Below are 112,112 nucleotides of genomic sequence, written 5' to 3'. Positions count from 1 at the left end.
CGAAAAGGTGGTGCTGTCGCCATTGGCTGGCGAGCCGCCGACAGTGGTGTCGAAACTGAAACTCTTGCCCGGGATCAGCGCACCGGAGGCATCACGCATCGGTACGTTGATGCTGATCTTGTTGCCCTGACCGGGGATGATGGTGCCACTGCCGATCGGGTTGCCTTGCGCGTCGCTCACCGTATACGACTGGGTACCATCGGCTGCCGGCTTGCCAAACAGCATTTTCACCGGCATCGAGTTTTCGATACCGCTGCGCAGTTGGGCTGTGTCGGCGCCGCCATGAATATCCAGCGGGATCGTCAACTGAGGCGGCGTGAACGTACCGGTACCGGTGTTGGTCGTGCTCGCATTCCCCGCCAAGGGGCCGGCGAAAGCGAGCTTGTTAGCGTCCTTGAGGTCGACACCGATGCCCGTGGCGCCGTTGGCCGTGGGGCTGACTTTGAAGCTGTCACCGGCAGCCACCGGGCCTTTGCCATTCAACGCCAGGGTAAAACCATCAATCACCGGCGGCGGCGTGGTGGTGGTGTCGAACGAGCCCATGGCCTTGCCATCGGAGCGCACGACGTTGTACTGGTTGCCGCTGGTAAACGTCACTTTGTAGTCGAAGGTCGTCAGTTGGCTGCTGTCTGCGATCGAAACGTTGAGGTTGCCGGACCCCGCGCTGTTACCGGCCGCCCCCTGGCTGCGCTGGGAAATCGCGGCCGCGCTGTTGATATCGCTGAACAGCGACGAACCGAATTCGCCGTTGAGGTCCAGGCCCTGGCCCAACTGGTTGTTGATCGTGTCTGCCGTGGCAATCGCGATTCGCCCCAGATCATTGATGGCAGGCATCAGCACGTCACTGCGATAGCGCAACAAGCCACCGATACTGCCGCCGGTGACCACGTTGCCCAGGTCGATGGACGTGTCGCCCATCGAGAGCTGGATGGTGTACTGGCTGTTGTCGGTGCTACTCGGCACCGCAGAGATATTGTTGGAAATACCCCCTTCCACCAGCGACTGCCCCGTACCGGTCGTAATACTGAACTGGCCGTTTTTTTCCGTGGCGGTAACGCCGATCAGTTCGTTGAGCGAACGCACCGCCTCATCACGCGAATCCAGCAGGTTGGCCGGCGCACTGCTGGACGTTCCCTGGGCCTGGGCAATCTGCTTGTTGAGCGAGGCGATTGAGGACGTCAGCTTGTTAACCTGATCACTCATGGTGCTCAACTGGCTGTTGATCGTTTGTTTCTGCTGGGTCAACTGGCCGGAGATGGAGTTGAAGCGGTTGCTCAAGGTCTGCGCGCTGGTCAACAGCAACTGGCGTGCGGACACATCGCTCGGGGTGGCTGAAGCCGTCTGCGCCGCCGCAAAAAAAGCACTGAGCACTGAGGACATGCCGGTGTTTGAATCCGACATCGTCTTGTCGATGGCACTGGCCTGGTCCAGGTAGGCATTGGCGTCGCTGTCGAGTGCCGTGCTGCTCTGGTAAGCCGAGGTGAGAAACTGGTTGTACACCCGACGCACGTCCGCGAGGGTGGTGCCAGTGCCGATAAATACGCCGCCGTAGGCGTTCGACGCATTCGAGGTCTGAGCGCTCTGTTGTCGCGAGTACCCCGGGGTGTTGACGTTGGCGATGTTGTTACTTAAGACCGACAACGATCCCTGGGCGGCATTGAGCCCCGACATCCCGATATTGAGCAAACTCATGATTCAGACCTTATAAATGAGTGGAAGCGCCCGCGGCAGCGTAGTTCTGGTAGCTGTTCATCGTTTTTGCAATCTGCGAAATCTTGCTGGCGTAATCCGGGTCGGTTGCATAACCGGCTTTTTGCAACTCGCGTACAAACTGTTCCGGGTTGTCGGCTGACTTCACAACTTCTTTATAGCGATCATTGCTTTGCAGCAACGTCACGAGGTCATGGAAGCTGTCCTGGTAGGAGTTGTAGGAACGGAACTGCGCCGTCTCCTTGACCATCGCGCCATCACGAAACTCGCTGGTGATCGCACGGGCCTGTTCACCCTGCCAACTCTGCCCGGCCTTGATACCGAACAGGTTGTGGCTGCTGGTGCCATCCTCGGCACGCATCACCGATTTACCCCAACCGGTTTCCAGGGCGGCCTGGGCCACCAGGTAGCGTGGGTCGACGCCAATCCGCGCAGCGGCCTGCTTGGCCATCGGCAACATGGTGGCGACAAATTCATCCTGCGAACTGAAGGCTTTTTTCGCCGGTGCCAACGGTGGCTGGGCCACGGCGCGGCCGTAAACCTGCATCTGCCCGTGCGGTATCGCGGCCAGGCTGCGGGCGGTGCTGTTGACCACACCGTCATCGGCGGCGCTGTTACGCAGCGGCGCAGCCTTGGCGACGGTGGTGGCATCAGTGCCCGGCACGATGCCAGCCAGCAGGCGATCGGTGAGTTTGCTCGGCAACGAGATGCGCCGCTGATTCATCAGCGCCATGTCGTTGGCGTGGCTGTTGGTGCCTTCCGGCACCGCTACACGATAGGCCCACAATGGCCGCTGACCATTGCTGCGGCCCAACGGGCCATCGGCCTTGGTACCTGCGGCAATTTCCGTAGGCACATCCACCTTCTTCGAAGGCGTGGCCGGACCTTGCAAGGTGGCCGCCTGGGCGTCCACCGGCTTGTTCTTCTGCATCTGGCGCAGCAGCACGTCCGCCAGGCCGATACCACCGCCCTCGCGGGACAGCGAGACCGCCAACTGCTGGTCGTACATTTCCTGATACTGCTTGGCCGCCGGCGTATTCAGCGGGTTGTCCTTGCCCAGGGCCTCGGTGGCCGAACGCATGGACTTGAGCATCTCGCCAAGAAACAGCGACTCGAATTCCTGCGCAACCTTGCGCATGTTGCCATCGCTGTTCTTGTCGCCGAACTTCAACTGGTTCAGCCGGTTGAGGTCGGAATAGGAACCCGAGTCCGCCGTGCTGGTCAGGCCGCTCTTGCGCATGTCCATGGCCATGGCGTCAGATCACTATCAGGTCGGCTTGCAAGGCGCCGGCCTGTTTCAATGCTTCGAGGATCGCCATCAAGTCGCCGGGCGCTGCGCCCACCTGGTTCACCGCACGGACAATCTCATCCAGGGTGGTGCCGGGGCCGAACTTGAACATCGGCTTGGCTTCTTGCTGGGCATTCACCCGCGAGCGTGGCACGACCGCGGTCTGGCCGTTGGACAACGGACCAGGCTGGCTGACGATCGGGTCTTCGGTGATGGTCACCGTCAGGCTGCCGTGGGTTACGGCCGCCGGCGAAACCTTCACGTTCTGGCCGATCACGATGGTGCCGGTACGCGAGTTGATAATGACTTTGGCCACCGCCTGGCCCGGGTCGACCTCAAGGTTTTCGAGCAACGAGAGGTAGTCGACACGCTGGCTTGGATCCAGCGGCGCGGTGACGCGGACCGAGCCGCCGTCGATGGCCTGGGCCACGCCCGGGCCGAGCAATTCATTGATCTTGTCGACCACGCGCTTGGCAGTGGTGAAGTCCGAACGGTTGAGGTTCAGGGTCAGGCTGTTGCCCTGGTTGAAACCGCTCGGCACTGTGCGCTCCACCGAGGCACCACCCGGAATCCGGCCGGCCGACGGCACGTTGACGGTGATCTTCGAACCGTCACGGCCTTCGGCGTCAAAACCACCCACCACCAGGTTGCCCTGGGCAATGGCGTAGACGTTGCCGTCGATACCTTTGAGTGGCGTCATCAGCAAGGTGCCGCCCCGCAGGCTTTTCGAGTTGCCCATCGACGACACAGTAATATCGACCACCTGCCCGGGCTTGGCGAACGGTGGCAAGTCCGCACTGATGGACACCGCCGCGACGTTCTTCAGTTGCACGTTGCCCGAACCCGCCGGCACCTTGATACCGAACTGCGAGAGCATGTTGTTGAAGGTCTGCAGGGTGAACGGGGTCTGGGTGGTCTGGTCACCGGTGCCGTTAAGCCCCACCACCAGGCCGTAGCCGATCAATTGGTTGGACCGCACGCCGGAAATGCTCGCGATGTCTTTCAAGCGCTCAGCCTGGGCGACAGCGCTCAGGGCCAGCAGCAACATCGTAGCCATCAGCTGTTTGAAGTTCAAAGTGATCACCTAGAAAGGGAACAGCGGGCTAAGGAAGAAACGGTCAAACCAGCCCGGCTGACTGGCGTCAGCAAACGAACCCGTACCCGAGTAGGTGATGCGTGCATCGGCAATCCGTGTCGACGGCACGGTGTTGTCGGTAGAGATATCGTCTGCGCGAACCATGCCCGCAATACGCACCAGCTCGTCACCGGTGTTGAGGGTCATCCACTTCTCGCCGCGTACGGCGATGATGCCGTTGGGCAGCACGTCGGCCACAGTCACGGTGATCGAACCGGTCAGGCTGTTGCCCTGCCCCGCCGCACTCTTGCCGTTGGTGGCGCGGTCGCCGCTGTAGCCGGCGTCCAGGCTCAGGTCACCGCTGCCCAGCGGGTTGTTGGTGTTCGGTACACCGCCAAACAACGAGGTCAGGCCGATGCTGGTCTTGCTGGTCTTGCCGATCTGCGAGTTGGCGTTCTTGCTCGCCTGGGTCTTCTCGTTGAGGGTGATGGTGATGATGTCACCGACCCGGAAGGCCTTGCGGTCGCTGTACAGGTTCTGTTCGAAACCGGCCTGGTAGATCGAGCCATTGTTGGCGGCCGCCGGCAGCGGCGTGCGCGGCAACACCGGCGCATAGTACGGGTCATTGGGCTTTGGCGACGGGGCGACACAGCCCGCGAGCGCAGCAATCCCACTCAGTGCCAAAACAGAAACATAGCGATTCATGACCCATACCTCACGGTGTTGCAGGCGCCTTCAAGGGCGCCCCATAGACTTGATTACAGATTCTGCGTTACGAACGAAAGCATCTGGTCGGCGGTGGAAATCACCTTGGAGTTCATCTCGTAGGCGCGCTGAGTGGTGATCATGTTGACCATCTCTTCAACGGTGCTGACGTTGGATGTTTCCAGGGTGCTTTGCAGGGTGGTACCAAAACCGTTGAGGCCCGGGGTGCCGATTTGCGGCGCGCCGCTGGACGCGGTTTCCAGGAACAGGTTGTTACCAATCGCCTGCAGGCCGGCCGGGTTGATGAAGTCGGCGGTTTGCAGGTTGCCGATCACCTGGGACGCCGGGTTGCCGGCCACGGTGATCGACACGGTGCCGTCGTTGCCGACGGTGAAGGTCTGGGCGTTGTTCGGCACAACAATCGCCGGCTCCAGGGCGAAACCGTTGGCGGTCACGACCTGGCCGTTGGCGTCCAGGTGAAACGTACCGTCGCGGGTGTAGGTGGTGGTGCCGTCCGGCTGCAGGATCTGGAAGAAGCCCTTGCCGTTGACCGCCAAGTCCAGCGGCTGGCCGGTCTGCTGCAGGTTACCGGCGCTGAAGTTCTTCTGGGTGCCAACAATCGCCACACCGGTACCCAATTGCAGGCCCGACGGCAATTCACTGTCCTGGGTCGACTGGGCGCCCGGCTGTTTCTTGATCTGGTAGAGCAAGTCCTGGAACTCGGCGCGGTCACGTTTGAAACCCGTGGTGGACACGTTGGCCAGGTTGTTGGAAATGGTGGTCAGGTTGGTGTCCTGGGCGGACAAACCTGTTTTGGCAACGTATAGAGCCGGAAGCATGTTCTTCTCCTTCGTGCGCCTGTTTTATGGCGCCGCGCTACAAAAATTAGGGTGTGGCTGCTATCAGCTCATCGCCAGGACGCGGGTCATGGCCTGGTCGTCTTCTTTGGCGCTGTTCATCATCTTGATGTGCAATTCGAACTGCTTGGACAGAGCCAGTACTGCCGTCATTTCTTCCACGGCGTTCACGTTGCTCGCCTGCAGGAAGCCCGACGTCAACTTGACGTTGGCATCGGCCTGGGCCGGTTGGCCATCCTTGGTGTGGATGGTGCCGTCGAGGCCCTTGGTCATGTTCTTGAGGTCGGGCTGCACCAGCTTGATCCGGTCCACTTCAGCCATCACCCGCGGGCCTTCGCCCATGGCGCGGATGCTGATGGTGCCGTCCTGGCCGACTTCGATCTGCTGCTGGGGCGGCACGGCAATCGGGCCGCCGTTGCCCATGATCGGCATACCGTTGCCGGCCCGCAGCACGCCCAGTGCATCAACGTTCATGCTGGCGCTGCGCACGTAGGACTCGCCGCCATCCGGGTTTTGCACGGCCATCCAGCCATCGCCGCTGACGGCCACGTCGAGGTCACGACCGGTTTCAATCATCGCGCCAGGGGAAAAGTCGGTGCCTGGGCGTTCGGTCAAGGCAAAGGCCCGCGCCGGAAAGCTGTCACCGAACACCGGCATCGAGCGCGCCTGCTCCAGGTCACGCTGGAAACCATTGGTGGAAACGTTCGCCAAGTTGTTGGCGTGGGCCTTCTGCGCCAGTGCATTCTGGCTGGCGCCGGTCATTGCCACGTAAAGGTACTTATCCACGCTCTATCCTCTTTCTGACGGACGCTTGCCGCCCACCGCTGTACTGATGAGGCTTAAGCAATTTGCGAACCAACTTTTTGAAATGAGGGAAAGTCCAGGCGGGGCGGGGGTTTGCTGGCGGAGTGCGGCTTGAGGCGGTAGGGAGAGAGTCGAAAAAACGGCGGACTTATGCCGCTTACGGCAAGTGCAGGTATCAAGAACGACAAAGATCAACTGTAGGAGCTGGCTTGCCTGCGATGGCGGTGTATCAGCTACCACCTGTCTTGCTGACCCACCGCTATCGCAGGCAAGCCAGCTCCTACAGTTTTAACCGCGTTCGGCCTTGAGCACTTCGTAGTCCCGCAACTTGTTGGCAATGGTGGTGTGGGACACGCCCAGCCGCTTGCCCAACAGCCGACTGCTGGGATGCTCGGCATACAACTGCGCAAGCACCGCCTTCTCGAAGCGCCCGACGATCTCTTCCAGCCCGCCCTCCAGGGAAAAATCCCCCAGCGGCTGGCGCACGCCATAGTCCGGCAGGCGAATGTGCTCGGCCTTGACCGTGCCGCCCTCACACAGCGAAACCGCCTGGAACAGCACGTTCTCCAACTGCCGCACATTCCCCGGCCAGTGGTAATGGCTGAGCCGGTCCATCGCCGCCGGCGCCAGCTTGGGCAGCGGGCAGCCGATTTGCCGGCTGGCCTGATCCAGAAAGTGGTCCACCAGTGGCGGCAACCCGTCGAGGCATTCGCGCAGTGGCGGGATATGCAGCGAGAGCACGTTGAGACGGTGGTAAAGGTCCTGGCGGAATTCACCCCGGGCGCACAGCTCGGAAAGGTCCACCTGGGTCGCGCAGATCACCCGCACGTCGAGGTACACCTCTTCATCACTGCCTACCCGGCGAAAGCAGCCGTCCTGCAAAAACCGCAGCAACTTCACCTGCAACCTCGCGCTCATTTCCCCGACACCGTCGAGAAACAGCGTGCCGCCCGCCGTCAGCTCCAGCAGCCCCAACTTGCCTTCCGCCCTCGCCCCTTCAAAGGCGCCGGGGCCATAACCGAACAGCTCGGTCTCGGCCATGGACTCCGGCAAACCGGCGCAGTTGAGCGCCATCAACGGCGACTGCCCGCGCGGGCTGGCCAGGTGACAGGCGCGGGCCAGCAGTTCCTTGCCGGTACCGGTTTCGCCTTCTATTAATAGAGGCGCATCCAGCGGTGCCATGCGCCGGGCCTCACGGACCACGGCGGCCATGACTTTGGAGCTTTGGAAGATGCTGTCGAAGCCGCGCAGCTCTTGCTTGCGCACATTATAGATACGCTCACCGACCCGATCGGCGCGGTGCAGGGTCAGCACGGCGCCGGCCATGGCTTCGCTGTCGTCATGTTCGGAGGATTGCAGCGGCGCGATATCCGCCAGGAATACGTCGCCCTTGACCTTGACCCGCAGGCCATTGATCCGCGATTTACTGGCCCGCACCAGCTCCGGCAAATCAAAGTCTTCGGCGTAACGCGACAACGGAATACCGGGCACCTCATCCACCCGCACCCCGAGCAACTGCGCCGCCGCACGGTTGGCGGCGACGATGGAGCCGCCCATGTCGATGGACAGCACCGGAAACTCCAGCGCGCCCAATAACGCGTTGAGCTCCATATGCCGACGCTCGCTGGGCATCAGCCCTACCCGCTTGACGCCAAATACCCCGGCAATCGCTTCGAACTGCGGGCGCAGCGCCTGGAATTGCAGGTTCACCAGGTTCGGGCAGTACAGGTAGATAGCGTTGCCATGCTCGCCACCGACCTCGCCCTTGGCGACGTTCACGCCGTACTCCACCAGCAGGTTGAGGATGTCCCGCAGGATGCCGATGCGGTTCTGGCAATGCACTTTGATACGCATGAGGAGGCCCGAAAAGGTGGAGGCGCTGCGTCTTTTTGCCGCTGGGCGCAGATAATCGTCAAGATTATGTGACAGCTGCAAGACTTTTCACACCGACAAATCACTGCGCACAGCGTTAAAGCGCAAAACCGTAACGAAAACTTTACGAAATTCGGTAACTTTTCCTACATAACCCCGCAACCCTGGATGGCTTCCCGGCCCAAGGCGCGTATCAATAGGCTCATCCCAGGACATAACAAGAACGAATGCCTAGCAGGAGAGCAGCATGAAGCAGACGCAGTACGTGGCCCGCGAGCCCGACGCGAACGGTTTTATCGACTACCCGCCCGAAGAACATGCGGTGTGGAACACCCTGATCACGCGCCAGTTGAAAGTGATCGAGGGCCGCGCCTGCCAGGAATACCTGGACGGCATCGACAAGCTCGGCCTGCCCCACGACCGCATTCCGCAACTGGCGGAAATCAACAAAGTGCTGGCCGAGACCACCGGCTGGCAAGTGGCCCGGGTACCGGCGCTGATCCCCTTCCAGACCTTTTTCGAATTACTCGCCAACAAACAGTTTCCGGTGGCGACGTTTATTCGTACCCGCGAAGAGCTGGATTACCTGCAGGAACCGGATATTTTTCACGAGATCTTCGGCCACTGCCCACTGCTGACCAACCCCTGGTTCGCAGAATTCACCCACACCTACGGCAAGCTCGGCCTGGCCGCCACCAAGGAACAGCGCGTGTACCTGGCGCGGCTGTACTGGATGACGATCGAGTTCGGCCTGGTGGACACGCCCGAAGGCCGGCGCATCTACGGTGGCGGCATTCTGTCTTCGCCCAAGGAGACGGTGTACTGCCTCTCGGACGAGCCCGAGCACCAAGCCTTCGACCCGCTGGAAGCGATGCGCACGCCGTACCGCATCGACATCCTGCAACCGCTGTACTTCGCCCTGCCCAACCTCAAGCGCCTGTTCGAAGTGGCGCAGGAAGACATCATGGGCATGGTCGAGCGCGGGATGCAGCTGGGGCTGCACGCGCCGAAATTCCCGCCCAAGCCCAAGGCGGCGTGAACCGCGGCTTTTAAGGCCAGGTGAGTCTGTTCCCTGGCCGCGCGTTGCTTTAGGGTGACGCCACTGACGACCGTTTTCCAAACACTCGATTTCAGGAATACCCACATGACCACGTTGAACCAAGCCCACTGCGAAGCCTGCCGCGCCGATGCCCCGCAAGTCAGCGACGAAGAGTTGCCGGTGCTGATCAAGCAGATCCCCGACTGGAACATCGAAGTACGCGACGGCGTAATGCAGCTGGAAAAGGTCTTCCTGTTCAAGAATTTCAAATTCGCCCTGGCGTTCACCAACGCGGTGGGCGTGATCTCCGAGGCTGAAGGCCATCACCCAGGCCTGCTCACCGAATGGGGCAAAGTCACCGTGACCTGGTGGAGCCACTCCATCAAGGGCCTGCACCGCAACGACTTCATCATGGCCGCGCGCACCGACGAAGTAGCCAAGGATGCCGAGGGCCGCAAGTAATGCATTTTGACGCGATTGGCCGGGTGCCCGGCGACCCGATCCTCGGGCTGATGGAGCTGTATGCCCAGGACCCGAACCCGAACAAGTTCGATCTTGGCGTGGGCGTGTACAAGGACGACCAGGGCCTGACACCGATCCCGCAATCGGTGAAGCTGGCCGAGCAGCGCCTGGTGGAGCAACAAACCACCAAGACCTACATCGGCGGCCACGGCAATGCCGCGTTCGGCGCGCTGGTCAGTGAGCTGGTGCTGGGCGCCGGTTCGCCGCTGCTGAGCGCACGCCGTGCCGGCGCCACCCAGACGCCAGGCGGCACCGGCGCGCTGCGCCTGAGCGCCGACTTTATCGCTCACAGCCTGCCCGGCCGTGGCGTGTGGCTGAGCAACCCGACCTGGCCGATCCACGAAACCATCTTCGCCAAGGCCGGGCTCAAGGTCAGCCATTACCCGTATGTGGGCAGCGACAACCGCCTGGATGTGGCGGCGATGCTGGCCACGCTGTCCACGGTGCCAAAAGGCGATGTGGTGTTGCTGCATGCTTGCTGCCACAACCCGACCGGCTTCGACCTGTCACAGGACGACTGGCGCCAGGTGCTGACCATCGTCCGCGAGCGCGAGCTGCTGCCGCTGATCGACTTTGCCTACCAGGGCTTTGGCGACGGCCTGGAACAGGATGCGTGGGCGGTGCGGTTGTTTGCGGCTGAGCTGCCTGAGGTGTTGATCACCAGTTCGTGCTCGAAGAACTTTGGCCTGTACAGCGACCGCGTGGGCGCGCTGATTGTGTGCGCGACGAACGCCGAGAAACTGACGGATGTGCGCAGCCAACTGGCGTTTATTGCGCGCAACCTGTGGTCGACGCCGCCGGATCATGGTGCTGCGGTAGTGGCGACCATTCTGGGTGATACCGGGTTGAAAAAGCAGTGGGCCGAGGAAGTTGAAGCGATGCGGGCGCGGATTGCACAGTTGCGTTCCGGGTTGGTGGAAGCCTTGGCGCCGCATGGTTTGTCGGAGCGGTTTGCGCATATCGCGGCGCAACGCGGGATGTTTTCCTATACCGGGTTGAGTGCCGAGCAGGTGAAGCAACTGCGGGAGAAGCACAGCGTGTATATGGTCAATTCCGGGCGTGCAAACGTGGCGGGGATTGATGCGACGCGGTTGACGTTGCTGGCTGAGGCAATCGCCGATGTCTCCAATAGCTAACTGAAGAAACCCGATAAAAATGTGGGAGCTGGCTTGCCTGCGATAGCATCAACTCGGTTTTACAGACAGACCGAGGCGTCTGCATCGCAGGCAAGCCAGCTCCCACATTCGGACCGCGCCAGTCTTTAGCCCACAACCATCTCGGCCTTGAGCTGCGCCTCCTTGGCCTGGGCATCCGCCAACCGATACAACTCGATATGCCCGTCCCAGTGCTCGATCAATGCCGTGCACGACTCCACCCAATCCCCGCAATTGAGGTAATCCACCTCGCCCACCTTGCGAATCTCCGCGTGGTGAATATGCCCGCACACCACACCGTGCAATTCGCGCTTGGTCACTTCGTGGGCAATCGCTTCTTCGAAATCACTGATAAAGCTCACCGCCGTCTTGACCTTGTGCTTGAGGTACGCCGACAACGACCAATAGCCGTAGCCATAACGCGCCCGCCAGTGGTTCAACCAGCGGTTGAGGGTAAGGGTGAACTCGTAGGCCGAGTCGCCAAGGAACGCCAGCCAGCGGTGATAACGGGTGATCACGTCGAACTGATCGCCGTGGATCACCAGCAAATGCCGGCCATCGGCAGTCACATGCACCGCTTCGTCGACCAACTGGATGTTGCCGAGGATCAGCTTCGAATAGCGCCGCAGGAACTCATCATGGTTGCCGGTGACGTAGATCACCTCGGTGCCGCGCTTGCTCATGGTGAGCAGGCGGCGGATCACGTTGGTGTGGGCTTGGGGCCAATACATGCCGCTGCGCAGCTTCCAGCCGTCGATGATATCGCCCACCAGGTAGACCTTGTCGGCGTGGTAGCCCTTGAGAAAATGCGAAAGGTGTTCGGCCTGGCAATCCCGGGTGCCCAAATGCACGTCGGAAATCCACAGGGTACGCACGCGTTGCTTACGGCTGGGCTTGGCGAGTTCGGCGCTGGTCATGGGCATGCCTCACGGTGTTTTCGCGAGCTTGCGCCCATGGAGTTAATAGCCCATGACAGTGTTGCGTCAGTCTGATGACAGCGCTCACAGACGGCGAAGCGATGTAAACTGCGGGCCTGCCCAGGAGATTGCGATGAGACCCAACCTCACGCTACGCCACTACGTCGAAGAGCCCATCGCCCACAGCCACGACCACGCACAGCTGGTGTTTGGCCTGTCCGGGCATCTGGACTTCGAGGTGGATGGCCGAGGCAGCCAGGTGCAGCACAGCAGCGTGATGGTGCTGCCCTACACCGCCCACCACGCGTGCATCAGTCGCGATGGCAGCCGCTGCCTGGTGCTGGACGTGCCCGACGAACACTGGTTGGCGCAATCCCTGGGCGAGCATGCCGACGCCAGCCGCCGCTTGCTCGACCAGTGCGCACACCTGACCCTCGACCACCGCCAAAGCCAACTGGTGCAGTGGCTGGCGAGCAGCCCGGTGGACGATCCGCTGATCGTCCAGCAAGGTGCGGTATTGTTGCTGGCGAGCCTCAATCTCGCACAACCGCCGGTGGGCAAGCGCCTGCCGTATGCCGCGTTCAATGCGCATATCCAGCGGCACGCCGCGCACCCGTTGCAAGTGGCAGATCTGGCGAAGATCGCCGACCTGTCCGTCGCCCGCCTGCATGCGCGGTTTGTGGCGGAATGCGGGCAGACGCCGATGGACTACATCCGCAGCCGGCGCTTGCAGATGGCCCGTGGCTTGCTGCGCGACAGCCAGTTACCCATCGGCGAGATTGCCGTGCGGGTTGGCTATGGTTCGCAAAGTGCTTTTGCCGCGGCGATGTTGCGGGAGTTTGGCAGCTCTCCCGGAGCCATTCGACGAGCGCGGTCTCCTGTAGGAGCTGGCTTGCCTGCGATAGCAGTGGATCAGCTAATAATTGATTGACTGACCCTCCGCTATCGCAGGCAAGCCAGCTCCCACATTTGATCTCCTCGGCTTTTGAAACAAGAGTCCTGCGACAAAACCCGCGAGCTCGACGACAGACGCGAATGCCTGCAACCCTCTAGACTGCGATCCTGTAAACAACCCGTTGCCTAAGGATCGCAATGACTCCCCGCACAGCCCTCGGCGCCCTGCATATCGGCGCATTGATGTTTGGCCTCACCGGCGTGTTCGGCAAACTGGCGGCCGCTTCACCGGCGATTATCGTGTTCGGCCGCGCCGCGTTCGCGGTGATTGCCCTGGCGATCTTCGCGCGTTTTGCCAGCAACACCACCTGGCAAAAGCTGCAAGCCCGGGACTGGCGCCGCCTGCTGGTCAGCGGCCTGCTGTTGGCCGCGCATTGGGTGAGTTTCTTTATTGCGGTAAAGATTGCAGGCGTGGCCATCGCCACCCTGGGCTTCACCACCTTCCCGGCATTTACCGTGATCCTCGAAGGCCTGATTTTCCGCGAGCGGATCCGCGCCAATGAAATCCTGCTGGTGGTGCTGGTGAGCATCGGGCTGGTGCTGGTCACCCCGGACTTCAACCTCGCCAGCCAAGCCACCAGCGGCCTATTGTGGGCGGTCGGTTCCGGTTTGCTGTTCTCGCTGCTGTCATTGAACAACCGCGCCAGCGGGCGCATTCCGCCAGTGCAGGCCGCCTTGTGCCAGAACGTGGTAGTGGCGCTGTGCTTGTTACCGGTCGCGGCGCCCGGGCTGTCCGAGGTGCGTGCGCTGGACTGGCTGTGGATCGGCTTGCTCGGGGTGTTCTGCACCGGCCTGGCGCATAGCCTGTTTGTCGCCAGCCTCGCGGTGCTCAAGGCGCGCACCGCAGCGGTGGTATTCGCCATGGAGCCGGTGTACGGCATCACGGTGGCCTGGCTGCTGTTTGCCGAAACCCCGACCTTGCGCATGCTGATGGGCGGCGCGCTGATCATTGTCGCCATTGTGGTGTCCGGGCTGATGGGCAGCGCCAAACCCGCCAAGCAACCCGCCACTGCGGCCTGATCTATACTTTGTGGGTCCGTGACAGTGTGTGGTCGTTCAACGGATCCAGACTTCTCGACGACAGCCCGGGTGCTTTTTGAAGTTGCTGCAAGCGAGTGGTCACTCCATCAACGCGATGCAGGGGTTGCACCATGGAAATCTTCATCAGCCTGGTTCTTCAGATCATCAGCGGCGCCATCGGCGGGCAGATCGCGGGCCTGGGCAAACAAAGCCTGGGCACCGGGCTCAATACCCTGGTCGGCGGGGTTGGCGGCCTGGTATTGGGCCAACTCGTCTCGCTGATCACCGGCACTGAAACCGCCACTGACCTGACGCTGGCCGCGCTGGCCAGCAACATCATCGGCGGCGGGGTCGGCGGGTTGGTGCTGACGGTGGTCGTCAGTTGGATCAAACAGCGCATGGCCAGCAAATAGCCGTCTTTTTATTGCACGCGGTCGTTATGCCCCAGGTCCCGTTGCGGGTCGATCTGGTCGCGCACCCGCTGCTTGAGCACCTTGGCTTCCGGGAAGCCACCGTCGGCCTTGCGCTCCCAGATCTGCACACCGTCGCAGGTAATCCGAAACGCGCCGCCGGTGGCCGGTTCCAGAGCCACTTTGCCCAGGTCATCGGCAAAGGTGCTCAACAGTTCCTGGGCCAGCCAGGCGGCGCGCAACAGCCACTGGCACTGGGTGCAATAGGTGATGACAATTTCGGGTTTGGCCGCTGACATGAATTGACAGGCTCCTGCTTGGCGGGTTGAAAGGATCGAGTGGCTATAATACCGGCCTTTATCGCCCAGCCTTGAGATTGATGATGCGCCGCCTGTTGTCCTGCCTGTTGCTGTGCCTGTTCCCTGTCCTTGTCCAAGCCGTCGAAAACCCGCGCCCGAAGATCGGCCTGGTGCTCTCCGGCGGCGCCGCCCGTGGCCTGGCGCACATTGGCGTGCTCAAGGCCCTGGAAGAACAGGGCATCCACATCGATGCAATCGCCGGCACCAGCATGGGCGCGGTGATCGGCGGGCTGTACGCCTCGGGCTACAAGATCGACGAGCTGGAAAAACTCGCGTTGAACATCGACTGGAAACTCGCCCTGTCCGATGCGCCGCCACGGGAAGACGTGCCGTTCCGGCGCAAGCAGGATGACCGGGATTTCCTGGTCAAACAGAAACTCAGCTTTCGCGATGACGGAAGCCTCGGCCTGCCGCTGGGGGTGATCCAGGGCCAGAACCTGGCCTTGCTGCTGGAAAGCATGTTCGCCCACACCAGTAACGTGCGGGATTTCGACAAGCTGCCGATCCCCTTCCGCGCCGTGGCCACCGACATTACCAGCGGCGAAAAGGTGGTGTTCCGCAAAGGCCACTTGCCCCAGGTGATCCGCGCCAGCATGTCGATCCCGGCGGTGTTTGCCCCGGTGGAACTGGACGGCCGGCTGCTGGTGGACGGCGGCATGACCGATAACATCCCGCTGGATGTGGCGCGGGAAATGGGGGTCGACATCGCCATCGTCGTCGACATCGGCACCCCGCTGCGCACACGCAAGCAACTCAATACCGTGGTGGACGTGCTCAACCAGTCCATCACCCTGATGACCCGGCGCAACTCCGAGGAACAACTCAAGGCCCTGGCGCCCCGCGACGTGCTGATCCAGCCGCCGTTGGCCGCCTACGGCGTAACGGACTTCGGGCGGGCCAAGGACATGATCGACGCCGGCTACCGCGCCACCCGCGCCCTCGACGTACGCCTGGCCCACCTGCGCCCGGCCGAGCCGGTGGACCCTTCGCTGGTGGCCGCCCGCACGCCCGGCGAGCGCAACCCGGTGATCACCGCGATCAAGGTGGAAAACGACTCCAAGGTGGGCGACGAGGTGATCCGTTACTACATCCGCCAGAACCTCGGCGAGCCGCTGGACCTGGCCCGCCTGCAAACCGACATGGGCACCCTGTACGGCCTGGACTACTTTGAGCAGGTGCAATACCGCGTGGTGAAAAAGGGCAAGGACAACACCCTGGTCATCAGCGCCCGGGGCAAACGCAGCGGCACCGATTACCTGCGCCTGGGCCTCAACCTGTCGGATGACATGCGCGGCGACAGCGCCTTCAACCTCGGCGCCAGCTACCGCATGAACGGCATCAACCGCCTCGGCGCCGAATGGCTGACGCGGGTGCAGATTGGTGACAAGCAGGAACTGTACAGCGAGTTCTATCAACCGATGGACACCGGCTCGCGCTACTTCGTCGCGCCCTATATCAGTGCCCAGGCGCAGAACGTTGAACTGATTGAAGACAACAACCCGATCTCCGAATACCGCCTGGAACGCTATGGCTTCGGGCTGAACGTGGGCCGGCAGATCGGCAACAGCGGCGAGATTCGTTTCGGCGTGGGCGAGGCCTGGGGCAAGGCGGACGTGCGCATTGGCGACCGGGATTCGCCGAGCATCAACTTCAGCGAAGGCTTCTACGAACTGAAGTACTCCTTCGACTCGTTCGACAACGTGTACTTTCCCCACACCGGTGAAGACATCGGCCTGGCCTTCCGTGAGTTCGAACCGGGGCTGGGCTCCGACCAGCGCTATCGGCAGTGGGAGTTCAAGCTGGACAAGGCCATGAGCAGCGGGCCGGACACACTGATCCTCGGCGGGCGCTACGGGCGTACGCTGGACCAGTCGGACGTGGTGATTTCCAGCTTCCTGCTGGGGGGCGCGCGGCAGTTGTCGGGGTTCCGCGAGGATGCGATTGCCGGGCAGAACATCAGCCTGATGCGCGCGGTTTACTATCGCCGGCTGACGCCGCGGTCTTATCTGCCGCTGGATTTCCCGTTGTACCTCGGGGCGTCACTGGAACGTGGGCGGGCGTGGAACAACGACAATGAGTACGACAGCGGATACATCAACGCGGCCAGTGTTTTCCTGGGGTTTGATACACCGCTGGGGCCGTTGAATTTCAGTTATGGGTTTAACGATGACAACCAGAAGGCGGTGTATCTGAACCTGGGGCAGACGTTCTAGCTACACCACAGAACCCGATGTGGGAGCTGGCTTGCCTGCGATAGCGGTGTATCAGACACAGATGTGCTGGCTGACCCACCGCTATCGCAGGCAAGCCAGCTCCCACATTTTTTGATCTTCGGCGTATCGGAGATCAGGACTTCTCGAGGTTCCCGAGGATGTGCTCATGAACCCGCATGCACACCCGCAAATCCTCTTCATCGACGCCCACAAACAGCTCATGGCGCAAGGCCGTGGCGATGGTTTCGATCTGTTCGATCAATGGCTTCGCGGTGTCACACAGCACGATACGCTTGGCGCGGCGGTCTTCCACCACGGCCTGGCGTTCCACCAGGCCCTGGCCTTCCAGGCTGTCGAGCAAACGAGCCAGGGTGGGCCCTTCTACCCCGACGCTTTGCGCCAGCTCACGCTGGGTAGGCGGCTCGGTAAAACGGGCCAGATGCAGCAGCACCAGCCAGCGTGCCTGGGACAGGCCCAAACCTGCCAGGCGACGATCCAGCTCGGCACGCCAACCTCGGGACATCTGTGCCAACTGCATGCCAAAACGGTGTTGATCGGTTAACGGCATAAAAAACTCATGGGTTAGACTGAAAATAAAGTGTGGCTAATTATTAGTCAGCTAAGCATGACCCATGCCAGTAGGCAAGACCTGGTATGTACTGTTTCGTTACATTGTCCTAACTACGGCATCAAATCTCGAATTCAGACTGCAAAGCAGCCCTGACGCAGTACAAGACACCCTCGGGAACACGGCCGGTAAACAGCGGCGCAATCTCGGAAACGGGTGGCAATTCGCCTTCCCCATCCAGGAACGCATCCTGGATTTCGCCGAGCAAATCTTCCGGTAAATCAAGGGCCTGTTCCAACGACAACTGCTGCTTGCCGATGGACTCGGCGAGCAAGGTGTAGACGTTCTTTTCCGAGCACTGCAACTGCCCGGCGATCTGGATCGGGGTCATGCCGGCACGAGCGAGGCTGATCAGCTCGTGGCGAATATCGGCGACTTCTTTCGGCGCCTCGACCTGGCCGCCGAGCACTTCGAGGAAGGCCTGGCCATAACGCTCCAGCTTGCGTGCGCCGACGCCGCTGACCCTGGCCATTTCGCCCAGGGTAGTGGGATGGTCGCGGAGCATCTCCAGCAAGGTGGAGTCGGGGAAGATGACGTAAGGCGGCACGCTGTGTTCCTGGGCGAGCTTTTTACGCAGCGCGCGCAAGGCTTCCCACTGTTCGCGCTCTTCGAAGCGCACCAGTTGGCTGGCCTGGCTGGTGCTGGATTTGGCGGTGGTCTGCGGCTTGAGGTCGCGGCGCAGCTCCAGGCTGACTTCGCCCTTGAGCAGCGGCCGGCAACTGTCGTTCAGGCGCAGGCCGCCGTAGCCTTCCAGGTCGATGTCCACCAGGCCGCGGGCAACCATCTGCCGGAACAGCGAGCGCCACTCGCCTTCAGCGCGGGCCTTGCCGACGCCGTAGACCGAGAGCTTTTCGTGGCCGAAGCTGCGGATCTTTTCGTTGTCCTTGCCCAGCAACACGTCCACCAGATGGCCGACGCCATAACGCTGGCCCGTACGGTAAATAGCCGACAGCGCCTGGCGCGCCGGTTCGGTGGCGTCCCAGGTCTGCACGCCGTCCACGCAGTTGTCGCAGTGGCCGCAGGGCTCGGGCATGTCTTCGTCGAAGTAAGCGAGCAAGGTCTGGCGGCGGCAGCGGGTTTCTTCGCACAGCGACAGCATGGCGTCGAGCTTGTGCTGTTCCAGGCGCTTGTGGCGCTCGTCGCCTTCGGAGTTCTGCAGCATCTGCTTGAGCATCACCACGTCTTGCAGGCCGTAGACCATCCAGGCATCCGCCGGCAGGCCGTCACGGCCGGCACGCCCGGTTTCCTGGTAGTACGCCTCGAGGGACTTGGGCAGGTCCATGTGGGCCACGAAGCGCACGTTGGATTTGTCGATGCCCATGCCGAACGCGATGGTGGCGACCATGATCAGGCCTTCCTCGTTGAGGAAGCGCTTCTGGTGGTAAGCCCGCAGGTCATTGGGCAGGCCGGCGTGATACGGCAGCGCCGGGTAGCCTTGTTCACTGAGGAACGCGGCGACCTCATCCACCTTCTTGCGCGACAGGCAGTAGACAATGCCGGCGTCGCTGCGCCGATCGGAGAGAAACGCCAGCAACTGCTTGCGCGGCTGTTCCTTGGGCACAATGCGGTAAAAAATATTCGGCCGGTCGAAACTTGAGAGGAAACGCTCGGCGTCCTGCAGGTGCAGGCGGTCGACGATTTCTTCGCGGGTGCGTTTGTCGGCGGTGGCGGTCAGGGCGATGCGCGGGACGTTGGGGAACAGCTCCGCCAGTTGGCCCAGTTGCAAGTATTCACGCCGGAAGTCGTGGCCCCATTGGGACACGCAGTGGGCTTCGTCGATGGCGAACAGGGCGATTTCCAGGCTCTGCAGGAACGCCAGCATCCGCGGCTGCACCAGGCGCTCGGGCGCCAGGTAAAGCATCTTCACTTCGCCACGCTTGATCCGTGCGGCGAGGTCGCGCTGCTGTTCGGCGCTGAGAGTGGAGTTCAGCGAAGCGGCAGCCACGCCGAGTTCTTCAAGGGTGGCCACCTGGTCGTCCATCAAGGCGATCAACGGCGATACCACCACCGCGAGGCCGTCGCGCAGCAAGGCCGGCACCTGGAAGCACAGCGACTTGCCGCCACCGGTAGGCATCAATACCAGGGCGTCGCCGCCGTTGGCCACGCGCTCAATGATCGCACCCTGGCGGCCACGAAAACTGTCGTAGCCGAAGATGTCCTTGAGGACGCGTTGAGCCTGCTCGAGCATGAAAAACTCCAAATATCGCCGAAATCCCTCTGTACAGGCTGGTCGAAAAAGCGCGCTTGAGCAGGAAATAATCCGTAAGCGAACTTTTCCCGCGACTGGCGCTTGGCCTGTAGGGGCATCACAAAACGCGGCAGTATACCCGAGGGTCACCCGGCAAAGGGTGCCGTTGAGGATATAGCCAGGACGGGAGATGCTGACGTTGCATTCCGTCAGATAGACCCATTTGATCCCTTCGCGGGCAAGCCCGCTCCCACAGAATCTGTGCTGCGGCTGGCCTGGGCGCTCAAGAAAGCCTAGAATTGCCCATCGTTTATTCCCAAGGTAGTCCGTCAATGTCCTTCGCTGAGCAACTAACCCGCCTGCAAGCCTTCCTCGATGCCGATGAGCTGCACGACGAGGCGCTGGACTACGTGGCCGCCCACGGCTATCTGACCGCGCTGTCGATCTGCTCCGACGTCGTGCCCGACCGTGAATGGATCGACGCCCTGTTCTCCGAAGAGCCTCACTACAGTGACGCCGCCCAGCGCGAAGAAATCGAATCCACCTTGCTGGCTCTCAAGGCTCACATCGGCCGTCAACTGGCTTCCGATGAAGAGTTCGAACTGCCTTGCGACCTGGACCTGGGTGAAGACCCGGACGACTCCGAACTGCGCGGCTGGTGCATCGGCTTCATGGAAGGCGTGTTCCTGCGGGAAGAGGCCTGGTTCGAGACGGCTGAAGAAGAAGTCAGCGAAATGCTGCTGCCGATCATGGTCGGTTCCGGCCTGTTTGACGAGCAACCTGAATTCTCCGACATTGCCTCGGACGCCAACCTGATGGACGACATGATCGTTCAGATCCCGGAAGCGCTGACCGCCCTGTACCTGCTGTGCAACGCACCTGACGAAAAGCCGGCGATCCTCAAGCCTCGCCACCACTAAGACCGTTGCCCGTGGCGCCCATGGGCAACCGCTCTGTGATTACGCGCTACGTTCTGCTGGCTATCGGCTGGTTGAGCGTGGCGCTCGGGGTGATCGGCATCTTCCTGCCGGTACTGCCCACGACGCCCTTCCTTCTGCTGGCTGCCGCCTGCTTTGCCCGTAGCTCCCCGCGCTTCTACCAATGGCTGGTGGAACACCCGCGCCTGGGGCCGTGGATTCGTGACTATCTGGATGGCAACGGGATTCCGCTCAAGGGCAAGGTGTATGCCATTGGGTTGATGTGGGTGAGTATCGGGTTTTCCTGCTACCTGGTGCCGCTGATCTGGGCGCGGGGGTTCATGCTGACCAGTGCGGTGTTGGTGACGGTGTATATTTTGCGGCAGAAGACGCTGCCCAAGGCACCGCAGGACTGATGTGAAACCTGTTTGTGTGGGAGCTGGCTTGCCTGCGATAGCGGTGTGTCAGCCAGCACATCCATGCCTGATACACCGCTATCACAGGCAAACCAGCTCCTACAGTTTGATCGCTGTTTATTCAGAGGGATTAGCGCATCGGCGGCAAGCCATACGCCGCCAGGTCAAACTCCGCCAGCTTGCGAATAATCTGGTCGGCGTGGTGATACTTGCTGTCCGCCATCGCCTCATCCGGCACCGCAATCGCGGTCATGTGCGCAGCCTTGGCCGCCGTCACGCCAAACGGCGAATCCTCAAACACCAGGCAATCTTCCGGCGCTACACCCAACCGGCGTGCAGCCGTGAGGAAGATATCCGGCGCCGGCTTGGCCGCCCCCACTTCCGGATCATCCGCTGTCACGATGGTGTCGAACAGCCCAAACCACTCACGGTGCAACGTGGTCTTGTGGCCAAACGAGTTGCGCGACGAGCTGGTGCCCACCGCAATCGGAATGTTATGCGCCTTCAAGTGCCGCACCAGCGCTTCAGCGCCCGGCATGCCCAAGGCCTTGGGGAAACGCTCGCTCATCAGCGGCTCGCGGATCACCAGGAATTCTGCAGGCGTGATCGGCAGGTCCAGCGCCTTGACCACGTAGTCGGCCAGGTCCTGGGCACCGCGACCAATGATGTGCTGCTTGATCCCCCAGTCATACGTGCGGCCGTAGCGTTCGGCGATGATCTGTGTGACTTCGGTGTAGATGCCTTCTGTGTCCAGCAACAACCCGTCCATATCGAAAATCACAGCCTTGATCGGGACAGCGGTACGCGGTGCATTCATCACTACAGATCCGTGGGCAAAGAACTAAAAGGATTCAGCACAATAACGGCCTGCCTGCGCTGCAAGCAACCGTTAAAGGTCGGTATTGATAATTAATCTCAACTAACTTGCCGTCGCGGCGGTTTCGGCTCTGATCCTACGTCACCCAGGAAGCCAACAGCGCAGCCAAGTTCTTCAAGCCCGACAGCGAAGTGTTCAACACCTCCAGCGACACCGAATCCGTGCTGCCCTCGCCCGACCAGGCGCTGGAGCTGACCTACCGCTACACCGACGGTGAATATGGCGAAGTGATGCCGTCCCAGGTAATCCGCAATACCTCCGGCAGCGTGCCGCAATGGCAGCCCGGCACCATGCGCATCAACGCCTACACCGTGCGCTACACCTTCAAGCCCGAAGACAACCTGTTGATTCATTTCAGCGCCAACGCCTGGACCACCAAGGTCCAGAGCTAAGCGTTCAACGGCCTGGTGACGGTGACGCCTTTGTACGGCCATGACGACGACGCCGACCCGCTCGGTGAAACCTACCAGGACGCGTTGCGCAACCGCACCAAGGACAAGCGTTGGGGCATGGACCTGAACAACACCTCGCGCTTCGACTGCTGGCGCATCTGGAGCGATTCAAACGTTACCCGCAAAACGCCCGGGATCGTGGTGACCGCGGCGTGGCGTACTTGCGGTTTGAAATCGACAGCAACGGGAAGGTGCTGAGTGCGAGCATTGTTCGCTCGGCGGGTTTCGCGGAGTTGGACGCGGCGACGCTGGACATGATCAGCCGCGCCTCCCCCGTACCGCGCCCGCCGGAGGGCAGCAAACTGCGGTTTACGGTACCGGTGGTGTTTGCAAAATAAGTCGTCATGCAACGCAACAGTTTTAAAAGCTGCGTTTTGCAGCAGCGGTCTAGGGTTTGTAGAGACACGTAACCTGCAGCTCATCTGCTGGTTAAAATACCTCTTGCAAGACTTATAAAAGACTTATTAATCTCTGATGAACTCAATCCTTTGGACCCGTAAAGCAGTGAAGCAGTTATTGCGCTTGCATTCACAACATCAAAGGCAAGTTCGCGATGCAGTGTCTGCTCTCGAATACATGCCTGATGTCGCCAACGTCAAAACGCTGGTGAACCACAGCAAGGGTTATCGATTGCGTGCAGGCAACTATCGAGTACTTTTCGACTGGGACGGGGAAATCCATGTGATCAGCATTCAAGAGGTAAAGAAACGTGACGAACGTACCTACTGACATACAAATCATTAACGACCTCGAGGGGAACCCTGCCTTTGTGGTGATCCCTTATGAGCAATACTTGGCTCAGCAGAACCACCAGGATCTCATTCCACATGCGGTCGTCAGCCGTATCGTAGAGGGTGCCACGCCCATCCGGGCCTGGCGCGAACACCTCAACCTGACACAAGAGGAAGTAGCCAAACGCCTTGGCATTTCCCAACCGGCGTATGCCCAACAGGAGGCGGTCAACAAACCGCGTAGGGCGACACGGGAAAAGATTGCAAAGGCATTCGGCATCAACGCAGATCAGTTGGAACTATAAGACTTACTCAGGAAAATCAGCGCCCTCGGTCACGTCAGCCCACGCATCAAAATCCGTACTCAGCGCCTTCACCTTGACCCGCGCAAAGTTCAGCGCAGCCTTGCCCAGCAGCAAGCGCAATGGCGGCTGTTCAGCCTCCACCGCCTTGACGATGGCAATCGCCGCGCGCACCGGGTCCCCCGGCTGCTTGCCGCTGTAGTTGCGGACCATGTTGGCCCGAGCCACTGCCGTCTCCTTATAGTCGGCAATCCCGTGAGCCGCCTCGTTGGCCGAACGCCCGGCCCAGTCGGTGCGGAACGGACCTGGCTCGACCAGCAACACTTTGATCCCCAACGGCGCGACCTCCTGGGCCAACGCCTCGGAAAGGCCCTCGACCGCAAACTTGGTCGCGTTGTAGAAACTCAGCGACGGGAACGCCGCAATGCCGCCAACCGACGAAATGTTCACCACGGTGCCTGAACGCCGGGCGCGCATGCCTGGCAAGGCCGCGCGGGTCATGGCGCTCAAGCCCCACACGTTGATTTCGAACATGTTGCGCACATCATCCAGGTCGCTTTCTTCGAAGGAGCCGAAGTAGCCGACACCGGCGTTGTTGACCAATACGTCGATATGGCCGAAGCGCGCTTCAGCCGCTTTGACAGCCGCCTCGACCTGGGCCTGGTCGGTCACGTCCAGCTTCAGGACCAGGGCGTTATCTTCGTGGCCGGCGACGATATCCTGCACCTGTTGCGGATTACGCGCGGTCACCACGGTCGGGTAGCCGAGGCTCAAGGTGTGCAACGCCAGTTGGCGGCCGAAACCGGTGGAGCAGCCCGTGATGAACCAGACGGGTTTTGCGGTGGAAGTCGTCATAAAGGGCCAATCCTCGTGTGTGTAGGAAAAGTATGCGCGCCGCAGTTCTTGCTAAAAAGATGCATAATCCGCAAGGCCCTTTCGGAAATACCACACAATGGATACGCCCGATTTCCAGCAACTGCGCCTGTTTTTGCAGGTTGCCCGCTCGAAAAGCTTCACCCAGGCAGCCGACGCCAACAGCCTGTCGGTGTCCACCGTCAGCCATCGCGTGCGCGCCCTGGAGAAACAGCTGGGTGTGCAATTGCTCAACCGCACCACCCGCAGCGTCAGCGTGACCGAAGCCGGCGAGCAGTTGATCCAGAAGATCACGCCGCTGCTGGAAGAACTGCAAACCAGCCTGCACAGCGTAGCCGCTGCCACGGTCGACGCCGCCGGCACCTTGCGCCTGAACATTCCCTCCACTGCCAGCAGAATGGTCCTGCAACCGTTACTCCAGCGTTTCCTACGCAAATACCCGGGGATCAATCTGGAAGTGGCGGTGGACAACAGCCTGGTGGACATCGTCGCCCAGGGTTTTGACGCGGGCATCCGTTACGACCACGTGCTGGCCGAAGACATGGTGGTGGTGCCGGTGGCGACGCAGCTGCGATTCGTCATCGTGGCCACGCCGGAGTATTTGCAGGGGCGCAAGCTGCCTACTCATCCCCACGATTTGCTCGAGCATGAGTGCGTCAACTACCGCAGCGCGCAGACCGGCTCGCTGCACCGCTGGGACTTTGAAAAAGCTGGCAAGCAAATGCGGGTCACGGTAAAAGGCCGGCTGGCGACCAATGACGTGGAGTTGATGGTGCGGGGCGCGCTGGACGGGTTCGGCTTTGCCTACGTGGCGCGTTCCAGCGTCGAGCAGTATCTGCAACGCGGTGAGCTGGTGGAGGTGCTGGACGACTGGATTGCCCACAGCGCGCTGTATTTGTATTACTTCAACCGTACGAACACACCGAAGAAATTGCGGGTGTTTATCGAGTTCCTGAAGGAAGAATTCGGGACCTGATCCATTCACAAAGCGAACCCCATCATGCTCTACCGTTTTGCCGCCGACGGCCTGGTGCTGTTTCATTTGTCGTTCATTTTGTTTGTGCTGTTTGGCGGGTTGCTCGCACTTAAATGGCGGCCGGTCATGTGGCTGCACTTGCCTGCTGCCGCGTGGGGCGTTGCGGTGGAAGTGTTCCACCTGCCCTGCCCGCTGACCCGCTGGGAAAATCTGTTTCGCCATTTGGCCGGGCAGGACGGTTATGGCGGCGGGTTTATCGAGCATTACATCCTGACCCTAATCTACCCGGCCGGGCTGACGCCGCAGATCCAGCTGGGGCTGGGCGCGCTGGTGCTGTTAATCAATATCGCGGTGTATGTGCGATTGATCAGGCGCCGTTAGGCAGGCAGCCAATGCCCGCCAACGTCGCCTCGACGGCCTCATCCAAAGGCGTGTGCGGTTCGCTGCCCAATGTCTGTACCAGGAGGCGGTTATCCATGCGCACCTCGGTTTGCCACAGGTAGCGCATTTCCTGCATCTCACGGAAGGTGGTGACAAAGGGTGCGGCCAGTTTCAGCAGCCACCACGGGAAAGCACGCACAGCAGGTTGCTGGCCGGTCCTGCGTGACACCACCCGCTGAATCGCCAGGCTCATCTGCCGGCCATCGGCGTCGATATGGCCCGCCATATGAAAACGGGCAAAGGCATCCAGAGAGTCTCGGCGTGCAATCAACGCCACCATGGTGCTTGCCACGTCAGGCAGATAAGCCCACTGATGCCCCACGCCTGGCGCGCCGGGATAAGTCACGCTGGTCACCGGCTTTGCGGGCTTGACCAAGCCTTGGGAAAACCAGCTGCTGCCGGCCTTGGCACCGAAAAAGTCGCCAGCCCGCACGATCAATACCCGCGCGCCATGCTGGCTGGCCTCGCGCAAACGCTGCTCCATCTCCACCCGGATCGCGCCCTTGCGGGTACGCGGGTTCTGGGGTGAGTCCTCTTCTATCCGCGCAAATGCATCGGGACCGTAGTTGTAAACCGTGCCCGGCAAGACAATCGTCGCCCCTTCAGCGATAGCCGCCGCAATGCTGTTGTCGATCATCGGCAGCACCAGCTCCGCCCAGCGCTGATAGCCGGGCGGGTTCACCGCATGCACGATCACCGAACAGCCCTTCGCCGCCGCAACAACCTCCTCACGATTCAGCGCATCGCCTTTTATCCATATGAAATCGGCGCTCTGTTTGTGGGCCTTATCCACATCCCTCGTCAGGGCGCATACCTGCCAACCGGCGGCAAACAGCTGCCGCGCCACCTCACCACCAATCCCGCCTGTCGCGCCCAACACCAGAACCTTGTTCATGCTTTTTCCCCTGAGGGTTACTTGATGGGGCGATTCTGTTCGTCGCCGGGCTATAGAGGAATTGCCGAAGATCATCCAGACGCTATACATTTATGCATGGTATCGAATATTGGTTGGGAGCTTTACCGGTCATTCCTCGGCGTACTCAAGGAGGGATCACTGTCGGGGGCCGCACGGTTGCTCGGCATTACGCAGCCCACGGTGGGCCGGCACATCGCTGCGCTGGAGAAAGCCCTGGGTGTCGTCCTGTTCACCCGCTCCCCCAGCGGCCTGCTGCCCACGGCCGTCGCCCTCACCCTGCGCACCCACGCCGAGACCATGGAAACCACCGCCGCCGCCCTCGAACGTGCCGCTTCACCTCAAGGCCCGGAAGTGCGAGGCGTGGTGCGGGTGTCTGCCAGCGAAGTGATCGGCGTGGAAGTCCTGCCGCCGATCATCACCCGCCTGCGCCAACAGCACCCGCACCTCAAGGTCGAACTGGTACTGAGCAACCGCCTGCTGGACCTGCTGCAACTGGAAGCCGACATCGCCGTGCGAATGGTCCGACCCAGCCAGGAACAACTGCTGGCGAAACGTATCGGCGTGATCGAAGTCGGCCTGCACGCACGCAACGACTACCTGCAACAACACGGCACACCCCAGAGCCTGAACGACCTCACCGCCCACTCAGTCATCGGCTACGACCAGGAAAGCGCCTTCATCCGCAGCCTGGCCGTCAAAGGGTTCGAGCGCAACGCCTTTTCCCTCAGCAGCGACAGCGACCTTGCGCAACTGGCCCTGATCCGCGCCGGCGCCGGCATCGGTGGCTGCCAGGTCAAACTGGCCCGGCAAGACACCCGCCTGAGCCGGGTCCTGCCCGACGCATTCGCGCTGCAACTGGACACCTGGGTCACCATGCACGAAGACCTGCGCAACAGCCCGCGTTGCCGCGTCACCTTTGATGCCCTGGTGGCCGGTTTGCAGCATTACGTACAGGATTGAGACAGCTTCGCTGGTGAAGAATCAGAGTCCCTCAAACCCTTCATAGACGCCCCCATGTCCGAAGCCTTCGAAGTCCCCAGCCCCCACGAAAAACACGTCGAACACACCACCGAACATGCCCACAGGCAGGGCGACAATTTCGCCAGCCGCATTGCCGTGATGACCGCCATCATGGCCACCGTGGGCGCCATGCTCAGCTACCAGGCCGGCTCCACCGAAAGTGAAGCGGCGATGGACAAAAACAACGCCGCCATCTTCAAGACCGAAGCCGCCAACCAGTGGAACTACTACCAGGCCAAATCCAGCCGGCAGAACCTTGCGGAGCTGGCGACGCATATTCCGGGCGTTGATGCCAAGCACTACGCCGACGAGATCGAGCGTTATAAAACCCAGAAGGAAGAGGTGCGCAAACAGGCGGAAAAGCTTGAAGCGACGTCGAAGGAATGGGATGAAAAGTCAGAGCAGGCACTGCATCAGCATCACCGTTGGGCGCAGGCGATGACCGCGATTCAGATCGCGATTTCGTTGGCGGCGATTACGTTGCTGACAAGGAAGGAATGGTTGAAGCGCATGGCGTATACCGCTGGGGGCGTGAGTGTGGTGCTGGGTGGGATGGCGTGGTTGCATATTTAAGTTCCATCTCCCCATCGCTATATAGTAAAACGCATAACGCCTGACACTATAAAGCCGAGGAAAAGCCGGTGACCGCACAATCATCCAAGGAAGCTGTGGGCGTCGCCTACAGCATCGACTCAATGCGCTACGCCCAGGCCATGACCTGGCGCGCCATCGAAGCACTGTCCAAACTCATCCGCCCCGGCATGCTCGAATCCGAAGCGCGCGAACTCGGCAAAAAAGTCCTCGCCGACCTCGACATGCAACGCATCTGGCACCCGCTGCTGGTGCGCTTTGGTGCCAACACCCTCAAAACTTTCAAGGAACGCTCCGACGGCGACCCGGTTCTGGGGGAAAACGACATCTACTTCATCGACATGGGCGCCGTGTGGCAAGGGCATGAAGGGGATGCCGGGGCGACATTCAGCACCGGTAGCAATCCCGAGATAGCCGCTTGCGCGAGCGCAGCAAAAGAATTGTTTGACCGGGTTGAACAGCGCTGGAGGAACGGCAAAGTCGTCGGCCTGGAGCTGTATCGTTTTGCCGAAGAGCAAGCGAAGGAAATGGGCTGGGTGTTGAACCTGGACATCAAAGGGCACCGCGTCAGCGATTTCCCCCATGCGATTTATCGTGGCGGTGATCTTGGGGATTTTGACCAGTATCCGAATGAAGGGCTGTGGATTCTTGAGATACAAATTGCGCACCCGAGCGGAGCTTATGGTGCGTTTTACGAAGATTTGCTGGCTTAACTTTTTCAAGGAATAAAGATGGAACGCTCGACCGAATTTCCCGTGCTGTTGTTTTCCTACGGCACGTTGCAGGACAAGGCTGTGCAACTGTCCAACTTTGGCCGGGAGCTGGTGGGTCAGCAGGATGCGATGCTGGGGTACTCGAAAAGCTGGGTGGAGATTACGGATCCTGAGGTGTTGGCGGCCAGTGGCAAGACCCATCATCCGATCGTTGCTCCTAGCGGGCGCAATGAGGACAGTGTTGAGGGGATGGTGTTTCAGATCACCGAGCAGGAACTGGCGGCGGCGGATGCGTATGAGGTGTCGGACTATAAGCGGGTTTCGGTGGGGTTGGCTTCGGGGTTGACGGCTTGGGTGTATGTGCAGGCTTGAAAGCGTGCAGCTCGTCAACCGGAGTGATTTCCTACGGATCAATCGGAAGGCGCGCCCTGCCGGGCTTGTGAGGTGGGGCATATAGTTCGCAGGTCGCTCTCATAGCGACTCGGGTTTGGCGACTCGACTACAAATTGGCAGAGGCCTCCCGGCCAAGTTTGCGGGATGCCCCTACGCGCAATAAGCTGCTCGATGGTAGCTGTGCGTGGGAGACCTTCGGGTCTGCCGGTTTTCCAGTTTGTCCGGTTCGCCAACCTGCGTACAGCTGCCACCCTTTTGTTTGGTAACAAATGTGTGGCAGCTCTCCTTAAGCAAACGGAGATTCACGCATGATCCAGTACATGGCTCTCACCAGCAACGATTGCGAAACACCTGCCCTTTTTGTAGATACCACTGCGCCACTGGACATTTTGCTGGACGCTGCTGGTTATCGAATTCGTGCTGTTACTCAAGTTCTTGAAAATCTGGCACTGCGCGTGGAGATCAGCAGCGATACGGTTGTGCTTAGCGATTTTTCGCTGCTGTGTTCGATTCCTTTGCGCGATGGTTGCGATTTGCTGGATGTTATAGGGCGACGTATGGCTACGCAGTGCTCCTAAACCCATTGGCTTAATTTTCCCTGGCACAACCACCTATTCAAACCCCAGAAACCACAAAACCCCTGATTTCTCTCGAAATCAGGGGTTTTGTTTACATCGAATTTGGCGGTGAAGGAGAGATTCGAACTCTCGATACAATTTCTTGTATACACACTTTCCAGGCGTGCTCCTTAAGCCACTCGGACACTTCACCGTATCTCGTCAAACTGATTCAGTCTGTCGAGGCGCGCTAATGTAGTCGAAAGCTTTTCCGATGGCAAAGGTTTTTTTCAGAATTTTCATGCGCTTAGGCGGTTATGCCGTTCCAGCCCTCTGCGGCGCCATGCACACCACGGCGATTCTGCCATTCTCGGGCACTCGCGGCGCTTGTCTATAGTAGCTGCTGCGCCCTGCTGAAGGCCGCCTGCGGGCGGGCATGCGGGAAAAGTCTGACTGGGTAGTCAGTCATGGCGCTTTACCAGGACGGGCGCGGTGGGTAACGTCTGCCGTCTGTCCTTCTATTACAAGCATTACAAGGAATCGCGTCATGAGTGAGTTGATTGCCTACCACCTCGAAGACGGTATCGCGACCCTGACCCTGAGCAACGGCAAGGTGAATGCCATTTCGCCGGCCGTGGTCAGTGCGTTTAATCAAGCGCTGGATCAGGCCGAGAAGGATCGGGCGGTGGTGATCATCACGGGCACGCCGGGGATTTTGTCCGGGGGCTATGATTTGAAGGTGATGACCGCCGGCCCTAAAGAAGCGGTGAGCCTGGTGACGTCGGGTTCCACCCTCGCCCGCCGCCTGTTGTCGCACCCGTTCCCGGTGATCGTGGCGTGCCCCGGGCACGCAGTGGCCAAGGGTGCGTTCCTTTTGTTGTCGGCGGATTACCGGATTGGTGTAGACGGGCCGTTCAGCATTGGCCTGAATGAAGTGATGATCGGCATGACCATGCACCACGCCGGGATCGAGCTGGCACGGGATCGTCTGCGCAAGTCGGCCTTCCACCGCTCGGTGATCAATGCCGAGATGTTTAACCCGCAGGACGCATTGGGCGCCGGGTTCCTGGACAAGGTGGTCGCACCGGAAGAGTTGCAGGCCGCAGCGCTGGAGGCGGCTCGCCAACTGAAGAAGATCAATATGAACGCCCACAAGCACACCAAGCTGAAGGTGCGTAAGGCGCTGCTGGAAGCCCTGGATGACGCGATCATTCAGGATCAGGGCCACTTGGGTTAATCAAACCTGCGCCTGCTGAATCGAAGCCCGACCTTGAGTCGGGCTTTTTCTTACAAAGAATTCTGGATTGCCTACAACCGCTCTAGACAGTGTCTGTCACGTCTTGTTGAAACATGCGCTTAAACATCGCCTATCTCCTGACTCTATAGGGGCAATTGCCGAATACAGTGCACATCCGTACACTGCGCCACCTTTTGTCCCGATGGGCTGTGTCGATGCTTTTTTTGTTACGCATGTTGTTGATGGGCCTGCATTTTATGATTGCGGGCGTGCTGGGCGTGCTGCTGGGGATCTGCCGGCCGTTTAACCCGGACAACAGTCGTTACTGCGCGCGCCTGTATGCCGTGCCGGCGATGTGGCTGTTGCGCTTGCGGGTGAAGGCGGATGTCGACTCGTTGCGCAACAAGCCCAGCAGTTGCGTGATCATCGCCAACCATCAGTCCAACTATGACCTGTTTGTGTTCGGCACGGTGGTGCCCTACCGCACGGTGTGTATCGGCAAGAAGAGCCTGAAGTGGGTGCCGCTGTTCGGCCAGTTGTTCTGGCTGGCGGGCAATGTGTTGATTGACCGGGGCAACGCGCACAAGGCACGGCGTTCGATGCTGACCACCACCCACACCTTGCAGCATGCAGACACCTCGATCTGGGTATTCCCGGAAGGCACGCGCAACTTCGGCGAAACCCTGCTGCCGTTCAAGAAAGGCGCGTTCCAGATGGCTATCGCCGCGGGCGTGCCGATTGTGCAGGTGTGTGTCAGCACCTATGTGAAGCAGATGAAGCTCAACCGCTGGAACAGCGGCGATATTCTGATTCGCTCGTTGCCGCCGATTCCTACGAAGGGGCTGACGATGGATGACATGCCGCTGTTAATGCAGACTTGCCGCGAGCAAATGAAAGACTGTATTGAGGCCATGGATCGAGAACTGGAAATGGTCCCCTGTAGGAGCGAGCTTGCTCGCGAAGGACGTTAACGATTACGCGACCTTTCTGGATTAAAGCGCCGCTCTCAGGTTTTTCGCGAGCAAGCTCGCTCCTACAGAGGGCGCGTTCAGGCTAAGCTGCCCAGCAACTGTCATCCAATAAAGAAGCGATCAGCACCATGGGTAGAGTTGTTGCGGCCGCCGTCTATAGCGCCGGAAAGAAAGTCACCGATATCACCCTCGACGAAGGCGCGGCCTGGGCCGCCAAGCCCGACCACTTTGTGTGGATCGGCCTGGAAGAACCCAGCGCCCTGGAACTGGCCAACCTGCAACGCCAGTTCAACCTGCACGAACTGGCCATCGAAGACGCCCTGGAAAAACACAGCCGCCCCAAACTTGAAACCTTCGGCGACGCGCTGTTTATCGTGACCTACTCACCGGTTCGCGATAACGGCAAGCTGGAGTTTATCGAGACCCATATCTTTGCCGGCAACGGCTACATCATCACGGCCCGCAACGGCCATTCGGCGTCCTACGGCTATGTGCGCCAGCGCTGTGAGGCGCGGCCGCTGTTGCTGGAGCATGGGGAAGATTTCGTACTCTATGCGCTGCTGGATTTTGTCACCGAGAACTACCAGCCCGTGAGCGAGGCGATTCATGCCGAGGTCGATGAGTTGGAGCGCAATGTTCTGTGCAACTCCCTGAATGAACACGACATCCAAAAACTCCACGGCTTGCGCCGCGATGTGCTGCGGCTGAAGCGTTATGTGGCGCCGATGGTGGAAATCAGTCAGGAGCTGCAGAAGCTGAGTTTTCCGTTTATCGACAAGAACATGCGCCCGTACTTTCGCGACGTGCAGATTCACGTCACGCGGCAGATGGAAGACCTGACCACCCTGCGGGATATTGCCAGCCAGACCATTGAGATTGGGGTGTTGCTGGAAGCCCAGCGCCAAAGCGTGGTGCAGCGCAAGTTTGCCGCGTGGGCGGCGATTCTGGCGTTCCCGACGGCGGTGGCCGGGATTTACGGGATGAACTTCCAGAACATGCCGGAGCTGCAATGGCACTACGGCTATTTTGCGGTGCTGGGGTTTATTGCGGTGGGGTGTACGGGGTTGTGGGCCAGTTTCAAGCGTTCAGGCTGGCTGTAACACGCTCTTCAATGTGCAGAAGATCAAACTGTGGGAGCTGGCTTGCCTGCGATAGCATCACCTGGGTTTTACTGAAAAACCGAGGTGTCTGCATCGCAGGCAAGCCAGCTCCTACATTATTGTGCGTCAGGCCGCGCCGGCTTCTGGTTTGTGCGCCACAAACCGCATCATCCATTCCGCCACGGTGACGCCGTGGTGGTCTCGTTCCAGGCTGGCCACACCGTTGGTGTAAACCTTCTCCCCCAAGGTTGTCTGAAGAATCTCCAGCAACTCGCGGGAATAGTCGTGGATAAATTCCGGGTGGCCCTGGAAGCACAGCACCTGGTCTTCAATGTGGTACGCCGCAAACGGACAGAATTCGCTGGACGCGATCACGGTGGCGTTTTCCGGCAAGGTGGTGACCTGGTCCTGGTGGCTGATCAACAGCGTCAGTTCTTCCACCACCGGGCTCATCCACGGGGCCTTGGCGTTCAGTTTGTAGTCATGGATGCCCATGCCCCAACCCTTGGTCGCCCGCTCGGTCTTGCCACCCAGCAGCAACGCAAGCAGTTGGTGGCCGAAACAGATGCCGATCAGCTTGTCGCCACGGGCATGGCGGCCCAGCAGGTAGGTCTTGAGGGTCTGGATCCACGGATCGGTGCCAAAGGAGTCGGCCTTGCTGCCCGTCACCAGGTAGGCGTCGAACACTTCTTCATCCGCCGGGTATTCACCCTGCACCACGTTATAGATGACGAACTCGGCGGCAATCGGCTGCTTGGAGAACAGGCGCTTGAACATCTGCCCGTACCCTTGGTACTGATCGATCAGCCCGGGACGCAGGATATCGGTTTCCAGGATGCACACGCGTAACGACATAAAAAATACCTGACACGGCGATGGGAATAATGAACACCCCCAGAGCCTGCCTTGAAATACCCTTCCAAGGCAAGCCCCACATTTGGTCACCGAAACACTTCACCTTGTGCAGCTTTCTCCAACAACAGCGCCGGCGGCGTGAAGCGCTCGCCGTATTGCTCGGCCAGGTAACGCGCCCGGGCGATGAAGTCGTTCAGGCCGTACTGATTGATGAACTGCAGCGCCCCGCCGCTCCAGGCGGCAAAGCCGATACCGAAGATCGAGCCAACGTTGGCATCGGCCGTCGACATCAACACGCCCTCCTCCACACAGCGCACGGTTTCGATGGCCTGGATGAACAACAAACGGTCGCGCACGTCCTGTGGCGAGATCTGTTGGCCGGGCTTTTCAAAGCGGCTTTTCAGCTCCGGCCACAAGTGTTTCTGCCCGCCCGCCGGGTAATCGTAGAAACCGCCACCCGCGGCCTTGCCCGGGCGTTTGTATTCGTTGAGCAACAAATCGATCACCGCAAACGCCGGATGCTGGGGTAACGGCTTGCCCTCGGCCTGCAGGTCCTTGGCCGTCTGCTGGCGGATATGGCTCATCAGGCTGAGGGAAACTTCGTCAGAGACCGCCAGCGGTCCCACCGGCATGCCGGCCTTGCGTGCCTCGGTCTCGATCATCGGAGCGGCCACGCCTTCGCCGAGCATGGCGATGCCTTCGTTGGTGAAGGTGCCGAACACCCGCGAGGTGAAGAAGCCACGACTGTCGTTGACCACGATCGGGGTTTTCTTGATTTGCAGTACGAAATCAAAACCCCGAGCCAGGGTTTCGTCGCTGGTGCGGGCGCCCTTGATGATTTCCACCAGGGGCATCTTGTCCACCGGGCTGAAGAAGTGCAGGCCGATAAACTTGCCCTGGTCAGGCACCGCCGTGGCCAGGCCGCTGATGGGCAAGGTGGAGGTATTGGAGGCGATTACCGCGTCGGCACCCACCACGCTTTGCGCGGCAGCCGAGACCTTGGCCTTGAGCTCCCGGTCTTCGAAGACGGCTTCGATGATCAGGTCGCAGCCGGCGAGGTCGGCATCGGATTCTGTAGGGATAATCCGCGCGAGGATGGTTTCCCGCTGTTCGGCGGTCAATTGCCCACGGCTGACCTTCTTGTCCAGCAACACTGCCGAGTGGGCCTTGCCCTTCTCCGCTGCCGCCAGGTTGACGTCCTTCAGCACCACCTCAACGCCCGCCGAGGCGCTGACGTAGGCAATGCCCGCGCCCATCATCCCGGCGCCAAGCACGCCAACCTTGCGTGTCACATACGGCGCAAAGCCCTTGGGCCGCGAGCTGCCGGCGTTGATTTCATTGAGCTGGAACCAGAAGGTGCCAATCATGTTCTTCGCCACTTGCCCGGTAACCAGCTCGGTGAAGTAGCGCGTTTCGATCAGGTGCGCGGTGTCGAAATCCACCTGGGCGCCTTCCACGGCGGCGCAGAGGATTTTCTCCGGGGCCGGGAAGCAGCCATTGGTTTTGCTACGCAATACAGATGGCGCGATGGCAAGCATTTGCGCGACTTTCGGGTTGGACGGCGTACCGCCAGGGATCTGGTAACCCTTGATGTCCCAACGCTGTTTCGCGTCCGGATTGGCCAGGATCCACGCCCGGGACTTGGCCAGCAGCTCGTCACGGTCTGCCGCCAGCTCGTCAATCAATCCGGCTTGCAGCGCCTGCTGCGGCGTAATCTTTTTACCTTCCAGCAAGTAGGGCAAGGCCTTTTCCAGGCCCAGCATACGCACCATGCGCACCACGCCACCGCCGCCCGGCAAAAGCCCGAGGGTGACTTCCGGCAGGCCGATCTGTACCGACTTGTGGTCCAGCGCCACGCGGTGCTGGCACGCCAGGCAAATCTCCCAACCTCCGCCCAACGCCGCGCCGTTAATGGCGGCCACTACCGGCTTGCCGAGGGTTTCCAGGGTGCGCAACTGCGCCTTCAACAGCAACACGCTGTCGTAGAAAGCCTTGGCGTGGGGCTTGTCGACCTTGATCAATTCATTGAGGTCGCCGCCGGCGAAGAAGGTCTTTTTCGCCGAGGTGATGATTACCCCGGCAATCGAGTCCTTCTCGGCTTCCAGACGGGCGACCGTGGCCGCCATGGCCTCGCGGTACACCCCGTTCATGGTGTTGGCGCTCTGGCCGGGCATGTCGATGGTCAGCACCACAATCTGGTCCTGGCCTTTTTCGTAACGAATGGCATCGGTCATGACTGATTCCTTAGGCTCAGAGGCGTTCGATGATGGTGGCGATACCCATGCCACCGCCGACACACAAGGTGGCCAGGCCATAACGCTGCTGGCGCACCTCCAGTTCGTCGAGCAGGGTGCCGAGAATCGCGCAGCCCGTGGCGCCCAGCGGGTGGCCCATGGCGATGGAGCCGCCGTTGACGTTGACCCGGGTGGCGTCGATGCCCATGTCCTTGATGAACTTGAGCACCACCGAGGCAAACGCTTCGTTGACCTCGAACAGGTCGATGTCTTCCACCCGCAGGCCCGCCTTGGCCAGGGCCTTGCGGGTTGCCGGCGCCGGGCCGGTGAGCATGATGGTGGGGTCGGTGCTGGTGACCGCCGTAGCGACGATCCGCGCTCGGGGTTGCAGGCCCAGCTCGCGGCCCTTCGCTTCAGAGCCAATCAACATCAGCGCCGCGCCGTCGACGATCCCGGAACTGTTGCCCGGTGTGTGCACATGATTGATACGTTCGACATGGCTGTAGACCCGCAAGGCCGTGGCATCGAAACCCATCTGGCCCATCATTTCGAAGCTGGGTTTGAGTTTGCCCAGGCCTTCGAGGGTGGAATCGGCGCGGATGAACTCGTCCTGGTCCAGCAGCACGATGCCGTTCTGGTCCTGCACCGCGATCAGCGACTTGTTGAAGGAGCCGTCTGATCTTGCCCGCGCCGCTTTCTGTTGTGAGTGCAGGGCGAACGCATCGACGTCCTGGCGGGTGAAGCCTTCCAGCGTGGCGATGAGGTCGGCGCCGATGCCCTGCGGCGTGAAGTGGCTGTGCATATTGGTTTGCGGGTCGAGCACCCAGGCGCCGCCGTCGCTGCCCATGGGCACGCGGGACATGGACTCGACACCGCCGACCACCACCAGGTCTTCAAACCCTGAACGCACTTTCATCGCGCCGAGGTTCACCGCCTCCAGACCCGAGGCGCAAAAGCGGTTGATCTGCACACCGGCGACGCTGACGTCCCAGTCCGCCACCAGGGCAGCGGTCTTGGCGATGTCGGCGCCCTGGTCGCCAACCGGTGTGACGCAGCCGAGGACGATGTCATCCACTTGCCGCGTATCCAGGCCGGTGCGCTGTTGCAGCGCCGTCAGCAACCCGGCCACCAGGTTTACCGGCTTGACGCTGTGCAAGGCGCCATCCGCCTTGCCTTTGCCACGGGGCGTGCGTATCGCATCAAAGATCAAAGCTTGGGTCATGACGTCCTCGAATCACTGGGCAACGAATCGTGCCCTTACCTTAGGCGCCGGGGCGCCGGATTCAATGACCGAACCGCTCATTGACCTTGACGTGCGCGCTCAGACGAACGGTAGGAGGCTACGAGAATCGGCTGATTAATCGTTTTAGCTGTCTAGCCGTAGGGCTGGCGTCTGGCTGGCAATTGGCCTCATGCCTTTTTAATAAGACTCCGCTAGGTCATGAGACGAAATGGATCTAAGCCATGCAGAACGGGGGCTCTAAGGTTGAATCTGTAGGAGAAGTAAAAGGTTGCTGCCGGGTTTTGCTGGAGCACCTGTAAGAACTGTAAGAAAAGAGTCATGTAGCACCGTCATAGTTAAATCGACCGGCACGCATTTGACGCTCAGGAATAACAACAAAAGGCAGTCAGCCATGTTCAAGCATTCGAAAGTTCGTCAGGCGGGACTTATTCTCTTCGCCACTACCCTGATTCTGATCTTGCCCAACCTGACCAAGGTTATTGGGTGATCTCTTCCACTCCACATTCTGCGCAGACACAGCGCCAGGATCGCAGCCTTTGGCAGCACCTTTCGGGATATTGCGTATAGCGATCCCGTCAGGGGCTGCCGTTTTGCGCGCCGATTTCAGGTTGTTTTGCGGTATCTTAAACCCGTATCGCCACTCCAGAACGGGCCCTTCCTTGAAACAGATCATCGTCCTCCTGACCCTCCTGCTGGCTCTGCCGGCGCACGCCGCGCAATTGACCATCGAACTGGATCACGCCAGCAAAACCTGGGAAACAGCCGAGCTGCTCAAGCGCCCGGACGTGCAGACGGTGCAGATCGTTGATGACGTTTCCTACAAGCGCAACATGACGTATCGCGCGGTGCCGCTGGCAGCGCTGTTACCGGGCATCCAGCCGGAAAACCATCTGCAGGCGGTGGCCCTCGACGGATTTGCTGCTGAATTGACGGCGGCGCCGCTGTTGTCAAAAAGCGGCGCGCGGGCGTGGTTGGCAGTGGAGGATCCGGCGCATCCGTGGCCGCCGCTCGCAGATGGCAAACCCGGCGCCGGGCCGTTTTACCTGGTGTGGACGGACCCGCAGGCCGGAAATATCAGCCCTGAGCAATGGCCGTTTCAGATCTCCGGGATCAAGCAATTGAAGACGGTTGCGGAGCGTTTTCCGGCGTTGCTGCCGGACCCGAAACTGGCGCCGAATGATCCGGTGAATCAAGGATTCGCGCTGTTCCAAAAGAACTGCCTGGCGTGTCATCGCCTGAACGGCGCGGGCGATGCGCAGGTGGGGCCGGACCTGAATATTCCTTACAACCCCACCGAATATTTTTCCGGTGATTTCCTCAAGCGCTACATCCGCGACCCGCAAAGCATGCGCCACTGGCCGCAGGCGAAGATGCCGGCGTTTGCTGCCAGCGTGCTGCCGGATGCGGACCTGGACCTGTTGGTGGGGTATTTGAAGCATATGGCAGGCAGAAAGCAGCCTTAAGGCTCGGGTAAACCTGTGGCGAGGGAGCTTGCTCCCGCTGGGCTGCGCAGCAGCCCCCAATCAGACAATCACATTTCTCCAGATAGAACTCGGGGGCAGGTTTTGGGGCCGCTTCGCAGCCCAGCGGGAGCAAGCTCCCTCGCCACAAAAAGCTTTCCTGGCACAGAGAGCTTTCCTGCTGCAGAAAGCGCTCTCTCTCCCGGAATCCTACTGCTGCTGCACCGAAATCACCGGTGTCGGCGCCACAAATACCTTGGCATGCATCTGCTCATGCCCGCCCCCACGGCGCATGCCCCGCACCGGGCAAGCGTCGAGGTAATCCAGGCCCACCGCCAGCTTCAAATGCCGCTCCGGCCGGGCCAGTTGGTTGGTCACGTCAAAGCTGTACCAGGCGTCATCCAGCCAGGCTTCGGCCCAGGCGTGGCTGGCCAGGTGCTCGCAGTCTTCACTGTACAAGTACCCCGACACATACCGCGCCGGAATCCCCAGGCTGCGGGCGCAGGCCAGGAAGGCGTGGGTGTGGTCCTGGCAGACCCCGGCGCGCCCGGCAAATGCCTTGGCCGCACAGGTGTCGACTTCGGTGGAGCCCGGCGAATAGGTCATGTACTGGTTCAGCGCGTGCATCAGGTCGATCAGCGCGCTGCGGTCGCGGCGTTGATGGCAGTGCTTTTCGGCAAAGCTGCGCAGGGCGTCGTCCGGCTCGGTCAAGCGGGTACAGCGCAGGAACGGGAAGGCCGACTGGCTTTCATGCTCGGCCTCGCGCAATTCGTCGATGTCCACCTGGCCACGGGCGCCGATGATGATGGCTTCGTGGGGCTCGTCCAGGGTCAGCACATGCAGGATGTTGCCGAACGGGTCGAGTTGCGCCCGCACCGGCCGGGGCAGGTCCAGCTGCCAGCTGAGGACATGCTGGCGCTCGCTGTCGTGGGGCGTGAGGCGCAGGTACTGGATGCTGGCGCGCACCTGGTCTTCGTAGTGGTAGGTGGTTTCGTGGCTGATGGAAAGTCTCATGCCGCCTCCAGGTAGGAACTGTAAATAGCATCACCCAGCTCGCGCACGAGGGGGATGAAGTCGGTCAGCCAAGCGTGCAGGCCTTCCTCGAGAATTTCGTCGATGGCGGTATAGCGCAGGCGCGCGTCCATCTCGGCTGCCAGGCGCTGAGCCGGGCGACCGTTGATGCCGGGCAGGCTGGCGAGGATCTGGTCGATCTCTTCACTGCAGGCCCGCAGCGAACGCGGCACATCTGCGCGCAGCAGCAACAGCTCGGCGACTTGCCGGGCGCCGGGGGCGTCGCGGTAGATCTCGGTATAGGCCTCGAACGACGACAACGCCCGCAGCAACGCACTCCACTGATAGTAGGCGTGGGCCGTACCATCGGTGACCGCTTCGGCCTGGTCGCCGGCCATTTCGTAGCGGGCATCCAGCAGGCGCAGGGTGTTGTCGGCGCGCTCGATAAAGGTACCCAGGCGAATGAAGCGAAAGGCGTCGTTGCGCATGATGGTGCCGTAGGTGGCACCGCGGAACAGGTGGGAACGTTCCTTGACCCATTCACAGAAGCGGCTCATGCCATAGCGGCTCAGGCCTTGCTGGGCGATGTCGCGAATTTCCAGCCAGGTGGCGTTGATGTTTTCCCACATGTCGGCGGTGATTCGCCCACGCACCGCATGGGCGCTGGCGCGGGCCGCACCCAGGCAGCTATAGATGCTTGCCGGGTTCGCCGCATCCAGGGCGAAGAAGTGCAGCAGGCGCTCGGCGTGCAGTTCACCGTGGCGCTCGCGGTAATCGTCGAGGGTGCCGGTGATCAGCAACGGCATCGCCAGTTCATGCAGGCCATCACCGCGCCCGTCCTGGGGCATCAGCGACAGCGAATAACTGACATCGAGCATGCGCGCGAGGTTTTCCGCGCGCTCCAGATAGCGCGACATCCAATACAAATCCGAGGCAGTTCTACTCAACATATTTCAATCCTCGACCACCCAGGTGTCTTTGGTGCCGCCGCCCTGGGACGAGTTGACCACCAGCGAACCTTCCCGCAGCGCCACACGAGTCAGGCCACCGGGGACTACGCGAGTTTCCTTGCCTTGCAACACGAACGGGCGCAGGTCGATATGCCGCGGGGCGATGCCGTTTTCGACAAAGGTCGGACACGTCGACAGGCACAGGGTTGGCTGCGCGATGTAGGCGTGGGGCTTGGCCTTGATGCGTGCGCGGAAGGCTTCGATTTCTGCCGCCGTGGCTGCCGGGCCCACCAACATGCCGTAACCACCGGAGCCTTGGGTTTCCTTCACCACCAGTTCCGGAAGGTTGGCCAGCACGTGGGACAGTTCGCTGGGATTACGACACTGGAACGTCGGAACGTTCTTCAGGATCGGCTCTTCATCCAGGTAAAAACGGATCATCTCGGTGACGAAGGGGTACACCGATTTGTCATCCGCCACCCCGGTGCCGATGGCATTGGCCAGTACCACATTGCCCGAACGATACGCCGCCAGCAGGCCGGGCACGCCGAGCATGGAGTCCGGGTTGAAGGCCAGTGGGTCGAGGAATGCGTCGTCGAGGCGACGGTAGATCACGTCCACCGCCTTGGGGCCGTCGGTGGTGCGCATGAACACACGGTCATCGCGCACGAACAGGTCGGCGCCTTCCACCAGTTCCACGCCCATTTCACGGGCCAGGAACGCATGTTCGAAGAACGCACTGTTGAAACGCCCAGGCGTCAGTACCACCACACTGGGGTTATCCAGCGGGCTGGAGCTTTTCAGGGTGTCGAGCAACAGGTTGGGGTAGTGATCGATCGGCGCGATGCGCTGGGCGGCAAACAGTTCGGGGAACAGGCGCATCATCATCTTGCGGTCTTCGAGCATGTAGCTGACACCGCTGGGGGTGCGCAGGTTGTCTTCGAGGACGTAGTAAGTGCCGTCGCCATCGCGTACGAGATCGACGCCGGAGATGTGGGAATAGATATCGCGGTGCAGGTCCAGGCCCTGCATCGCCAACTGATATTGCTCGTTGGCCAGCACTTGCTCGGCGGGGATGATCCCGGCCTTGATGATGCGTTGTTCGTGATACAGGTCGGCGAGGAACATGTTCAGCGCCTTGACTCGCTGGATACAGCCGCGCTCGACAATCCGCCATTCACTGGCCGGGATGCTGCGGGGGATCGTGTCGAAGGGAATCAGGCGCTCGGTGCCTTGCTCGTCGCCATACAGGGTGAAGGTGATGCCGGCCCGGTGAAACAGCAAATCGGCTTCGCGCCGGCGCTGGGCCAGCAGTTCAGGGGGCGTCTCGGCCAACCAGCGGGCAAATTCGCGGTAATGGGGGCGCACCTGCCCTGCCCCGTCGTACATCTCATCGTAATAAGTGCGGATCATGCCGTACTCCTTGTCACCCGGACGCAAGAACCATCGCAAGGCCCGTGCCAGCGGCATAAACACTTAAGTATCAATCAGTTGGATATAGGCTCAGCGCTCACCGCACCGTCCCGGTGCAGCAAATACCCGCTGTCATGGGCGGCGCCTCATTGCAATGCAGGCCATGACTATCAACAGCATAGTCAGAGTTGATTTCACTGCCCGGCAAACCCTGGGGATAATCGCGCTCATCAGCTGAACAGGACACCTCCTACAGCTAAATCTTTTTCTCAAGGGGTAACGTGATACGGGATGTACCGATCGGTTCCCCTTCTGCCCGATCTTCCCTTTGGCCACCCTGCTCGGGTGGCTTTTTTTTGTGCAGGATTTTTCCCGCGCCAGAAACAAAAACGGCCGACCCAAAGGTCAGCCGATACGCTGTGTTGTTGTTCATGCCGCTACATGGGTAACCCACGCACCTCCTGTTTCACGCCCCATCCCTCGATGATTCCGCCCAAGGGCTCGACCACCGCCTCAAAGTCCTGCTCGAAGTCTCCTATGCCGTCGTAGGTGGCGAACATGATTTTGCTCAGTTCCAGGTACCAGGCGCCGTCATCCCGCGCGCTGACCTGGGCATTCAGCGATTCCCCACGAAACCGACCCGCAGCCCGGCGCGCACGTTCCTCATCCGGGAAAATGGCGTAGAACTCGATGGGGTGGAAACGCGAGAAGTCAAAGCCGCCCTCTTTCATGCGGCGCAACACGTTGGTGCTGATGTCTTCTTGATAGGCTGTGCTCATGAAACGTCCTCCTCAAACCGATGGATAGACTTTCCGTGCTTCCCAAGGCCCGCGCTGCAAGGGCGCGGGTGTTACGGCAATGAAGTCGCCGCCGGGAGACAAGCATGTAGCTGACAAGACCAGACCTTAGCGATTCATTCGCTGATCTCCATTGCAGAGTAGCGCGAAGCTATCAGCTCCACCAGAGGCTGTTTAAACACGTACAGGAAATGTTCAGGCGGCGGGAGAAATGTCGAGGATTTGAATACTGTTCTGGTCTTTCAGACTTTTTACCGTGGGCTCGGCCGTGCGGCCTTCCAGGTCGTTGAGGTCCAGTTCGGCAGCCACTGGCAGCAACTTCGCCCGGATCATATGGGCAGCCTCTTCAAGGCTTGGCTTTTCGCCGCAGACGAACTGCTCTACGGACTTCACGCCATGATCATCAACGAAGGTAATTTTCCACGTTTGCATCAGTGCCTCCTCGATAAAACCCATGGGTGGGCTTACATCTATCTGGACCTTGGGGGCTCGAAGATCGTTCCACTCAAGGCAGGAGGCACCTGATCAGCTGTTGTTATTTCTCAGCGTGTTCTTTCAGGGCTTTCAAGGTGTTGAACGGGGCGTCCACCACAAACTTGTTGGCCAGCCACGACGGCACGCTGCCACCTGGCTCGGTGTGCACCTGGTAGGTGACTTCGGTCAGGTTGTCGCCCTTGGGCACCAGTTTCCAGTAACCGTCCACCTGGGCCACGCGCACATAGCCTTTGACTTCCGGCTGGTAGGTCGGCACTTCCAACAGCTTGCGGGTCACGCTGCCGTCGGCGGCCTTGGTGGTGGTGATTTCCAGGATCGAGTCACGATCGGTCACCGGGAACGGTGCCTTGAACTGGGTGTAGGTCCAGCTCTTGTCGCCTTCCTGCTTGAGGAGTTTCTGCGACTTGCATTCGTGGATCCAGGAACAGGCCCCCGCCACGTCTTCCTGCAATGCCTGGATCTTGGCCAGCGGTGCCTTGATGGTGGTCACACCGCGATAAGCCTTGTACTTGGAGCCGGCGATTTCGCTCAAGGAGACTTTGATACCGTCCTCATCCTTGGCCGTCTGCCAGTCTTCAGCGTGTGCAGCAGCAGCAAACAAAACGGTAAAACCGCACAACACCGCAACTCGTTTCAGTGAACCCATGGTCTTATTCCTTATTGTTGAAGTTCAGTACTTTGAACAGCCCACTAAGCCGCCGTCATCTGTTCCCACCAGCCGATCAACCTGATCGCTTCTTCCTGGCTGTTGCCACAGACCTCGATATCCGCCTGGAACGAACTGCACACCGCCGGCCGCTCAGGCTGGCCAAACAACTGGCACAGTTGTTCGACCGACAGATGCAGGCAGCGTTCGCCCGCAGGTTTGCCAGCCGGCATTCCCGGTAATGGAGAGCTGATGGATGGGGCAATGCAGCAAGCGCCACAGCCTTCACGGCATTTCATGACGAACAGATCCTCGACAACTCAGTGTTGATGGCCACGTAAGACTACGCCCTTAAACAGACGTTTTAAATTGGCTTAACAGGGGTTTTTAACCGAAAACAAAAGTGACTGACCAGTCTGCGACAGAAGGTCAGGAGTACGCGTCACGTTTACTCGTCGGGTTTATTGCTTGAACTGGAAATCCAGTGCCGCGCCTTCCACTTCGCGCCGTTCTTCGTTGCGCAGTTGCAGCTGCATTTCATTGCTGAGCAGGCGCCCGTTGATCTGGAACGCGCTGTTGTCAGTGGGCTTTTCGGCAAACATCGGCGGCAGCAGCGGCACATTCTTCGGCTGCGGCATGGTGCCGAGGGGTTGCAGGTGGCGAACCATGTTCGACGGCAGGCTCAAATCCAGCTCTGCTGGCGGCAGCTGAGTCTTGGCGACTTCGTGGGCCGATTTGGATTTGCTGGCGATAGGCGCACGCTTTTTAGCCGGTGCGGCTTTCTTTGCCGGTGCTTTCTTGGCCACCGGCGCCTTCTTTGCGGGAGCCACTTTTTTCGCCGGCGCCTTTTGCTGAGTGCTGGCAGCAGGCGCTGTTTCACTGGCGGGAGCCGCCACGACGGCACCAGCGTTACACAGGCTTAACACGCAGATCAGCAGTGCAGCAGGAAAGGTATAAGTCATATCGCCAGCAGCATTAACGGCAGAAGGCCATATGCTCGCCTGTTGGGGCCAGCATGACAAGCATGCTAAATAGCCAGCTACCTTTTATGTCCCCTTTCCACGCCTCAAAAACCGGCCGCAGTCTCCTGACACAACTGGCTCGCCAGCATGCCGAGGGTCATCAATGCGCGCTCGGCCTCGCGGTTCCACGGCGTGCCGCAGTTCAAGCGAATACAGTGGTTGAACTGTTCCGTATTACTGAAGATCAGCCCCGGTGCAATGCTGATGCCCTGCTGCAAGGCGCGTACGTGCAGTTCCTGGGTATTGACCCGCCCAGGCAAACTGACCCACAGGATAAAACCGCCGGTCGGACGGGTCATCTGGGTGCCTTCGGGGAAGTACTGCTGTACCGCGAGCTGGAAAGCGCTGAGGTTCTTGCGGTATTCCTGGCGGATATAGCGCAAATGCCGGTCGTAGCCGCCGTTTTCCAGGTACGCAGCGGTGCCCATCTGGGTCACGCTGCAGGCAGAATGGGTGCTGAACATTTGCAGGCGCTGGATTTCCTGCTGGTACTTGCCGGCGATCATCCAGCCGATGCGGATGCCCGGTGACAAGGTCTTGGAGAAGCTGGAGCAGTAGATGACCCGGTCCAGGCGGTCGTAGGCTTTCAGGGCCTTGGTGCGGCCCAGCTCGAACATCAGCTCGCCATAGATGTCGTCTTCAACCACCTGGATATCGAAATCCGACGCCAGGCGCAGTAACTGTTTCTGCCGCTCTTCGGGCATGGTGCCGCCCAGGGGATTGCTCAGGCGCGTGGTCAGCACCAGGGCCTTGATCGACCATTGGTTGGCCGCCAGTTGCAGGGCTTCCAGACTCATGCCGGTGGCCGGGTCGCTGGGGATTTCAATGACCTTGAGGCCCAGCAGATCCGCCAGTTGCAGCAGGCCGTAATACGTCGGCGATTCGGCGGCGATCAGGTCGCCGGGCCGCGTCAGCACCCGCAACGACATCTGCAACGCATCCACGCATCCGTGGGTGATCACCACTTCGGACGGGTCGACCACTACGCCGGCATCCCGCATACGGATCGCCACTTGGCGCCGCAGCGGCTCAAAGCCGGGGCTGAACATGTAGCTGAACGCCCGCGGGCTCTGAAAGCGCGTGACCTTGGCCAGTTGCTGATGCAGCGCACGCACGGGCAAGTAGTCAACGCTGGGCACGGCGGCACCCAGCGGGAACACGCCTTCGCGACGGGACTCCACCAACACCTGTTGAATGATGCTGCTGCGGGTGACCAACCCTGGACGCTCGACCCGTGCGATGTCCGGCGTGGGCGCGGTAAGCGCCGGCGTCTGGTGCACGTAGTACCCGGACTGCGGCCGCGCGCGAATCAAACCCTGGTCTTCCAGGTTCGCGTAGGCCTGCAACACGGTGGCGTGGCTGACGTTGAGCTGGGAGCTCATTTTGCGCACCGAAGGCACGCGCTCGCCCGGTTGATACACACCGCGGCGGATATCTTCAGCCAGTTGCTGGGCGATACGTTGGTAAAGCAACAGATTGGTCATGACGCAGCACTCGATTTCACGGGTATTTTATTTTTGTGTGAAACATACCGGCACAGTTTAGAAGTGTACGGGGACAGTTGCCACAATAGTCGAGCACGGGCGGCAGTGATAGAAAAAACTGTAAGGGTGGTGAACTGAATTGCGGGCACAAAAAACCCGATCATTGATCGGGCTTTTTGAAACGCCATCTCTCGTACACCACAAAACTCTTGTAGGAGCTGTCGAGCTTTAGCGAGGCTGCGAAGGGATCGCCACGGTGTACCTGGAAGACCGCGCCGCCTGCATCGCGGGCAAGCCCGGCTCCCACAGGGATCAGTGTGCAGCCTGAGCATCTGGTTCAGCGGGCTGCGCCCAGCTGGCCTTTCTCGTCGGAGAACACAATCTCTACCCGGCGGTTCTGCGCCCGGCCCCGCTCTGAAGCGTTGGCTTCAACCGGGTACTGGTCGCCGTAGCCTTCTACCTGGATGCGGCTTTCATCGATGCCCAGGTCATTCAGCACGTCCGCCACCGCCTGAGCGCGGTCCCGGGACAGTTTGAGGTTTTCCGGCCCGCCACCGGTATTGTCGGTGTAACCCTCGATACGCACCCGGCGCTTGGGGTTCAATTGCAGGAACTGTACGACCTTGAGCACCGTGCGGTTGGCCGAGTTTTGCAGCTCTGCCTCGCCCGTGTCGAACAGCACGTCGCCCAGGGTCATCACCAACCCACGATCGGTTTGCACGGTGGTCAGGCTGGCGATCTGTGCCTCAAGCCATTTGCCCTGTTGCTGCACGCTGCTCAGCTTGGCTTCCCGCAGGGCCAGTTGCAGACGCTGGCGTTCCAGCTCCAGCTTGACCCCGCGCTCCTGGTTGAGCGCCTGCTCGGTGTGTTCCCGGGCAATCGCGCTATAGCGCTGGCTCAGGTAGGCGTAATGCGCCACATCGGCGCCGCTGCCCCAGAAGCTGGAGAAACGCTCGGCGCGGGCCAGGGATTCACCGGCGCGGATCACGTCCTTGGGCGCGATACGCAGCACATTCGAATCTTCCTTGACCTTCTGGAAGTCACCGCTCGCCTGTTGCAAGGCGAGGTTACTGTCGGGATGCGTCGCGCAACCGCCAAGCACACTGCCCAGCAACGCCACACAACTCAACCCTCGGATCAGCGAGCTCATTGGGCATCTCCCAACTGCAGTTGCTTGCGCAGGCGGGTGATACGGGTGTTGAGCACGTTCAGTTGCTCCTGGCTTTTGCGGGTCAGCACCCGGGCTTCTGCCAGGCGGGCGTCCAGCTCGGCTTCTTCAGCCTGCATGCGGGCGTCCTTGTAGGATTGATCGGCCATGTCGGCCTGGGCCTGGGTGAACTTGTCTTCAGCCAGTTTCAGCTCGGGCGAGTCAGCAGCGACAGCGCCCACGGCGTTGGCTTGTTCCAGCGCTTGCTGGGTCAGGCGCATTTGTTCATTCGGCGCAGGATCGGCTGCACATCCCGCCAGAGCTACAACGGCGAGGGCCGCGAAAAGAGGTCGAATAGTCACTGAAAATCCCTACTTTGTTGGGGTGCCGACGGGTTGCTGCAACTGCGCTTTCCAGCGCGCAAGATTGCTCTGCAGCGCGGTTTCCGCCAGACCGGACGCGGGCAATTCTGTCATCTTTTTGGCGAGCTGTCCGCGCAACCACGGATCGTTGCAGGCGGAGTTGTGGGAAATCGCCAGGTACAGGCCCGGCTGGTCGATGGGCACTTCGCGCGCCATCAGGTCGTTGCTCATGCCCAACGTCTGGGCCATGGCCATGCCGGAATAACGTCCGGCGAGCACGTAGTCCACTTCCCCCAGCAGCAGTTTCTGGAACGCCGGGGTCAGGCTGGGCAGGCGTTGCAGGCTTAGTTGCTCACCGGCGAAAGTTTCGAAGTCACGGCTCAGGCGCGCCCGTTCCGACACCGCGCCCTTGTAGCCATGCAGGTCGCTGGCCTGGTTGTAGGCCAGGGCCGAATCCTTGCGGGTCCAGACCAGGTAATCGGTTTGCACCAGCGCCGGGTGGATGTAGTCGAGGGCGTCCAGGGCGTCGAGGGTCAACGGCGCATCGGCGAGGATGTCCATGCGCCCGCTGCGCACTTCCTCCAGCGCCAGGGAGCGTTTGCCGCCGTACAGCAGGTCGATTTTCACGCCGATGTCCTTGGCCACTTGCTGCAATATGTCCGCGGTGGCGCCGATCAGGTGCGTGGGGTCCTGGGGATCGCGCCACAGATAAGGCGGTGCGTCCGGGCTGCCGGTGATCACCAGGCGATCACATTTGCCGGCGGCCTGCGACACTGTTGGCAGCAGCGACAGTCCCAGTAGCAGGGCCCAGAGGCGCAATTCCATGGCGTGGTTCTCCGTCAGTTATTTGTAGGAGCGAGCTTGCTCGCGAAGGTCGTTAACGATAACGCGGGGTGCCTGGCTTAACGCGGCGCTCTCAGGTTTTTCGCGAGCAAGCTCGCTCCTACAGAAAGTCGTGGTTGGGGCAAAAAAAAGCCCGGTCAAAAGACCGGGCTCTTTATAAGTGAAGCGGCTGGATTAGACCAGCTTCTCCAACTCGGGTACGGCTTCGAACAAGTCCGCCACCAGGCCGTAATCAGCCACCTGGAAGATCGGCGCTTCTTCGTCCTTGTTGATCGCAACGATCACTTTGGAGTCCTTCATACCGGCCAAATGCTGGATCGCGCCGGAGATACCGACCGCGATGTACAGCTGTGGCGCGACGATCTTGCCGGTCTGGCCGACCTGCATGTCGTTCGGTACAAAACCTGCGTCGACGGCAGCGCGGGAAGCGCCGACCGCAGCGCCCAGCTTGTCGGCCAGGGCGTACAGGTGCTTGAAGTTGTCGCCGTTCTGCATGCCGCGACCGCCGGAAACGACGATCTTGGCAGCGGTCAATTCCGGACGATCGGACTTGGCCAGTTCTTCGCCAACGAAGCTGGAAGTGCCAGCGTCGTGGGCAGCAGCCACAGCTTCAACCGCAGCCGAACCACCTTCAGCAGCAACCGGGTCGAAACCGGTGGCACGCACGGTGATGACTTTTACCGAAGCAGTGGACTGCACGGTAGCGATGGCGTTACCGGCGTAGATCGGACGCTTGAAGGTGTCGGCGCTTTCGACCGAAACGATCTCGGAGATCTGGTCAACGTCCAGCTGCGCAGCAACGCGCGGCAGGATGTTTTTGCCGTTGGAAGTGGCGGCAGCCAGGATGTGGCTGTAGCCAGCGCCCAGCTCTGCAACCAGCGGGGCAACGTTTTCCGGCAACTGGTGAGCGTAGGCCGCGTTGTCGGCAACCAGTACTTTGCTCACGCCAGCGATTTTTGCAGCAGCTTCAGCCACGGCGCCAACGTTCTGGCCGGCGACCAGGACGTGGACATCACCACCGATTTTGGCGGCAGCGGCCACGGTGTTCAGGGTGGCCGGGGCCACAACCTTGTTGTCGTGTTCTGCGATTACCAAGATAGTCATGATTAGATTACCTTCGCTTCGTTTTTCAGTTTCTCGACCAGTTCAGCCACCGACTTGACCTTGATGCCCGCGCTGCGTGCAGCCGGCGCTTCGACTTTTACGGTCTTGTTGGTGGAGGCGGTGGAAACGCCCAAAGCATCCGGAGTCAGCACTTCGAGAGGCTTCTTCTTGGCTTTCATGATGTTTGGCAGGGACGCATAACGCGGCTCGTTCAAACGCAGGTCGGTGGTGACGATGGCTGGCAGTTTCAGGGAAACTGTCTGCGCGCCGCCGTCGATTTCGCGGGTCACGGCAACCTTGTCGCCGCTCACTTCGACTTTCGAGGCGAAGGTGCCCTGGCCGTAACCGGTCAGTGCAGCCAGCATCTGGCCAGTCTGGTTGTTGTCGCTGTCGATGGCTTGTTTGCCGAGGATCACCAGCGATGGCTGTTCCTTGTCGACAACAGCTTTCAACAACTTGGCAACGGCCAGGGAAGTCAGCTCTTCAGCGGATTCGACGAGGATGGCGCGATCGGCACCCAGCGCCAGGGCGGTACGCAACTGCTCTTGAGCAGTGGTCGGACCGATGGAAACGACGACGATTTCAGTCGCAACGCCTTTCTCTTTCAGGCGTACGGCTTCTTCCACGGCGATTTCGCAGAAAGGGTTCATCGACATCTTGACGTTAGCGAGGTCGACGCCGGAATTGTCCGCCTTGACGCGAACTTTCACGTTGTAATCGACAACGCGTTTGACAGCTACAAGAACCTTCATGGATTCCTCGTTACTCTCCGGTGAAAAGAAAGTCGCCTAGGCGAACCTGGCGGTTGATGCTCATCGGCACACAAGGGCACCTCCAAAAACTTCGGCGGATGACCTTGCTCACGGGAAGTGATGACCGTTCGTCAGTGGTGACCAAGAAGTCATTCTTTATCGCAGCGTGTAAACTGCGCGCCATCGTTTGGGCGCGCGTCACCTGTCTTGCTTTTGGACGTGCTCTTGAAACCTGCAGTCTGCCTACGGTAAGCGCAAAACCGACCGTATATTGACCGGAACGCCTATTCTGGTCAATACGGCAAAATAGCCAGTCATAAGCCGCGCCTCTTTGATTTACCTAGCCTGCGGGCAATTCAAACAAACGTTTGTATTGGACGCTGAGAGTGGTGTAGATATAATGCGCCACCTAGAGAGAAAGGTGGGTCGTCCCCTGCCCCTTGCATGAGATTTCTGCAGGCATTGTGGGACGAATCACCGAACCTCCACCCATTAGAAAAAAAGCCGTTGAGCCTTGAGTAGGAGATAGCCTGTGGAACGCGAATACATGGAATTCGACGTGGTCATCGTCGGCGCTGGCCCGGCAGGCCTGTCTGCCGCCTGCCGATTGAAGCAGAAGGCCGCCGAAGCCGGTAAGGAAATCAGCGTCTGCGTGGTCGAAAAAGGCTCCGAAGTCGGCGCTCACATCCTGTCCGGTGCCGTGTTTGAACCCCGCGCCCTGAACGAATTGTTCCCGGACTGGAAAGAACTCGGTGCGCCGCTCAACACTCCTGTTGTGCGTGATGACATCTATGTACTGCGCTCCAGCGAAGCTTCCACCAAGGTGCCAGACTTCTTTGTGCCCAAGACCATGCACAACGAAGGCAACTACATTATCTCCCTGGGCAACCTGTGCCGCTGGCTCGCCCAGCAGGCCGAGAACCTGGGCGTGGAAGTCTACCCGGGCTTCGCCGCCCAGGAAGCGCTGTTCGACGAGAACGGCGTGGTGCGCGGGATCATCACCGGCGACCTCGGTGTCGACCGTGAAGGTCATCCAAAAGAAGGCGTCTACACCCCGGGCATGGAACTGCGTGGCAAGTACACGCTGTTTGCCGAAGGTTGCCGCGGGCACATCGGCAAGCAACTGATCCAGCGTTTCAACCTGGACAGCGACGCCGACGCCCAGCACTACGGCATCGGCCTGAAGGAAATCTGGGAAATCGACCCGGCCAAGCACCAACCGGGCCTGGTGGTACACACCGCCGGCTGGCCGCTGGATATCATGAGCGCCGAAAACACCGGTGGTTCGTTCCTCTATCACCTGGAAAACAACCAGGTGGTCGTCGGTTTGATCGTCGACCTGTCCTACAGCAACACCTTCCTGTCGCCGTTCGACGAGTTCCAGCGCCTCAAGCATCACCCGGTGCTGGCCCAGTACCTGGAAGGCGGCAAGCGCATCAGCTACGGCGCCCGCGCCATCTGCAAAGGCGGCCTGAACTCGCTGCCGAAAATGGTCTTCAAGGGCGGCGCGCTGATCGGTTGCGACCTGGGCACCCTGAACTTCGCCAAGATCAAGGGCAGCCACACCGCCATGAAGTCCGGCATGCTCGCCGCTGACGCCGTGGCCGACCGCCTGTTCGCCGAATCCGAAGGCGGCGACGAACTGACCGCTTACGTCGACAGCTTCAAGAACAGCTGGCTGTACGAAGAACTGTTCGCCAGCCGCAACTTCGGCCCGGCGATGCACAAGTTCGGCCCGATCATCGGTGCCGGCTTCAACTGGTTCGACCAGAACATCCTCGGCGGCAAAATGCCGTTCACCCTGCACGACACCAAGCCGGACTACGCCTGCCTGAAGCTGGCCAAGGACAGCAAGAAAATCGACTACCCCAAACCCGACGGCAAGCTGAGCTTCGACAAGCTGAGCTCGGTGTTCATCTCCGGTACCAACCACGAAGAAGAACAGCCGTGCCACCTGAAGCTGAAAGACCCGAGCATCCCGATCGGCACCAACCTGCCGCTCTACGATGAACCGGCGCAGCGCTACTGCCCGGCCGGCGTGTATGAAGTGATCACCAAGGAAGACGGCGAGCAGCGCTTCCAGATCAACGCCCAGAACTGCGTGCACTGCAAGACCTGTGACATCAAGGACCCTTCGCAGAACATCACCTGGGTGACACCGGAAGGCGCGGGCGGGCCGACTTATCCGAATATGTAAATCCGCTGCTTGAACAGAAGGCTCCCAAATGGGGGCCTTTTTTGTAGCCCATTGTTCGTAGCAGCTGTCGAGCCCCGGCGAGGCTGCGTCGGGCGCGCCACTGATCTGGAACCGAGTCGCGGCTGACGCAGCCTCGCTAAGGCTCGACAGCTGCTACGGGAATCAACAAGAGTTACGCCGCCCGCTCATCCCCGGGGCTGCGCTCGAAGTAGCGCTTGTATTCCCGGCTGAACTGCGACGTGCTCTGATACCCCACGCTGTGTGCCGCCTGCGCCACGCCCATGCCTTCCACCAGCAGCAACTGCTGGGCCTTGAGCAACCGCAACCGCTTGAGGTACTGCACCGGCGACAACAGCGTGCAGCGCTTGAAGTGCTCATGAAAAGTCGAAGCACTCATGTGCGCATAACCCGCCAGCGTCTCGATATTCAGCGGCTCGGCGTAATGCGCATGCAGGTGGTTCAACGACGTCGCCACCCGGGAAAACTGCCCCTGCTGCTCCACCAGCGCCCGCAGCACATCCGCCTGTGGCCCGCGCAACGCGGTGAACAACAATTCCCGCACCCGCGCCGGGCCCATGATCCGACTCTCCAGCGGATCGTGCAGGCACTGCAACAGCCGTTCGACACAGCCACGCATCGCGTCATCCAGCACCACCGAACTCATCGACTCCAACGTCTGCGCCGCCGGCGGTGGCCCACTCTGGATGCCCATCGCCATCACCAATTCGCCGAGCACCACCCGGTCAATCCCCACCGTCACGCCCAAGAGCGGCGCATTGGGCATGGCAAAGGTCTCGCATTCGAACGGCACCGGCATCGCCTGGATCAGGTAATGCCCGGCGCCATATTCCAGGGTACGCGGGCCCAGGTAGGCGACCTTGCTGCCCTGGGCCACGATCATCAGGCTCGGCTCATAAATCTGCGGGCCGCGCGCCACGTCGCAACTGGCGCGCAATACCTGCACGCCGGGCAGGTTCGTGGGCGAGAAACCATCGCGGGGCGTCAACGGTTCGATCAGGGCAACCAACGCGGCATTGGCGTCGACATGGCGGGTCAACAGCATGGCAAAAACTTCGCGGAAAAGGGGATGTGACCATCATCGCAGGTCTGGCGCCACAGTGATCCAATCCGGGGGCACTCCCGGACGAATAGGCATGAGACTCGGAGCAATCGCCATGGCCGCCCCCAGGCACGGCGCGGAGAATGCGCCACCTCACCTGTCACTGCTCCTGCGAGGTTTCTGCATGTACACCGCTATCGGTTACGCCGCTCAATCGGCCACCACTCCCCTCGCCCCCATGTCCTTCGAACGCCGCAGCCCGCGCGCCGATGACGTGGCGATCGAAATCCTCTACTGCGGCGTCTGCCACTCCGATATCCACCAGGCCCGCAACGAATGGGGCATCGCCGTGTACCCGCTGATGCCGGGCCACGAGATCGTCGGCAAAGTCACCGCCGTCGGCGCCAATGTCACCGCGCATAAAATCGGCGACCTGGTGGGCGTTGGCTGCATGGTCGACTCCTGCCGTCACTGCGACGCCTGCCACGCGGACCTCGAACAATACTGCCTCGAAGGCCCGACCATGACCTACGCCACCCCGGACCGGGTCGATGGCAGCAACACCATGGGCGGCTACTCCGACAGCATCGTGGTCAGCGAGCACTTCGTGGTGAAGATCCCGGCCAAGCTCGACCTGGCCAGCGCCGCGCCGATCCTTTGCGCCGGCATCACCACCTACTCGCCGCTCAAGCACTACGGCGTGAAGGCCGGCGACAAAGTTGGGGTGCTGGGCATGGGCGGCCTGGGCCACATGGGCATCAAGTTCGCCAAGGCCATGGGCGCGGAAGTGACGCTGTTCACCCGCTCCGCGAGCAAGGCTGAAGAAGGCCGTCGCCAGGGCGCCGATCACGTGATCGTGTCCACCGACGAGGCCCAGATGAAAGCCGCTGCCGGGCACTTCGATTTCCTGCTGGACACCATTCCGGTGCAGCACGACTTGAACCCGTACCTCGACGTGCTGCGCTTTGACGGCGTGCATATCCTGGTGGGTTTGATCGAGCCGGTAGACCCGCCCGTCAACGCCGCCAAGCTGGTGCTGGGCCGCAAGGTACTGGCCGGTTCGTTGATCGGTGGCATTGCCGAAACCCAGGAAGTCCTGGATTTCTGCGCCGAGCACGGCATCACCTGCGACATCGAAATGCTCGACATCCGCCAGATCAACGAAGCCTACACCCGCATGATTGCCGGTGATGTGAAGTACCGCTTCGTGATCGACATGGCGACCTTGAAGGCCTGACAAACCGCCCCCGCCGCCGCCCCCGCCCCGTAGCAGCTGTCGAGCCTTGGCGAGGCTGCGTTCGCGGTGTACCTGATACACCGCAGACGCAGCCTCGCCAAGGCTCGACAGCTGCTACGGGGGGGGGAAGATCAGGCCTTCGCGCCCAACTCCGCTGACAGCCGCGCTGCGACCTGTTTGATCACAGGGATCAGCTCGGCCATTTTTTCCAGTGGCATGTAGGGCACGGTACTGGCGATGCTGATGCCGGCGACGATTCGCCGGCTGGCATCGCGCACCGGTGCCGCGACACAACGGATCGACGGTTCGTTGTCTTCCAGGTCGAACGCATAACCGCCCGCCACGTATTCCTGCATGCGTTGTTCAAACTGTGCCCAGGATTGCTCGGGGTGCTGCGGCCACTGCAGGTTCTTGCCGCCCGTGGGCAGGCTGACCTGATACAGGCGCTGCCACTCTTCCACGCTGTCATCCAACAGCAACGCCTTGCCGATCCCGGTGCGCGCCAGCGGCATGCGATGGCCTACCCGCGAGCGCATCTCCGGGCCGTTGCGGCCTGGGTTCTTGTGCAGGTACAGCACGTCGTCGTATTCGCGAATGGCCAGGTGGATGGTGTCGCCGGTCAACGCCGACAACTCGTCCAGATACGGCACCGCGAGGCTTACCAAAGGCAACTCTTCACGGGCCTGGAAACCCAGCTCGATCAGTTTGGGGCCCAGCAGGTAGCCAACTTGCGGCACCACGCGCAGGTAGCGTTCTTCCACCAGGCAACTGGCCAGGCGGTGGGTGGTGCTGCGGGTGGTGCCGATGCGCTTGGCAATCTCCTTGAGATCCCGCGCGCCAGCCGCCACGGCCTGCACCACACCCAGGCCACGCAGCAGGGTCTGGGTGCCGGTGGGCGCGGCTTCTTTGACGGGAGTTTGGGCGTTTTCCTGCATATCGGGCCTATTGGGAAGTACGAAAACGGCGAGCATTATGGTCGGTCGCGACTGTTGTGGCGAGGGAGCTTGCTCCCGCTGGGGCGCGAAGCGGCCCTGAAACAGGCGACCGCGTTTTGCCTGGATGGGTGAGGTGTTTGGTATTGGGGCTGCTACGCAGCCCAGCGGGAGCAAGCTCCCTCGCCACAGCAAGCTCCCTCGCCACAGCAAGCTTTATCACTCCCGAAGTCAGCGCTGTTTCATGCGGTCGATAATGACCGCCAGCAACAGGATCGACCCACGAATCACGTATTGGTAGAAGGTGTCGATGTTCTTCAGGTTCATCGCGTTCTCGATGATCGCCAGAATCAGCACCCCGGCAATCACATGCCGGATCATCCCGATCCCGCCGCTCAACGACACTCCGCCCAGTACGCACGCCGAAATCACCGTCAGCTCGAACCCCTGGCCAATCATCGGCTGCCCCGAGGTCATGCGCGACGCCAGGATCACCCCGGCCAACGCTCCAATCACCCCGTGCACGGCGAAGATGATGATCTTGGTGCGGTCAACATTCACCCCGGCCAACAGCGCGGCTTCCTGGTTGCCGCCAATGGCCATGGTGTTGCGCCCGTAGGTGGTGTAGTTCAGCAGCCAGCCAAAAAACACAAAGCACAACACAGTGATGATGATCGGCACCGGCACGCCAAACAGCTGGCCGTTGCCGAAGACGAAGAAGCCTTCGTCCATCACGCCCACCGCCTTGCCGTTGGAAAAGATGTACGCCAGACCGCGCACGATCTGCATGGTCGCCAGCGTCGCAATCAAAGCGTTGATCCGCAGCTTGGCGATCACGATGCCGTTGATCAACCCCACCACCAGGCCCATGGCCAACGCCGCCGACACGCCGAAGAACACGCTGTCGGTGTCGCGGATCACGATCCCCGCCACCACGCCCGAACAGGCGATCACCGAGCCCACCGACAAGTCGAAGTGCCCCGATGCCAGGCAAAACAGCATGGTGCAGGCCGCAATGCCGACGGTGGAAATCGCCAGCCCGAGGCCGCGCATGTTCAGCGGCGAAAGGAAATTGTCGATGAAAATGGCGCTGAGCACAAAGATGCTCAAGGCCGCCAGCAGCATGACCCAATCATCGAGAAACTTGCGCTGGTTGAAGCCCGGCCAGAAGCCTTTCGCGGTTTTTGCCTGTGACATACCTACCTCTCGTATTCTTCAGTCCCGCGTACGCGGAAGAGCCAGTTGCAGCAGCCGTGCTTCGTCCGCTTGGTCGCGGGTCAATTCGCCTGTCAGGGCGCCTTCGCTCATCACCAGGATGCGGTCGGAAATGCCCATCACTTCCATCAGGTCGCTGGACACTACGATCACCGCAATGCCACTGGCCGCCAGGTTGTGGATGATCTGGTAGATCTCCGACTTGGCACCGATATCGATGCCGCGCGTCGGTTCGTCCAGCAGCAAGACTTTCATCGGCATCGACAACCAACGACCCAGAATCGCCTTCTGCTGGTTGCCGCCCGACAGGAACAGAATCGGTTGGTCGGCAGACGGCGTGCGCACGTTCAGCGCGCTGATCTGCCGCTGGGCGTTGGCACGCTCCCAGCCGCCCTGGATCAGCCACCCGAAGCGGGCATGGTCACGGCGCGCACTGATGTTGATGTTCTCCGCGACACTGGCGCGGGGCACGATGCCTTCCTTCTTGCGGTCTTCAGGGCACAGCAGCACACCCGCTGCAATCGCATCCCGCGGCGACTTGAACGTCTGCGCTTCACCATGCAACACCAGCGCGCCTTGGGTACTGCGGGACAGCCCGGCCAGCAGGCGCAACAGCTCCGTGCGCCCTGCCCCGACCAGGCCGAACAGCCCAAGGATCTCGCCCTTGTTCACCTGCAGGCTCACCGGTTCCTGCAACCCCGGCCCGAGCAAACCTTCCACCCGCAGCGCTTCGCCGAAGTGCTCGCGAGGCCGGTAGTTGTAGATGTCCTGGATGTCGCGCCCGACCATGCAGTTGACCAACTGGTCGACGTTCAACTGCGCCATGTCTTCGAACGTGCGCACAAAGCGCCCGTCCTTGAACACCGTCACCGCATCGCAAATCCGGAACACTTCTTCCATGCGGTGCGACACGTAGAGAATCACCCGGCCTTCATCCCGCAGCCTTGCGATGATCACCATCAGCCGCTCGATCTCACGGGCCGAGAGGCTGCTGGTGGGTTCGTCGAAGGCAATCACATGGGCATTGCGCGACATGGCCTTGGCGATTTCCACCAGTTGCCGCTGGCCGAGGGACAGGCTGCCCAGGCGCATGTTCGGATCGATTTCATCCGCCAGGCCCTTGAGCAGTTCCCGTGCCTTGCGCACCATCGCGCCGCGATTGACCACGCCAAAGCGCGATGGCATATGCCCCAGCAGCAGGTTCTCGGCGACGGTCATTTCCGGCACCAGTTGCAGCTCCTGGTGAATCACCGCGATGCCGCTGGCGATGCTGTCGGCCGCCGATTTGAAACTCACGCTGCGCTCGCCCAACTGCAAACTGCCGCTGTTGGGCGGATAAAAACCGCCGAGGATTTTCAGCAAGGTCGACTTGCCCGCGCCGTTCTCGCCCATCAGCGCATGCACCGAATGGGGCCGCGCTTCAAAGCTGATCTGCGCCAGGGCTTTCACCCCGGGAAACTCCTTGCCGATGCCGTTAAACCGCAGGGCTTCGCTGTTCATTTCCACAGACCAATCTTGCTCAACTCTTCCTTGAAGTTGGCGCGGGTGATCAGGGTGACGTTATCCAGTGCGGTGAACTTGGCCGGCTCCGTACCCTTGGTGACCCACTCGTACATCGCCGTGGCGGTTTTATAGCCGGAGGCGTCGGGGCTGAGCAGCATCGAGCCGTAGAAACCGGTGTCGGATTTTTTCAGCTCTTCGATAGCGTCAGTGCCGTTGATGCCCACGCCGATCACATTCGGCGCCTTGAAGCCGGCGCTTTCGGTGGCGCGCACGCCGCCCAGTACGGTGCTGTCGTTCATGCCGCCGATCAGCAGGTTTTTCGCGCCGCTGGGCAGTTTCACCAGGGCCGAGTTGGTGGAGTCCATGGCGCCCGGCACGTCGAGGGTTTTCTGTGCGGTGAACAGGATATGGTCGACCGGCAGGCCGGCGGCCTTGAGGCCCTCTACCGAACCGTCGGTGCGTTTCTTGCCGGTTTCCAGTTCGTCAAAGGTATTGATGACGGCGTAGGTGTCCTTCCAGTCCCAGTTGCGATGCTTGGCTTCGGTGGCCATGGCTTCGCCTTGTTTCTGGCCGATCTTGTAGGCGTCCAGGCCGACGTAAGGCACGTCTTCCATGGGCTTGCCCTTGGCGTCGACGAAGCGGTCGTCCACCGCCAGCACTTTCAGGTTATTGAGCTTGGCCTTGGCCATGATTGCCGGGCCGAGGGACACGTCCGGCGGGCAGATCACAAAGCCCTTGGCGCCGTTGGCGGCCAGGGTGTCGATGGCGGAAAGGGTTTTCTCACCGTCGGGCACGGCGATCTTGATCACGGTGAAACCATGGTCCTTGCCGGCTTTTTCAGCGAAGGCCCATTCGGTCTGGAACCAGGGTTCTTCGGCTTGCTTGACCAGGAAGCCGATCTTCACTTCTTCGGCAGAAGCCAGGCCGCTGAGTGCCATCGTGAGTGCCAGGGTGCCTAGTGTCTTCTTGAACATGAACCACCTCTTCTTGTTATTTGGAAAAGTTTTAATCGTGGTACATCACCGACCGCCCGCCATCGATCATCAGGCAGGTGGCATTGATAAAGGGCGCCTCGTCGGTCGCCAGAAACAGGGCCGTCATTGCCACTTCAATCGGCTGGCCGATGCGTTTGGGCGGGTGCAAATCGAAGGCGCGCTGACGCTCGGCGTGGGGGTCGGCAAAGCCGTTCCAGTAATCGACGTTGAGTTGGGTTTCGATATAGCCCGGCGCGATGGCATTCACGCGGATGCCCTTGGGCGCGTATTCGATGCCGAGTGCGCGGGTCAGGCCGAGCAGGCCGTGCTTGGCCACCGGGTACGGGAAGCAGCCGGGAATGATGTGGCTGGAATGGGTGGAGGCGATGTTGATGATGTTGCCGATGCCCTGCTCGATCATGTGCGGCAACACGGTGCGGCAGCCGTACCAGGCGCCGTCGAGGTCGATGGCGAAGCAGCGGCGCCAGTCTTCGTCGGTCATTTCCAGCGGGTCGCGGAACACGTTGACGCCGGCGCAGTTGACCAGCACATCGACACGGCCAAAACGTTCGATGGCCACGTCCACCAGGGCACGCCATTGATCCTTGGAGGTGATGTCGACGGGTTGCGCGTAGATCTCGGCGCCGCGTTCGCGCCAATGGGCGGCGACTTGCTCGACCTTTTCAGCCTGGATATCACCGATCACCAGCCGCGCCTGCTGCGCCTGGAAGCAAGCCACGATGGCCTCGCCAATGCCTTGTGCAGCGCCGGTGATGACCACGACCTTGTTCTTCAGTCGCTCGCCGTAAGTCGGCTCGGGCACCGGGGGTAACGACAACGGTTGTGCCTGCATCGCTTCACCTGTTTTGTTTTTGGTAGTGAGTGCTGATGCAGAAGACTATAAACCCAGAAACCCGAATATCTCAATATATAAATTATCATCCCATATAGTGAACAAAATCATAAAAAAACGGCCACGAAGGCCGGTTTGTTTTCTGTAGGAGCGAGCTTGCTCGCGAAGGGCGTTAACGCGCGGACAATCTGAAACCCCGCGGCGCTCTTTGGTTCTTCGCGAGCAAGCTTGCTCCTACAGGGCGCTAGCCCTGCGCGAAATCCCTGAGGGCGTCGCCTTCCATGCGGTAGCGCACCCACTCTTCCTGGGGCTGGGCACCGATGGATTTGTAGAACGCGATGGCCGGTTCGTTCCAGTCCAGCACACTCCACTCGAAACGCCCACAGCCGTTGTCGCAGGCGATTTTCGCCAGGTGGCGCAGCAATTTCTTGCCCGCCCCGCCGCCGCGTTGTTCGGGGTTGATGTACAGGTCTTCAAGGTACAGGCAGTTGCTGCCGAGCCACGTGGAGTAGCTGAAAAAGAACACCGCAAAGCCGATCGGCAAACCATCCCGCAGGCAGATCAGGCCATGGGCGGTGGCGCCTTCGCTGAACAGGCTGCGCTCGATGTCCACCACGCTGGCAATCACTTCGTGACGGGCTTTCTCGTAGTCGGCCAGCTCGGTGATGAAGGTCAGGATCTGCGCAGCATCGCTGGGCACGGCGGGGCGAATCTCGATGGTCATGGACTGGCCTTGTCAGGGAAAAGAGCACACATACTAAGGCGGTTTAATGACCGATTGCAGTGCAATTTGCTTCGCGGCTAACCTGCAGGCTATCGACCATTGAGAATCCCCATGCCCTTCACGCCACTGACCGACCTCGCCGCGACTTTATTGCCCCACGCCCTCGAGCCTTCGGAAGACGGCGCCCACGACCTGTCCCACTTGCAGCGGGTGTGGCACAACGTGCGCTCGATCCAGACCGAGGAAGGCGGCGAACTTGAAGTGCTGCTGGCGGCGGTGCTGCTGCATGACTGCGTGGCGGTGGAGAAGAATTCGCCGTCGCGGTCCAAGGCATCGAAACTGGCGGCGGACAAGGCCGGTGAAATTTTGCAGGGGCTGGGATGGCAGCCCGAGACGATTGCTGCGGTGACCCACGCCATCGAGACTCACAGCTTTTCGGCGGGCCTGACGCCGCTGACCCTTGAGGCGAAGATTGTGCAGGACGCCGACCGTTTGGATTCCCTCGGCATGATCGGCGTGGCCCGCACGTTTTACATCGCCGGGCGCATGGGCAGCGGGCTGTATGACCCGGCAGACCCAACGGCACGGCACCGCGAGTACGACGACAAGCGCTTTTGCCTCGACCATTTCCAGACCAAGCTTCTGCATCTGGCGGACGGATTTCAGACGCCGACCGGGCAACGCCTGGCGCTGATCCGGCATGAGCGGCTGAAGGGATTCATGGACCTGTTCATCGAAGAAATCGGCACGCCATACTCCGCTGCGAGCTAATGCAAGAACCGCTAACCACAGAACAAACCCTCGGGCTGTGCATGGTAAAAAGTTGGCCATAAATCCAACAGACGCAAGGCCTCTTCATGCACTCCTCCCCTGCGGTTGGCGGGAAACTGTTCGCCCTTTTCTGCCTCGCCAGTTACCTGCTTTCCTTGTCATATGGTTCGACATTCTTGCTGTCGCTGCTGATCCATGCCCGTGGCGGCAACGAACACGACGCCGGCAGCGTGATCTCCATGGCGATGCTCAGCACCTTTGTAGCGGTGCTGGTTTCCGGCCATCTGGCGGACATGCTGGGGGCTGCCCGCTCGATCGCCCTCCTCGGCATATTGCTGGTGGTGGCGTGCCTGGGCTTTGCATTGGCGCCGGGGTTTGGCGAAGGGCTGATGTTTTTTGGCTTGTCGCTGGGCTTGGGCTGGGGCGTGTTCTACACACTGGGGCCGATCATCGTGGCGATGCTGGTGGAGCCGGCGCAACGGGCCAAGTATTTCGCCCTGCTGTCGGGCAGCATGATGACCGGGATCGGCTCCGGGCCGCTGCTGGGGCGGGCGGCCAGTGCCCTGGATTTCTCGCTGACGGCGGCGTTCCACATCGCAGCGCTGGCGAGCCTGGTGGGTGTGGTGATTTTCTGGCGGCTGGGTGCGGCACTCAGTCAGCACACTGCGCCGGTGTCCAAGATTTCGTGGTCGGCCACGCGCAAGGTGCTGTCGTCCAGGGCGGTGTTCGCGATCATCATGGTGGGCCTCGGCGGTTGTGTGTTTGGCGGGCTGTCGAGTTTCCAGACCAGCTACGCGGCGCTGCACGGGCTGGACTATTCGCTGTTCTTCCTGGGCTTCATGAGCGCGGCGATTACCAGCCGCCTGCTGATCGCCAGCATCGTGGTCAGGCGTGATCCGTATTGGGCGGCGTGTGTGTTGTCCGGGTTGATGCTGGTGTCGATTTTCCTGTTCGGGTTCAAGGTCAGTGGCAACTTCAGCTACCTGCTGGCGGCGGTCACCCTGGGCGTGGGTTATGGCCTGACGTATTCGGTGATCAACGGGTTGGCGGCCAACGAGGCACCTGCCGGCACTACGTCCCAGGCGTTGCTGTTGTTCAGCCTGGCGTACTTTATCGGGGTGTTCGGTTTCCCGTTGCTGGCGGGCAAGGTCATCGTCGAATACGGCATGTCGACCCTGTTGATGAGCGTGATGGCCGTGGCGTCGCTCAACTGGTTGATCACGGTGGCGCGCTTGATCTGGCGTCGAATCGCATCACACAAAATCTTACAAGCGACCTAAGACCGTTCGTCGGTATCGAGGCACGAATCGCAAACAGGGGCGGACCAATATCAGGTAAGGACATTAATCATATGGAGACACCATCATGACGACTTCCAAATTTGCCGCCCTCGCCCTCACCGGTTTGCTGTCTGCGGTTTCGCTGAGCAGCTTTGCCGCCTCCACAGGTTCCAGCACTGGCCCGACAGACCCGGTCGGCAGCCCGCCCAACCCGGCCACCCAGGAGTCGAAGGACTCGATGGGCACCGGCATGGACACCAACGGCGGCGCCATCATCGACAACAGCAAAGACCCGCACACCCAAGGTAACGATACCAATCGCAACAGCGGTGCGGTGCCTAACGGCAAAATGGGCCCGGGCGCCACTTCACCATCGATCAACAAAGGTGATGACTCAAACATCCCCGGCGCGCCAAAACAGCCAGCGCCTTAACGCGCAGCAAAGACGAACACCCAACCATTTCCCAGTGAAGAGGTATGCATGAACGTCGATCACAATCTCGAAAAAGAAGTCCTCACCCGCCTGCTCCACGCCCATCCCAGTGGGCTGGGCAAGGAAGTGCTGGACAACTACCGAGGTGAAAAAGTGGTGGCCAGCGCCCTGGCCACCTTGCAGGACCGCGGGTGGATCAAGGAAGGCCATGTGACCTGCAACGATGCCGGGGAACACGCGCTGAACCTGCCGATCAAGCTCACTGCGTCCGGCGTGGAAGCGGCCCGCAAGCTGGAAAGCGAAGCAGGCCAATAGCGGTGTCAGCGGTGAGCGGCGACCAATAGCATCATCGGCCGTTCCAGTTCTTCGGCCAGTGCCGGGCGGGCCTTCAGGTCCGCCTCGCTCGGGCCCCACTCGTCGACATGGCTCAAGGTAAAACCCGCCTCGATCAACAACGTCAGCAACGTGCCCAAGGTGCGATGTTGCTTGATCACGCCATCCGCCAACCAGTTGGTCACCCGTGGTCCTTCCAGCTGGTAACTGTCCACCGGCCAGCTCTTGCGCCCTTGCTCATCAATCAGCCAACCCGGTTGCCGGGGCGCCATGAAGATCGGGTGCTCGATGGAAAACACCAACCGCCCGCCCGGCACCAGCGTTTGATGGATACGCGCGAACAGGCCTTTGAGATCGACGATGTAATGGAAGGCCAGCGAGCTGTAGGCCAGGTCGAAAGTGGCGGTGGGAAGCTCAAGTTGCTCAAGGTCGGCAATGGCGTAAGTGATGCCCGAAGAGGACGTCATCTCCTTCGCCCGAGCCAGCATCTTGTGGGACACGTCCAGCCCCAACACCTGCTCGGCGCCCTGCTCCCGGGCCCAGCGACTGAACCAACCGTAGCCGCAACCCAGGTCCACCACGTTCAGCCCCGACATCGGCGGCAGCATGGCCTGCAACGCCGGCCACTCCGGGGCGCCGGCGAGGCCTTCCACCGAGCGGCCCATCTTGCTGTAGCCCTCGAAGAAAACCTCGGTGTCGTAGATGTTCTGGGTCATGGCGTCGCTCCGTGCTCAATGCCGGCTATTCTGCCGAATCAGCCCGCACTCAACAACGCGTCCACTTCCGCCGTGCCCGGTGAGGTGGCCGGGCCCCAGCGCGTGACCGCCAGTGCTGCCGCCGCATTCGCGCGACGTGCCGCAGCCGCCGGTGCCAGGCCGTTGGCCAGGCCCGCGATAAACACCCCGGCATGGGCATCGCCCGCACCGTTGCTGTCCACTGCCTTGACCTTGAAACCCGGCACATGCTCGGCCTGGCCGTGACGGCTGACCCAGCAGCCATTCGGCCCGTCGCGCACCACCAGCAAGGTCTCGGCGGGCAGATGCCCGTTGAGCTTGAGCAAGGCGCCGGCCAGATCGCTGGCGCCGGTAAACGCCAAGGCTTCCGGACCGTTGCTGGTCCAGATATCGATGCGCGGCAACAGGGCGACCATCAAGGCCGAGTCCGGCGCCTTCACCAATGGGCCCGGGTCGAACACTACTGTGATCGCCCTCGGCAACGCCAACAGCCAGTCGAGCAACGCCTTGGCCTTGCCCTCCAGCAGCAGGCTGTAACCACTGACGTACACATAGTCGTCGGCACGGGGCACGGCATTGGCCAGGTCTTGCGCCAGCAAGTCGCCTTCGGCGCCGATATGGGAAATGAAGGTGCGCTCGGTGGTGGCTTCGGTCAGGGACACGCACAGGCCGGTGTCCTTGTCGTCGCTGGCGGCCAGGGCCATTTCAATGCCCTCGGCCTGCATCGCCGCGCGCGCCAGGTCGCCGAAGCGACCGGTGCCATGGCGGCCCAGATAGACCACCGGCAAGCCGTTGCGCCGGGCGGCGGCCATCACGTTGAAGCCGCCGCCAGCTTCGAAGCTGGCGGAATTGGCCAATACATCGCCGCCAGTGGCGGGCAACGTGTCGAGGGACATGACCAGGTCGACGATGACCTGGCCGCTGTGCAGCAATCTAGACATTAGCGCTCTCTACCAAAGCCGGGCGACGATCAGCCGCGCCACCCAGTACCGCATAAATCCCGCCGGCCACCAGGAAGGTGACGATCCAGCCCAGGCCGTTGTGGCCCAGCCACGAATCGGACAGCGGTCCGGCGAACCAGATGTTCTCGGCCGTGGTGCCGATGGTGGTGAAGCTGAAGCCCAAAACAATCGCGATGGCCCAGGCGCCAAATGCACGCCACTCAACCCCGCCGCGATACCAGTAGGCGCTGCTTGGCGTCACGTCCAGCAGGTCTTTGGGGCTGTAGTAGTGGCGATGAATCAGGTCGACCACGAAGATCCCGACCCAAGCGGTGATCGGCACGGCCAGCAACGAGATGAAGGTGATGAACGGGCCGTAGAAGCTGTCAGCGATCAGCATGAAGTAGATCGAACCGGCGAAGATTGCGACAATGTCGACGATCACCGCGTGCACACGCTTGACCTTCAAGCCGAGGGTCAAGGTGGTGAGGCCTGCCGAGTACACCGACAGGTTATTCGACAGCAGCAGCCCGCCAAACGCGGTGATCAGGTACGGCACCGCCATCCAGGTCGGCAGCATGTCGCGGATCGCGATGATCGGGTCAGTGGCCGACGCCAGGTCGTTGTTGCCCACGGACAACAGGCCGCCGAGGGTGATCAACAGCACCAGCGGAATCCCCGCACCAAAGGCCGCCGACGCCACCAGGCGCACGGCCTTGACGCTGCGATGCTGGTAGCGCGACATATCCGCGCCGGCGTTGGCCCAGCCGATACCGGTACCGGCGGCCATGGTGCCGACGCCGATGATCATCGCGCTCAACGGTGCAGGCGTGGCGTTGAACACCGCGCTCCAGTCGATGGTGGCGCAAAGGAAACCGCCCACCAGGATATTCAGCGCGCCGAACACGTAGGTGGCCCACTTCTGGATCACCAGCAAGGTGGCGTGGCCCAGGCCGGATACGGCGAGGGTCAGCAGCACGAAGATGCCGATGAACAGCAGGGTCAGTACCGGCGCGCTTTTGGCCGCAACCGGCGAGTTGAACAGGATCGAGCACAACGACAGCAGCACGAACGCGGCGGTGGTGGTGTTGACGGTTTCCCAGCCGAGGCGCGACATCAGCGACACCAGAGTCGGCCCGATATTGCCGCGTACGCCGAAGATCGCCCGGGACAGGGTCAGGCTCGGGGCACGGCCACGACGGCCGGCGATGGAGATGATGCCGACCACCGCAAATGAACCGGCAGCGCCGAGGACCGCAACGATGATCGCCTGCCAGATTGCCAGGCCGCGAAACGCCACGAGGGTTGCGCCCAAGGGCAAGCCGAGGATGCTGATGTTGGCCGCAAACCAGACCCAGAACAGTTGCAGCGGATGGCCGTTGCACTCGCCTTCCGGGACCGGCTCGATGCCGCGTGTTTCCAATTGCCCGGCGCTTTGGCCGGAAGAGGACGTACTCATGGTGGGGTGCTCCTGATGCCTGTTTTTTTGTGGTTGTGGCAGGTTGGCAAGTTGAATCTTTGTTCCGGTCTTCCTGACTCGGTGCGATCAATGTGGGAGCTGGCTTGCCTGCGATAGCGTGGTGTCAGTCGATGATTCATCAACTGATCGACCGCTATCGCAGGCAAGCCAGCTCCGACATTTTTTGATCTGCGGTGCTCAGCGCAGATCGAGCAGCCCCTGGACCAGCGGCTCCAGGTCCAGGCCATTGACGCGTTTGACCTGTTCGATCATCGCCTCCGGCCAGCACTGCATCCCCAGGCACGCACCGAGCATCGCGCCGAGAATCGCGGCGATGGTGTCGGTGTCGCCGCCAAGGCTGGCGGCCATGCACAGGGCTTCGAAGGCGTTCACTTCACCCACCGCGACCTGCTGCGCGAGGGCAAACGACACCACCACCGATTCCTGGGACGCCACGGAGGTGCCGATCAATTCGTAGAGCAGGTCGGTAAACAGGGCCTTGTCGCCGCTGTCGACGCTCAAGGTCCGGGCCCAACTGATGCGCGTGGCGATACGCCCACCGGCAATCCAGTGGCCGTGGTTTTCCGCTTGCTGGGCGATCTGGGTGCCGATGTTCAGCGCCTCGCCCAGGTCGACACCGTTGATCCCGGCAGACACCACCGCCGCCACCGCTGCAGCACTGGAGATGCCCAGGTTGGTGTTGTGGGTGACCTGGCAGGCCTGGATCACCGCCTGGATAAACTGCGCCGGGTCGTTGACGTCGGCCGCGATACCCACCGGGGTGATGCGCATGGCGGCGCCGTTGGTGGTGCCGTAGCGCCCGGACTCTTCCGGGGTATGGCCGGCCAGTATCATGTCGATCGCACGCTTGGTGGACGGGCCCAGCAAGTCCTGCGAGCCCTTGGCGCGCATCACGGCTTCCCAGTCGATCAGGCGTTGGGCCAGTTCAGCAGGTTCAATCTTGCCCTGCCCGTCCACCAGCAACTGGCCGACAAGGATCGCCTGTTCGGTGTCATCGGTGATCGAGCCCTTGGGCATGTTCGGCGCGATCGGCTGATCGGCGTCGGCATCTTCCAGGGCGGTGATCGCACCGAAACGCGCCTTGACCTGCTCGCGGCTCAGGGACTGGGTGGGCATGCCCAACGCATCGCCCAGGGCCAGGCCGTAGAAGGCGCCGAGGGCGCGGGTAGTGGCAGTCATGTGGGTGTTCCAAATTGAAGGTGCAGGCGAAAGTGCAGAGGGTCGAGCAGACTTTCGACGGATTCCATGAAGCGGTCCTGGCGGTCGTAGGTGGTGCGCAGGGCCTTGAGGAACACGGTGCCCACCGGGCGAGCGAGCAACCGGGCGTCTTCCTCGCTCAAGGGTTCGGCACCGATCCACTGATTGCCGGTGGCGCCGACGTAACCGTAGGCGGCCAGGGTGATGGTCAGGGAGTTATCGATCAGGCCGACTTGGGGCAGGCTTTCGAGGCCGCCGGAAGCGGGCATCAGCGAACGCTCCAGGGACACGAACGTGCCGTCGGCGGCGCGACGGCGGCGGTCGAGGGCGACGAATTGGTCGGTACCGTGGCTGCTGAGCAGGTCCGGGCGAGTGACCGTTTCCAGGCGCAGGATTTCCGAGGTCACCACCGCACCAGTGTCGGCCAGGGCTTGGGCCCAGCCGCTGCGCTGGTCCAGCACCATGCCGTCGAAGGTGACGATGGAGCCGACACCGCTCTGGGTGGCGATGTAGCTGCGGCGCTTGAGCTCAGCCAGGGCTTCACGCAGGGTGCCGCGGCTGACGGAAAACTCTTCCGCCAACTGGTGCTCGCCCGGCAGCAGGACACCGTCAGCCATCACTCCGCCCTCAATCCGGCGGATCAGCTCGTCGACGACGCGTTTTTTCTTATCAAATCGGACATGTCTAATCATGTACAAATTGATAACCGAAAGCGCCCGGCTACAGCAAGCGAATTATTTCAGGGGAAGGAAAAAATCAGCCTCAGGGCTCCAGGCCGATGGGGAAAAATACCCCGCCGCTCCAGACGCCAAGCCAGTTCTTACCGTTGATCGGACGGGTTACCGCCAACTCCACCAATTGGTAGAACGCGTTGCGGTGAACCAGGGCTTCGAGGTTGGTGCGCACCCGCAGGTACGGCGAGGGTTCCTGGGTGTCCGGGTCGATCACCACCCGCAGCGGGTGCTCGATATCGGCCTCCACCTGTTCATCCACGTTGGTGGTAAAGCGCAACACCTGGCTTTCGCCCTGCCCTTCGACTTCCAGGCTAACGGCGACGAAGGGCGCGTCATCGACCTTGATTCCGACCTTTTCCACTGGAGTGATCAAAAAGTAATCATCGCCATCGCGGCGGATGATATTGGAGAACAGCTTGACCATCGGCTTGCGGCCGATCGGGGTGCCCATGTAGAACCAGGTGCCGTCGCGGGCGATGCGCATGTCGATATCGCCGCAAAACGCCGGGTTCCACAGATGCACCGGTGCGGGCCCCTTGCCCTTGGGCAATTGCGCCAACAGGTCGTTGGCCTTGGCCGAGTCGGTCATGCAGCTCTCCTTGTGACTTACTGATCGCTCATGCCCAACAGGCTGCGCGCGTACTGCGCCAGGGGCTTGCCGATCAGATCTTCAGGCTTGTTGTCGTGGAACGTCAGTAAACCGCCACGACTGCGAATCCGCACAGTATCAATCAAATACTGGGTGCTGGTCTCGATCAACATCACCTGAATGGTCCCGGTGTCGAGGCCCAGGCGATCCACCGCCTCCTGGTCAGACCATTCATCGGCGTTGCCGATACGGTCATCCGCCTGGGCGAAGCGGCAGTACAACAGGTAATGGGCGCCGGCCGCGCGGGCTTCTGACATCGCCTGTTCCAGGCCTTCCGGCTTGCGGGCGCGGCGGACCATCGGGAAGTATTCGACAAACCCGTTGAAGGCTTCCTCGGCCACGATGTTAGGCCGTGGATAGGCACTGCCCGGCGGGGTGAACGCGCCTTGGGCGATAAACACAAAGGAGTCCGGCTGTATGCGGATCGAATTGACGCGGCGGGTATCGCTGTGGTCCAGCAGCCCGGCATCGCTCATCTGATAGCGTGTGCCTTCGGCCATATCACTGACGGTCATGCAGCCACCCAGCGCGAGTGACGCCAGCACCAAAACCAGACTACGCATCCTAATTCTCCAGAGGCCGGTGACGGAAAACCGGCGAATGGGCACGAGATGCAGATTTTGCGCCAGCTTGCGGGACTAGCCGCCGATGATCTTCATGATGGTGGCGCCGCCGGAGAATGCGACTTCCTGCTTGTCGCCCAGGGCCTTGACCAACAAGCGCTGCAAGGCCGGCAGGGCCTGGTGGCGGGGTTTGTCCAGCAGGTCGCCGACGTAGTGGCGGTTGCTCGACGACAGGCAGCCATGCAACCAGCCGGTAGACGACAGGCGCAGGCGCGAGCAGGTGCGGCAGAACGGCACGCTTTCATTGGCGATCACGCCAAAGAAACCCTTGCCGGGCACTTCGTAGCGCACCGCGGTGGCGTCCACCGGGGCGTTGGCTTGCAGGTATTCGTGCTGCTCGCCGATCAGGCTGAGCAATTGCTGCAGGCTGACGAATTGCTGGAGGAATGCGTTGGAGTCGCTGGCCAGGTGGCCCATGCGCATCAGTTCGATAAAGCGCAGTTCGTATCCACGCTCCAGGCAGTAGTCGAGCAGCGGCATCACCTGGTCGAGGTTCTGGCCACGCAACGGCACCATGTTGACCTTGATCTTGATTCCGGCGGCGCTGGCCTGGTCCATGCCGTCGAGCACGGTAGCCAGGTCGCCACCACGGGCGATGCTGCGGAAGGCATCGGCGTCCAGGGTGTCGAGGGACACGTTGATCCGCCGGATCCCGGCGTCCACCAGCAGCGGCAGTTTGCGCGCGAGCAGTTGGCCATTAGTGGTCAGGCTGATATCACTCAAGCCCATCTGCCCCACCGCGCCCATGAAAGCTTCCAGCTTGGGGCTGACCAGCGGCTCACCGCCGGTAATACGCAGGCGCTCGATGCCCGCCGCCTCGATCAGGTACTCGACGCCCCGCGCCATCGCCTCGGCCGACAGTTCATCCTGCGCAGCCACCAGCCGCTTGCCGTTGGGCACGCAGTAGGTACAAGCGTAATTGCAGGCTGAGGTCAGGCTGATCCGCAAATTGCGGAATCGCCTGCCTTGACGATCAACGATCATGGATCACTCCGGCAGAGGATAATGTGGGGGCGCGCTAAAACCTGACTGAAAAATCAAGTTTTAGCAAGAGTCCTTGCCTGAGTATATTCCTGGGTTACTGCGCTGGGCAGGAAATCATATCGCCATCACGCTGGCGAATGATTCAAGTGGCCGGCGTTTCGGCGTTCGGCAGATCGGTGCTGTGCTTGCGCTTGTTGCCCATGCGCACGCCGATATCCATCAGGAACTGGAAGAACCCTTCCTGGTCTTCCAGCACATTGCTCCAGAACGGCGAGTGGTACAGCGCCACGGCGCCGTGCACCAACGCCCAGGCGGCGCAGTAGTGGAAATACGGCGGCACGTCTTCCAGCTTGCCTTCGCTGATGCGGCCCTTGATCAGCAGGGTCAGGCGTTCGAAGTTCGAGGCACGGATCTTGTGCAACTCCTCGACCATTTCCGGTACCTGATGGCCCTTCACCACTTTTTCTTCCAGGCGGTCGAACAGGCGGTAGCGCTGCGGGTCACGCATGCGGAACTCGAAGTAGGCGCGGGACAGCGCTTCCTTGTCCTTGTCGACATCGGCCGAGTGCAGCAGCTCGTTCAGGTCGCGCTCGTAGTCGAGCATCAGGCGCAGGTAGATCTCGGCCTTGGACTTGAAGTGCTTGTAGATGGTGCCTTTGCCGATACCCACGGCATCCGCAATCATCTCGACGGTGACGCTGTCTTCACCCTGGTCGAGGAACAGCTTGAGTGCGGTGTCGAGAATTTCCTGCTCGCGGCGGCGAAACTCACGGACCTTGCGGGGTTCTTTGTGCATAAGAAAAAGGTCTGCAGAGGTGGATATTGGGAGGGTGGCGTGCCCCAAGCCATGCTTGTCGGAACGTTTTACCCGGTGCGCGGGATTATCCCGACTGAACGGTCGTTGGGCAACGCCTATATGAACAACCTTTGCACTTAACTTACAGCGCGCCAACGAATAAGCCGATTTGAGTCAGAAATAAAACAGGTGATGGCCGCCTGTGCATCGCAATCAATGAGAACTCAACCGAAGCGGGCGTATTCCAAATCTGTTTAAAAAACGATCAGATGTGGCTGGACTGAATCAGATACTGATCAATACTTGAAATGTCGGCGTGGCATCTCCCCCAAGTGACGCGTCGACCTGGGTACCGACGGACTGTGTGCCCTTGTTTTACTCCTAATGGTCTTAACCCGGATTCACCCCCCAGAACCCGGGTTTTTTTTGCCTGAAATTCAGTGGCCGACGTGGGCCAGCGGGAACAGGCGCTTGAAGTTTTCGGTGGTCTGTTCGGCAAATCGCTCGTAGGACTCGCCCCGCAGCATCGCCAGGTAATCCGCCACATCCCGTACGTATTCCGGCAGGTTGGGCTTGCCGCGATGGGGAATCGGCGCCAGGTACGGCGAATCGGTTTCCACCAGCAGGCGGTCGGCCGGCACTTGGCGCGCCACATCCCGCAGGGCTTCGGCGTTGCGGAAGGTCACGATGCCCGACAGGGAGATGTAGAAACCCAGGTCAAGGGCGGCCTTGGCCATGTCCCAGTCTTCGGTGAAGCAATGCAGCACACCGGCCTGGGGCAATGCGGCTTCGCGCAGCAGGGTCAGGGTGTCGGCGCGGGCGCCACGGGTGTGGACGATCACCGGCTTGCCGGTTTGCTGGGCGGCTTGCAGGTGCAGGCGGAAGGAGGCCTGCTGCAACTCGGCGGCTTCCGGTTCGTAGTGGTAATCCAGGCCGGTCTCGCCGATGGCCACCACGCGCGGGTGATTGAGTTCGCCGAGCAGCCAGTCGAGGGCCGGGGCTTCGCCGGGCTTGAGGTCCAGCGGGTGAATGCCCACCGAGCAGTCGACGTCGGCATAACGATCGGCCAGGGCTTTGACGTCGGCGGCGTTTTGCGCGCTGACGCCGATGCACAGGAAGTGCCCTACACCGCGCTGGCGCGCTGCTTCAAGGGCGGCATCGAGGGAACCGCCGTGCTGGGCCAGGTCGAGGCGGTCAAGGTGGCAATGGGAATCTACGAGCATGGGCATCTACAACTTGAGTCACGGGAAGTGTCTGGCCAACGATACACCCGTCGGCCACTGAAATTAACGCCGGCCGAGCAAGCCGACCCACTGCACCAGCAGAGCCTCAAGCAACAACACACGGTTGAGGTTGGCCTTGCCGAGTACCTTCTGGCGTTGGGCGAGGATCCAGTCCTGAATGTTCAGGACCTTGTCCTGGGCGCTCTTCTGCGCCAGGTATTGCACGACTTTGCGCATGTCCGGAAGGCCCAGGCCGTTTTCGTCCTGGGTCAACTGGTAGCGCAGGATCAGGCTCGACCAGTCGCAGAACCAGTCGAACAGCAGCAACAGGGGAATGTCTTTCCAGGCACTTTCCGCCAGTTGCGTGGCAGACACTTCCTGCTTGAGCAGCTTCTTCACGCCGTCCACCACCAGCGCACGTTGCTCCCGCACGCCCTGGGCCTGGAGCTTGACCGCCGCCAGGGGCGAGCCCGCCGCAAGGGTCAGCAACTCGACACGCTCGGCCTCGCCGCACTCCGGCAACGCCTGGGCCAGCCACTGCAGGCTCATCGCTTCGCTGGGCAACGGGCAAGCCTGTTGCACGCAGCGGCTACGGATGGTCGGCAGCAGACGGCTGGACTGGTGGCTGACCAGCAGCAACACAGTATCGCCGGACGGCTCTTCCAGACTCTTTAGCAAGGCGTTGGCGGCGTTGATGTTCATCGACTCCACCGGCTCGATCAGCACCACCTTGCGCCCGCCCATCTGCGCGGTCTGCACCACGAAACCGACCAGGTCACGCACCTGGTCGACCTTGATCGCCTTGTCGGCTTCTTCCGGTTCCAGCAGGTAGTTGTCCGGGTGGCTGCCGGCCTTGAGCAACATGCAGGATTTACATTCCCCGCAGGCTTCCAGGCCGTTGGGCCGCTGGCACAACAAGCTGGCCATCAGCCGCTCGGCCAGGGCGCGCTTGCCGATGCCCGCCGGGCCGTGGAGCAAGTAGGCATGGGCGTGCTGGGCACGGCCTGCCAGTTGCTGCCAAAGGCTGTCCTGCCACGGGTAGGCTTCAGCCACGGACACGCTCCACGAGTTTCGGTAACAGGGCGTCAATCGCCTGTTGTACTTGAGTCAGGGGCTGCGCGGCATCCAGCAGGTAATACCGGGCAGGGTCGGCTTCAGCACGCTTGAGAAACGCACTGCGCACGGCCTCAAAAAAAACCTGGGTTTCCAGCTCGAAACGATCCAGGCGGCCACGAGCAGAGGCGCGGGCCATGCCGACGTCCACCGGCAGATCGAACACCAGGGTCAGGTCGGGACGCAGATCGCCCTGGACGAAGGTCTCCAGGGTTGCAATGCGTTCCAGGGACAAACCCCGGCCGCCGCCCTGATAGGCGTAGGTCGAATCGGTAAACCGGTCGCAAATCACCACCGCGCCACGGGCCAGGGCCGGGCGAATGACTTCAGCCAGGTGCTGGGCGCGGGCGGCGAACACCAGCAACAGCTCGGTGTCGGGGTTCATCTGTTCGTCGCCCGGGGTCAGCAGCACTTCACGGATGCGCTCGGCCAGCGGCGTGCCGCCGGGCTCGCGGGTCAGCAGCACTTCGATACCTTCGGCGCGCAGGCGCTCGGCCAGGTATTCGCGGTTGGTGCTTTTGCCGGCGCCTTCCGGGCCTTCCAGGGTAATAAACAAGCCAGTCACAGGCAGTCCTTAGTCAGAGTCATTGCGGGCTTTGCGGTGCGGCGTCGTCGGGTGCGGGAGACGGCTCGGCGGGAGTATCCATGGGCGCGTCCGCAGGTTTTGCCGCCGGCGCGGGCGCCGGGCTGGAACGGTAATCGGCACGACGCTTCATCTGGAACTCACGCACTGCGGCGTTATGCGCATCCAGGTTGTCCGAGAAAATATGGCTGCCGTCGCCACGGGCGACAAAATACAGGCTGCTCCCGGCCACCGGGTTCAGCGCGGCATGGATCGCCTCGCGCCCGACCATGGCAATCGGCGTCGGCGGCAGGCCGGCGATCACGTAGGTGTTGTAGGGCGTGGCTTCCTTGAGATGGGCGCGGGTCAGCTTGCCGGTATAGCGCTCGCCGAGGCCGTAGATCACCGTCGGGTCGGTTTGCAGCAGCATGCCGATCTGCATGCGCCGCACGAACACCCCGGCAATCTGGCCGCGTTCTTCCGGCACACCGGTCTCTTTCTCCACCAGCGAGGCCATGATCAGCGCTTGATAGGGTTCGGTGTACGGCGCATCGGCCGCACGTTTGCTCCACTCCTGGGCGAGGACGTCGTCCAGACGGTTGTAGGATTTTTTCAGCAACTCGACATCGCTCATGCCACGCACGAAGCGGTAGGTGTCCGGGAAGAAGCGGCCTTCCGGGAACACGCCTGGGTGGCCGAGTTTTTCCATGACTTCGCTGTCCGTCAGGCCGGACAGGGTTTGCTCGATCTTTTCATGCTTGGCCAGGGCGGCGCGCACCTGGCGGAAGTTCCAGCCTTCCACCAGTGTGATGCTGTACTGCACCACTTCGCCACGCTGCCACAACCCGATAAGGCCTTCGGCGGTGAGGCCCGGGGCCATGCGGTATTCACCGCTGTGCAGCGGCTGGCCGTCGAGGTTGAAGCGCCAGTAAAGACGCAACCAGAACGCATCCTTGAGCACGCCGTCATTTTCCAGGCGATTGAAGGTGCCGGTGGGCGTCGCACCGGCCGGTACGTCCAGCAATTGCTCCTGGGTCAGGTTCAGGGGCTGTTCAAGGGCCGAGTTCAGCTTCCAGGCAGAAGCGCCCAGCAGCAAACCCGCCAGGACCAGACCGATCTCCAGCAGCAATACAAATTTACGTCTCAAATCAAATATCCAATAGTGCGCGAACAATGCCCTGCAGTTTACGGGTGAGCGGCCCAACCGGCCAGCTCATCGCAGCACATCCGCGCACCGGCCAAATGCCATATACGCTGTTGCACACAAAGACTTCGTCAGCCTGTTGCAACTGCTCAAGGCTGATATCGGCCACGCTCGTCGGGATGCCCAACGCCTGCGCCTGGGCCAACACCTCGGCCCGCATGACGCCGGCGACACCGCAGCGATTCAGATCAGCGGTCAGCAACACGCCGTCACGCACCAGGAACAGGTTGCTGAACACGCCTTCGATGACCTGGCCGGACATATCCAGCATCAAACCTTCGGCGTGCTCGGCATCCTGCCACTCGGCGCGGGCGAACACCTGTTCAAGGCGATTGAGGTGCTTGAGGCCGGCGAGCAACGGCTGCTCGGACAAACGGGTGGTACACGCAAACAGGCGAATGCCTGAGGCTGCATGTTCCGGGGGATAAGTGGCAGGCGGACTGCCTTGCAGAATGCGCCGCGCGGGAGCGCCAGCGCTGATGCCATAACCGCGCTGGCTGTCGCCACGGGTCAGGATCAACTTGAGTACACCGTCACCGAGGGCGGCGGCATAGGCCAGCAATTCGCTGCGGATCAATGGCTGATCCGCAACAATCGCCAACCGCCTGCAACCCTCTTCAAGGCGCTGCAGGTGGCGGTCGAGCAGCACGGGCTGCCCGGCCTTGACGGCAATGGTCTCGAACAACCCATCACCGTACGCCAGGCCACGGTCTTTCAGGGGCACTGCGCCCGCCGGCTGACCGTCGACCCAGCTCTCCATCACTCGGCGAACCGGCGGAACACCAGGGAACCGTTGGTACCACCAAAACCGAACGAGTTGGACAGCACCACGTCGATCGGCATCTTCTGCGCTTCGTGCGGCACGAAGTTCAGGTCGCAGCCTGCATCCGGCTCATCGAGGTTGATGGTCGGCGGAGCGACCTGATCCTTGATGGCCAGCACACTGAAGATCGCCTCGACCGCGCCCGCCGCACCCAACAGGTGGCCGGTCATGGACTTGGTAGAGCTGACCGCCAGCTTGTAGGCGTGCTCGCCGAACACCGACTTGATGGCCTCGGCTTCCGCCAGGTCACCCGTCGGCGTAGAAGTGCCATGGGCGTTGATGTACTGCACCTGGTCGATGTTGACCTTGGCATCACGCAACGCGTTAGTAATGCAGCGTGCCGCACCGGCGCCGTCCGACGGCGGCGAGGTCATGTGGTACGCATCACCGCTCATGCCGAAACCAATCAGCTCGGCGTAGATGGTGGCGCCACGGGCTTTCGCGTGTTCCAGCTCTTCGAGTACCAGCGCACCGGCACCGTCGGCCAGCACAAAGCCGTCACGGCCCTTGTCCCAGGGACGGCTGGCACGGGTCGGCTCGTCATTGCGGGTCGACAGTGCGCGGGACGCGCCGAAGCCGCCCATGCCCAGTCCACAGGCGGCCATCTCGGCGCCGCCGGCGATCATCACGTCGGCTTCGTCATAGGCGATGTTGCGCGCCGCCATGCCGATGCAGTGAGTACCCGTGGTGCACGCCGTGGAAATGGCGTAGTTAGGCCCCTGGGCACCCAAGTGGATGGACAGGAAACCGGAAATCATATTGATGATCGAACCAGGCACGAAGAACGGTGAAATTCGACGAGGGCCGGAATCGTGCAACGTGCGGCTGGTTTCTTCGATATTGGTCAGACCGCCAATACCCGAACCCATGGCCACGCCGATGCGCTCACGGTTGGCGTCGGTAACTTCCAGGCCGGCATTACGCACCGCCTGAAAACCGGCTGCCAGGCCGTATTGAATGAACAGGTCGAGTTTGCGGGACTCTTTGACCGAGAGATATTCCTCGACATTGAAGTCCTTTACCGAGCCGCCAAAACGGGTGGAATAGGCAGAAAGGTCCGTGTGTTCGATCAGACCAATACCACTGCGGCCAGCCAGAATGCCCTGCCAACTGCTCGGCACATCCGTACCCAGTGGCGACAACATACCCATACCGGTGACTACGACGCGTCTACGCGACACAGCACTCTCCTTTTTCTAATGACGACACTTTGCATCAGGCTTAAAGGAAAAAACCGCACGCCATAGGGCAGTGCGGTTTTTCCATCACAGCAAGCGACGATTACAAACTATTACGCCTGGTGGCTAGTAACGTAGTCGATAGCAGCTTGAACGGTAGTGATTTTTTCAGCTTCTTCGTCCGGGATTTCGGTCTCGAATTCCTCTTCCAGAGCCATCACCAGCTCAACGGTGTCAAGGGAGTCGGCACCCAGGTCTTCAACGAAGGAAGCAGTGTTTACCACTTCTTCTTCTTTAACGCCCAGTTGCTCAGCAACGATTTTCTTGACGCGCTCTTCGATGGTGCTCATACCTTGTTTTCACTCCTAATGGACAAATTCAGGCAGCTGGCCAGTGGGTAAGTGTATAGAAAGGCTTTTCAGCTTTTCAACTGAAAGCTTCACCCTCGTACCCTATCGGCCATCTGCCTATAAATAGATTGCAGCTTTATAACGGATTTTAGACAGCTCGTATGACATTTTTTTGAAGCGATCCGTCACAATTTAACTCATGTACATCCCGCCGTTCACCGGGATTGTAGCCCCAGTCACGTATGCCGCACCGTCGGATGCCAGGAAAGCGACCACATTCGCGATCTCTTGAGCCTGGCCCAGACGGCCCAGCGGAATCTGCGTCAGCAACGCTTCACGCTGCGCTTCAGGCAGTTCGCGGGTCATATCGGTGTCGATGAACCCTGGGGCCACCGAGTTGACCGTAATCGACCGCGAGCCCACTTCACGCGCCAGTGCACGGCTGAAACCTTCCAGACCGGCCTTGGCGGCTGCGTAGTTTACTTGGCCTGCGTTGCCCATGGCACCCACTACGGAGCCAATATTGATAATTCGACCCCAACGAGCCTTGGTCATGCCGCGCAAAACACCCTTGGACAGGCGAAACAGACTGTTCAGGTTGGTATCCACGACGTCATGCCACTCGTCGTCTTTCATGCGCATCATCAGGTTATCGCGGGTAATACCGGCGTTGTTCACCAGAATAGCCGGTGCACCGAATTGCGCTGTGATTTCAGCCAACACGGCAGCCACGGATTCATCGCTGGTCACGTTAAGCTCAAGGCCGGTGCCCTGAACGCCGTTTTCCTTCAACGTCGCAGCAATGCGCTCAGCGCCGGCGGCGGAGGTGGCGGTACCGATGACCACAGCGCCCAGACGGCCCAGCTCCAGGGCGATCGCCTGGCCAATGCCACGGCTAGCGCCGGTAACCAGTGCAACTTTACCTTGCAGACTCATGCAGGCTTCTCCTAGGTTCGGAAATTATCAGGCCAGGGCTGCGCGAGCGGCAGCGAAGGCATCCGGGGTATTGAGGTTGGAAGTCGACACGCCTTCGGCGCAACGCTTGTTCAGGCCGGCCAGGACTTTGCCCGGGCCGCACTCTACCAATTGAGTGGCGCCATTGGCGGCCAGGGTCTGCACCGACTCAACCCAGCGAACCGGCTTGTACAGCTGCTCCAGCAGGTCGCGCTTGAGGGTTTCCAGGTCGGGAGCCACGGCGGCGCTGACGTTCTGCACCAGCGGAATCTGCGGCGCCTGCCAGTTGATGGCGGCGACGGACTCGGCGAAACGCTCGGCAGCCGGGCGCATCAGCTCGCAGTGGGACGGCACGCTGACCGGCAGCGGCAATGCACGCTTGGCGCCACGGGCCTTGCAGCCTTCGATGGCGCGCTCTACAGCGGCCTTGGCACCGGCGATCACCACCTGACCAGGGGAGTTGAAGTTCACGGCGCTGACCACTTCACCCTGGGCCGCTTCGGCACAGGCAGCAATCACGTCAGCATCTTCCAGGCCAAGAATAGCAGCCATGCCGCCCTGCCCGGCCGGAACCGCTTCCTGCATCAACTGGCCACGACGCTCGACCAGCCTGACCGCTTCACCGAGGGTCAGGCTGCCAGCGGCCACCAGGGCGCTGTATTCGCCCAGGCTATGACCGGCGACGTAGGCCGGACGCGCACCGCCTTCAGCCAGCCACAGGCGCCACAGGGCGATGGAGGCGGTCAGGATGGCCGGTTGGGTCTTGTCGGTTTGGTTGAGCAGCTCTTCCGGCCCTTGCTGGGTCAGTGCCCACAGGTCGTAACCCAAGGCATCGGAAGCTTCCTTGAAAGTTTCCAGTACAAGCGGATGTTCCGCGCCCAGCTCGGCCAACATGCCGAGGGACTGCGAACCCTGCCCTGGAAAGACGAATGCGAGGGATGTAGACATGTAACAAGCCCCTAATGATCTGGTCGTCGGAAATTGGCGCCCCACATGTGGGAGCACAAGAAACTGACAGATTGGATGGTCAATTGAACTGGCCGGTCACATTTAAGCATTTCCGGCCCGATTCGCCTAAGGCAACAGGTCCTCAAGGCGCCCGTGCAAGCGTTGCGGCAGGTTTTCCTGGATCTCGATCAAGGCGCGCTGGATGGCGCTTTGAAAACCCTGCACCCCTGCCGAGCCGTGACTTTTCACCACAATACCCTGCAACCCCAGGAAACTCGCGCCATTATGCCGCGCCGGTGCCAGGTCAGCCTGCAAGCGCCGCATCAAGGGCAACGCCAAAGCGCCCACCAGCCGCGAAGCCAGGTTGCGCTTGAACAAGGCCTCGATGCGCCCGGCAATCATGGTCGCCAGGCCTTCGCTGGATTTGAGCAGGATATTGCCCACAAACCCGTCGCACACCACGACGTCCGCTTCGCCGCGGTACAAACCGTCACCCTCGACAAAACCGATGTAGTTCAAGCCGCGCGCGCTTTGCAACAACGTCGCTGCCAGCTTGACCTGCTGGTTGCCCTTGATGTCTTCGGTGCCGATATTCAGCAAGGCCACCCGTGGCCGGGCCACACCCAGCGCTTCGGCTGCCACCGAGCCCATCAGGGCAAAGTGCAGCAGGTGCTCGGCACTGCAATCGACGTTCGCCCCCAGGTCCAGCAACTGGCAGTAGCCCTGCTGGGTCGGGATCGCCGCAACCATCGCCGGCCGATCAATTCCCGGCAGTGTTTTCAGCACATGCCGGGACAACGCCATCAACGCCCCGGTGTTGCCAGCACTGACACAGGCCTGGGCCTTGCCGTCGCGCACCAGCTCCAGGGCCACCCGCATCGAAGAATCAGGCTTGCCGCGCAAGGCCTGGGCAGGCTTTTCATCCATGGTGATGGCTTCGCTGGCCGGAGTAATCGTCAGGCGCGCGCGATCCACCGCCGGATGGCTGGCAATCAGTTCTTCAAGTAAGGAGGGTTGACCGACGAGGGTCAGGTGCAGCGAGGGCGTGGCAGACAGGCAAGCAATGCAGGCCTGAACAATGCTGCGGGGACCGAGGTCCCCGCCCATTGCGTCAATCGCGATGACTTGAGCAGACAAGTGATTACTCGTCAGCGCCCTTGTCGATCACTTTACGGCCACGGTATACGCCTTCTGGCGATACGTGGTGACGCAGGTGAACTTCACCGGTGGTTTTTTCTACAGACAGAGTGCTTGCCGTCAGGGCGTCGTGGGAACGACGCATGTCACGGGCAGAGCGGGATTTTTTGTTCTGCTGAACAGCCATAATTGATTAACTCCTAAACGTTTGGGTCACGCTTTAACTGCGCCAATACACTGAACGGGTTGGACCGCGTTACCTCGTCCTCGCTCGGTTCGGGCTCATCGAGACCCGCCGGCTGCTGGCATTCTTCCGGATGATGAGCAGGCACAATGGGCAAGGCGAGCAAAAGCTCCTCCTCGATCAGTGACTGCAGATCCAAAGGATCTTCGCCCAGTTCCAGCACGTCATAACCTTTCGGCAACGACTGGGTATTCGCACCCTCTTTCACCACAGCATAACTGCATTCGCTGTGGATCGGCAGGGTGACCAGCTCAAGACAACGCTGGCAAACCATTTTGACTTCGGTGTCGATAAAGCTGTGGATTACCACAGACTTACGTTCATCTCGTTCAAAAATGAATTTAGCCTGCACCGTACCGACAGTGTCGGAAAGCGGGTCGCAGAGTCTCTCCAAATCGGCCAGCAGCACTTCACCTTGAAGGGTAGTGCCACGATCAGCCAATTTGCGCGGGTCAACGTGAGGTGGAATCGGGTCATTCAACATAGGCGCAGCATTATAGGGATGCACCCGCCCATGTCAAAGGAAATTCAGCCCTGTCCGTCGCGGGGCCTCCCCGCTAGAATCCGCGACTGCCTTGAGGAGACGCCCATGCTGCCTTTATTACTCGCTTCCAGCTCGGTTTATCGCCGGGAATTGCTGAATCGTCTGCACCTGCCGTTTATCTGCAGCTCGCCGGATATCGACGAAAGCCGCCGCCCGGACGAGTCCGCCGTGGAACTGGTCAAGCGCCTCGCCGAAGAAAAAGCTCGCGCCCTGGCCGGCAGTCATCCGGGGCACCTGATTATCGGCTCGGACCAGGTCGCCGCGCTCGACGGCCAGATCATCGGCAAGCCCCACACCTTCGAGAAGGCCCGTGAGCAACTGCTGGCGGCGAGTGGCAAGCGCGTCAGCTTCCTCACCGGGCTGGCACTGCTGAACAGTGACACCGGGCACTGCCAGGTCGACTGCATCCCCTTCACCGTACACATGCGCACACTGGACGCAGCGCGCATCGAGCGCTACCTGCGCATCGAGCAGCCCTACGACTGCGCTGGCAGCTTCAAGGCCGAAGGTCTGGGGGTGAGCCTGTTTCAAAGCACCGAAGGGCCGGACGCTACCAGCCTGGTCGGCCTGCCATTGATTCGACTGGTGGACATGCTGCTGGCCGAAGGCGTGCAGATTCCCTGAGAACACCCCAAAACAAATGTGGGAGCTGGCTTGCCTGCGATGCAGACACCTCGGTCCATCAGTCGCACCGAGGTGATGCTATCGCAGGTAAGCCAGCTCCCACATTTTGAACCGTGCTGCGTTGAGGTCTCAGCGCAGGGTCGGCCCCTGGAAGCCCATGTACAGCGCCAGCTTTTCAGCCACGCTGGCACCCAACTTCTTGGAGAAACGGTCAAACGGCGATTCCTGAACCGTGAAGTCCACCAGTTCTTTCTCGCCAATCACATCCCGCGCCACCGAACTGGCACTGCCCAGGCCATCGATCAAGCCCAGCGGCAGCGCCTGCTCGCCAGACCAGACCAGGCCGGAGAACAACTCCGGATGCTCTTTATCCTTGAGCCGGTCACCGCGCCCTTGCTTGACGCTGGCAATGAACTGCCGATGAGTGGTATCCAGCACGCCCTGCCAGAACTGGGTTTCATCCGCCTTTTGCGGCTGGAACGGATCCAGGAACGACTTGTGCTCGCCGGACGTATAGGTACGGCGTTCAACCCCCAACTTCTCCATGGTGCCGACAAAGCCGTAACCGGCCGCCGTCACACCAATGGAACCCACCAGGCTGGCCTTGTCGGCATAGATCTGGTCGGCGGCGCTGGCGATGTAATAAGCGCCCGAGGCACCCAGGTCGGAAATCACTGCATACAGCTTGATGTCCGGGTGCAAGGCGCGCAGGCGGCGAATCTCGTCATACACATAACCCGACTGCACCGGACTGCCACCCGGGCTGTTGATACGCAGGATAACGGCCTTGACCTTGGAGTCTTCGAAAGCGGCCCGCAAACTGCTGACAATATTGTCGGCACTGGCGGACTCCTTGTCGGCAATCACCCCGCGCACTTCGATCAACGCCGTGTAGTTACCGCTACGGGTGGCGCTCTTTTCCATGTCCATCAGCGGACTGAACAACGCCAGCATGCCCAGCAGGTAAATAAAGGTCAGAAGCTTGAAAAATATCCCCCAACGCCGGGAGCGACGCTGTTCCTGCACACTGGCCAGCAGGGTCTTCTCCAGCAACTTCCAGCTTCTGTCATCGCCATTGTTATCGGCATTGGCCTTCTCAGGCGCTTTCCACTCGTCGGTCATGCCATCTACCCCAGCAAAGACTTAATGGGCCCGGCTGAGCCAGGCCTGCAATTCAGAAAAACGGTCAATCGTCAGTCTCGGCTCGTACGCCTGCAACGCCTCGGCAGACTGGGCGCCGTAGCTGACCGCCACGGAGTCCATGCCAGCATTACGCGCCATCATCAGGTCGAACGACGCATCCCCCACCATCAGCGCCTGCCGAGGCGACACGCCACATTGAGCAAGGATCTGTTCGAGCATCAGAGGATGGGGCTTGCTGGCGGTTTCATCCGCCGCACGGGTGGCGTCGAAATAATTTTCCCAGCCATGGGCCTTGAGCACCCGATCCAGTCCGCGACGGGCCTTGCCGGTGGCCACTGCCAGGTGATAGCCGTCGGCGCGAAACGCTTCCATGGCCTGGGCTACGCCTTCAAACAGCGGTGAAGGCTGGGCATCCAGAGCCATGTAGTGATCGGCATAGTGCTGACGAAAGGCTATCAGCTCATCGTCAGCAATCTCGGGATACAGGGTGCGGATCGCTTCCGGCAGGCCCAGGCCGATAATGCCCTTGACCGCCAGGTCGTCGCACAACGCGTAACCCGAACGGGTCGATGCAGCGTGCATCGACTCGACAATCCGACCAATGGAATTACACAACGTGCCATCCCAATCAAAGATCAGCAGCTTGTAGTCAAGGTGCGACACTCAGGCGCTCCACGGTCTTGGCCCACATCTCATCGACAGGCGCTTGCAGCTTCAATTCGCCGCCATCGGGCAGCGGCACGGTGAGCATGTAGGCGTGCAGGAACAGGCGCTTGCCACCCAGATCGCGAATCTCCTTGGAGAAATCCTCGTCGCCGTATTTGGTATCGCCGGCGATGCAGTGGCCCGCGTGCAGGGTGTGCACCCGAATCTGGTGGGTACGGCCGGTGACCGGCTTGGCCTCGACCATGGTGGCGAAGTCACCAAAGCGGCGCAGTACCTTGAACAGGGTCAGCGCCTCCTTGCCCTCCTCGTCCACCTCGACCATGCGTTCGCCGGAACGCAGGTTGCTCTTCTGCAACGGCGCGCGGACGCTCTTGATCGAGGTTGCCCAGTTGCCGCGTACCAGCGCCATGTAGCGCTTGTCCACGCCATCGCCGCGCAGGGCGGCATGCAGGTGGCGCAACATGCTGCGCTTCTTGGCGATCATCAGCAGGCCGGAGGTGTCACGGTCCAGACGGTGGACCAGCTCCAGCTCCTTGGCGTCCGGGCGCAACTGACGAAAGGCTTCGATCACCCCGTAGTTGAGGCCACTGCCGCCGTGAACGGCGATGCCGCAAGGCTTGTTGATCACGATCAGCGCCTTGTCTTCAAAGACAATCGACGCCTCAAGGCGTTGCAACAGGCCCTGGGCCAGAGGGACCGGTTCATCCCGCTCAGGCACCCGCACCGGCGGCACACGGACGATGTCGCCCGCCTGCAGCTTGTACTCGGGCTTGATCCGGCCCTTGTTCACGCGCACTTCGCCTTTACGCAAAATGCGGTAAATCAAGGTCTTGGGCACGCCTTTGAGCCTGGCAAGAAGAAAGTTGTCGATGCGTTGGCCGGCATATTCCGGCGAGACCTCAAGCAGCTGGACGCTGGGGGTCTGGGGGGCGGTAGTCGTCATGGCGGCGATGATAACAATTTTTTATGGAATTGAAGCACTTAATCATTGCTGCTATAGTCGCGAACGCCGCCAAAAGCGGCCTGGACAGAGGACTAGCGGCAAACTGCCGGCCCTGACCATCGCAATTCATCAGGACGCGAGGCCGTCCTACGGGGCTTTCGCCACCCTGGAAGGCTCGAGATTGTAACAAGCGCAGGTGACATGAGGCCTGAAGCGAGTGCAAGAAGCAGAGTGATTACTCGCCTTTTGCGCCGATATTTACGGCCAGTTCACAAAGTGCAGTCAGTCTTGAGCCAGACCACGGCGAATGCTTCGGAAACAACGCCTGTTACGAGCTGAGTGAGAGCACAGTCGCCCACACCCGGTCTTGTTTAGCCATGAGCGTGTTCTCCCCATTGGAGAACACGGTAAATGCCAACCCGCTGCGGATTCTGCGCGCGGCAGCACCCGAATTATCAGGGATACGTGTAGGGTGGAGATGCACAACCGTCGGACCGTGTAGCACTAGGCTTATATTTAGACGCTTCATCTCGTCCACAGTCGCCGGTTGATTCCTCCTCCTGACTGAGTGCTTAAGTCACCACAGCAAGCAGGAAGCGTACGTCGCGATATCGCCCATTTTGGCGGGTATTGCTGGACACTGGAGTGGCCAACCACTCTTGACGCACCTGACACCGACCGTGAGAAGTCGTGTGTGCCGAACGCCGTTTCCGGCAGCCCGGAAACCGACGGTACAACATGAAAAGAATGCTGATTAACGCAACTCAACCCGAAGAGTTGCGTGTTGCACTGGTAGATGGCCAACGCCTCTACGACCTGGACATCGAGTCCGGTGCACGCGAGCAAAAGAAGGCCAACATCTATAAAGGCCGGATTACTCGCATCGAACCAAGCCTTGAGGCTGCCTTTGTCGATTTCGGCTCCGAGCGCCATGGCTTCCTGCCCCTCAAAGAAATCTCCCGCGAATACTTCAAGAAAGCTCCTGAAGGCCGCGTGAACATCAAGGACGTCCTGAGCGAAGGCCAGGAAGTCATCGTCCAGGTGGAAAAAGAAGAACGTGGCAACAAGGGCGCCGCCCTGACCACCTTCATCAGCCTGGCTGGCCGCTACCTGGTCCTGATGCCGAACAACCCGCGTGCCGGCGGCATCTCCCGTCGCATCGAAGGCGAAGAGCGCAACGAATTGCGTGAAGCGCTGAACGGTTTGATCGCTCCGGCCGACATGGGCCTGATCGTGCGCACTGCCGGCCTTGGCCGCAGCAGCGAAGAAATGCAGTGGGACCTCGACTACCTGCTGCAACTCTGGACCGCTATCAAAGAAGCTTCGCTGGATCGTTCCGCGCCGTTCCTGATCTACCAGGAAAGCAACGTGATCATCCGCGCCATCCGCGATTACCTGCGCCAGGACATCGGCGAAGTGCTGATCGACAGCGTTGAAGCCCAGGACGAAGCCCTGACCTTCATCCGCCAGGTGATGCCGCAGTACGCCAGCAAGATCAAGCTGTACGAAGACAGCGTTCCGCTGTTCAACCGTTTCCAGATCGAAAGCCAGATCGAGACCGCTTTCCAGCGCGTGGTCGAACTGCCTTCCGGCGGCTCCATCGTGATCGACCCGACCGAAGCCCTGGTGTCCATCGACATCAACTCGGCGCGTGCCACGAAGGGTAGCGACATCGAAGAAACCGCCCTGCAGACCAACCTGGAAGCGGCTGAAGAAATCGCCCGCCAGCTGCGCCTGCGTGACATCGGCGGCCTGATCGTGATCGACTTCATCGACATGACCCCGGCCAAGAACCAGCGCGCCGTGGAAGAGAAAGTCCGCGAATGCCTGGAAGCTGACCGTGCCCGCGTACAGGTCGGCCGTATCTCGCGCTTCGGCCTGCTGGAAATGTCCCGTCAGCGCCTGCGTCCATCCCTGGGCGAAAGCAGCGGCATCGTCTGCCCGCGTTGCAACGGCACCGGCATCATCCGTGACGTTGAATCGCTGTCCCTGGCGATCCTGCGCCTGATCGAAGAAGAAGCCCTGAAAGACCGCACTGCCGAAGTGCGCGCCCAGGTGCCGATCCCGGTCGCTGCGTTCCTGCTCAACGAAAAACGCAACTCGATCACCAAGATCGAACTGCGCACTCGTGCCCGCATCGTCATCCTGCCGAACGATCACCTCGAGACGCCGCACTTCGAAGTGCAGCGCCTGCGTGATGACAGCCCGGAAGCCCACGTCAACCAGTCCAGCTACGAAATCGCTGCTGCCGCTGCCGAAGTGGAAGAAGTCCAGCCAGCTGCTGCGACCCGCACCCTGGTTCGCCAGGAAGCTGCCGTCAAGACCGCACCAGCCCGTGCCAACGCACCGGTTCCGGTTGAAGCTGCCGCTCCGGTTGCCGCGCCAGTTACCCTGCCTGAACCAAGCCTGTTCAAAGGCCTGGTGAAGTCGCTGGTCAGCCTGTTCGCCACCAAGGAAGAGCCGGTTGCGCCGGTTGTGGTCGAGAAGCCTGTGACTGAACGCCCTGCGCGCAATGAAGAGCGTCGCAACGGTCGCCAGCAGAGCCGCAATCGCAACGGTCGCCGTGACGAAGAGCGCAAGCCTCGTGAAGAACGTGCACCTCGCGAAGATCGCGCCCCACGTGAAGAGCGCCAACCGCGCGAAGCCCGTGAAGAAACCCCAGCCGTAGCCCGTGAAGAGCGCGCACCGCGCGAAGAACGTGCACCGCGCACTCCACGCGCCCCTCGTGAAGACCGCAAGCCACGTGGCGAGCGCGAAGAACGCGTGCGTGAACTGCGTGAGCCGCTGGATGCCACTCCGGCCGTAGCCGCCGCTGCTGCAACCGTTGCCACCGCTGAAGAGCGTCCAGCTCGCCAGCCCCGTGAAGAACGTGCGCCACGCCCTCCTCGTGAAGAGCGTCAACCACGTGCCGAGCAAGCGGCTCCAGCCGGTGAAGAAGAAGAGCTGCTGTCCAACGACGACCAGCAACAGGAAGACGGCCAGGACAACGCCGAAGGCGATCGTCCACGCCGCCGCTCCCGTGGCCAGCGTCGTCGCAGCAACCGTCGTGAGCGTCAACGTGATGCCAACGGCAATGAAATCGAAGGCTCGGAAGAGACCGGCGAAGCTACCGCTACTGGCGAACCGACTGGCGCCGAACTGGCTGCCGGCCTGGCCGTTACCGCCGCTGTTGCCAGCTCGGTCATCAGCGCACCTGCTGAAGCCCAAGCCAACGAGCAAGCTGAAGCCGCCACCGCCGCCATCCAGGAAAACACCGTTGTAGAGACGCCAGTCGTCGAAGCACCGGTAGTTGAAGCAACGACTCCAGTCGAAGCGCCAGCTGTTCCGGAAGTGGAAGTGGAAGTAGCGCCGGTTCGTCACGTTCGTGAAGCTCGCGAGCCTCAGCCTGTAGCTGAGGTGGTTGCCGAGCCTGAGGTTGTTGTTGAACAACAGCCAGTGGTTGAAGCCGCTGTTGAAGCACCGGTTGCAGAGCCAACCCCTGAAGTGCGTGAAGTTCGCGAAGAACAGACCGCGTTCCAGTGGACCGCCGAGCCAGCCGCAGTGGTTGAAGCAGTCGAAGCACCAGCACCGGCTCCAGTCGTCGAAGAAGCTCCAGCGCCAGTCGCTGAAGTGGTTGTCGCCGCGGAACCTGTTGCCGTGGTTGCCGAGCCTGAGCCAGTGGTTGAAGCGCCAGTGGTTGCCGAAGTCGCCGCTCCGGTGGTTGAAGCCACTCCAGTCAGCGCCCTGACCGAAAACGGCCGTGCGCCGAACGACCCGCGTGAAGTGCGTCGTCGTCGCAAGGAAGCTGAAGCAGCCGCCGCTGCTGCCAAGGCCGCTGCCGAAGCAGCTCCAGCCGTTGCTGAAGTGGTCGAAGCAGCCCCTGCTCCGGTCACCGAAGCCGTGGTTGAGCACACTGCCCCTGTCATCGACGAGAACGTGCGTTCCGTTGAAGAAGTGGTAGAGCACCAGCCTAAAGCCCTGGAAGAAGAGCACGAGCCTAAACCCCTCGTCTGATTCCATCGGCTACTAAAAAGCCCCGCCTGAGTGATCAGGCGGGGCTTTTTTATGTCTGCCTATCAGCTAGCGGTAGTTCAGCAAAGCCGGCACGTCCACATCCCACAACACACCGGGATCATCGACTGCCACTTCCTGTAGCGAGGCATGGGCAAACAGTGGCTTTGCTCCGCGATCACCGGTCAGTGCCATTAATGCCGGGCCGAACGAACGGCCAAATCCTACAGGATGACCATACTGGCCTGCGTGCACCGGGACACTGATACCGTCCTCTCCAACGCCTGCCATCACCTGCCCGATACTCGCAGGCAGGATAAACGGCATATCCCCCAGCACCACCAGCCAACCGGCAGACGGCCCACTGGCAGCCACTGCGGCGGCGATGCTGTCGCCCATGCCCGGCGAGCGCAACAGCAGCACTTCGCAACCGTGCACCTTTGCCAACCGGATGACTTCCGCGCGATCCGGCGACGTCACCAACCAACGTTTTGCAACGGCAGATGGCAAACTCACCAGCACCTGTTCGATTACCGGCCGCGTGACGCCGTCCCGGCCCACACAGGGCGCCAGCAACTTGTCCTGATCGGCACCCGCCTCAGCCCGAAAACGACTGCCCTGCCCCGCCGCCAGGATGATCGCGGTGATGCCCGTCAACTGACGGCTGCCTGCAACGGCTTTTTCTGCAACAGATCAATCCCGTTCTTGATGGCGACGATTTCCGCCATCAACGACAAGGCGATCTCCGCCGGTGTATGGCTGCCGATATGCAGGCCGATAGGCCCATGCAGCCGCGCAATGGCGTCCACACTCAACCCGAGCGACGCGAGATTTTCCCGGCGCTTCTGGCTGTTGACCCGCGAACCCAGGGCACCAATGTAGAACGCCCTGGAATTGAGGGCCGTCAACAACGCCATGTCATCCAGGCGCGGGTCATGGGTGAGCGCGACAATGGCGGTGCGTTCGTCGGTCTGGATATTCAGCACCGCTTCATCCGGCATGCCCGGCACAAAACGCCCGTGCTGTTCTTCCCAGCCATAGACAAACTCCTGGCGCGGGTCGCAGATCAGCACTTCGAAATCCAGCAACCGCGCCATTTCCGCCACGTACCGTGACAGCTGGCCCGCACCGATCAACAGCAGGCGCCAGCGCGGACCATAAATCGCCCGTAATCGCTCGCCGTCAAAGCTGACCACATCGGTCTTGCTCGCACCGCTCAGCACCACCTCACCGGTGGCCAAGTCCAACTCGCGGGCGACAATCTCGTGCGCCTCACAGCGCGCCAGCAGTTCAGCCACCCAACCCGGATCCCCCACCCGCTCCTCGGTCAGGCGCAGGGTGCCACCGCAAGGCAGGCCAAAACGCGCAGCCTCGTCGCGGGTGACGCCATAGGTCACCAACTGCACAGGCGGCCCGTCGTCAGGCAGCCGGCCATCCTGCAAACGGGCGATCAAGTCATCCTCGATGCACCCGCCTGACACCGAGCCAATCACCACCCCGTCACCGCGCAGGGCCAGCATGGCCCCCGGCGGACGTGGCGCGCTGCCCCAGGTCTGGACCACGCTGTACAGCACCACCCGCTGCCCGGCGCGGCGCCATTCCAGTACGCTGCGCAATACATTCAGATCGACGCTGTCCATCAGGCGTTCGCCTCCTGCCAATCTTCCGTGAGCGGATAAAAATATGAGTAGTCAGCTAAGTTAACTCAGCGCAAATAAAAAAGCCCTGCAATGCAGGGCTTGGTGCGTCAAAAAACAAGCTTAGTTCAATAGCGATTGGGCTCCATTTCCAGCACCACCTGGAAACGCTGTTCGATGTCCTGCTGGATACGCAGCGCCAGGCCGGCAATGTCCTGGCCGGTGGCCGCGCCGTAGTTCACCAGCACCAGTGCCTGCAAGCGATGCACGCCGGCATCACCGTCGCGAAAGCCCTTCCAGCCGGCCTTGTCGATCAGCCAGCCAGCGGCCAGTTTCATCTGCCCGTCGGCCTGGGGGTAAGCCACCATGTCTGGATATTGAAGCTGCAACTCGGCGGCCAGCGCCTGGGACACCAGCGGGTTCTTGAAGAAGCTGCCGGCATTGCCGAGCACCGCCGGGTCCGGCAGTTTCTCGCTGCGAATACTGCAAATGGCGCGGCTGACGTCGCTCGGGCTTGCCTGCGTAATGCCTTGCTCGGTCAGGCGCTGTTGCACCGGCCCGTACTCAAGCTTCAGATGCACGGCGCGACTCAAGGCAAAACGCACCCTAAGGATCAGCCAGCGGCCGGTTTCGTGCTTGAAGAGGCTGTCGCGGTAGGCAAAGTTGCACTCGGCCAGGCTGAAATCCCGCAGCTCGCCGGTGTGGCGATCGAGGGCGGTCAGGCCGGCGAACACGTCCTTGATCTCCACACCATAGGCGCCGATGTTCTGCATGGGAGCGGCGCCAACGGTGCCGGGGATCAGGCTGAGATTTTCCAGGCCGGAAAAACCCTGGGCCAAGGTCCACAGCACAAACGGATGCCAGGCTTCGCCAGCTTCGGCCTCAACCACCACCTGGATGCCATCATCCTGCACGACCCGGATGCCCTGGCTGGCCATGCGCAGCACCAGCGCGTCGATATCCTGGGTCAGCAACAGATTGCTGCCGCCGCCAATCACCAGCAATGGCAGTTGATGCCCGGCGGCATAGGCCAGGGCTTCACGCACGTCGCTATCGTTATGGGCCTCGGCAAACAGCCGGGCGCGCACGTCGATGCCAAAGCTGTTGAACGGTTTGAGCGAAACCTGGGCTTGCACCTGCAACGTCATAACCGGCCCTTCAATTCAATCACCAACAAGTCACACGCGCGCTCGATCAGGTCGAGGACGGTTTCGAAGCCTTGGTCGCCTTCGTAGTAAGGGTCCGGTACTTCATCCACCACCGAGTCGTAACGGCGCAGGAACAGATCCAGGTCCGCCTTGCCCTGGGCCGGCTGCATGGCCTTGAGGTTACGCAGGTTGCTCTGGTCCATGGCCAGGATCAGGTCGTAGCGGGAAAAGTCGGCCCGGGAGACCTGCTGGGCCCGCTGGGCCGACAAGTCGTAGCCACGCTGCAGCGCTGCCCGCTGGCTGCGCTTGTCCGGCGGATTGCCCACGTGCCATTCACCGGTGCCGGCGGAGGCCACTTCAACCTGATCAGCCAGGCCGGCTTCCCGCAGTTTGTGGCGCAACACGCCTTCTGCCGTCGGTGAACGGCAGATGTTGCCCAGGCAGACGAACAGAACCTGCATCAGGCCCCCAGCAGGCGACGAACGCGCTCGAGGTCTTCAGGGGTGTCGACACCGGCCGGTGGCGCTTCCAGGGCATCGCCCACGTGGATGCGCACGCCGTGCCACAGAGCCCGCAGTTGTTCCAGGGATTCGGTATTTTCCAGCCAGCACGGGCCCCAGCTGACGAAGTCATGCAGGAAACCGGCGCGGTAGGCGTAGATGCCGATGTGGCGGCGGTAAGGCACGCCCGCCGGCAGCACGTCAGGCTGCTTGGCAAACGCATCCCGCGCCCATGGCAAGGTGGAGCGGCTGAAGGTCAGCGCCAGGCCATTGATGTCACTGACCACTTTCACCACGTTGGGGTTGAACAGGGTCTCGATGTCTTCAATCGGCTCGGCCAGGGTCGCCATGCGGGCTTCGCCATGGGCTGCCAGGTTGGCGGCCACCTGGTCGATCACGCAGGGCGGAATCAACGGCTCGTCGCCTTGCACGTTGACCACGATGGCGTCCGCCGCCAGCCCCAGCTTGGTGGCCACTTCGGCCAGGCGGTCGGTGCCGGAATTGTGGTCTTCACGGGTCAGCACCGCTTCGGCACCAAAGCCTTTGCAGGCCTCGATGATGCGCGGATCGTCGGTCGCGACCACCACCCGTTCGGCGCTGCTTTTGCAGGCCTGTTCCCACACCAGCTGGATCATCGGCTTATCGCCGATCAGTTGCAGTGGTTTGCCGGGCAGGCGGGTGGAGGCGTAGCGGGACGGGATGACAACAGTGAAGGCGGTGGTCATTTATCCAGGCGCTCGTCGGTGGTCAGGGTACGGGCTTCGCTTTCGAGCATTACCGGAATCCCATCACGGATCGGGTACGCCAGGCCGGCGCCCTTGCTGATCAGCTCGGTTTTGTCGGCGCTGAGCTTGAGCGGGCCTTTGCAGATCGGGCAAGCGAGGATATCGAGCAGTTTGGTGTCCATGAGTGTGTCCTGGAGAGCAGCGTTTTAAGGCAAAAGGCGAGCGGGCAGCAAGCGCATCAACTGCGTGTCGAACCAGGCGACAAACGCCGGTGACGGTGCCGCGTCCACCGCAAGGTACCACCAGTCGGGCCTGGCAAAGGCGCGGCACTTCACCGCGTCCTTTTCCGTCATGACCAACGGCAGTGCCGGTGTGAAATTCAAGACCTCGGCGCTATACGGCGCGTGGTCGGCAAAAGCATGGGGTATTGGGCGCCAGTGTAGCGTTTCAAGGGTGTTGAAGAAACGTTGCGGGTTACCGATGCCGGCCACCGCGTGCACCTGCTGCCCCGCCGGGAAGTGATCGACGGGTTTGCGTTCGCCGGTGTGCAGGTTGACCAGCGTGGTGGGCAGCAGGCGAAAGGCAAAACCGTCGTCACGGTCAGAACCCGCGCCGTTGTAAAGCAGCGCATCGACGCTCTGCAAACGCTCGACCGGCTCGCGCAACGGGCCCGCCGGCAGGCAGCGACGGTTACCGAGCCCACGAGCGGCATCAATCAATACCAGTTCCAGGTCACGGGCCAGGCGGTAATGTTGCAGGCCGTCGTCGGAGAGAATCAGGTCGAGGGTTTCGCTGGCCAGCAGCGCCTTTACCGCGCGGCTGCGGTCGGGATCGATCATCAGCGGTACGCCGCTGCGCTGCACGATCAGCAGCGGTTCATCCCCCGCCTGCGCGGCGGTGTGACTGGCTTCGACCCGCCATGGAAACGCTGGCGGCTTGGCGCCATAGCCGCGGCTCACCACACCGACGCGCAAGCCGCTGCGCTGGCAATGGTCGATCAGCCAGAGAATCAAGGGGGTCTTGCCGGTGCCGCCGACGGTGATGTTGCCCACCACCACGACCGGCACCGGCGACTGATAGATCTCGCCCTCGCCCGCCAGGAACCGCGCGCGTTTGCGCTGTACCACCCGGCGATAGAGGGATTCCAGCGGCTGCAACAACGCGAGCGCCGGATGGCCTTCGTACCAGGCCTTGAGCAAACGATCGGTGATGGCCATCAGGGTTGGCTCGCCGCCTCGACGGTGGTCATGCGCAAATGGCTGAAGCCGAGCTTGCCGGCAGCGTCCATTGCCGTGATTACGGCCTGATGCTTGGTATTGCCATCGGCGCTGATGGAAAGTGGCAGGTTGGTATCACCGCCCGACTCTTTTTGCAGCGCATCCATCAGGCTGGCCAGGTCGTTTTTCTCCAGCAACTGGTTATTCACCGAGAACACGCCATCGGCGCTGATGGCGATGTCCAGTTGCTTGGCCTGCTGGTCTTCCGCCGGGGAGCCGCTGACGGCTTCCGGCAGGTCGACCCGCAGTTGGGTTTCCCGGGTAAAGGTGGTGGTGACGACAAAAAACAGCAGCAGGATAAACACCACGTCGATCAACGACGCCAGGTTGATATCGACGTTTTCCCGTTGCTTGCGGCGAAATTTCACGCGTTGCCCTCAACGAAGTCCACGTCACGGTCGCCCTGCACCACTTCCACCAGCTTGATGGCCTCCTGCTCCATGCCCACCACCAGCTCATCGATGCGCCGTTGCAGGAAACGGTGGAAGAACACCGAAGGAATACCGACCATCAGGCCCGCCGCCGTGGTGATCAAGGCCTTGGAAATACCACCGGCCAGCACCGCGGCGTTGGTGGTCATGCCCGAGCCCATGAAGGAGCTGAAAATATCGATCATGCCCAGCACGGTGCCGAGCAGCCCGAGCAATGGCGCCATGGCCGCGATGGTGCCCAGGGCATTGATATAGCGCTCCAGCTCATGGATGACCCGGGCGGCAGCCTCTTCGATGCACTCCTTCATGATCTCGCGACCATGCTTGGAGTTGGCAAGGCCGGCGGCGAGGATTTCACCCAGGGGCGAGTTGGCGCGCAGTTCCTTGAGCTTGGCCTTGTCGAGCTGCTTGTTCTTGATCCAGCCCCAGACCTGGCCCAGCAGGTGGTCAGGTGTTACACGGCTGGCACGCAGGGTCCACAGGCGTTCGGCGATGATGCCGAGTGCGGCGATGGAACTCAAAATGATCGGCAACATCATCCAGCCGCCGGATTTGACCAATTCCCACACAGTGAATGTCCCCTCGAAAAAGTGCGCCACTTTACCATAAGGGTCCGGTGGAAGGGCTGGCCTGCCCCAGAGCATCCTGTCGCAGGGGCCGGTCTTTGGTAACGCTGTTTTGCGGCGGGCGCTCGCGCCAGAAACGCCGCTGGCTGCGCACAGCCACCGGCGGCTGGAAGCTGCCCAGTTGCAGGCGCAGCGCGCCTTGTTCGGCACTGTCATAAATCGCGCTGCCCATGGCCTGGTAACGCTCCAGCACCTGCGGATGCGGATGGCCAAACCCATTGCTGCGGCCTCGGGAAATCAATACGGCCTTGGGCGCCAGGCGCAGCAGGAATGGCCATGAAGACGAGCTGCGGCTGCCATGATGCGGCGCTTGCAGCCAATCGACAGGGGCGCCCAAGGGTGTGGCGAGCAATGCTCGCTCGGCCTCGCGGTCAATATCCCCGGTCAGCAACAACCGCTCGCCATTGGCCTGCACGAGCAATACGCAGGACATCTGGTTACCGTCCGTCGCATCAGGCCATTGCCATAGCTCGAACGTCACGCCGTCCCACTGCCACTGCTCGCCGCTGACACAGGGTTGAGTACCGAGAGAGACTGGCAACCGCTCTGTTTCACCGCCTATCACACGCTTGATCGGCATCCCTTGGGCGACAGCCAATGCACCACCGGCATGATCAGCGTCGGCATGGCTGAGCAGCATCACGTCCAGCTCCGCTACCCCCAGCTTGCGCAACGCGGGCAACACGACACGAGCGCCCAGGTCGAACTCGCCGGAGCGCGGCCCGGCGTCATACAGCAGCACATGGTTGCGGGTGCGCAGGATGATCGACAGCCCTTGGCCAACATCCAGCTGCACCACCTCGACCCGCCCATGGGGCACCGACTCCCGAGGTGGAAACACCGCCAGCAGCAACATCGGCCACCCCAGCAGCCGAAACGGGATGCCCTTGGGCATCAATAACAGCACCGCGCCCAACGCACTCACCAGCCAATAGCCTGCCGGTACTTGCGCCGGGACCCAGGCCGGCACGTACTGCGCCAGCAGCGCCAGGGCCTTGAACAGCCAGCCCAGCGTGCCACCCGCCAGCCATAACAACCCCTCACCTATATAAGGCAGCGGCAATAACGCCGTACCCAGCAACGCCAGGGGCAATACCACCAGGCTGATCCACGGCACCGCCACCAGGTTGGCCAGCGGCCCGCTCAGGCTGATGGGCAGGCCGAGCACCAGCAGCAATGGAAACAGGCCGATGGCAATCAACCATTGGGCCCGGGTCCAGGCCTGCCAGGCACTCCACGGCCCCAGCCGACCACTGAACGCCAAAACCAGCACGGCCACCGCTGCAAACGACAGCCAGAATCCCGGTTGCAGGCTGGCCAGCGGTTCGAGGATCAGTACGGCATTCAGCGCCAGCAACAGCGGCCACCAGATGCCCAGGTGACGAAAGCGCAGGCGCCACAGCAAGACCAATCCCACCATTACGCAGGCCCGCTGCACCGGCACTTCGAAACCCGCCAACAGGCCGTAGCCCAGCGCCGCAGCGAATGCCAAGCCACAGGCCCAGGGCAACCACGGCAAGGGTTTCGGCCAACATCCGTAACGCGCCAGACCGGCAACCAGGCCATAGATCAACCCCGCCAGCAGGCCAATGTGCTGACCGGAAATCACCAATAAATGCACGGTGCCGGTCGCTTGCAGGACCTGCCAATCCTCGGCGGCCAACCCGGAACCATCCCCGAGCACCAACGCCGCCAGGCCCGCCTCGCGCCCTTGGGCATCCACCGCCAACAACCGCTGGCGAATCCCGTCACGCCAGGCATGCCGCGCAGGCGCCAGCCGCTGACCATCCTTGACCGAACCGGCGGCGCCAATCCGCTGGGCCAGCAACCAGGCCTCATAGTCAAAACCCTCGGCATTCAGCAAGCCGGCGGGGCGCTTGAGCGTGACGGCCAACCGCCAGCGCTCACCACTTTGAACCGGCGGGCCACCACGCCAGGACACGCGGATATGCTTGGGCAGCAGCTCCTTGCGTGACCGGCTGTCGGTCAGTTCGAAGCGCACACCGTCGCCCGTCTGCTGCGGTAACCCGGTAACACGCCCCTCCACCCAGCGGGTCTGGCCATCCAGACGCGGGGCCAATCGATCATCCAGTGCCCACTGTGCACTGAGGCAGGCCCAGCTCAATCCGAGCAGAAAAAACGCCAGCGGATACGTACGAAAAGGCAACAACATCAGGGCCAGCACCGGCATCAACAGCAGCCAGCCGCTGGACGGCAACACGGGTAAAAAGCGCAAGGCGAGCAGCCCCAGCGCGAGTGCGAACATCCCTGTTCTCATGGATCTTTCCTTGAAAGTGACCCATTGAGTCTTAGCCGGCCTGTAAATGCGGCCTATTATTATTTGTCACAAAGTCTGAATTTCCCGTTCATGGAATGCGGGCATACTTGCCCCTCGAACTGACCTGGACCCCTTATGCCACGGCGCTTATTCAAACGGTACATGCCTGATCCGACCAGCATTCGGGAACACAAGTCCTTACGCTTTCTCGGCAAATTGCTGCATGACCCGAACCTCTGGCACCTCAATCGGCACTCGGTTGCCCGCGCCATGGCGGTGGGCCTGTTCGCGGCATTTATCCCTATTCCCTTGCAAATGCTGCTGGCGGCCGTCCTCGCCATCAGCGTGCGCGGCAACATGCCGATTGCCGTCAGCCTGGTCTGGCTGACCAACCCGATCACCATGCCGCCGGTGTTCTTCTGCACCTACATGACGGGCGCCTGGCTGATGAACGTGCCGCCCCGCAGCATGCCCGACGAGCTGACCTGGGAGTGGATCAGCGGGCAGCTGTCGACGCTGTGGCAACCCTTCCTGCTGGGCTCGGTGGTATTGGGGCTGGTGATGGCGGCGCTGGGGTATTGCCTGACCATGGGTTACTGGCGCTGGTGGGTCGCCCGCCAGTGGAAAAAACGCAAACAGCGCAGGGGGTAAGTGCTAGCGAGCCAGCAGGCGCATATGCACGCGCAACCCCTGGCCGGTGTTTACCGCCCATAGGCTGCCGTCCTGGCGCTGCACGGCGTTGCGCGCAATGCTCAACCCCAGGCCGAAGCCGCCGTCGCCAGGGCGTGAACCGTCCAGCCGGGTGAACGGCGCAAAGATCCGCTCCAACTCCAATTCATCGATCCCGCCGCCCTGGTCTTCCAGCCACAAGTGCCAATGATCACCCTCGCGTTGCCCGCCCAATTGCACCGTCCCGTTTTGCGGAGAATGCCGGATGGCATTGCGCAGGATGTTTTCCAGCGCCTGGGCCAGCAGGTTCAGATTGCCGCGTACCCAGCAGTCAGCCTCAAGTTCGCACTGTAAACGTGACGGCGGCCAACCACTTTCAAAACAGGCGTTTTCCCGGAGCATGTCCCACAGCGCCTGCACCTGGATGTCCTCCTTGGGCAGCGGCGCACGTTCGGTGTCGAGCCAGGCCAGTTGCAAGGTGTCTTCCACCAGGCGTTGCATGCCGTCGACTTCCCGGCCCAGGCGTTCGCGCAGTTGGGTCAGGTCCTGCTCGCTGTCGCAGGCGACGCGCAAGCGGCTCAGCGGCGTGCGCAACTCATGGGACAAATCCCGCAGCATTTGCTGTTGCAGGGCCACGGTGCCTTGCAAGCGTTCAGACATCTGGTCAAACGCGCGGCCCAATTCCCCCAGCTCATCCTGGCGGCTGGTGGTGTCGCGGGACAGCCGGGTGCTCAGCTGGTCGGCACGCCAGGCATTGGCCTGCTCCCGCAGATGGTTCAGGGGCATGATCAGCAACCGGTAAAGGCCGATGCACAACAGCAGGGTGAACAGGCCGGGAATCACGCCATTGGTCACGATCCGCCAGAACAATTGGTTTTGCCCGGGCATAAAGCGCCGTGGCAATTCAATCACCAGGGATCCCGCACCCGGGTCACCCGGAAACGGGATTTTCAACCACGGCAGGCCTTTGGCATGCCGGCTGACGGGCCAGTCCAGGCCACGCAGGAAGGTCAGGCGCTGGCTTTCCTTGTCTGTCAGCGGGTAGCTGCTCAGGGATTGCAGATCGTTACCGATAACGCCCAGCCACGTGCGCTCGTGCTTGCCCATGGTGCTCAACCACGCATCTACACCGGCGTTGCCGCCTTTGTTCCAGGCCAGTTCCGCGCCGGCCGCATAACCGCTCAAAGTGGCGCGGGCCTCACTGGACAGAAAGGCATTCTGCTCTTCCATGTACCGGCCCCAGGACCAACTGAGCCAGATCATCAGCAAGCAGAAGGCTATCAGCAGGCAGGCCAGTTTCCAGAATAACGAATGCTTGCCCGGCAGCCGTTTGAGGGTGGCCTTAAAGCCCGTCATCGTGACCGCTCAACACATAGCCCTTGCCCCACACCGTGCGCACTTCCCGCTCGCTGTAGCCTATGGCCTTGAGCTTGCGACGAATCTGGCTGATGTGCATGTCCAGGCTGCGATCATGGGGCGCATAACCGCGCTGAAAGACATGCTGGTAAAGGAAGGCTTTGCTGAGGACTTCCTCGCCGTTGCGGTACAGGGTTTCCAGCAGGCGATATTCGCTGCGGGTCAGCCCGGCCCAGTGCTCCCGATGAAAGACGTCACACAGTTCATCATCGAACCGCAGGCCGAGGGCATCGTCGCGCACCGTCGCCAGGGCCGGCAACGGCCGCCGATCCAGGGCAACCCGGCGCAGTATGGCTTCGATGCGCACCCGCAGCTCGGCCATGCTGAATGGCTTGGGCAGGTAATCATCCGCCCCCAGGCGAAAGCCGCTGATGCGGTCGGCTTCGGCGCCCAGGGCCGACATCAGGATCACCGGGATCGAATGGCTCTGGCGCAAATGCGTGAGCACCGACAAGCCGTCCATGCCCGGCAACAGGATGTCCATCAACACCACGTCGAAGCTTTGATCGCGGGCCATTTGCAGACCCTGCTGGCCGTCCTGGCACCAGGTCACCTGGAAGCCACAGCGGCCCAACTGCTCATGGACATAGGCGCCAAGCACAGGATCATCTTCAATCGCCAGGATACTGGGTAAGCCAAGTGCTACGGGATTCATTAGCGTCTGCAAGTCATTCTCAATGACTGATTATTCAAGATTGCCCCCCCATGAGCAACCGCCGCCAGGCGTCCGATGGTCCAAGGTTTGCCTCAGGTCATTAATTTGCAAGATTCCAGACCGCGCAAATGGCTACACTGCGCAGGTGGCGCGGGCCGGATGCCTGCGTGGAATTTCGACAACAGTGTGGTAGCAGGAGAGTGGCGTGCTTAGAAGAATGGGGATAAAAGGCCGCGTACTGTTGCTGACCTTATTGCCTACCAGCCTGATGGCGTTGCTGCTGGGCGGCTATTTCACCTGGATGCAACTGTCGGAACTGCAGTCGCAGTTGCTGCAACGGGGCGAGATGATCGCCGAGCAACTGGCACCGCTGGTCGCACCAGCACTGGGCACCAAAAACACCGACCTGCTGGAACGCATCGCCACCCAGTCCCTGGAACAAACCGACGTGCGCGCCGTGTCGTTCCTCGGGCCCGACCGCACGCCCCTGGCCCATGCCGGCCCGACCATGCTCAACCAGCCGCCCATCGGCAACAGTTCGCACCTGTTGCAGCGCACCGGCAATGACGCGACCCGCTATCTGCTGCCGGTGTTCGGCCGCCATCGCAACCTCGCCGGTGAGCTGATCCCGGATGAGTCCGACCGCCTGCTGGGCTGGGTCGAGCTGGAGCTTTCCCACAATGGCATGTTGCTGCGCGGCTATCGCAGCCTGTTCGCCAGCCTGCTGCTGATCGCCATCGGCCTGATCTGCACCGCAGCCCTGGCGTTGCGCATCAGCCGTACGATCAACTCGCCGATTGGCCTGATCAAGCAGGCCGTGGCGCAGCTCAAGGACGGCAATCTGGAAACCCGCTTGCCGCCACTGGGCAGCCAGGAACTCGATCACCTCGCCTCGGGCATCAACCGCATGGCCGAGACCCTGCAAAATGCCCAGGAAGAATTGCAACACAGCATCGACCAGGCCACCGAAGACGTGCGGCAGAACCTGGAAACCATCGAGATCCAGAACATCGAGCTGGACCTGGCCCGCAAGGAAGCGCTGGAAGCCAGCCGCATCAAGTCGGAGTTTTTGGCCAACATGAGCCATGAAATCCGCACACCGCTGAACGGCATCCTCGGTTTCACCCACTTGTTGCAGAAAAGCGAGCTGTCGCCCCGCCAGCTGGATTACCTGGGCACCATCGAAAAGTCCGCCGACAACCTGTTGGGCATCATCAACGAAATCCTCGACTTCTCGAAAATCGAAGCCGGCAAGCTGGTGCTCGACAGCATCCCGTTCAACCTGCGGGACCTGTTGCAAGACACCCTGACCATCCTCGCCCCGGCCGCCCACGCCAAACAGCTGGAGCTGGTGAGCCTGGTCTACCGCGACACGCCGCTGTCGCTGGTGGGTGACCCGCTGCGGCTCAAGCAAATCCTCACGAACCTGGTGAGCAACGCGATCAAGTTCACCCGCGAAGGCACCATCGTTGCCCGCGCGATGCTTGAAGACGAACAGGAAGACAGCGTGCAACTGCGCATCAGCGTGCAGGACACCGGCATCGGCCTGTCGAACCAGGACGTGCGCGCGCTGTTCCAGGCATTCAGCCAGGCGGACAATTCGCTGTCACGCCAACCCGGCGGCACCGGCCTGGGCCTGGTGATTTCCAAGCGCCTGATCGAACAGATGGGCGGTGAGATTGGCGTCGACAGCACGCCGGGGGAAGGCTCGGAATTCTGGATCAGCCTGAACCTGCCGAAAACCCGCGACGACGTCGAAGACCTGCCCTGCGCGCCACTGCTGGGCCGGCGCGTGGCGGTGCTGGAAAACCACGAGCTGGCGCGCCAGGCCCTGCAACATCAGTTGGAAGACTGCGGCCTGGAAGTCACCCCGTTCAACAGCCTGGAGAGCCTGACCAACGGCATCACCAGCGCCCACCAGACCGAACAGGCGATTGACCTGGCGGTACTGGGCATCACCGCCAACGACATTCCACCGGAGCGTTTGAACCAACACCTGTGGGACCTCGAGCACCTGGGCTGCAAGGTGCTGGTGCTGTGCCCCACCACCGAACAGCTGCTGTTCAACCCGTCGGTGCCCAACCCCAACAGTCAGTTGCAGGCCAAACCCGCCTGCACCCGCAAGCTGCGCCGCGCCCTGGCCGACCTGATCAGCCCGCGCCCGCTGCGCAGCGAACCCGGCGAGCCGCTGTCGAGTCGCGCACCACGGGTACTGTGTGTCGACGACAACCCGGCCAACCTGCTGCTGGTGCAAACCCTGCTGGAAGACATGGGCGCCAAGGTCCAGGCGGTGGAAAGCGGTTACTCGGCCATCGAAGCGGTGAAGCAGGAAGCCTTCGACCTGGTGCTGATGGACGTGCAAATGCCCGGCATGGACGGGCGCCAGAGCACCGAAGCGATTCGCTCATGGGAAAGCGAACGCCACGGCACGCCGCTGCCCATCGTCGCGCTGACCGCCCACGCCATGGCCAACGAAAAACGTGCGTTGCTGCAAAGTGGCATGGATGACTACCTGACCAAGCCCATCAGCGAACGGCAACTGGCCCAGGTGGTGTTGAAATGGACCGGGCTGGCCCTGCGCAACCAAGGCCCGGAGCGCGGCGCCGAAAGTTTCGGGCAGGCCACGCAGCTGCCGGTACTGGATCATGAAGAAGGCTTGCGACTGGCTGCCGGCAAGGCGGATCTGGCAGCGGACATGCTGGCGATGCTCCTGGCCTCGCTGGAGGCTGACCGGGAAGCGATCCGCGTGGCCCGTGACGCCAACGACCGCAACGCCCTGATCGAGCGGGTTCATCGCCTGCACGGCGCCACCCGGTATTGCGGCGTGCCACAACTGCGCGCAGCCTGCCAACGGGCCGAAACCCTGCTCAAACAGGACGATGCCAAGGCCATGCCGGCCCTGGATGAACTGGACATGGCGATTGCCCGGCTGGCCAGTGAGGCGCGGGTGAGCGCGTAAACTTTCGGGGCAATGTGGAGAGGGAGCTTGTCTTTGGCTAGGGAGCTTGCTGTGGCGAGGGAGCTTGCTCCCGCTGGGCTGCGCAGCGGCCCCAAAATCATGGGAGCGCTTCGCACTCCAGCGGGAGCAAGCTCCCTCGCCACAGCAAGCTCCCTCACCACAACAAGCTCACTCACCACAGACAAGCCCCCTCGCCACAAAAGCAGCTTTCAATCATCAAGAAGGAATATTTGATGCGCATCATCCTCTTCAGCAGCCAAACCTACGACCGCGACAGTTTTCTCGCCCAACCGTTGCCCGCAGGCATGCAACTGCAATTCCAACCGGCCCGGCTGAACCTCGACACCGTGGCCCTGGCCGAACACCACGAAGTGGTCTGCGCCTTTATCAATGACGACCTCAGCGCCCCGGTGCTGGAGCAACTAGCCAACGGTGGCACCCGCCTGATCGCCCTGCGCTCGGCCGGTTACAACCATGTCGACCTGGCCGCCGCCAAGCGCCTGGGCCTGACCATCGTGCGGGTGCCGGCCTACTCGCCCCATGCAGTGGCCGAACATGCAGTCGCGCTGATCCTGGCCCTCAACCGCCGCCTGCACCGCGCCTACAACCGCACCCGCGACGGCGACTTCAGCCTGCATGGCCTGACCGGTTTCGACCTGGTGGGCAAGACCGTCGGCGTGGTCGGTACGGGGCAGATCGGCGCCACATTCGCCAAGATCATGGCCGGGTTCGGCTGCCAGTTGCTGGCGTACGACCCCTACCCCAACCCGCAGGTCGAAGCCCTTGGCGCGCGCTACGTGAGCCTGGCGCAGTTACTCGGCGAGTCACAGATCATCAGCCTGCATTGCCCGCTGACGGCAGACAGCAAACATCTGATCAACGCCCAGAGCCTGGCCCATATGCAGCCCGGCGCGATGCTGATCAATACCGGGCGCGGCGGCCTGGTGGACACCCCGGCGCTGATCGACGCACTCAAGGACGGCCAACTCGGCTACCTGGGGCTGGATGTGTATGAAGAAGAGGCCCAGCTATTTTTCGAAGACCGCTCGGACCTGCCCCTGCAAGACGACGTGCTGGCGCGCCTGCTGACCTTCCCCAACGTGATCATCACCGCGCACCAGGCCTTCCTGACGCGCGAGGCGCTGGGGGCGATTGCCGGCACCACCCTGGCCAACATCGCGGCGTGGGCTGATGGGCGGGCGCAAAACCTCGTCGAAGGATGATCAGTGGTCACATAGCCGCGCCATGATGGGTGGCGGCCCGTGATAGGATGGCGCGCCTATTTGGAGGATCCATGGCCGAACACGATTTCCGCTTCAGCTTGCTGAGCCCGCAACACACCCTGATCGAATGCCGCGCCCTGGTGCCGGGCCGTTATCAAGTCACCGGCAACGGTGGCTCGATCAAGAACGGCGACGTTCTGATCGTCACCCTGCGCGGCAGTAAAACCCTGTCGATGCGCCTGACCGTCGAAGGCGATGCGCGCTACTCCATCCGCCCGGCAGGCCAGTGGGTCGCCATGGCCCAGGGGCCAAAGTTCGGCGAACTGGAGATTCACACCTGGAAGGTCAACTGCGACAGCTGCGACAACGTGCTGGAGTTTGAATTCGCGGTGGAAACCAAGCTGAGCAAAGAGCCGCTGCAACCGGCCGCCACCGCGCGGGTCAGCGAGCTGGGCTGGGCCACCCTGGGCGACAAGCACCGCTGCCCGAAATGCCAGAAGGCCGCGCAATGAAAGCCGTGCTGATGCTGGCCGTGCTGGGTGCAGGCCTCGCGGGCTGCGCCAGCGACGAGGTCAAGCTCAAGCAGGATCACAGCTACGTGGTGGAATGGATCGGTGAACGGCCGCTGATGGATTACGCGCACCTGACCGTGACCCTCGGCGCCGATGGCCGGGCCTACGGCAATGGTGGCTGCAACCATTGGTTCGCGCCCTACACCCTGGACGGCGACAAGCTGACCTTCGGCAAGGTCGGCAGCACCCGCAAACTCTGCGCCGAAGCGCTGATGGAGCAGGAGCACCGTTTCTTCCAGGCCCTGCAAGGCGTGCAACGCTGGGACATCTCGCCGATCGAACAGACCCGTTTCTGGCCGGCGGATGGCCTGCCATTGCGGTTGTGGCTGGAAGAAGGCTGATTCCGCTCTTCTGTGGGAGCTGGCTTGCCTGCGATGGCATCGCCTCGGTCTGGCTGACAGACCGAGTTGCCTGCATCGCTGGCAAGCCAGCTCCTACATTTATCCGCGCAACGCCTTGAGCTTGGCCAACACACCCTCGGCCGTCTGCTCACCCATCAGTTGCTCGCGCACCTTGCCCTTGTCATCGATGATGTAGGTCACCGGCAACGCTTCGCTGCGGGGAATATCGAAGATTTCATCCGGGTTCTGCGCCAATACGGTGAACTTGATGCCCAGCTTCTCGCTGGCGCTCTTGAGTTCTTCACCCTGGGCGTTGTCGAAGTTCACGCCAAATACGCCCACCGACTGGCCCTTGAGCTGTTCGGCCAAGGCATTCAGCTCCGGGATTTCGGTACGGCACGGGCCACACCACTCGGCCCAGTAGTTGACCACCAGCCATTGCTTGTCCAGGCGTTCGGCGGCCACTTTCTGACCGTATTGGTCAACGCCATAGTCATTGCCACAGCCGCTGAGCAGCAGTGTGCCGATGATTGCCAATGCGCCTAACAGTCGCCTCGTCATGGGGTAATCCTTCGTAAAAATGAACATTGGCTGCGGCCGATCGCCTCTCATGGTTTAAGGACGTGACGCAGCGCGGGTAGAATACCCGCCACCTTACGCAAGATGCGACCCGCACATGACCGATCTGACGCTTTATCACAACCCGCGCTGCTCGAAATCCCGCGGTGCGCTCGAACTGCTGGAGGCCCGTGGCCTGACACCGACCGTGGTGCGCTACCTGGAAACCCCGCTCGACGCCGCGCAATTACAGGCCTTGCTGGGCAAGCTTGGGATCAGCGCGCGGCAACTGCTGCGTACCGGCGAAGACGAATACAAAACCCTCAACCTGGCCGACGCCAGCCTCAGCGAAGCGCAGTTGATTGCCGCCATCGCCGCTCATCCGAAACTGATGGAACGCCCGATCCTCGAAACCGCCGACAAGGCTGTGATTGGCCGTCCTCCGGAAAATGTCCTGGAGCTGGTTTCGTGAGTGCGCCGTATGTGCTGGTGTTGTATTACAGCCGCAACGGCTCGGTCAGCGAAATGGCCCGGCAGATTGCCCGGGGCGTCGAGCAAGCCGGGCTCGAGGCGCGGTTGCGCACCGTGCCGGCCATCTCCAGCGAATGCGAAGCCGTAGCGCCGGACATTCCGGTGGACGGCCCGCTGTACTGCAGCCTCGACGACCTGAAGAACTGCGCCGGCCTGGCCTTGGGCAGCCCGACCCGTTTCGGCAACATGGCCGCGCCGCTCAAGTACTTTCTCGACGGCACCAGCAACCTGTGGCTGACCGGCGCCTTGGTGGGCAAGCCGGCGGGTGTGTTCACTTCCACCGCCAGCCTGCACGGCGGCCAGGAAACCACGCTGATGTCGATGCTGCTGCCGCTGCTGCACCACGGCATGCTGATCACCGGCCTGCCCTACAGCGAACAGGCGCTGCTCGACACCAAAGGCGGCGGTACGCCGTATGGCGCCAGCCACCATTCCGGTGCCGACGGCAAGCGCGCGCTGGATCAGCACGAGATCGCCCTGTGCCGCGCCCTCGGCCTGCGCCTGGCGAAGACCGCCGCGCTACTGGAGAACGGCCGTGGCCAGGAAGCCTAAGGCACTACCGTCCCAGGCGTGGCTGGAGCCACGGGTCAAGGCGATGCGGGCGTTGAGCCTGCTGGCATTCCTGGGTCTGGTGGGGTTGTTGTGTGTTTACTATCTGGTGTTTGCCGACCTGCATGGCGCACGGCCGTGGGTGATTCTGCTGATCGAGCTGGTGCCGCTGCTATTGCTGGCACCGGGGATGATTTTGGGCAGCGCGCGTGGGCATTCGTGGATGTGCTTTGTGGTGAATCTTTACTTCATCAAGGGCGCGCTGGCCGCGTATGACCCGAACCGGCAATGGTTTGGCGTGCTGGAAATGCTGGCGAGCCTGGCGGTGTTCTGCACCGCGTTGATGTATGTGCGGTACCGGCATCAGTTGAATCGGCGGTTGGCGGGGGAAGGCCTGTAGCGTCTGACAGTCAGTCATCGCGGGCAAGCCCGGCTCCCACAGTGATCATTGTCATCCATGACAACTCGGTCAAATGTGGGAGCTGGCTTGCCTGCGATAGCGTCAACGCGATCTCAATGGTTGACGGTGTAGGCCAACATCATCGACAGCTGGCACATCGGCCGCCCGCTCTCGGCATGCCACTGGTTGAACGCACCCTGCACCGTGGTCAGGTCCCGAAGACTGGTGGGCACCTTGTCGACAATCTTCTGCGCATTCAGCGCCGCCACCACGTCATAGCTCGGCACGAACGTGTCCTTGCCCACCATCCGCAAAAAGCGCGGCGCCGAGAGCCCGCCCAACTGGTGGCCGTGCTTGCTCAGGTACTTCCACAGGCCGACGATATCGGTCACCGGCCAGTCGGCGATCAACGCGCCGAAACTGCCCTTTTCCTTCTCGACATCCAGAATCATCTGCGCATTGCGCGGCACGCTCTTGAGCTTGCCCAAGTGGCGGATGATGCGGGTGTCCTGCATCAGTCGCTCCAGGTGCTCGGCGCCCATCAGCACGACTTTTTCCGGGTCAAACCCAAAGAATACCTGCTCGAACGCCGGCCACTTGGCGTCCACCACGCTGTGCTTGAGCCCGGCGCGAAACACCCGCAGCGAGAGGGTCGACAGGTAGCGGTCATCACTGATCTTGCGCAATTGCGCCGGGGTCAGGGGCACAGGCAGATGGGCTTCCAGCTCGGCCGCCGAACCGAAACGGTTCAGACAATATTCGTGCAGCCACTTGTAATCGCGCATGCCCTCTCCTAAGGATTGAAATGAAAACGGCGCCCAGGAGCGCCGTCTGTCAGAGCGGTGAAAACGCTCAGAGGTTCACTACGCTGACGAAGCGCGATGCGGCACTTTCGTCGATACGCAGGCTGGTGAAGTCGAACAGGTTACGGTCGGCCAACTGCGACGGCTGCACGTTCTGCAAGCTGCGGAAGATGCTGTCGACGCGGCCCGGGGTCTTGCGGTCCCAATCCTGGAGCATGTCCTTGACCACCTGGCGTTGCAGGTTTTCCTGGGAGCCGCAGAGGTTGCACGGGATGATCGGGAATTGCTTGAGGTCGGAGTACGCCTGGATGTCTTTCTCATGGCAGTACGCCAGAGGGCGAATCACCACGTTGCGCCCGTCGTCGGCCCGCAGCTTGGGCGGCATGGCCTTGAGGCTGCCGTTGAAGAACATGTTGAGAAAGAAGGTTTCGACGATGTCATCGCGATGATGACCCAGGGCCATCTTGGTCGCACCGATTTCGTCGGCAAAGGTGTAGAGCGTGCCACGGCGCAGGCGCGAGCACAGCGAGCAGGTGGTCTTGCCTTCCGGGACCAGTTCCTTGACCACCGAATAGGTGTCTTTCTCGACGATGTGGTACTCGATCCCCAATTCCTTGAGGTAGGCCGGCAGCACATGCTCGGGAAACCCCGGCTGCTTCTGATCCATGTTCACGGCGACGATGTCGAACTTGATCGGCGCGACCTTTTGCAGGTGCATCAGCACGTCGAGCAGGGTGTAGCTGTCTTTGCCGCCGGACAGGCAGACCATGACCTTGTCGCCCTCTTCGATCATGTTGAAATCGGCGACTGCCTCACCAGCCTGGCGACGCAGGCGTTTTTGCAGTTTGTTCTGGTTGACCGTAAGAGTGCCCATGGCGCTTGGATCCGCGAAAGGTGTGTGACGAAAAGCCGGGTATTTTACGCAAAAAATCCACTATGAGCGACGCCGTTCCAGTGGGGAGCCGGCCTGGGTGGGAGCCGGGCTTGCCCGCGATGGGATCAACTCGGTTTGTCTGAAGCACCGAGGTGCCTGCATCGCAGGCAAGCCAGCTCCCACAGTTGCCGGGGTTACCCCTGACAGACCTCCGCGCGATTAAGCCCAATGTTTACAGCGCAATTTGCTCTAAAGCCTTACAGTTTTTCCGGTCATCAGTTCCTATACTGCGACATAAGGTCGCACATATATCCAGACCTTTCAGGCCAATTGGCCCGTGGGCGCTCCACTGGGGGGCGATGGTAATAACGACAGGAGTGACTGGCATGATCCATCACGTCGTGGGACTTTTCACCCACCCCGATCAGGAATGGCGGGAAATTCGTGGCGATAAAGAAGAAAGCATCGGCCACATGTACCTCACCCACACGCTGATTCTGGCGGCGATCCCCGCGGTATCAGCGTTTATCGGTACCACTCAGGTAGGTTGGGTCATCGGCAGCCGTGCGCCGGTGATGCTGACGGTGGAAAGCGCGCTGTGGATGACCATCATGTCCTACGCAGCCATGCTCGGCGGCGTGGCGGTGATGGGCGCGTTTATCCACTGGATGGCCCGCACCTATGACGCCAACCCCAGCATGGCGCGCTGCGTGGCGTTTGCCACCTACACCGCGACGCCCCTGTTTATCGGCGGGCTGGCGGCGCTATACCCACATATGTGGCTGGGCATGGTGGTTGGCACTGCGGCCATTTGCTACACCGTGTACCTGCTGTACGTCGGGCTGCCGACCTTCATGAACATCCACCCGGACGAGGGCTTCCTGTTTTCGAGTTCGGTACTGGCGGTAGGCCTGGTGGTACTGGTGGCAATCATGGCCTTTACCGTGATCGTCTGGGGGCTGGGCGTAGGCCCGATCTACACCAACTGACGCGGTTCAACCCGCAGGAAAAGCCACCGCAAGGTGGCTTTGTGCGTTATGCATGACCATTCGGCGCCTGACAGATTCGGATACACCGTTGTTTGCGGCATACTGGACATCTCTGGAGATATGTACAGCATGCCCGAGCAACTCAATACCCGCGTCGAAGATTGTTTCCTGCAAGCCGAATCCTTTTTCAAACGAAGCTTCAAGCGCCCCCAGGTCAGCCTCAAGCTGCGGGGCCAGAAGGCCGGTGTCGCGCATTTGCACGAGAACCTGCTGCGCTTCAACCCGCAGCTGTACCGTGAAAACAGCCAGCACTTCCTTAAACAGACGGTCGCCCATGAAGTGGCGCACCTGATTGCCCACCAATTGTTCGGCGAGCGCATCCAGCCCCATGGTGAGGAATGGCAGTTGATCATGCGCGGGGTGTACGAACTGCCGCCGGATCGCTGCCACACCTATGAAATCCAGCGGCGGCGCGTGACGCGGTATATCTACCGCTGCCCGTGTGCCGACAGCGACTTCCCGTTTTCGCCCCAGCGTCACGGGTTGGTGAGCCAGGGGCGACGGTATTTGTGCCGCCGGTGTCGGCAGACTTTGGTGTTTACCGGGGAAACCCGGGTGGAGTGAGTTTTGTGGTGCCTG

At 61.3% G+C, this 112,112-nt stretch carries 119 protein-coding genes and 1 tRNA gene (1 of these 120 cut by a window edge); 42 read left to right on the top strand and 78 right to left on the bottom strand.

From position 1 onward, the window contains the following. The 7 genes from flgK to HX875_RS09685 all read right to left on the bottom strand — a co-directional run. Positions 1-1,692 carry the 5' portion of a flagellar hook-associated protein FlgK gene (gene flgK / locus HX875_RS09715; protein ID WP_177043023.1) on the bottom strand. Its footprint begins 345 nt before the window's first position, so only the first 1,692 of its 2,037 coding nucleotides appear in the window; the start codon lies at positions 1,690-1,692; its stop codon lies beyond the left edge, outside the window. Between the two features lie 10 nt (positions 1,693-1,702). Continuing rightward, entirely contained in the window at positions 1,703-2,962 is a 1,260-nt protein-coding gene (flgJ, locus tag HX875_RS09710; protein WP_177043022.1) for a flagellar assembly peptidoglycan hydrolase FlgJ, read from the bottom strand. Positions 2,963-2,966: 4 nt separating this feature from the next. Then, on the bottom strand, positions 2,967-4,055 hold the full coding sequence (locus tag HX875_RS09705) for a flagellar basal body P-ring protein FlgI (RefSeq protein WP_177043111.1): 1,089 nt from the start codon (positions 4,053-4,055) through the stop codon (positions 2,967-2,969). Positions 4,056-4,082: 27 nt separating this feature from the next. Next, positions 4,083-4,778, bottom strand: coding sequence for a flagellar basal body L-ring protein FlgH (gene flgH, locus HX875_RS09700; RefSeq protein WP_177043021.1), 696 nt, complete (start codon positions 4,776-4,778; stop codon positions 4,083-4,085). Positions 4,779-4,831: 53 nt separating this feature from the next. Further along, positions 4,832-5,617 carry a flagellar basal-body rod protein FlgG gene (flgG, locus tag HX875_RS09695; protein WP_017477441.1) on the bottom strand — a complete coding sequence of 262 codons (786 nt, stop codon included), beginning with the start codon at positions 5,615-5,617 and terminating at the stop codon, positions 4,832-4,834. Positions 5,618-5,680: 63 nt separating this feature from the next. Further along, entirely contained in the window at positions 5,681-6,421 is a 741-nt protein-coding gene (locus HX875_RS09690) for a flagellar basal body rod protein FlgF (protein WP_003214611.1), read from the bottom strand. Between the two features lie 306 nt (positions 6,422-6,727). Next, complete coding sequence (locus HX875_RS09685) at positions 6,728-8,293, bottom strand: sigma-54-dependent transcriptional regulator (RefSeq protein ID WP_177043020.1); 1,566 nt, start codon at positions 8,291-8,293, stop codon at positions 6,728-6,730. A gap of 265 nt (positions 8,294-8,558) precedes the next feature. On the opposite strand from HX875_RS09685, the gene phhA reads away from it, so the two are divergent. From phhA to HX875_RS09670, 3 genes are all read left to right on the top strand, one after another. Then, positions 8,559-9,350: a phenylalanine 4-monooxygenase gene (gene phhA, locus HX875_RS09680; protein ID WP_177043019.1), complete on the top strand. Its 792-nt coding sequence runs from the start codon at positions 8,559-8,561 to the stop codon at positions 9,348-9,350. 105 nt (positions 9,351-9,455) lie between these two features. After that, positions 9,456-9,812 carry a 4a-hydroxytetrahydrobiopterin dehydratase gene (locus HX875_RS09675; protein WP_003214616.1) on the top strand — a complete coding sequence of 119 codons (357 nt, stop codon included), beginning with the start codon at positions 9,456-9,458 and terminating at the stop codon, positions 9,810-9,812. Then, complete coding sequence (locus tag HX875_RS09670) at positions 9,812-11,008, top strand: amino acid aminotransferase (RefSeq protein WP_177043018.1); 1,197 nt, start codon at positions 9,812-9,814, stop codon at positions 11,006-11,008. The genes HX875_RS09675 and HX875_RS09670 overlap by 1 nt, the downstream gene beginning before the upstream one ends. 125 nt (positions 11,009-11,133) lie before the next feature. Here the strand turns inward: HX875_RS09670 and HX875_RS09665 are convergent, their stop codons facing one another. After that, positions 11,134-11,943: a UDP-2,3-diacylglucosamine diphosphatase gene (locus HX875_RS09665; RefSeq protein WP_177043017.1), complete on the bottom strand. Its 810-nt coding sequence runs from the start codon at positions 11,941-11,943 to the stop codon at positions 11,134-11,136. A 133-nt stretch (positions 11,944-12,076) separates the two neighbouring features. On the opposite strand from HX875_RS09665, the gene HX875_RS09660 reads away from it, so the two are divergent. From HX875_RS09660 to HX875_RS09650, 3 genes are all read left to right on the top strand, one after another. Beyond that, a complete protein-coding gene (locus HX875_RS09660) occupies positions 12,077-12,874 on the top strand; it encodes an AraC family transcriptional regulator (protein WP_177043016.1) in 798 nt (265 codons plus the stop codon). Positions 12,875-13,035: 161 nt separating this feature from the next. Further along, positions 13,036-13,917: a DMT family transporter gene (locus HX875_RS09655; RefSeq protein ID WP_177043015.1), complete on the top strand. Its 882-nt coding sequence runs from the start codon at positions 13,036-13,038 to the stop codon at positions 13,915-13,917. Between the two features lie 131 nt (positions 13,918-14,048). Continuing rightward, a complete protein-coding gene (locus tag HX875_RS09650; RefSeq protein WP_177043014.1) occupies positions 14,049-14,330 on the top strand; it encodes a hypothetical protein in 282 nt (93 codons plus the stop codon). Positions 14,331-14,338: 8 nt separating this feature from the next. Here HX875_RS09650 and HX875_RS09645 read toward each other — a convergent pair whose 3' ends face one another. After that, positions 14,339-14,626 (bottom strand): SelT/SelW/SelH family protein, encoded by a 288-nt coding sequence (locus HX875_RS09645; RefSeq protein WP_093207434.1) that lies wholly within the window; start codon positions 14,624-14,626, stop codon positions 14,339-14,341. 83 nt (positions 14,627-14,709) lie between these two features. Here HX875_RS09645 and HX875_RS09640 point away from each other — a divergent pair, with 83 nt between their 5' ends. Next, positions 14,710-16,899: a patatin-like phospholipase family protein gene (locus HX875_RS09640; RefSeq protein WP_177043013.1), complete on the top strand. Its 2,190-nt coding sequence runs from the start codon at positions 14,710-14,712 to the stop codon at positions 16,897-16,899. 133 nt (positions 16,900-17,032) lie between these two features. Here HX875_RS09640 and HX875_RS09635 read toward each other — a convergent pair whose 3' ends face one another. Beyond that, positions 17,033-17,467, bottom strand: a complete 435-nt coding sequence (locus tag HX875_RS09635) for a MarR family transcriptional regulator (RefSeq protein ID WP_010166006.1) — start codon at positions 17,465-17,467, stop codon at positions 17,033-17,035. 121 nt (positions 17,468-17,588) lie between these two features. Continuing rightward, the gene (gene recQ / locus HX875_RS09630) at positions 17,589-19,715 is read right to left on the bottom strand and encodes a DNA helicase RecQ (RefSeq protein WP_177043012.1); all 2,127 of its coding nucleotides are present in this window, start codon (positions 19,713-19,715) and stop codon (positions 17,589-17,591) included. Positions 19,716-20,047: 332 nt separating this feature from the next. On the opposite strand from recQ, the gene HX875_RS09625 reads away from it, so the two are divergent. Both HX875_RS09625 and HX875_RS09620 read left to right on the top strand, forming a co-directional pair. Further along, positions 20,048-20,635 carry a UPF0149 family protein gene (locus HX875_RS09625; RefSeq protein WP_017477430.1) on the top strand — a complete coding sequence of 196 codons (588 nt, stop codon included), beginning with the start codon at positions 20,048-20,050 and terminating at the stop codon, positions 20,633-20,635. Positions 20,636-20,655: 20 nt separating this feature from the next. Beyond that, positions 20,656-21,048: a YbaN family protein gene (locus tag HX875_RS09620; RefSeq protein ID WP_177043011.1), complete on the top strand. Its 393-nt coding sequence runs from the start codon at positions 20,656-20,658 to the stop codon at positions 21,046-21,048. Between the two features lie 130 nt (positions 21,049-21,178). Here HX875_RS09620 and HX875_RS09615 read toward each other — a convergent pair whose 3' ends face one another. Next, a complete protein-coding gene (locus tag HX875_RS09615; RefSeq protein ID WP_177043010.1) occupies positions 21,179-21,865 on the bottom strand; it encodes an HAD-IA family hydrolase in 687 nt (228 codons plus the stop codon). A 191-nt stretch (positions 21,866-22,056) separates the two neighbouring features. On the opposite strand from HX875_RS09615, the gene HX875_RS09610 reads away from it, so the two are divergent. From HX875_RS09610 to HX875_RS09595, 4 genes are all read left to right on the top strand, one after another. Then, entirely contained in the window at positions 22,057-22,317 is a 261-nt protein-coding gene (locus HX875_RS09610; RefSeq protein ID WP_177043009.1) for a hypothetical protein, read from the top strand. A 110-nt stretch (positions 22,318-22,427) separates the two neighbouring features. Beyond that, a complete protein-coding gene (locus HX875_RS09605; protein ID WP_177043008.1) occupies positions 22,428-22,715 on the top strand; it encodes an energy transducer TonB in 288 nt (95 codons plus the stop codon). Between the two features lie 136 nt (positions 22,716-22,851). Next, positions 22,852-23,106 carry a type II toxin-antitoxin system RelE family toxin gene (locus HX875_RS09600; RefSeq protein WP_177043007.1) on the top strand — a complete coding sequence of 85 codons (255 nt, stop codon included), beginning with the start codon at positions 22,852-22,854 and terminating at the stop codon, positions 23,104-23,106. Next, a complete protein-coding gene (locus HX875_RS09595; RefSeq protein ID WP_177043006.1) occupies positions 23,087-23,413 on the top strand; it encodes a helix-turn-helix domain-containing protein in 327 nt (108 codons plus the stop codon). Before HX875_RS09600 ends, HX875_RS09595 begins: the two co-directional genes overlap by 20 nt. A 3-nt stretch (positions 23,414-23,416) precedes the next feature. Here the strand turns inward: HX875_RS09595 and HX875_RS09590 are convergent, their stop codons facing one another. Continuing rightward, positions 23,417-24,265: an oxidoreductase gene (locus HX875_RS09590; RefSeq protein WP_177043005.1), complete on the bottom strand. Its 849-nt coding sequence runs from the start codon at positions 24,263-24,265 to the stop codon at positions 23,417-23,419. Between the two features lie 97 nt (positions 24,266-24,362). On the opposite strand from HX875_RS09590, the gene HX875_RS09585 reads away from it, so the two are divergent. Further along, entirely contained in the window at positions 24,363-25,259 is an 897-nt protein-coding gene (locus tag HX875_RS09585; RefSeq protein WP_010165995.1) for a LysR family transcriptional regulator, read from the top strand. 24 nt (positions 25,260-25,283) lie between these two features. Continuing rightward, entirely contained in the window at positions 25,284-25,640 is a 357-nt protein-coding gene (locus HX875_RS09580) for a DUF2784 domain-containing protein (RefSeq protein WP_177043004.1), read from the top strand. Here HX875_RS09580 and HX875_RS09575 read toward each other — a convergent pair. Beyond that, the gene (locus tag HX875_RS09575; RefSeq protein ID WP_177043003.1) at positions 25,627-26,595 is read right to left on the bottom strand and encodes an SDR family oxidoreductase; all 969 of its coding nucleotides are present in this window, start codon (positions 26,593-26,595) and stop codon (positions 25,627-25,629) included. The two genes, HX875_RS09580 and HX875_RS09575, sit on opposite strands and share 14 nt — an antisense overlap. A gap of 96 nt (positions 26,596-26,691) precedes the next feature. On the opposite strand from HX875_RS09575, the gene HX875_RS09570 reads away from it, so the two are divergent. The 5 genes from HX875_RS09570 (at position 26,692) to HX875_RS09550 (ending at position 29,911) form a co-directional block, all read left to right on the top strand. After that, positions 26,692-27,576, top strand: coding sequence for a LysR family transcriptional regulator (locus HX875_RS09570; RefSeq protein ID WP_177043002.1), 885 nt, complete (start codon positions 26,692-26,694; stop codon positions 27,574-27,576). Positions 27,577-27,630: 54 nt separating this feature from the next. Further along, on the top strand, positions 27,631-28,209 hold the full coding sequence (locus HX875_RS09565) for a DUF4337 domain-containing protein (RefSeq protein WP_177043001.1): 579 nt from the start codon (positions 27,631-27,633) through the stop codon (positions 28,207-28,209). 68 nt (positions 28,210-28,277) lie between these two features. Then, the gene (locus tag HX875_RS09560) at positions 28,278-28,940 is read left to right on the top strand and encodes a M24 family metallopeptidase (RefSeq protein WP_177043000.1); all 663 of its coding nucleotides are present in this window, start codon (positions 28,278-28,280) and stop codon (positions 28,938-28,940) included. 18 nt (positions 28,941-28,958) lie between these two features. Further along, the gene (locus HX875_RS09555; protein WP_177042999.1) at positions 28,959-29,312 is read left to right on the top strand and encodes a gamma-glutamylcyclotransferase family protein; all 354 of its coding nucleotides are present in this window, start codon (positions 28,959-28,961) and stop codon (positions 29,310-29,312) included. 329 nt (positions 29,313-29,641) lie between these two features. Next, positions 29,642-29,911 carry a short-chain dehydrogenase gene (locus HX875_RS09550; protein WP_177042998.1) on the top strand — a complete coding sequence of 90 codons (270 nt, stop codon included), beginning with the start codon at positions 29,642-29,644 and terminating at the stop codon, positions 29,909-29,911. A 103-nt stretch (positions 29,912-30,014) separates the two neighbouring features. On the opposite strand, the gene HX875_RS09545 is transcribed toward HX875_RS09550, so the two are convergent. After that, positions 30,015-30,104 (bottom strand) — tRNA-Ser (locus HX875_RS09545). A gap of 333 nt (positions 30,105-30,437) precedes the next feature. Between HX875_RS09545 and HX875_RS09540 the strand changes: the two genes are divergently transcribed. From HX875_RS09540 to HX875_RS09530, 3 genes are all read left to right on the top strand, one after another. Beyond that, positions 30,438-31,127 carry a crotonase/enoyl-CoA hydratase family protein gene (locus tag HX875_RS09540; RefSeq protein WP_102369687.1) on the top strand — a complete coding sequence of 230 codons (690 nt, stop codon included), beginning with the start codon at positions 30,438-30,440 and terminating at the stop codon, positions 31,125-31,127. 215 nt (positions 31,128-31,342) lie between these two features. Further along, entirely contained in the window at positions 31,343-32,098 is a 756-nt protein-coding gene (locus tag HX875_RS09535; RefSeq protein WP_177042997.1) for a lysophospholipid acyltransferase family protein, read from the top strand. A 128-nt stretch (positions 32,099-32,226) separates the two neighbouring features. Continuing rightward, a complete protein-coding gene (locus HX875_RS09530; protein WP_177042996.1) occupies positions 32,227-33,198 on the top strand; it encodes a magnesium and cobalt transport protein CorA in 972 nt (323 codons plus the stop codon). 126 nt (positions 33,199-33,324) lie between these two features. On the opposite strand, the gene HX875_RS09525 is transcribed toward HX875_RS09530, so the two are convergent. The 3 genes from HX875_RS09525 to HX875_RS09515 form a co-directional block, all read right to left on the bottom strand. Then, a complete protein-coding gene (locus HX875_RS09525; RefSeq protein ID WP_177042995.1) occupies positions 33,325-34,053 on the bottom strand; it encodes an amidotransferase in 729 nt (242 codons plus the stop codon). A gap of 86 nt (positions 34,054-34,139) precedes the next feature. Next, a complete protein-coding gene (locus tag HX875_RS09520; RefSeq protein WP_177042994.1) occupies positions 34,140-36,287 on the bottom strand; it encodes a 3-hydroxyacyl-CoA dehydrogenase NAD-binding domain-containing protein in 2,148 nt (715 codons plus the stop codon). 16 nt (positions 36,288-36,303) lie between these two features. Further along, a complete protein-coding gene (locus tag HX875_RS09515) occupies positions 36,304-37,509 on the bottom strand; it encodes an acetyl-CoA C-acetyltransferase (protein ID WP_177042993.1) in 1,206 nt (401 codons plus the stop codon). A gap of 680 nt (positions 37,510-38,189) precedes the next feature. On the opposite strand from HX875_RS09515, the gene HX875_RS09510 reads away from it, so the two are divergent. After that, a complete protein-coding gene (locus tag HX875_RS09510) occupies positions 38,190-38,993 on the top strand; it encodes a c-type cytochrome (RefSeq protein ID WP_177043110.1) in 804 nt (267 codons plus the stop codon). A 207-nt stretch (positions 38,994-39,200) separates the two neighbouring features. Here HX875_RS09510 and HX875_RS09505 read toward each other — a convergent pair whose 3' ends face one another. From HX875_RS09505 to HX875_RS09440, 14 genes are all read right to left on the bottom strand, one after another. Then, positions 39,201-40,004 carry a transglutaminase family protein gene (locus HX875_RS09505; protein WP_010165966.1) on the bottom strand — a complete coding sequence of 268 codons (804 nt, stop codon included), beginning with the start codon at positions 40,002-40,004 and terminating at the stop codon, positions 39,201-39,203. Continuing rightward, entirely contained in the window at positions 40,001-40,951 is a 951-nt protein-coding gene (locus HX875_RS09500) for an alpha-E domain-containing protein (protein ID WP_177042992.1), read from the bottom strand. The genes HX875_RS09505 and HX875_RS09500 overlap by 4 nt, the downstream gene beginning before the upstream one ends. Positions 40,952-40,954: 3 nt before the next feature. Beyond that, a complete protein-coding gene (locus tag HX875_RS09495; protein WP_177042991.1) occupies positions 40,955-42,364 on the bottom strand; it encodes a circularly permuted type 2 ATP-grasp protein in 1,410 nt (469 codons plus the stop codon). A gap of 437 nt (positions 42,365-42,801) precedes the next feature. Continuing rightward, complete coding sequence (locus HX875_RS09490) at positions 42,802-43,143, bottom strand: ribonuclease E inhibitor RraB (RefSeq protein WP_003193463.1); 342 nt, start codon at positions 43,141-43,143, stop codon at positions 42,802-42,804. Between the two features lie 213 nt (positions 43,144-43,356). Next, a complete protein-coding gene (locus HX875_RS09485; RefSeq protein ID WP_177042990.1) occupies positions 43,357-43,593 on the bottom strand; it encodes a hypothetical protein in 237 nt (78 codons plus the stop codon). A 103-nt stretch (positions 43,594-43,696) separates the two neighbouring features. After that, entirely contained in the window at positions 43,697-44,302 is a 606-nt protein-coding gene (locus HX875_RS09480) for an START domain-containing protein (RefSeq protein WP_177042989.1), read from the bottom strand. A gap of 44 nt (positions 44,303-44,346) precedes the next feature. Next, positions 44,347-44,601: a YkgJ family cysteine cluster protein gene (locus HX875_RS09475; RefSeq protein ID WP_088424663.1), complete on the bottom strand. Its 255-nt coding sequence runs from the start codon at positions 44,599-44,601 to the stop codon at positions 44,347-44,349. Positions 44,602-44,763: 162 nt separating this feature from the next. Further along, the gene (locus tag HX875_RS09470; protein ID WP_177042988.1) at positions 44,764-45,264 is read right to left on the bottom strand and encodes a translation initiation factor 2; all 501 of its coding nucleotides are present in this window, start codon (positions 45,262-45,264) and stop codon (positions 44,764-44,766) included. A gap of 104 nt (positions 45,265-45,368) precedes the next feature. Then, the gene (locus HX875_RS09465) at positions 45,369-46,808 is read right to left on the bottom strand and encodes an aminotransferase-like domain-containing protein (protein WP_008434911.1); all 1,440 of its coding nucleotides are present in this window, start codon (positions 46,806-46,808) and stop codon (positions 45,369-45,371) included. Between the two features lie 337 nt (positions 46,809-47,145). Next, the gene (locus HX875_RS09460) at positions 47,146-47,958 is read right to left on the bottom strand and encodes an OmpA family protein (RefSeq protein WP_177042987.1); all 813 of its coding nucleotides are present in this window, start codon (positions 47,956-47,958) and stop codon (positions 47,146-47,148) included. Then, positions 47,955-48,317: a DUF4398 domain-containing protein gene (locus tag HX875_RS09455; protein ID WP_177042986.1), complete on the bottom strand. Its 363-nt coding sequence runs from the start codon at positions 48,315-48,317 to the stop codon at positions 47,955-47,957. Before HX875_RS09455 ends, HX875_RS09460 begins: the two co-directional genes overlap by 4 nt. A gap of 9 nt (positions 48,318-48,326) precedes the next feature. After that, entirely contained in the window at positions 48,327-49,142 is an 816-nt protein-coding gene (locus tag HX875_RS09450) for a substrate-binding periplasmic protein (protein ID WP_177042985.1), read from the bottom strand. Between the two features lie 192 nt (positions 49,143-49,334). Beyond that, complete coding sequence (locus tag HX875_RS09445) at positions 49,335-50,264, bottom strand: electron transfer flavoprotein subunit alpha/FixB family protein (RefSeq protein WP_169385996.1); 930 nt, start codon at positions 50,262-50,264, stop codon at positions 49,335-49,337. Between the two features lie 2 nt (positions 50,265-50,266). Then, the gene (locus HX875_RS09440) at positions 50,267-51,016 is read right to left on the bottom strand and encodes an electron transfer flavoprotein subunit beta/FixA family protein (protein ID WP_004371224.1); all 750 of its coding nucleotides are present in this window, start codon (positions 51,014-51,016) and stop codon (positions 50,267-50,269) included. Positions 51,017-51,548: 532 nt separating this feature from the next. Here HX875_RS09440 and HX875_RS09435 point away from each other — a divergent pair. Next, positions 51,549-53,213: an electron transfer flavoprotein-ubiquinone oxidoreductase gene (locus HX875_RS09435; protein ID WP_177042984.1), complete on the top strand. Its 1,665-nt coding sequence runs from the start codon at positions 51,549-51,551 to the stop codon at positions 53,211-53,213. A 172-nt stretch (positions 53,214-53,385) separates the two neighbouring features. Here HX875_RS09435 and HX875_RS09430 read toward each other — a convergent pair whose 3' ends face one another. Then, positions 53,386-54,276 (bottom strand): AraC family transcriptional regulator, encoded by an 891-nt coding sequence (locus HX875_RS09430; RefSeq protein ID WP_004371227.1) that lies wholly within the window; start codon positions 54,274-54,276, stop codon positions 53,386-53,388. Positions 54,277-54,457: 181 nt separating this feature from the next. On the opposite strand from HX875_RS09430, the gene HX875_RS09425 reads away from it, so the two are divergent. Next, positions 54,458-55,510, top strand: a complete 1,053-nt coding sequence (locus HX875_RS09425) for an NAD(P)-dependent alcohol dehydrogenase (protein WP_177043109.1) — start codon at positions 54,458-54,460, stop codon at positions 55,508-55,510. A 131-nt stretch (positions 55,511-55,641) separates the two neighbouring features. Here HX875_RS09425 and HX875_RS09420 read toward each other — a convergent pair whose 3' ends face one another. The 6 genes from HX875_RS09420 to HX875_RS09395 form a co-directional block, all read right to left on the bottom strand. Then, a complete protein-coding gene (locus HX875_RS09420) occupies positions 55,642-56,445 on the bottom strand; it encodes an IclR family transcriptional regulator (RefSeq protein WP_004371229.1) in 804 nt (267 codons plus the stop codon). A gap of 228 nt (positions 56,446-56,673) precedes the next feature. Beyond that, positions 56,674-57,639, bottom strand: a complete 966-nt coding sequence (araH, locus tag HX875_RS09415) for an L-arabinose ABC transporter permease AraH (RefSeq protein WP_177042983.1) — start codon at positions 57,637-57,639, stop codon at positions 56,674-56,676. Positions 57,640-57,657: 18 nt separating this feature from the next. Then, entirely contained in the window at positions 57,658-59,157 is a 1,500-nt protein-coding gene (gene araG / locus HX875_RS09410; RefSeq protein WP_177042982.1) for an L-arabinose ABC transporter ATP-binding protein AraG, read from the bottom strand. Beyond that, positions 59,154-60,134 (bottom strand): substrate-binding domain-containing protein, encoded by a 981-nt coding sequence (locus HX875_RS09405; RefSeq protein ID WP_177042981.1) that lies wholly within the window; start codon positions 60,132-60,134, stop codon positions 59,154-59,156. Before HX875_RS09405 ends, araG begins: the two co-directional genes overlap by 4 nt. Positions 60,135-60,165: 31 nt before the next feature. Further along, complete coding sequence (locus HX875_RS09400; RefSeq protein WP_177042980.1) at positions 60,166-60,987, bottom strand: SDR family oxidoreductase; 822 nt, start codon at positions 60,985-60,987, stop codon at positions 60,166-60,168. Positions 60,988-61,231: 244 nt separating this feature from the next. Next, entirely contained in the window at positions 61,232-61,711 is a 480-nt protein-coding gene (locus tag HX875_RS09395; protein WP_004371239.1) for a GNAT family N-acetyltransferase, read from the bottom strand. A gap of 111 nt (positions 61,712-61,822) precedes the next feature. Here HX875_RS09395 and HX875_RS09390 point away from each other — a divergent pair, with 111 nt between their 5' ends. The 4 genes from HX875_RS09390 (at position 61,823) to HX875_RS09375 (ending at position 64,510) form a co-directional block, all read left to right on the top strand. Beyond that, positions 61,823-62,482, top strand: coding sequence for an HD domain-containing protein (locus HX875_RS09390; RefSeq protein ID WP_177042979.1), 660 nt, complete (start codon positions 61,823-61,825; stop codon positions 62,480-62,482). Between the two features lie 86 nt (positions 62,483-62,568). Further along, positions 62,569-63,762: an MFS transporter gene (locus HX875_RS09385; protein ID WP_177042978.1), complete on the top strand. Its 1,194-nt coding sequence runs from the start codon at positions 62,569-62,571 to the stop codon at positions 63,760-63,762. An 85-nt stretch (positions 63,763-63,847) separates the two neighbouring features. Further along, on the top strand, positions 63,848-64,195 hold the full coding sequence (locus HX875_RS09380) for a hypothetical protein (RefSeq protein WP_177042977.1): 348 nt from the start codon (positions 63,848-63,850) through the stop codon (positions 64,193-64,195). Between the two features lie 48 nt (positions 64,196-64,243). Then, a complete protein-coding gene (locus tag HX875_RS09375; RefSeq protein ID WP_017475797.1) occupies positions 64,244-64,510 on the top strand; it encodes a hypothetical protein in 267 nt (88 codons plus the stop codon). A gap of 5 nt (positions 64,511-64,515) precedes the next feature. Here the strand turns inward: HX875_RS09375 and HX875_RS09370 are convergent, their stop codons facing one another. The 21 genes from HX875_RS09370 to HX875_RS09270 form a co-directional block, all read right to left on the bottom strand. Beyond that, complete coding sequence (locus HX875_RS09370; protein WP_177042976.1) at positions 64,516-65,244, bottom strand: class I SAM-dependent methyltransferase; 729 nt, start codon at positions 65,242-65,244, stop codon at positions 64,516-64,518. Positions 65,245-65,282: 38 nt separating this feature from the next. Then, entirely contained in the window at positions 65,283-66,203 is a 921-nt protein-coding gene (locus HX875_RS09365; protein WP_177042975.1) for a PfkB family carbohydrate kinase, read from the bottom strand. After that, the gene (locus tag HX875_RS09360; protein ID WP_177042974.1) at positions 66,196-67,662 is read right to left on the bottom strand and encodes a purine-cytosine permease family protein; all 1,467 of its coding nucleotides are present in this window, start codon (positions 67,660-67,662) and stop codon (positions 66,196-66,198) included. The genes HX875_RS09365 and HX875_RS09360 overlap by 8 nt, the downstream gene beginning before the upstream one ends. 198 nt (positions 67,663-67,860) lie before the next feature. After that, positions 67,861-68,862 carry an ADP-ribosylglycohydrolase family protein gene (locus tag HX875_RS09355; RefSeq protein WP_177042973.1) on the bottom strand — a complete coding sequence of 334 codons (1,002 nt, stop codon included), beginning with the start codon at positions 68,860-68,862 and terminating at the stop codon, positions 67,861-67,863. Continuing rightward, positions 68,859-69,572, bottom strand: coding sequence for a GntR family transcriptional regulator (locus HX875_RS09350; RefSeq protein ID WP_177042972.1), 714 nt, complete (start codon positions 69,570-69,572; stop codon positions 68,859-68,861). The genes HX875_RS09355 and HX875_RS09350 overlap by 4 nt, the downstream gene beginning before the upstream one ends. A 70-nt stretch (positions 69,573-69,642) precedes the next feature. Further along, positions 69,643-70,203: a DUF1285 domain-containing protein gene (locus tag HX875_RS09345; protein WP_177042971.1), complete on the bottom strand. Its 561-nt coding sequence runs from the start codon at positions 70,201-70,203 to the stop codon at positions 69,643-69,645. Positions 70,204-70,220: 17 nt separating this feature from the next. After that, entirely contained in the window at positions 70,221-70,826 is a 606-nt protein-coding gene (locus HX875_RS09340; RefSeq protein WP_177042970.1) for a DUF4823 domain-containing protein, read from the bottom strand. Positions 70,827-70,901: 75 nt separating this feature from the next. Then, positions 70,902-71,870, bottom strand: a complete 969-nt coding sequence (locus tag HX875_RS09335) for a GTP 3',8-cyclase MoaA (protein ID WP_177042969.1) — start codon at positions 71,868-71,870, stop codon at positions 70,902-70,904. 142 nt (positions 71,871-72,012) lie between these two features. Then, a complete protein-coding gene (locus HX875_RS09330; RefSeq protein WP_004371278.1) occupies positions 72,013-72,666 on the bottom strand; it encodes a TetR/AcrR family transcriptional regulator in 654 nt (217 codons plus the stop codon). A gap of 437 nt (positions 72,667-73,103) precedes the next feature. Then, the gene (locus HX875_RS09325; protein ID WP_177042968.1) at positions 73,104-73,889 is read right to left on the bottom strand and encodes a TatD family hydrolase; all 786 of its coding nucleotides are present in this window, start codon (positions 73,887-73,889) and stop codon (positions 73,104-73,106) included. Between the two features lie 63 nt (positions 73,890-73,952). After that, on the bottom strand, positions 73,953-74,942 hold the full coding sequence (locus HX875_RS09320; RefSeq protein WP_177042967.1) for a DNA polymerase III subunit delta': 990 nt from the start codon (positions 74,940-74,942) through the stop codon (positions 73,953-73,955). Beyond that, positions 74,935-75,567 (bottom strand): dTMP kinase, encoded by a 633-nt coding sequence (tmk, locus tag HX875_RS09315; protein ID WP_177042966.1) that lies wholly within the window; start codon positions 75,565-75,567, stop codon positions 74,935-74,937. The genes HX875_RS09320 and tmk overlap by 8 nt, the downstream gene beginning before the upstream one ends. A 19-nt stretch (positions 75,568-75,586) precedes the next feature. Further along, positions 75,587-76,711: an endolytic transglycosylase MltG gene (mltG, locus tag HX875_RS09310; protein WP_177042965.1), complete on the bottom strand. Its 1,125-nt coding sequence runs from the start codon at positions 76,709-76,711 to the stop codon at positions 75,587-75,589. Between the two features lies 1 nt (position 76,712). Beyond that, a complete protein-coding gene (pabC, locus tag HX875_RS09305; protein WP_177042964.1) occupies positions 76,713-77,528 on the bottom strand; it encodes an aminodeoxychorismate lyase in 816 nt (271 codons plus the stop codon). Beyond that, positions 77,528-78,772 (bottom strand): beta-ketoacyl-ACP synthase II, encoded by a 1,245-nt coding sequence (fabF, locus tag HX875_RS09300; RefSeq protein ID WP_010165889.1) that lies wholly within the window; start codon positions 78,770-78,772, stop codon positions 77,528-77,530. Before fabF ends, pabC begins: the two co-directional genes overlap by 1 nt. 110 nt (positions 78,773-78,882) lie before the next feature. Further along, complete coding sequence (acpP, locus tag HX875_RS09295) at positions 78,883-79,119, bottom strand: acyl carrier protein (RefSeq protein WP_003175607.1); 237 nt, start codon at positions 79,117-79,119, stop codon at positions 78,883-78,885. Positions 79,120-79,311: 192 nt separating this feature from the next. Beyond that, entirely contained in the window at positions 79,312-80,055 is a 744-nt protein-coding gene (gene fabG, locus HX875_RS09290; RefSeq protein ID WP_004371297.1) for a 3-oxoacyl-ACP reductase FabG, read from the bottom strand. Between the two features lie 27 nt (positions 80,056-80,082). Then, positions 80,083-81,021 (bottom strand): ACP S-malonyltransferase, encoded by a 939-nt coding sequence (fabD, locus tag HX875_RS09285; RefSeq protein WP_177042963.1) that lies wholly within the window; start codon positions 81,019-81,021, stop codon positions 80,083-80,085. A 126-nt stretch (positions 81,022-81,147) separates the two neighbouring features. Then, positions 81,148-82,158, bottom strand: coding sequence for a phosphate acyltransferase PlsX (plsX, locus tag HX875_RS09280; protein ID WP_177042962.1), 1,011 nt, complete (start codon positions 82,156-82,158; stop codon positions 81,148-81,150). A gap of 4 nt (positions 82,159-82,162) precedes the next feature. Next, positions 82,163-82,345: a 50S ribosomal protein L32 gene (gene rpmF, locus HX875_RS09275; protein ID WP_004371305.1), complete on the bottom strand. Its 183-nt coding sequence runs from the start codon at positions 82,343-82,345 to the stop codon at positions 82,163-82,165. A 13-nt stretch (positions 82,346-82,358) separates the two neighbouring features. After that, positions 82,359-82,886: a YceD family protein gene (locus tag HX875_RS09270; RefSeq protein ID WP_076015069.1), complete on the bottom strand. Its 528-nt coding sequence runs from the start codon at positions 82,884-82,886 to the stop codon at positions 82,359-82,361. A gap of 105 nt (positions 82,887-82,991) precedes the next feature. On the opposite strand from HX875_RS09270, the gene HX875_RS09265 reads away from it, so the two are divergent. Then, the gene (locus HX875_RS09265) at positions 82,992-83,570 is read left to right on the top strand and encodes a Maf family protein (protein WP_177042961.1); all 579 of its coding nucleotides are present in this window, start codon (positions 82,992-82,994) and stop codon (positions 83,568-83,570) included. A gap of 129 nt (positions 83,571-83,699) precedes the next feature. Here HX875_RS09265 and HX875_RS09260 read toward each other — a convergent pair whose 3' ends face one another. The 3 genes from HX875_RS09260 to rluC are packed head-to-tail and all read right to left on the bottom strand — an operon-like array spanning position 83,700 to position 86,322. Next, complete coding sequence (locus tag HX875_RS09260; protein ID WP_177042960.1) at positions 83,700-84,692, bottom strand: S49 family peptidase; 993 nt, start codon at positions 84,690-84,692, stop codon at positions 83,700-83,702. A 21-nt stretch (positions 84,693-84,713) separates the two neighbouring features. Then, positions 84,714-85,376, bottom strand: coding sequence for an HAD-IA family hydrolase (locus HX875_RS09255; protein ID WP_177042959.1), 663 nt, complete (start codon positions 85,374-85,376; stop codon positions 84,714-84,716). Further along, a complete protein-coding gene (rluC, locus tag HX875_RS09250) occupies positions 85,363-86,322 on the bottom strand; it encodes a 23S rRNA pseudouridine(955/2504/2580) synthase RluC (protein WP_004371325.1) in 960 nt (319 codons plus the stop codon). The genes HX875_RS09255 and rluC overlap by 14 nt, the downstream gene beginning before the upstream one ends. A gap of 738 nt (positions 86,323-87,060) precedes the next feature. On the opposite strand from rluC, the gene rne reads away from it, so the two are divergent. After that, positions 87,061-90,315, top strand: coding sequence for a ribonuclease E (gene rne, locus HX875_RS09245; RefSeq protein WP_177042958.1), 3,255 nt, complete (start codon positions 87,061-87,063; stop codon positions 90,313-90,315). Between the two features lie 66 nt (positions 90,316-90,381). Here rne and HX875_RS09240 read toward each other — a convergent pair whose 3' ends face one another. From HX875_RS09240 to HX875_RS09195, 10 genes are all read right to left on the bottom strand, one after another. Beyond that, on the bottom strand, positions 90,382-90,969 hold the full coding sequence (locus tag HX875_RS09240) for a nucleotidyltransferase family protein (RefSeq protein WP_177042957.1): 588 nt from the start codon (positions 90,967-90,969) through the stop codon (positions 90,382-90,384). Then, positions 90,966-91,952, bottom strand: coding sequence for an XdhC family protein (locus HX875_RS09235; RefSeq protein ID WP_177042956.1), 987 nt, complete (start codon positions 91,950-91,952; stop codon positions 90,966-90,968). Before HX875_RS09235 ends, HX875_RS09240 begins: the two co-directional genes overlap by 4 nt. 125 nt (positions 91,953-92,077) lie before the next feature. Beyond that, positions 92,078-93,097, bottom strand: a complete 1,020-nt coding sequence (gene murB / locus HX875_RS09230) for a UDP-N-acetylmuramate dehydrogenase (protein ID WP_177042955.1) — start codon at positions 93,095-93,097, stop codon at positions 92,078-92,080. Continuing rightward, positions 93,094-93,558 (bottom strand): low molecular weight protein-tyrosine-phosphatase, encoded by a 465-nt coding sequence (locus tag HX875_RS09225; RefSeq protein ID WP_010165863.1) that lies wholly within the window; start codon positions 93,556-93,558, stop codon positions 93,094-93,096. Before HX875_RS09225 ends, murB begins: the two co-directional genes overlap by 4 nt. Further along, on the bottom strand, positions 93,558-94,322 hold the full coding sequence (gene kdsB, locus HX875_RS09220) for a 3-deoxy-manno-octulosonate cytidylyltransferase (protein WP_177042954.1): 765 nt from the start codon (positions 94,320-94,322) through the stop codon (positions 93,558-93,560). The genes HX875_RS09225 and kdsB overlap by 1 nt, the downstream gene beginning before the upstream one ends. Further along, a complete protein-coding gene (locus tag HX875_RS09215; protein ID WP_003174668.1) occupies positions 94,319-94,504 on the bottom strand; it encodes a Trm112 family protein in 186 nt (61 codons plus the stop codon). Before HX875_RS09215 ends, kdsB begins: the two co-directional genes overlap by 4 nt. Positions 94,505-94,528: 24 nt before the next feature. Then, a complete protein-coding gene (lpxK, locus tag HX875_RS09210; protein ID WP_177042953.1) occupies positions 94,529-95,539 on the bottom strand; it encodes a tetraacyldisaccharide 4'-kinase in 1,011 nt (336 codons plus the stop codon). Next, the gene (locus HX875_RS09205; RefSeq protein WP_177042952.1) at positions 95,539-95,967 is read right to left on the bottom strand and encodes an ExbD/TolR family protein; all 429 of its coding nucleotides are present in this window, start codon (positions 95,965-95,967) and stop codon (positions 95,539-95,541) included. The genes lpxK and HX875_RS09205 overlap by 1 nt, the downstream gene beginning before the upstream one ends. Beyond that, a complete protein-coding gene (locus HX875_RS09200; RefSeq protein WP_177042951.1) occupies positions 95,964-96,599 on the bottom strand; it encodes a MotA/TolQ/ExbB proton channel family protein in 636 nt (211 codons plus the stop codon). The genes HX875_RS09205 and HX875_RS09200 overlap by 4 nt, the downstream gene beginning before the upstream one ends. 31 nt (positions 96,600-96,630) lie before the next feature. After that, positions 96,631-98,922, bottom strand: coding sequence for a DNA internalization-related competence protein ComEC/Rec2 (locus HX875_RS09195; RefSeq protein WP_177042950.1), 2,292 nt, complete (start codon positions 98,920-98,922; stop codon positions 96,631-96,633). 147 nt (positions 98,923-99,069) lie between these two features. On the opposite strand from HX875_RS09195, the gene HX875_RS09190 reads away from it, so the two are divergent. Continuing rightward, complete coding sequence (locus HX875_RS09190) at positions 99,070-99,585, top strand: DUF2062 domain-containing protein (protein WP_177042949.1); 516 nt, start codon at positions 99,070-99,072, stop codon at positions 99,583-99,585. 3 nt (positions 99,586-99,588) lie between these two features. Here HX875_RS09190 and HX875_RS09185 read toward each other — a convergent pair whose 3' ends face one another. After that, positions 99,589-100,959, bottom strand: coding sequence for a sensor histidine kinase (locus HX875_RS09185; RefSeq protein ID WP_177042948.1), 1,371 nt, complete (start codon positions 100,957-100,959; stop codon positions 99,589-99,591). Further along, positions 100,946-101,674, bottom strand: coding sequence for a response regulator transcription factor (locus tag HX875_RS09180; RefSeq protein ID WP_177042947.1), 729 nt, complete (start codon positions 101,672-101,674; stop codon positions 100,946-100,948). The genes HX875_RS09185 and HX875_RS09180 overlap by 14 nt, the downstream gene beginning before the upstream one ends. A 205-nt stretch (positions 101,675-101,879) precedes the next feature. Between HX875_RS09180 and HX875_RS09175 the strand changes: the two genes are divergently transcribed. The 4 genes from HX875_RS09175 to HX875_RS09160 all read left to right on the top strand — a co-directional run bounded on the left by HX875_RS09175 (position 101,880) and on the right by HX875_RS09160 (position 106,769). Beyond that, positions 101,880-104,633 (top strand): response regulator, encoded by a 2,754-nt coding sequence (locus tag HX875_RS09175; RefSeq protein WP_177042946.1) that lies wholly within the window; start codon positions 101,880-101,882, stop codon positions 104,631-104,633. Between the two features lie 233 nt (positions 104,634-104,866). Next, positions 104,867-105,856 carry a 2-hydroxyacid dehydrogenase gene (locus HX875_RS09170; protein WP_177042945.1) on the top strand — a complete coding sequence of 330 codons (990 nt, stop codon included), beginning with the start codon at positions 104,867-104,869 and terminating at the stop codon, positions 105,854-105,856. Between the two features lie 71 nt (positions 105,857-105,927). After that, entirely contained in the window at positions 105,928-106,368 is a 441-nt protein-coding gene (locus tag HX875_RS09165) for a hypothetical protein (RefSeq protein WP_177042944.1), read from the top strand. Beyond that, on the top strand, positions 106,365-106,769 hold the full coding sequence (locus HX875_RS09160) for an META domain-containing protein (RefSeq protein ID WP_177042943.1): 405 nt from the start codon (positions 106,365-106,367) through the stop codon (positions 106,767-106,769). The genes HX875_RS09165 and HX875_RS09160 overlap by 4 nt, the downstream gene beginning before the upstream one ends. A gap of 99 nt (positions 106,770-106,868) precedes the next feature. Here HX875_RS09160 and HX875_RS09155 read toward each other — a convergent pair whose 3' ends face one another. After that, positions 106,869-107,330: a TlpA disulfide reductase family protein gene (locus tag HX875_RS09155; protein ID WP_010165813.1), complete on the bottom strand. Its 462-nt coding sequence runs from the start codon at positions 107,328-107,330 to the stop codon at positions 106,869-106,871. 115 nt (positions 107,331-107,445) lie between these two features. On the opposite strand from HX875_RS09155, the gene arsC reads away from it, so the two are divergent. From arsC to HX875_RS09140, 3 genes are read left to right on the top strand one after another with little or no spacing between them, the layout of a single operon-like run. Further along, a complete protein-coding gene (arsC, locus tag HX875_RS09150; protein ID WP_177042942.1) occupies positions 107,446-107,799 on the top strand; it encodes an arsenate reductase (glutaredoxin) in 354 nt (117 codons plus the stop codon). After that, positions 107,796-108,410: an NAD(P)H:quinone oxidoreductase gene (wrbA, locus tag HX875_RS09145; protein WP_017475837.1), complete on the top strand. Its 615-nt coding sequence runs from the start codon at positions 107,796-107,798 to the stop codon at positions 108,408-108,410. Before arsC ends, wrbA begins: the two co-directional genes overlap by 4 nt. Beyond that, positions 108,394-108,807: a DUF2069 domain-containing protein gene (locus HX875_RS09140; protein WP_177042941.1), complete on the top strand. Its 414-nt coding sequence runs from the start codon at positions 108,394-108,396 to the stop codon at positions 108,805-108,807. The genes wrbA and HX875_RS09140 overlap by 17 nt, the downstream gene beginning before the upstream one ends. Before the next feature lie 113 nt (positions 108,808-108,920). Here the strand turns inward: HX875_RS09140 and HX875_RS09135 are convergent, their stop codons facing one another. After that, on the bottom strand, positions 108,921-109,592 hold the full coding sequence (locus tag HX875_RS09135) for a DNA-3-methyladenine glycosylase I (protein ID WP_177042940.1): 672 nt from the start codon (positions 109,590-109,592) through the stop codon (positions 108,921-108,923). Positions 109,593-109,659: 67 nt separating this feature from the next. Then, entirely contained in the window at positions 109,660-110,484 is an 825-nt protein-coding gene (gene ttcA, locus HX875_RS09130) for a tRNA 2-thiocytidine(32) synthetase TtcA (protein ID WP_177042939.1), read from the bottom strand. Positions 110,485-110,870: 386 nt separating this feature from the next. Between ttcA and HX875_RS09125 the strand changes: the two genes are divergently transcribed. Both HX875_RS09125 and HX875_RS09120 read left to right on the top strand, forming a co-directional pair. Further along, positions 110,871-111,473 (top strand): Yip1 family protein, encoded by a 603-nt coding sequence (locus tag HX875_RS09125; RefSeq protein ID WP_177042938.1) that lies wholly within the window; start codon positions 110,871-110,873, stop codon positions 111,471-111,473. A 129-nt stretch (positions 111,474-111,602) separates the two neighbouring features. Then, positions 111,603-112,097 (top strand): SprT family zinc-dependent metalloprotease, encoded by a 495-nt coding sequence (locus HX875_RS09120; RefSeq protein ID WP_026077778.1) that lies wholly within the window; start codon positions 111,603-111,605, stop codon positions 112,095-112,097. Positions 112,098-112,112: the final 15 nt, after the last annotated feature.

The sequence above is a fragment of the Pseudomonas yamanorum genome, assembly GCF_013386765.1.
Lineage (GTDB): Bacteria > Pseudomonadota > Gammaproteobacteria > Pseudomonadales > Pseudomonadaceae > Aquipseudomonas > Aquipseudomonas yamanorum_A.
Note: the sequence above shows the minus strand (reverse complement) of the source record. Positions and strands in the feature narration are given on the sequence as shown.

Bases quoted from the DNA above. Each gene is read 5' to 3' on its own strand.
- HX875_RS09515 (WP_177042993.1), bottom strand. From the start codon at position 37,509: ATGACCCAAGCTTTGATCTTTGATGCGATACGCACGCCCCGTGGCAAA.
- HX875_RS09420 (WP_004371229.1), bottom strand. From the start codon at position 56,445: ATGCAGGAAAACGCCCAAACTCCCGTCAAAGAAGCCGCGCCCACCGGC.
- HX875_RS09335 (WP_177042969.1), bottom strand. From the start codon at position 71,870: ATGATCGTTGATCGTCAAGGCAGGCGATTCCGCAATTTGCGGATCAGC.
- HX875_RS09370 (WP_177042976.1), bottom strand. From the start codon at position 65,244: ATGACCCAGAACATCTACGACACCGAGGTTTTCTTCGAGGGCTACAGC.
- HX875_RS09650 (WP_177043014.1), top strand. From the start codon at position 14,049: ATGGAAATCTTCATCAGCCTGGTTCTTCAGATCATCAGCGGCGCCATC.
- HX875_RS09625 (WP_017477430.1), top strand. From the start codon at position 20,048: ATGTCCTTCGCTGAGCAACTAACCCGCCTGCAAGCCTTCCTCGATGCC.
- HX875_RS09665 (WP_177043017.1), bottom strand. From the start codon at position 11,943: ATGACCAGCGCCGAACTCGCCAAGCCCAGCCGTAAGCAACGCGTGCGT.
- HX875_RS09195 (WP_177042950.1), bottom strand. From the start codon at position 98,922: ATGTTCGCACTCGCGCTGGGGCTGCTCGCCTTGCGCTTTTTACCCGTG.
- flgJ (WP_177043022.1), bottom strand. From the start codon at position 2,962: ATGGCCATGGACATGCGCAAGAGCGGCCTGACCAGCACGGCGGACTCG.
- HX875_RS09225 (WP_010165863.1), bottom strand. From the start codon at position 93,558: ATGCAGGTTCTGTTCGTCTGCCTGGGCAACATCTGCCGTTCACCGACG.
- HX875_RS09425 (WP_177043109.1), top strand. From the start codon at position 54,458: ATGTACACCGCTATCGGTTACGCCGCTCAATCGGCCACCACTCCCCTC.
- phhA (WP_177043019.1), top strand. From the start codon at position 8,559: ATGAAGCAGACGCAGTACGTGGCCCGCGAGCCCGACGCGAACGGTTTT.
- HX875_RS09405 (WP_177042981.1), bottom strand. From the start codon at position 60,134: ATGTTCAAGAAGACACTAGGCACCCTGGCACTCACGATGGCACTCAGC.
- HX875_RS09585 (WP_010165995.1), top strand. From the start codon at position 24,363: ATGGATACGCCCGATTTCCAGCAACTGCGCCTGTTTTTGCAGGTTGCC.
- HX875_RS09325 (WP_177042968.1), bottom strand. From the start codon at position 73,889: ATGCTCGTAGATTCCCATTGCCACCTTGACCGCCTCGACCTGGCCCAG.
- HX875_RS09375 (WP_017475797.1), top strand. From the start codon at position 64,244: ATGAACGTCGATCACAATCTCGAAAAAGAAGTCCTCACCCGCCTGCTC.
- kdsB (WP_177042954.1), bottom strand. From the start codon at position 94,322: ATGACCACCGCCTTCACTGTTGTCATCCCGTCCCGCTACGCCTCCACC.
- HX875_RS09525 (WP_177042995.1), bottom strand. From the start codon at position 34,053: ATGTCGTTACGCGTGTGCATCCTGGAAACCGATATCCTGCGTCCCGGG.
- HX875_RS09565 (WP_177043001.1), top strand. From the start codon at position 27,631: ATGTCCGAAGCCTTCGAAGTCCCCAGCCCCCACGAAAAACACGTCGAA.
- HX875_RS09380 (WP_177042977.1), top strand. From the start codon at position 63,848: ATGACGACTTCCAAATTTGCCGCCCTCGCCCTCACCGGTTTGCTGTCT.
- HX875_RS09445 (WP_169385996.1), bottom strand. From the start codon at position 50,264: ATGACTATCTTGGTAATCGCAGAACACGACAACAAGGTTGTGGCCCCG.
- HX875_RS09540 (WP_102369687.1), top strand. From the start codon at position 30,438: ATGAGTGAGTTGATTGCCTACCACCTCGAAGACGGTATCGCGACCCTG.
- HX875_RS09575 (WP_177043003.1), bottom strand. From the start codon at position 26,595: ATGAACAAGGTTCTGGTGTTGGGCGCGACAGGCGGGATTGGTGGTGAG.
- HX875_RS09535 (WP_177042997.1), top strand. From the start codon at position 31,343: ATGCTTTTTTTGTTACGCATGTTGTTGATGGGCCTGCATTTTATGATT.
- HX875_RS09135 (WP_177042940.1), bottom strand. From the start codon at position 109,592: ATGCGCGATTACAAGTGGCTGCACGAATATTGTCTGAACCGTTTCGGT.
- HX875_RS09600 (WP_177043007.1), top strand. From the start codon at position 22,852: ATGAACTCAATCCTTTGGACCCGTAAAGCAGTGAAGCAGTTATTGCGC.
- HX875_RS09470 (WP_177042988.1), bottom strand. From the start codon at position 45,264: ATGACTTATACCTTTCCTGCTGCACTGCTGATCTGCGTGTTAAGCCTG.
- rpmF (WP_004371305.1), bottom strand. From the start codon at position 82,345: ATGGCTGTTCAGCAGAACAAAAAATCCCGCTCTGCCCGTGACATGCGT.
- HX875_RS09390 (WP_177042979.1), top strand. From the start codon at position 61,823: ATGCCCTTCACGCCACTGACCGACCTCGCCGCGACTTTATTGCCCCAC.
- araG (WP_177042982.1), bottom strand. From the start codon at position 59,157: ATGAACAGCGAAGCCCTGCGGTTTAACGGCATCGGCAAGGAGTTTCCC.
- HX875_RS09350 (WP_177042972.1), bottom strand. From the start codon at position 69,572: ATGATTAGACATGTCCGATTTGATAAGAAAAAACGCGTCGTCGACGAG.
- HX875_RS09330 (WP_004371278.1), bottom strand. From the start codon at position 72,666: ATGCACAAAGAACCCCGCAAGGTCCGTGAGTTTCGCCGCCGCGAGCAG.
- HX875_RS09655 (WP_177043015.1), top strand. From the start codon at position 13,036: ATGACTCCCCGCACAGCCCTCGGCGCCCTGCATATCGGCGCATTGATG.
- HX875_RS09660 (WP_177043016.1), top strand. From the start codon at position 12,077: ATGAGACCCAACCTCACGCTACGCCACTACGTCGAAGAGCCCATCGCC.
- HX875_RS09550 (WP_177042998.1), top strand. From the start codon at position 29,642: ATGATCCAGTACATGGCTCTCACCAGCAACGATTGCGAAACACCTGCC.
- HX875_RS09395 (WP_004371239.1), bottom strand. From the start codon at position 61,711: ATGACCATCGAGATTCGCCCCGCCGTGCCCAGCGATGCTGCGCAGATC.
- HX875_RS09640 (WP_177043013.1), top strand. From the start codon at position 14,710: ATGCGCCGCCTGTTGTCCTGCCTGTTGCTGTGCCTGTTCCCTGTCCTT.
- HX875_RS09265 (WP_177042961.1), top strand. From the start codon at position 82,992: ATGCTGCCTTTATTACTCGCTTCCAGCTCGGTTTATCGCCGGGAATTG.
- HX875_RS09530 (WP_177042996.1), top strand. From the start codon at position 32,227: ATGGGTAGAGTTGTTGCGGCCGCCGTCTATAGCGCCGGAAAGAAAGTC.
- HX875_RS09495 (WP_177042991.1), bottom strand. From the start codon at position 42,364: ATGATCCGCACTTATTACGATGAGATGTACGACGGGGCAGGGCAGGTG.
- HX875_RS09490 (WP_003193463.1), bottom strand. From the start codon at position 43,143: ATGAGCACAGCCTATCAAGAAGACATCAGCACCAACGTGTTGCGCCGC.
- HX875_RS09165 (WP_177042944.1), top strand. From the start codon at position 105,928: ATGGCCGAACACGATTTCCGCTTCAGCTTGCTGAGCCCGCAACACACC.
- HX875_RS09570 (WP_177043002.1), top strand. From the start codon at position 26,692: ATGGTATCGAATATTGGTTGGGAGCTTTACCGGTCATTCCTCGGCGTA.
- HX875_RS09365 (WP_177042975.1), bottom strand. From the start codon at position 66,203: ATGTCTAGATTGCTGCACAGCGGCCAGGTCATCGTCGACCTGGTCATG.
- HX875_RS09190 (WP_177042949.1), top strand. From the start codon at position 99,070: ATGCCACGGCGCTTATTCAAACGGTACATGCCTGATCCGACCAGCATT.
- ttcA (WP_177042939.1), bottom strand. From the start codon at position 110,484: ATGGGCACTCTTACGGTCAACCAGAACAAACTGCAAAAACGCCTGCGT.
- HX875_RS09160 (WP_177042943.1), top strand. From the start codon at position 106,365: ATGAAAGCCGTGCTGATGCTGGCCGTGCTGGGTGCAGGCCTCGCGGGC.
- HX875_RS09500 (WP_177042992.1), bottom strand. From the start codon at position 40,951: ATGTTGAGTAGAACTGCCTCGGATTTGTATTGGATGTCGCGCTATCTG.
- HX875_RS09555 (WP_177042999.1), top strand. From the start codon at position 28,959: ATGGAACGCTCGACCGAATTTCCCGTGCTGTTGTTTTCCTACGGCACG.
- HX875_RS09615 (WP_177043010.1), bottom strand. From the start codon at position 21,865: ATGAATGCACCGCGTACCGCTGTCCCGATCAAGGCTGTGATTTTCGAT.
- acpP (WP_003175607.1), bottom strand. From the start codon at position 79,119: ATGAGCACCATCGAAGAGCGCGTCAAGAAAATCGTTGCTGAGCAACTG.
- HX875_RS09520 (WP_177042994.1), bottom strand. From the start codon at position 36,287: ATGACCGATGCCATTCGTTACGAAAAAGGCCAGGACCAGATTGTGGTG.
- HX875_RS09180 (WP_177042947.1), bottom strand. From the start codon at position 101,674: ATGAATCCCGTAGCACTTGGCTTACCCAGTATCCTGGCGATTGAAGAT.
- HX875_RS09460 (WP_177042987.1), bottom strand. From the start codon at position 47,958: ATGAGCTCGCTGATCCGAGGGTTGAGTTGTGTGGCGTTGCTGGGCAGT.
- flgH (WP_177043021.1), bottom strand. From the start codon at position 4,778: ATGAATCGCTATGTTTCTGTTTTGGCACTGAGTGGGATTGCTGCGCTC.
- arsC (WP_177042942.1), top strand. From the start codon at position 107,446: ATGACCGATCTGACGCTTTATCACAACCCGCGCTGCTCGAAATCCCGC.
- HX875_RS09355 (WP_177042973.1), bottom strand. From the start codon at position 68,862: ATGACTGCCACTACCCGCGCCCTCGGCGCCTTCTACGGCCTGGCCCTG.
- HX875_RS09340 (WP_177042970.1), bottom strand. From the start codon at position 70,826: ATGCGTAGTCTGGTTTTGGTGCTGGCGTCACTCGCGCTGGGTGGCTGC.
- araH (WP_177042983.1), bottom strand. From the start codon at position 57,639: ATGTCACAGGCAAAAACCGCGAAAGGCTTCTGGCCGGGCTTCAACCAG.
- HX875_RS09215 (WP_003174668.1), bottom strand. From the start codon at position 94,504: ATGGACACCAAACTGCTCGATATCCTCGCTTGCCCGATCTGCAAAGGC.
- HX875_RS09120 (WP_026077778.1), top strand. From the start codon at position 111,603: ATGCCCGAGCAACTCAATACCCGCGTCGAAGATTGTTTCCTGCAAGCC.
- HX875_RS09465 (WP_008434911.1), bottom strand. From the start codon at position 46,808: ATGACCAATCTGTTGCTTTACCAACGTATCGCCCAGCAACTGGCTGAA.
- HX875_RS09685 (WP_177043020.1), bottom strand. From the start codon at position 8,293: ATGCGTATCAAAGTGCATTGCCAGAACCGCATCGGCATCCTGCGGGAC.
- pabC (WP_177042964.1), bottom strand. From the start codon at position 77,528: ATGGAGAGCTGGGTCGACGGTCAGCCGGCGGGCGCAGTGCCCCTGAAA.
- HX875_RS09590 (WP_177043005.1), bottom strand. From the start codon at position 24,265: ATGACGACTTCCACCGCAAAACCCGTCTGGTTCATCACGGGCTGCTCC.
- lpxK (WP_177042953.1), bottom strand. From the start codon at position 95,539: ATGGCCATCACCGATCGTTTGCTCAAGGCCTGGTACGAAGGCCATCCG.
- HX875_RS09580 (WP_177043004.1), top strand. From the start codon at position 25,284: ATGCTCTACCGTTTTGCCGCCGACGGCCTGGTGCTGTTTCATTTGTCG.
- rluC (WP_004371325.1), bottom strand. From the start codon at position 86,322: ATGACGACTACCGCCCCCCAGACCCCCAGCGTCCAGCTGCTTGAGGTC.
- HX875_RS09400 (WP_177042980.1), bottom strand. From the start codon at position 60,987: ATGCAGGCACAACCGTTGTCGTTACCCCCGGTGCCCGAGCCGACTTAC.
- recQ (WP_177043012.1), bottom strand. From the start codon at position 19,715: ATGCTCGAGCAGGCTCAACGCGTCCTCAAGGACATCTTCGGCTACGAC.
- HX875_RS09430 (WP_004371227.1), bottom strand. From the start codon at position 54,276: ATGCTGTTGACCCGCCATGTCGACGCCAATGCCGCGTTGGTTGCCCTG.
- HX875_RS09450 (WP_177042985.1), bottom strand. From the start codon at position 49,142: ATGGAATTGCGCCTCTGGGCCCTGCTACTGGGACTGTCGCTGCTGCCA.
- rne (WP_177042958.1), top strand. From the start codon at position 87,061: ATGAAAAGAATGCTGATTAACGCAACTCAACCCGAAGAGTTGCGTGTT.
- murB (WP_177042955.1), bottom strand. From the start codon at position 93,097: ATGACGTTGCAGGTGCAAGCCCAGGTTTCGCTCAAACCGTTCAACAGC.
- fabD (WP_177042963.1), bottom strand. From the start codon at position 81,021: ATGTCTACATCCCTCGCATTCGTCTTTCCAGGGCAGGGTTCGCAGTCC.
- HX875_RS09170 (WP_177042945.1), top strand. From the start codon at position 104,867: ATGCGCATCATCCTCTTCAGCAGCCAAACCTACGACCGCGACAGTTTT.
- HX875_RS09485 (WP_177042990.1), bottom strand. From the start codon at position 43,593: ATGCAAACGTGGAAAATTACCTTCGTTGATGATCATGGCGTGAAGTCC.
- HX875_RS09705 (WP_177043111.1), bottom strand. From the start codon at position 4,055: ATGGCTACGATGTTGCTGCTGGCCCTGAGCGCTGTCGCCCAGGCTGAG.
- HX875_RS09620 (WP_177043011.1), top strand. From the start codon at position 20,656: ATGGGCAACCGCTCTGTGATTACGCGCTACGTTCTGCTGGCTATCGGC.
- HX875_RS09670 (WP_177043018.1), top strand. From the start codon at position 9,812: ATGCATTTTGACGCGATTGGCCGGGTGCCCGGCGACCCGATCCTCGGG.
- HX875_RS09185 (WP_177042948.1), bottom strand. From the start codon at position 100,959: ATGACGGGCTTTAAGGCCACCCTCAAACGGCTGCCGGGCAAGCATTCG.
- HX875_RS09505 (WP_010165966.1), bottom strand. From the start codon at position 40,004: ATGAGACTTTCCATCAGCCACGAAACCACCTACCACTACGAAGACCAG.
- HX875_RS09235 (WP_177042956.1), bottom strand. From the start codon at position 91,952: ATGGACAGCGTCGATCTGAATGTATTGCGCAGCGTACTGGAATGGCGC.
- HX875_RS09675 (WP_003214616.1), top strand. From the start codon at position 9,456: ATGACCACGTTGAACCAAGCCCACTGCGAAGCCTGCCGCGCCGATGCC.
- HX875_RS09645 (WP_093207434.1), bottom strand. From the start codon at position 14,626: ATGTCAGCGGCCAAACCCGAAATTGTCATCACCTATTGCACCCAGTGC.
- HX875_RS09360 (WP_177042974.1), bottom strand. From the start codon at position 67,662: ATGAGTACGTCCTCTTCCGGCCAAAGCGCCGGGCAATTGGAAACACGC.
- HX875_RS09385 (WP_177042978.1), top strand. From the start codon at position 62,569: ATGCACTCCTCCCCTGCGGTTGGCGGGAAACTGTTCGCCCTTTTCTGC.
- HX875_RS09270 (WP_076015069.1), bottom strand. From the start codon at position 82,886: ATGTTGAATGACCCGATTCCACCTCACGTTGACCCGCGCAAATTGGCT.
- HX875_RS09635 (WP_010166006.1), bottom strand. From the start codon at position 17,467: ATGCCGTTAACCGATCAACACCGTTTTGGCATGCAGTTGGCACAGATG.
- HX875_RS09155 (WP_010165813.1), bottom strand. From the start codon at position 107,330: ATGACGAGGCGACTGTTAGGCGCATTGGCAATCATCGGCACACTGCTG.
- fabG (WP_004371297.1), bottom strand. From the start codon at position 80,055: ATGAGTCTGCAAGGTAAAGTTGCACTGGTTACCGGCGCTAGCCGTGGC.
- HX875_RS09345 (WP_177042971.1), bottom strand. From the start codon at position 70,203: ATGACCGACTCGGCCAAGGCCAACGACCTGTTGGCGCAATTGCCCAAG.
- flgG (WP_017477441.1), bottom strand. From the start codon at position 5,617: ATGCTTCCGGCTCTATACGTTGCCAAAACAGGTTTGTCCGCCCAGGAC.
- HX875_RS09475 (WP_088424663.1), bottom strand. From the start codon at position 44,601: ATGAAATGCCGTGAAGGCTGTGGCGCTTGCTGCATTGCCCCATCCATC.
- HX875_RS09440 (WP_004371224.1), bottom strand. From the start codon at position 51,016: ATGAAGGTTCTTGTAGCTGTCAAACGCGTTGTCGATTACAACGTGAAA.
- HX875_RS09260 (WP_177042960.1), bottom strand. From the start codon at position 84,692: ATGACCGACGAGTGGAAAGCGCCTGAGAAGGCCAATGCCGATAACAAT.
- HX875_RS09125 (WP_177042938.1), top strand. From the start codon at position 110,871: ATGATCCATCACGTCGTGGGACTTTTCACCCACCCCGATCAGGAATGG.
- HX875_RS09480 (WP_177042989.1), bottom strand. From the start codon at position 44,302: ATGGGTTCACTGAAACGAGTTGCGGTGTTGTGCGGTTTTACCGTTTTG.